Annotated in this window: 97 protein-coding genes and 1 pseudogene (1 of these 98 running past the window's edge); 47 read left to right on the plus strand and 51 right to left on the minus strand. The window is 62.0% G+C overall.

The window, feature by feature from the left end; genetic code table 11:
- Positions 1 to 120: 120 nt before the first annotated feature.
- Complete coding sequence (locus tag LMG28727_RS28390) at positions 121 to 945, plus strand: NAD-dependent epimerase/dehydratase family protein (RefSeq protein ID WP_201645656.1); 825 nt, start codon at positions 121 to 123, stop codon at positions 943 to 945.
- 30 nt (positions 946 to 975) lie between these two features.
- On the plus strand, positions 976 to 2,274 hold the full coding sequence (locus LMG28727_RS28395; RefSeq protein ID WP_201645657.1) for an MFS transporter: 1,299 nt from the start codon (positions 976 to 978) through the stop codon (positions 2,272 to 2,274).
- 336 nt (positions 2,275 to 2,610) lie between these two features.
- Here the strand turns inward: LMG28727_RS28395 and LMG28727_RS28400 are convergent, their stop codons facing one another.
- The 3 genes from LMG28727_RS28400 to garL all read right to left on the minus strand — a co-directional run bounded on the left by LMG28727_RS28400 (position 2,611) and on the right by garL (position 6,823).
- Positions 2,611 to 4,812 carry a glycoside hydrolase family 28 protein gene (locus LMG28727_RS28400; protein ID WP_407945881.1) on the minus strand — a complete coding sequence of 734 codons (2,202 nt, stop codon included), beginning with the start codon at positions 4,810 to 4,812 and terminating at the stop codon, positions 2,611 to 2,613.
- A 247-nt stretch (positions 4,813 to 5,059) separates the two neighbouring features.
- Entirely contained in the window at positions 5,060 to 5,977 is a 918-nt protein-coding gene (locus LMG28727_RS28405; protein WP_201645658.1) for a 2-hydroxy-3-oxopropionate reductase, read from the minus strand.
- A gap of 45 nt (positions 5,978 to 6,022) precedes the next feature.
- Positions 6,023 to 6,823 carry a 2-dehydro-3-deoxyglucarate aldolase gene (gene garL / locus LMG28727_RS28410; RefSeq protein ID WP_201645659.1) on the minus strand — a complete coding sequence of 267 codons (801 nt, stop codon included), beginning with the start codon at positions 6,821 to 6,823 and terminating at the stop codon, positions 6,023 to 6,025.
- A gap of 221 nt (positions 6,824 to 7,044) precedes the next feature.
- On the opposite strand from garL, the gene LMG28727_RS28415 reads away from it, so the two are divergent.
- Positions 7,045 to 8,628 (plus strand): aldehyde dehydrogenase (NADP(+)), encoded by a 1,584-nt coding sequence (locus LMG28727_RS28415; RefSeq protein WP_201645660.1) that lies wholly within the window; start codon positions 7,045 to 7,047, stop codon positions 8,626 to 8,628.
- A 165-nt stretch (positions 8,629 to 8,793) separates the two neighbouring features.
- Here LMG28727_RS28415 and LMG28727_RS28420 read toward each other — a convergent pair whose 3' ends face one another.
- The 3 genes from LMG28727_RS28420 to kdgD form a co-directional block, all read right to left on the minus strand.
- Entirely contained in the window at positions 8,794 to 9,537 is a 744-nt protein-coding gene (locus tag LMG28727_RS28420; protein ID WP_201645661.1) for a FadR/GntR family transcriptional regulator, read from the minus strand.
- A gap of 201 nt (positions 9,538 to 9,738) precedes the next feature.
- On the minus strand, positions 9,739 to 11,283 hold the full coding sequence (locus LMG28727_RS28425) for an MFS transporter (protein WP_268960555.1): 1,545 nt from the start codon (positions 11,281 to 11,283) through the stop codon (positions 9,739 to 9,741).
- Between the two features lie 120 nt (positions 11,284 to 11,403).
- Complete coding sequence (gene kdgD, locus LMG28727_RS28430) at positions 11,404 to 12,321, minus strand: 5-dehydro-4-deoxyglucarate dehydratase (protein WP_201642354.1); 918 nt, start codon at positions 12,319 to 12,321, stop codon at positions 11,404 to 11,406.
- A gap of 247 nt (positions 12,322 to 12,568) precedes the next feature.
- Between kdgD and garD the strand changes: the two genes are divergently transcribed.
- From garD to LMG28727_RS28470, 8 genes are all read left to right on the plus strand, one after another.
- Complete coding sequence (gene garD, locus LMG28727_RS28435) at positions 12,569 to 14,161, plus strand: galactarate dehydratase (protein ID WP_201645663.1); 1,593 nt, start codon at positions 12,569 to 12,571, stop codon at positions 14,159 to 14,161.
- Between the two features lie 108 nt (positions 14,162 to 14,269).
- Positions 14,270 to 15,112, plus strand: coding sequence for an NAD-dependent epimerase/dehydratase family protein (locus LMG28727_RS28440; protein ID WP_201645664.1), 843 nt, complete (start codon positions 14,270 to 14,272; stop codon positions 15,110 to 15,112).
- Entirely contained in the window at positions 15,109 to 16,023 is a 915-nt protein-coding gene (locus LMG28727_RS28445) for an SMP-30/gluconolactonase/LRE family protein (protein WP_201645665.1), read from the plus strand. The genes LMG28727_RS28440 and LMG28727_RS28445 overlap by 4 nt, the downstream gene beginning before the upstream one ends.
- 588 nt (positions 16,024 to 16,611) lie before the next feature.
- On the plus strand, positions 16,612 to 17,604 hold the full coding sequence (locus tag LMG28727_RS28450; protein ID WP_201645666.1) for a TRAP transporter substrate-binding protein: 993 nt from the start codon (positions 16,612 to 16,614) through the stop codon (positions 17,602 to 17,604).
- A gap of 158 nt (positions 17,605 to 17,762) precedes the next feature.
- Positions 17,763 to 18,242, plus strand: coding sequence for a TRAP transporter small permease (locus LMG28727_RS28455; RefSeq protein WP_201645667.1), 480 nt, complete (start codon positions 17,763 to 17,765; stop codon positions 18,240 to 18,242).
- 7 nt (positions 18,243 to 18,249) lie between these two features.
- A complete protein-coding gene (locus tag LMG28727_RS28460) occupies positions 18,250 to 19,602 on the plus strand; it encodes a TRAP transporter large permease (RefSeq protein WP_201645668.1) in 1,353 nt (450 codons plus the stop codon).
- 74 nt (positions 19,603 to 19,676) lie between these two features.
- Positions 19,677 to 20,876, plus strand: coding sequence for a porin (locus LMG28727_RS28465; RefSeq protein WP_201645669.1), 1,200 nt, complete (start codon positions 19,677 to 19,679; stop codon positions 20,874 to 20,876).
- Positions 20,877 to 21,220: 344 nt separating this feature from the next.
- Positions 21,221 to 21,955: an SDR family oxidoreductase gene (locus tag LMG28727_RS28470; protein ID WP_201645670.1), complete on the plus strand. Its 735-nt coding sequence runs from the start codon at positions 21,221 to 21,223 to the stop codon at positions 21,953 to 21,955.
- A gap of 33 nt (positions 21,956 to 21,988) precedes the next feature.
- Here the strand turns inward: LMG28727_RS28470 and LMG28727_RS34600 are convergent, their stop codons facing one another.
- The 3 genes from LMG28727_RS34600 to LMG28727_RS28485 all read right to left on the minus strand — a co-directional run bounded on the left by LMG28727_RS34600 (position 21,989) and on the right by LMG28727_RS28485 (position 24,031).
- Positions 21,989 to 22,276: a 4-oxalocrotonate tautomerase gene (locus LMG28727_RS34600; RefSeq protein ID WP_268960556.1), complete on the minus strand. Its 288-nt coding sequence runs from the start codon at positions 22,274 to 22,276 to the stop codon at positions 21,989 to 21,991.
- Positions 22,222 to 22,998, minus strand: coding sequence for a class II aldolase/adducin family protein (locus tag LMG28727_RS28480; RefSeq protein ID WP_201645671.1), 777 nt, complete (start codon positions 22,996 to 22,998; stop codon positions 22,222 to 22,224). Before LMG28727_RS28480 ends, LMG28727_RS34600 begins: the two co-directional genes overlap by 55 nt.
- Before the next feature lie 88 nt (positions 22,999 to 23,086).
- Complete coding sequence (locus LMG28727_RS28485) at positions 23,087 to 24,031, minus strand: urea transporter (RefSeq protein WP_201645672.1); 945 nt, start codon at positions 24,029 to 24,031, stop codon at positions 23,087 to 23,089.
- A 359-nt stretch (positions 24,032 to 24,390) separates the two neighbouring features.
- On the opposite strand from LMG28727_RS28485, the gene LMG28727_RS28490 reads away from it, so the two are divergent.
- Entirely contained in the window at positions 24,391 to 24,945 is a 555-nt protein-coding gene (locus LMG28727_RS28490; RefSeq protein WP_201645673.1) for a putative glycolipid-binding domain-containing protein, read from the plus strand.
- Here LMG28727_RS28490 and LMG28727_RS28495 read toward each other — a convergent pair.
- The 9 genes from LMG28727_RS28495 to LMG28727_RS28535 form a co-directional block, all read right to left on the minus strand.
- Entirely contained in the window at positions 24,935 to 25,879 is a 945-nt protein-coding gene (locus LMG28727_RS28495; protein ID WP_201645674.1) for an alpha/beta fold hydrolase, read from the minus strand. The genes LMG28727_RS28490 and LMG28727_RS28495 overlap by 11 nt on opposite strands.
- Positions 25,876 to 26,757, minus strand: a complete 882-nt coding sequence (locus LMG28727_RS28500; RefSeq protein ID WP_201645675.1) for a metal-dependent hydrolase — start codon at positions 26,755 to 26,757, stop codon at positions 25,876 to 25,878. Before LMG28727_RS28500 ends, LMG28727_RS28495 begins: the two co-directional genes overlap by 4 nt.
- 112 nt (positions 26,758 to 26,869) lie before the next feature.
- Positions 26,870 to 27,778 carry an SDR family NAD(P)-dependent oxidoreductase gene (locus LMG28727_RS28505; RefSeq protein ID WP_201645676.1) on the minus strand — a complete coding sequence of 303 codons (909 nt, stop codon included), beginning with the start codon at positions 27,776 to 27,778 and terminating at the stop codon, positions 26,870 to 26,872.
- Between the two features lie 66 nt (positions 27,779 to 27,844).
- Positions 27,845 to 29,452: a flavin-containing monooxygenase gene (locus LMG28727_RS28510; RefSeq protein WP_201645677.1), complete on the minus strand. Its 1,608-nt coding sequence runs from the start codon at positions 29,450 to 29,452 to the stop codon at positions 27,845 to 27,847.
- A gap of 138 nt (positions 29,453 to 29,590) precedes the next feature.
- Positions 29,591 to 30,583 carry a sulfonate ABC transporter substrate-binding protein gene (locus LMG28727_RS28515; RefSeq protein ID WP_201645678.1) on the minus strand — a complete coding sequence of 331 codons (993 nt, stop codon included), beginning with the start codon at positions 30,581 to 30,583 and terminating at the stop codon, positions 29,591 to 29,593.
- A gap of 276 nt (positions 30,584 to 30,859) precedes the next feature.
- A complete protein-coding gene (locus tag LMG28727_RS28520; RefSeq protein WP_201645679.1) occupies positions 30,860 to 31,729 on the minus strand; it encodes a MerR family transcriptional regulator in 870 nt (289 codons plus the stop codon).
- A 41-nt stretch (positions 31,730 to 31,770) separates the two neighbouring features.
- On the minus strand, positions 31,771 to 32,352 hold the full coding sequence (locus tag LMG28727_RS28525) for a GNAT family N-acetyltransferase (RefSeq protein WP_201645680.1): 582 nt from the start codon (positions 32,350 to 32,352) through the stop codon (positions 31,771 to 31,773).
- Positions 32,353 to 32,389: 37 nt separating this feature from the next.
- Entirely contained in the window at positions 32,390 to 33,304 is a 915-nt protein-coding gene (gene sapR, locus LMG28727_RS28530; RefSeq protein WP_201645681.1) for a sap1 transcriptional regulator SapR, read from the minus strand.
- A gap of 163 nt (positions 33,305 to 33,467) precedes the next feature.
- A complete protein-coding gene (locus LMG28727_RS28535; RefSeq protein ID WP_201645682.1) occupies positions 33,468 to 34,373 on the minus strand; it encodes a DMT family transporter in 906 nt (301 codons plus the stop codon).
- Positions 34,374 to 34,497: 124 nt separating this feature from the next.
- On the opposite strand from LMG28727_RS28535, the gene LMG28727_RS28540 reads away from it, so the two are divergent.
- Complete coding sequence (locus LMG28727_RS28540) at positions 34,498 to 35,931, plus strand: aminotransferase-like domain-containing protein (RefSeq protein WP_201645683.1); 1,434 nt, start codon at positions 34,498 to 34,500, stop codon at positions 35,929 to 35,931.
- Positions 35,932 to 35,972: 41 nt separating this feature from the next.
- Here the strand turns inward: LMG28727_RS28540 and LMG28727_RS28545 are convergent, their stop codons facing one another.
- The 3 genes from LMG28727_RS28545 to LMG28727_RS28555 form a co-directional block, all read right to left on the minus strand.
- Positions 35,973 to 37,055: a TAXI family TRAP transporter solute-binding subunit gene (locus LMG28727_RS28545; protein WP_201645684.1), complete on the minus strand. Its 1,083-nt coding sequence runs from the start codon at positions 37,053 to 37,055 to the stop codon at positions 35,973 to 35,975.
- A gap of 193 nt (positions 37,056 to 37,248) precedes the next feature.
- Positions 37,249 to 38,541 (minus strand): hypothetical protein, encoded by a 1,293-nt coding sequence (locus tag LMG28727_RS28550; protein WP_201645685.1) that lies wholly within the window; start codon positions 38,539 to 38,541, stop codon positions 37,249 to 37,251.
- 490 nt (positions 38,542 to 39,031) lie between these two features.
- The gene (locus LMG28727_RS28555; protein WP_201645686.1) at positions 39,032 to 40,567 is read right to left on the minus strand and encodes an MDR family MFS transporter; all 1,536 of its coding nucleotides are present in this window, start codon (positions 40,565 to 40,567) and stop codon (positions 39,032 to 39,034) included.
- Positions 40,568 to 40,640: 73 nt separating this feature from the next.
- Between LMG28727_RS28555 and LMG28727_RS28560 the strand changes: the two genes are divergently transcribed.
- Positions 40,641 to 41,429, plus strand: coding sequence for a TetR/AcrR family transcriptional regulator (locus LMG28727_RS28560; RefSeq protein WP_201645687.1), 789 nt, complete (start codon positions 40,641 to 40,643; stop codon positions 41,427 to 41,429).
- A gap of 123 nt (positions 41,430 to 41,552) precedes the next feature.
- On the opposite strand, the gene LMG28727_RS28565 is transcribed toward LMG28727_RS28560, so the two are convergent.
- Positions 41,553 to 42,272: a ribonuclease activity regulator RraA gene (locus LMG28727_RS28565; protein WP_201645688.1), complete on the minus strand. Its 720-nt coding sequence runs from the start codon at positions 42,270 to 42,272 to the stop codon at positions 41,553 to 41,555.
- 588 nt (positions 42,273 to 42,860) lie between these two features.
- Here LMG28727_RS28565 and LMG28727_RS28570 point away from each other — a divergent pair.
- Positions 42,861 to 43,373 carry a response regulator gene (locus tag LMG28727_RS28570; protein WP_201645689.1) on the plus strand — a complete coding sequence of 171 codons (513 nt, stop codon included), beginning with the start codon at positions 42,861 to 42,863 and terminating at the stop codon, positions 43,371 to 43,373.
- Positions 43,374 to 43,619: 246 nt separating this feature from the next.
- Here LMG28727_RS28570 and LMG28727_RS28575 read toward each other — a convergent pair whose 3' ends face one another.
- Both LMG28727_RS28575 and LMG28727_RS28580 read right to left on the minus strand, forming a co-directional pair.
- Positions 43,620 to 44,210 carry a Fur family transcriptional regulator gene (locus tag LMG28727_RS28575; protein ID WP_201645690.1) on the minus strand — a complete coding sequence of 197 codons (591 nt, stop codon included), beginning with the start codon at positions 44,208 to 44,210 and terminating at the stop codon, positions 43,620 to 43,622.
- A gap of 130 nt (positions 44,211 to 44,340) precedes the next feature.
- Positions 44,341 to 44,967 (minus strand): glutathione S-transferase family protein, encoded by a 627-nt coding sequence (locus LMG28727_RS28580; protein ID WP_201645691.1) that lies wholly within the window; start codon positions 44,965 to 44,967, stop codon positions 44,341 to 44,343.
- A 247-nt stretch (positions 44,968 to 45,214) separates the two neighbouring features.
- Here LMG28727_RS28580 and LMG28727_RS28585 point away from each other — a divergent pair, with 247 nt between their 5' ends.
- Positions 45,215 to 46,921, plus strand: a complete 1,707-nt coding sequence (locus LMG28727_RS28585; protein ID WP_201645692.1) for an ATP-binding domain-containing protein — start codon at positions 45,215 to 45,217, stop codon at positions 46,919 to 46,921.
- Here the strand turns inward: LMG28727_RS28585 and LMG28727_RS28590 are convergent.
- Positions 46,918 to 47,865, minus strand: coding sequence for a phosphoribosyltransferase (locus tag LMG28727_RS28590; RefSeq protein ID WP_201645693.1), 948 nt, complete (start codon positions 47,863 to 47,865; stop codon positions 46,918 to 46,920). The genes LMG28727_RS28585 and LMG28727_RS28590 overlap by 4 nt on opposite strands.
- A 330-nt stretch (positions 47,866 to 48,195) precedes the next feature.
- Between LMG28727_RS28590 and LMG28727_RS28595 the strand changes: the two genes are divergently transcribed.
- Together LMG28727_RS28595 and LMG28727_RS28600 are read left to right on the plus strand one after the other, a co-directional pair.
- Positions 48,196 to 48,756, plus strand: coding sequence for a molybdopterin-dependent oxidoreductase (locus LMG28727_RS28595; protein ID WP_201645694.1), 561 nt, complete (start codon positions 48,196 to 48,198; stop codon positions 48,754 to 48,756).
- Complete coding sequence (locus LMG28727_RS28600) at positions 48,726 to 50,582, plus strand: ATP-binding protein (protein ID WP_201645695.1); 1,857 nt, start codon at positions 48,726 to 48,728, stop codon at positions 50,580 to 50,582. Before LMG28727_RS28595 ends, LMG28727_RS28600 begins: the two co-directional genes overlap by 31 nt.
- Before the next feature lie 178 nt (positions 50,583 to 50,760).
- Here the strand turns inward: LMG28727_RS28600 and LMG28727_RS28605 are convergent, their stop codons facing one another.
- From LMG28727_RS28605 to LMG28727_RS28615, 3 genes are all read right to left on the minus strand, one after another.
- Positions 50,761 to 51,615, minus strand: coding sequence for a helix-turn-helix domain-containing protein (locus LMG28727_RS28605; RefSeq protein ID WP_201645696.1), 855 nt, complete (start codon positions 51,613 to 51,615; stop codon positions 50,761 to 50,763).
- A 338-nt stretch (positions 51,616 to 51,953) separates the two neighbouring features.
- Complete coding sequence (locus LMG28727_RS28610; RefSeq protein WP_201645697.1) at positions 51,954 to 53,297, minus strand: type II toxin-antitoxin system HipA family toxin; 1,344 nt, start codon at positions 53,295 to 53,297, stop codon at positions 51,954 to 51,956.
- 2 nt (positions 53,298 to 53,299) lie between these two features.
- Positions 53,300 to 53,554 carry a helix-turn-helix domain-containing protein gene (locus LMG28727_RS28615; RefSeq protein WP_201645698.1) on the minus strand — a complete coding sequence of 85 codons (255 nt, stop codon included), beginning with the start codon at positions 53,552 to 53,554 and terminating at the stop codon, positions 53,300 to 53,302.
- 327 nt (positions 53,555 to 53,881) lie between these two features.
- On the opposite strand from LMG28727_RS28615, the gene LMG28727_RS28620 reads away from it, so the two are divergent.
- The 4 genes from LMG28727_RS28620 (at position 53,882) to zwf (ending at position 58,000) form a co-directional block, all read left to right on the plus strand.
- A complete protein-coding gene (locus LMG28727_RS28620; RefSeq protein WP_201645699.1) occupies positions 53,882 to 55,222 on the plus strand; it encodes an NAD(P)/FAD-dependent oxidoreductase in 1,341 nt (446 codons plus the stop codon).
- A gap of 39 nt (positions 55,223 to 55,261) precedes the next feature.
- The gene (locus tag LMG28727_RS28625) at positions 55,262 to 55,891 is read left to right on the plus strand and encodes a C39 family peptidase (RefSeq protein ID WP_201645758.1); all 630 of its coding nucleotides are present in this window, start codon (positions 55,262 to 55,264) and stop codon (positions 55,889 to 55,891) included.
- Positions 55,892 to 55,956: 65 nt separating this feature from the next.
- Positions 55,957 to 56,208 (plus strand): hypothetical protein, encoded by a 252-nt coding sequence (locus LMG28727_RS28630; RefSeq protein ID WP_201645700.1) that lies wholly within the window; start codon positions 55,957 to 55,959, stop codon positions 56,206 to 56,208.
- A gap of 307 nt (positions 56,209 to 56,515) precedes the next feature.
- Positions 56,516 to 58,000, plus strand: coding sequence for a glucose-6-phosphate dehydrogenase (gene zwf, locus LMG28727_RS28635; RefSeq protein WP_201645701.1), 1,485 nt, complete (start codon positions 56,516 to 56,518; stop codon positions 57,998 to 58,000).
- 63 nt (positions 58,001 to 58,063) lie between these two features.
- Here the strand turns inward: zwf and LMG28727_RS28640 are convergent, their stop codons facing one another.
- Both LMG28727_RS28640 and LMG28727_RS28645 read right to left on the minus strand, forming a co-directional pair.
- On the minus strand, positions 58,064 to 59,020 hold the full coding sequence (locus LMG28727_RS28640; RefSeq protein WP_201645702.1) for a LysR family transcriptional regulator: 957 nt from the start codon (positions 59,018 to 59,020) through the stop codon (positions 58,064 to 58,066).
- 822 nt (positions 59,021 to 59,842) lie between these two features.
- Positions 59,843 to 60,895, minus strand: a complete 1,053-nt coding sequence (locus LMG28727_RS28645) for an NAD(P)-dependent alcohol dehydrogenase (protein WP_201645703.1) — start codon at positions 60,893 to 60,895, stop codon at positions 59,843 to 59,845.
- A gap of 346 nt (positions 60,896 to 61,241) precedes the next feature.
- Between LMG28727_RS28645 and LMG28727_RS28650 the strand changes: the two genes are divergently transcribed.
- The gene (locus LMG28727_RS28650; protein WP_201645704.1) at positions 61,242 to 62,210 is read left to right on the plus strand and encodes an AraC family transcriptional regulator; all 969 of its coding nucleotides are present in this window, start codon (positions 61,242 to 61,244) and stop codon (positions 62,208 to 62,210) included.
- A 70-nt stretch (positions 62,211 to 62,280) separates the two neighbouring features.
- On the opposite strand, the gene LMG28727_RS28655 is transcribed toward LMG28727_RS28650, so the two are convergent.
- Positions 62,281 to 62,622: a zinc ribbon domain-containing protein YjdM gene (locus tag LMG28727_RS28655; RefSeq protein ID WP_201645705.1), complete on the minus strand. Its 342-nt coding sequence runs from the start codon at positions 62,620 to 62,622 to the stop codon at positions 62,281 to 62,283.
- A gap of 293 nt (positions 62,623 to 62,915) precedes the next feature.
- Between LMG28727_RS28655 and LMG28727_RS28660 the strand changes: the two genes are divergently transcribed.
- Positions 62,916 to 63,218, plus strand: coding sequence for a putative quinol monooxygenase (locus tag LMG28727_RS28660; protein WP_201645706.1), 303 nt, complete (start codon positions 62,916 to 62,918; stop codon positions 63,216 to 63,218).
- A 28-nt stretch (positions 63,219 to 63,246) separates the two neighbouring features.
- Here LMG28727_RS28660 and LMG28727_RS28665 read toward each other — a convergent pair whose 3' ends face one another.
- Positions 63,247 to 64,758, minus strand: a complete 1,512-nt coding sequence (locus LMG28727_RS28665; protein WP_201645707.1) for a sensor domain-containing diguanylate cyclase — start codon at positions 64,756 to 64,758, stop codon at positions 63,247 to 63,249.
- 317 nt (positions 64,759 to 65,075) lie between these two features.
- Between LMG28727_RS28665 and LMG28727_RS28670 the strand changes: the two genes are divergently transcribed.
- The 3 genes from LMG28727_RS28670 to LMG28727_RS28680 all read left to right on the plus strand — a co-directional run bounded on the left by LMG28727_RS28670 (position 65,076) and on the right by LMG28727_RS28680 (position 68,598).
- Complete coding sequence (locus tag LMG28727_RS28670) at positions 65,076 to 66,008, plus strand: 2-hydroxyacid dehydrogenase (protein WP_201645708.1); 933 nt, start codon at positions 65,076 to 65,078, stop codon at positions 66,006 to 66,008.
- A 548-nt stretch (positions 66,009 to 66,556) separates the two neighbouring features.
- A complete protein-coding gene (locus tag LMG28727_RS28675; RefSeq protein ID WP_236592456.1) occupies positions 66,557 to 67,507 on the plus strand; it encodes a YncE family protein in 951 nt (316 codons plus the stop codon).
- A gap of 83 nt (positions 67,508 to 67,590) precedes the next feature.
- Complete coding sequence (locus LMG28727_RS28680) at positions 67,591 to 68,598, plus strand: sterol desaturase family protein (RefSeq protein WP_201645710.1); 1,008 nt, start codon at positions 67,591 to 67,593, stop codon at positions 68,596 to 68,598.
- A gap of 52 nt (positions 68,599 to 68,650) precedes the next feature.
- Here the strand turns inward: LMG28727_RS28680 and LMG28727_RS28685 are convergent, their stop codons facing one another.
- Together LMG28727_RS28685 and LMG28727_RS28690 are read right to left on the minus strand one after the other, a co-directional pair.
- Positions 68,651 to 71,239, minus strand: coding sequence for an adenosylcobalamin-dependent ribonucleoside-diphosphate reductase (locus LMG28727_RS28685; protein WP_201645711.1), 2,589 nt, complete (start codon positions 71,237 to 71,239; stop codon positions 68,651 to 68,653).
- 341 nt (positions 71,240 to 71,580) lie between these two features.
- Positions 71,581 to 71,865: a DUF3331 domain-containing protein gene (locus LMG28727_RS28690; protein WP_042328115.1), complete on the minus strand. Its 285-nt coding sequence runs from the start codon at positions 71,863 to 71,865 to the stop codon at positions 71,581 to 71,583.
- Between the two features lie 341 nt (positions 71,866 to 72,206).
- On the opposite strand from LMG28727_RS28690, the gene LMG28727_RS28695 reads away from it, so the two are divergent.
- Positions 72,207 to 73,298 carry an AI-2E family transporter gene (locus LMG28727_RS28695; RefSeq protein ID WP_201645712.1) on the plus strand — a complete coding sequence of 364 codons (1,092 nt, stop codon included), beginning with the start codon at positions 72,207 to 72,209 and terminating at the stop codon, positions 73,296 to 73,298.
- 37 nt (positions 73,299 to 73,335) lie between these two features.
- On the opposite strand, the gene LMG28727_RS28700 is transcribed toward LMG28727_RS28695, so the two are convergent.
- A complete protein-coding gene (locus LMG28727_RS28700; protein WP_201645713.1) occupies positions 73,336 to 74,241 on the minus strand; it encodes an alpha/beta hydrolase in 906 nt (301 codons plus the stop codon).
- A gap of 170 nt (positions 74,242 to 74,411) precedes the next feature.
- The gene (locus tag LMG28727_RS28705) at positions 74,412 to 75,521 is read right to left on the minus strand and encodes an OpgC domain-containing protein (RefSeq protein ID WP_201645714.1); all 1,110 of its coding nucleotides are present in this window, start codon (positions 75,519 to 75,521) and stop codon (positions 74,412 to 74,414) included.
- 534 nt (positions 75,522 to 76,055) lie between these two features.
- Here LMG28727_RS28705 and LMG28727_RS28710 point away from each other — a divergent pair.
- Positions 76,056 to 77,228, plus strand: coding sequence for a porin (locus LMG28727_RS28710; protein WP_201645715.1), 1,173 nt, complete (start codon positions 76,056 to 76,058; stop codon positions 77,226 to 77,228).
- A 35-nt stretch (positions 77,229 to 77,263) separates the two neighbouring features.
- On the opposite strand, the gene LMG28727_RS28715 is transcribed toward LMG28727_RS28710, so the two are convergent.
- A complete protein-coding gene (locus tag LMG28727_RS28715; RefSeq protein ID WP_201645716.1) occupies positions 77,264 to 77,593 on the minus strand; it encodes a hypothetical protein in 330 nt (109 codons plus the stop codon).
- Positions 77,594 to 77,898: 305 nt separating this feature from the next.
- Between LMG28727_RS28715 and LMG28727_RS28720 the strand changes: the two genes are divergently transcribed.
- Together LMG28727_RS28720 and LMG28727_RS28725 are read left to right on the plus strand one after the other, a co-directional pair.
- Positions 77,899 to 78,315, plus strand: coding sequence for a hypothetical protein (locus LMG28727_RS28720; protein ID WP_201645717.1), 417 nt, complete (start codon positions 77,899 to 77,901; stop codon positions 78,313 to 78,315).
- Positions 78,316 to 78,933: 618 nt separating this feature from the next.
- Positions 78,934 to 79,920, plus strand: a complete 987-nt coding sequence (locus tag LMG28727_RS28725; RefSeq protein ID WP_201645718.1) for a peptidoglycan DD-metalloendopeptidase family protein — start codon at positions 78,934 to 78,936, stop codon at positions 79,918 to 79,920.
- 12 nt (positions 79,921 to 79,932) lie between these two features.
- Here the strand turns inward: LMG28727_RS28725 and LMG28727_RS28730 are convergent, their stop codons facing one another.
- Complete coding sequence (locus LMG28727_RS28730; protein ID WP_201645759.1) at positions 79,933 to 80,760, minus strand: alpha/beta fold hydrolase; 828 nt, start codon at positions 80,758 to 80,760, stop codon at positions 79,933 to 79,935.
- Between the two features lie 396 nt (positions 80,761 to 81,156).
- Complete coding sequence (locus LMG28727_RS28735) at positions 81,157 to 81,558, minus strand: hypothetical protein (protein WP_201645719.1); 402 nt, start codon at positions 81,556 to 81,558, stop codon at positions 81,157 to 81,159.
- A gap of 331 nt (positions 81,559 to 81,889) precedes the next feature.
- On the opposite strand from LMG28727_RS28735, the gene LMG28727_RS28740 reads away from it, so the two are divergent.
- Genes LMG28727_RS28740 through LMG28727_RS28750 form a run of 3 tightly spaced genes read left to right on the plus strand, consistent with a single transcriptional unit; the run spans position 81,890 to position 85,898 of the window.
- Positions 81,890 to 82,345 carry a (2Fe-2S)-binding protein gene (locus LMG28727_RS28740; protein WP_201645720.1) on the plus strand — a complete coding sequence of 152 codons (456 nt, stop codon included), beginning with the start codon at positions 81,890 to 81,892 and terminating at the stop codon, positions 82,343 to 82,345.
- A gap of 1 nt (position 82,346) precedes the next feature.
- Positions 82,347 to 84,593 (plus strand): xanthine dehydrogenase family protein molybdopterin-binding subunit, encoded by a 2,247-nt coding sequence (locus LMG28727_RS28745; protein WP_201645721.1) that lies wholly within the window; start codon positions 82,347 to 82,349, stop codon positions 84,591 to 84,593.
- 12 nt (positions 84,594 to 84,605) lie between these two features.
- Complete coding sequence (locus LMG28727_RS28750) at positions 84,606 to 85,898, plus strand: c-type cytochrome (protein ID WP_201645722.1); 1,293 nt, start codon at positions 84,606 to 84,608, stop codon at positions 85,896 to 85,898.
- 134 nt (positions 85,899 to 86,032) lie between these two features.
- Here the strand turns inward: LMG28727_RS28750 and LMG28727_RS28755 are convergent, their stop codons facing one another.
- The 3 genes from LMG28727_RS28755 to LMG28727_RS28765 all read right to left on the minus strand — a co-directional run bounded on the left by LMG28727_RS28755 (position 86,033) and on the right by LMG28727_RS28765 (position 88,342).
- Positions 86,033 to 86,689 carry an amino acid ABC transporter permease gene (locus tag LMG28727_RS28755; RefSeq protein WP_201645723.1) on the minus strand — a complete coding sequence of 219 codons (657 nt, stop codon included), beginning with the start codon at positions 86,687 to 86,689 and terminating at the stop codon, positions 86,033 to 86,035.
- Between the two features lie 2 nt (positions 86,690 to 86,691).
- The gene (locus LMG28727_RS28760; RefSeq protein WP_201645724.1) at positions 86,692 to 87,441 is read right to left on the minus strand and encodes an amino acid ABC transporter permease; all 750 of its coding nucleotides are present in this window, start codon (positions 87,439 to 87,441) and stop codon (positions 86,692 to 86,694) included.
- A gap of 76 nt (positions 87,442 to 87,517) precedes the next feature.
- Positions 87,518 to 88,342 (minus strand): transporter substrate-binding domain-containing protein, encoded by an 825-nt coding sequence (locus LMG28727_RS28765; protein ID WP_201645725.1) that lies wholly within the window; start codon positions 88,340 to 88,342, stop codon positions 87,518 to 87,520.
- Positions 88,343 to 88,977: 635 nt separating this feature from the next.
- Between LMG28727_RS28765 and LMG28727_RS28770 the strand changes: the two genes are divergently transcribed.
- Entirely contained in the window at positions 88,978 to 89,880 is a 903-nt protein-coding gene (locus tag LMG28727_RS28770; RefSeq protein ID WP_201645726.1) for a LysR substrate-binding domain-containing protein, read from the plus strand.
- Positions 89,881 to 89,957: 77 nt separating this feature from the next.
- Here the strand turns inward: LMG28727_RS28770 and LMG28727_RS28775 are convergent, their stop codons facing one another.
- Both LMG28727_RS28775 and LMG28727_RS28780 read right to left on the minus strand, forming a co-directional pair.
- On the minus strand, positions 89,958 to 91,040 hold the full coding sequence (locus tag LMG28727_RS28775) for a calcium:proton antiporter (RefSeq protein WP_201645727.1): 1,083 nt from the start codon (positions 91,038 to 91,040) through the stop codon (positions 89,958 to 89,960).
- 394 nt (positions 91,041 to 91,434) lie between these two features.
- Complete coding sequence (locus LMG28727_RS28780) at positions 91,435 to 91,788, minus strand: BON domain-containing protein (protein ID WP_201645728.1); 354 nt, start codon at positions 91,786 to 91,788, stop codon at positions 91,435 to 91,437.
- Positions 91,789 to 92,245: 457 nt separating this feature from the next.
- On the opposite strand from LMG28727_RS28780, the gene LMG28727_RS28785 reads away from it, so the two are divergent.
- Positions 92,246 to 92,887 (plus strand): DNA-3-methyladenine glycosylase, encoded by a 642-nt coding sequence (locus tag LMG28727_RS28785; RefSeq protein ID WP_201645729.1) that lies wholly within the window; start codon positions 92,246 to 92,248, stop codon positions 92,885 to 92,887.
- A 293-nt stretch (positions 92,888 to 93,180) separates the two neighbouring features.
- Positions 93,181 to 93,525: a DUF4148 domain-containing protein gene (locus tag LMG28727_RS28790; RefSeq protein WP_201645730.1), complete on the plus strand. Its 345-nt coding sequence runs from the start codon at positions 93,181 to 93,183 to the stop codon at positions 93,523 to 93,525.
- Positions 93,526 to 93,941: 416 nt separating this feature from the next.
- Here the strand turns inward: LMG28727_RS28790 and LMG28727_RS28795 are convergent, their stop codons facing one another.
- A complete protein-coding gene (locus LMG28727_RS28795; protein WP_201645731.1) occupies positions 93,942 to 94,385 on the minus strand; it encodes a CBS domain-containing protein in 444 nt (147 codons plus the stop codon).
- A 314-nt stretch (positions 94,386 to 94,699) separates the two neighbouring features.
- On the opposite strand from LMG28727_RS28795, the gene ribA reads away from it, so the two are divergent.
- The gene (gene ribA, locus LMG28727_RS28800) at positions 94,700 to 95,350 is read left to right on the plus strand and encodes a GTP cyclohydrolase II (RefSeq protein WP_201645760.1); all 651 of its coding nucleotides are present in this window, start codon (positions 94,700 to 94,702) and stop codon (positions 95,348 to 95,350) included.
- Between the two features lie 438 nt (positions 95,351 to 95,788).
- Here ribA and LMG28727_RS28805 read toward each other — a convergent pair whose 3' ends face one another.
- Positions 95,789 to 96,691, minus strand: coding sequence for an NAD(P)H-binding protein (locus LMG28727_RS28805; RefSeq protein ID WP_201645732.1), 903 nt, complete (start codon positions 96,689 to 96,691; stop codon positions 95,789 to 95,791).
- Between the two features lie 234 nt (positions 96,692 to 96,925).
- On the opposite strand from LMG28727_RS28805, the gene LMG28727_RS28810 reads away from it, so the two are divergent.
- Positions 96,926 to 97,843 carry an AraC family transcriptional regulator gene (locus LMG28727_RS28810; RefSeq protein WP_201645733.1) on the plus strand — a complete coding sequence of 306 codons (918 nt, stop codon included), beginning with the start codon at positions 96,926 to 96,928 and terminating at the stop codon, positions 97,841 to 97,843.
- Between the two features lie 55 nt (positions 97,844 to 97,898).
- Here LMG28727_RS28810 and LMG28727_RS28815 read toward each other — a convergent pair whose 3' ends face one another.
- The 3 genes from LMG28727_RS28815 to LMG28727_RS28825 all read right to left on the minus strand — a co-directional run bounded on the left by LMG28727_RS28815 (position 97,899) and on the right by LMG28727_RS28825 (position 100,169).
- Positions 97,899 to 98,744 carry an anti-sigma factor family protein gene (locus LMG28727_RS28815; protein WP_201645734.1) on the minus strand — a complete coding sequence of 282 codons (846 nt, stop codon included), beginning with the start codon at positions 98,742 to 98,744 and terminating at the stop codon, positions 97,899 to 97,901.
- Complete coding sequence (locus LMG28727_RS28820; protein ID WP_201645735.1) at positions 98,741 to 99,259, minus strand: sigma-70 family RNA polymerase sigma factor; 519 nt, start codon at positions 99,257 to 99,259, stop codon at positions 98,741 to 98,743. The genes LMG28727_RS28815 and LMG28727_RS28820 overlap by 4 nt, the downstream gene beginning before the upstream one ends.
- Positions 99,260 to 99,443: 184 nt before the next feature.
- Positions 99,444 to 100,169, minus strand: coding sequence for an anti-sigma factor family protein (locus LMG28727_RS28825; protein WP_201645736.1), 726 nt, complete (start codon positions 100,167 to 100,169; stop codon positions 99,444 to 99,446).
- 280 nt (positions 100,170 to 100,449) lie between these two features.
- Here LMG28727_RS28825 and LMG28727_RS28830 point away from each other — a divergent pair, with 280 nt between their 5' ends.
- Both LMG28727_RS28830 and LMG28727_RS28835 read left to right on the plus strand, forming a co-directional pair.
- A complete protein-coding gene (locus tag LMG28727_RS28830; protein WP_201645737.1) occupies positions 100,450 to 100,716 on the plus strand; it encodes a DUF4148 domain-containing protein in 267 nt (88 codons plus the stop codon).
- A gap of 36 nt (positions 100,717 to 100,752) precedes the next feature.
- A pseudogene (locus LMG28727_RS28835) lies at positions 100,753 to 100,920 on the plus strand (cytochrome b); the annotation flags it as partial.
- 32 nt (positions 100,921 to 100,952) lie between these two features.
- Here the strand turns inward: LMG28727_RS28835 and LMG28727_RS28840 are convergent.
- The gene (locus LMG28727_RS28840) at positions 100,953 to 103,448 is read right to left on the minus strand and encodes a GcvT family protein (protein WP_201645738.1); all 2,496 of its coding nucleotides are present in this window, start codon (positions 103,446 to 103,448) and stop codon (positions 100,953 to 100,955) included.
- Between the two features lie 262 nt (positions 103,449 to 103,710).
- Between LMG28727_RS28840 and LMG28727_RS28845 the strand changes: the two genes are divergently transcribed.
- The 6 genes from LMG28727_RS28845 to LMG28727_RS28870 all read left to right on the plus strand — a co-directional run bounded on the left by LMG28727_RS28845 (position 103,711) and on the right by LMG28727_RS28870 (position 114,557).
- Positions 103,711 to 104,517 carry a DeoR/GlpR family DNA-binding transcription regulator gene (locus LMG28727_RS28845; protein WP_201645739.1) on the plus strand — a complete coding sequence of 269 codons (807 nt, stop codon included), beginning with the start codon at positions 103,711 to 103,713 and terminating at the stop codon, positions 104,515 to 104,517.
- A 138-nt stretch (positions 104,518 to 104,655) separates the two neighbouring features.
- Positions 104,656 to 108,204, plus strand: a complete 3,549-nt coding sequence (locus LMG28727_RS28850) for a DEAD/DEAH box helicase (protein WP_201645740.1) — start codon at positions 104,656 to 104,658, stop codon at positions 108,202 to 108,204.
- A 932-nt stretch (positions 108,205 to 109,136) separates the two neighbouring features.
- On the plus strand, positions 109,137 to 109,874 hold the full coding sequence (locus tag LMG28727_RS28855; RefSeq protein WP_201645741.1) for a response regulator transcription factor: 738 nt from the start codon (positions 109,137 to 109,139) through the stop codon (positions 109,872 to 109,874).
- Positions 109,875 to 109,912: 38 nt separating this feature from the next.
- Positions 109,913 to 111,352: a FecR domain-containing protein gene (locus tag LMG28727_RS28860; RefSeq protein ID WP_236592452.1), complete on the plus strand. Its 1,440-nt coding sequence runs from the start codon at positions 109,913 to 109,915 to the stop codon at positions 111,350 to 111,352.
- Positions 111,353 to 111,429: 77 nt separating this feature from the next.
- Entirely contained in the window at positions 111,430 to 113,910 is a 2,481-nt protein-coding gene (locus LMG28727_RS28865) for a CHASE2 domain-containing protein (RefSeq protein WP_201645742.1), read from the plus strand.
- Positions 113,911 to 113,945: 35 nt separating this feature from the next.
- The gene (locus tag LMG28727_RS28870) at positions 113,946 to 114,557 is read left to right on the plus strand and encodes a DUF4136 domain-containing protein (protein WP_201645743.1); all 612 of its coding nucleotides are present in this window, start codon (positions 113,946 to 113,948) and stop codon (positions 114,555 to 114,557) included.
- Positions 114,558 to 114,750: 193 nt separating this feature from the next.
- On the opposite strand, the gene bluB is transcribed toward LMG28727_RS28870, so the two are convergent.
- Positions 114,751 to 115,343, minus strand: partial view of a 5,6-dimethylbenzimidazole synthase gene (gene bluB / locus LMG28727_RS28875; protein ID WP_201645744.1) — the 3' portion only. It continues 67 nt past the right edge of the window; 593 of the gene's 660 nt are visible here — the last part of the coding sequence; the start codon falls outside the window, past its right edge; its stop codon occupies positions 114,751 to 114,753.

The raw sequence follows: 115,343 nt of genomic DNA on the forward strand, positions 1-115,343 counted from the left end.
TGATAGTACGTTATCGTACAACTAGCGTGTGTTAAGCAGGCGATCAATGTCTTCGCTGAACCGCTGGTTTTACCCCCAGTTCGATCGCGCACGGCGCGGTAATCGCAGTAAAGGAACCCTATGAAAAAGATTGCCCTCAGTGGAGCTGGCGGCCAGCTAGGCTCAGTCGTACGTTCTGCATTGATCGCGCGCGGCATCGCGTTGCGTTCCGCAGCCGGCTCGAAAGCGTTGACGCCGCTGGTTGACGGTGAAGACGTGATGCACGGCGACCTGCGCGACCCGGCGGTCGTGGATCGCCTGCTCGATGGTGTCGACGTGCTGATTCACTTTGCCGGTACCAGCGTGGAGCGTCCGCTGCCGGAGATCATCGAGAACAACCTGCGCGGCCTCGTCGAAGTGTATGAAGGCGCGCGCCGCAAGGGCGTGAAGCGCATCGTGTTCGCCAGCTCGAATCACGCGATCGGCATGTATCCGGTCACCGAGCATCTGAGCCTCGACTGCGAACTGCGCCCGGACGGCTTCTATGGCCTGAGCAAGGTGTGGGGCGAAGCGCTGGCCAGAATGTACTGGGACAAGCACGGCATCGAAAGCGTGTGCGTGCGTATCGGCAGTTGCCTCGCACGTCCGACCGAGCAGCGTCACCTGAGCACGTGGTTCGGTCACGACGACCTGATGCATTTCCTCGACCGCTGCGTCGAAGCCGAAGACGTCGGTTTCCTGACCATCTGGGGCGTGTCCGCCAACACCCGTAGCTGGTGGGACAACAGCGGCGCTGCGCGTCTGGGCTATCAGCCGAAGCAGAACTCCGAAGACTACGCCGCGGAAATCCTCGCGCAGCCGAACCCGCTCGACGCGTTGGGCCAACGCTTCCAGGGCGGCAGTTTTGTCGGGATCGATTATTCGCGCACGGACGGTGGTCCGGACAGTACAGCGAAGCCGGTCTGACGGGTTCAGGCATTACGAGGAGACTCAGCAATGAAAATCAAGGGCATCCGCTGGTGGATGGTCAGTCTGGTCGCGGCCGGGCTCATCATCAATTACCTCGCGCGCAACACGCTGTCGGTGGCCGCACCGACGCTGATGAAGGACCTGAACATCACCACGGAGCAGTATTCGCACGTGGTGGTCGCCTGGCAGCTTTGCTACGCGTTCATGCAGCCGGTCGCGGGCGTCGTGCTCGACACCATCGGCACCAAGCTCGGCTTTGCCGCGTTTGCGCTGGCGTGGTCGGTGGCGTGTGCAGCGGCGGCGTGGGCCACCGGCTGGCGCAGCCTTGCGTTTTTCCGCGGCGTGCTGGGTCTGGCTGAAGCGGCCGGCATTCCAGCCGGCGTGAAGGCGACCAGCGAGTGGTTTCCGGCCAAGGAACGTTCGGTGGCAATCGGCTGGTTCAACATCGGCTCGTCGATCGGCGCGCTGCTGGCGCCGCCGTTGGTGGTCTGGGCGCTGCTGCGCGGTCAATGGCAACTGGCGTTCGTCATCGTCGGTGTGGCGGGGATCGTGTGGAGCGTGATGTGGATGGTGCTGTACAAGCATCCGCGCAAGCAGAAACTGCTGGGCGACGCCGAGCGCGACTACATTCTCAGCGGCCAGGAAGCGAAGCACAGCGACGAGGCCGGCACGCCGAAGCGCAGCCGCCTCGCGATGCTGGGCAGCCGTGACTTCTGGGCGATCGGCATTCCGCGCATCCTGTCGGAACCGGCATGGCAGACTTTCAACGCGTGGATTCCGCTGTACATGATGACCGAGCGTCACATGAACCTGAAGGAAGTTGCGCTGTACGCATGGATGCCGTTCCTCGCTGCCGACATCGGCTGCGTGCTCGGCGGCTATCTCAGCCCGCTGTTTCACAAGTACGCGAACGTGTCGCTGTTCACGTCGCGCAAGATGGTGTTCGTGGTCGGCGCACTGTTCATGATCGGACCGGCATGCGTCGGTCTGGTGGCGAGCCCGTATGTGGCGGTGGCGCTGCTGTGCGTCGGTGGCTTTGCGCATCAGACCTTGTCGGGTGCGTTGTACGCGATCACGTCGGACATGTTCGGCAAGAACGAAGTCGCGACCGCGACGGGCATGGGCGGCATGGCCGGCTATCTCGGCGCTGCGGCGTTCACGGCGCTGTTCGGCATTCTGGTTACGCAAATCGGTTATAGCCCGCTGTTCGTCGTGCTGGCCGTGTTCGATATCGTCGCCGCGTTCGTGGTGTGCGTGCTGGCGAAGAGCCCCGGCAAGGCGCCGGAGCCGCGCTGGACACCGGCAGCGGGTGCGGTTGCGAAGTGATGTGTGTGATGGTTCGAGCTCACGCTGGGTCGTGCAGGTCTGACGCAACGTGATCCGACGCAAACGGAAGTGAGAAAGCGACGCTCTAGGGCGTCGCTTTTTTTTGCCTGTGTTTGCGTGTTTGCGTGAGTTTGCCCGTAGGCCGCGGCTGAAAATCCGCCGGGCACGACTGGCTGCTCAGAGCCGAATGAGACTGGGAGTGCCGCTGCTACTCGCTGGAATCAGCGAACGCCGTAATACGGCGGCTAGCCGTGCATCGAGCGAAGGGATCTGGACATACAGCGCGAAACGGTCTCCGGCTAACGGCTCGCCGGAGACCGCTTGCTCGTCAGCTCATCAGCCCGTCAACGCGCTGTTATACGTGACACCCGCGATCACCACATTGCTCAGCGTGATCGATTTCACGTTGTTCACGAACACCGGTCCCGGCACGGTCGCCGTGGCCGGTCCCGCAGCGATCGGCGTACCCAGATTGCAGTTCGAGATCGTGACGCCGGTGATCGGCGAGACGGTGGGCACGGGCAGCGCACCGTTGTAGTCCGCGGCCACCGAGCCTTGCGCGACGATCGCCTGGAAGCACGAACCCGACGTCGCGGTGAAGCCCGACGTCAACGCATAGCTCACCGCGCCGGACGTGTTGGTCGCGTTCACGTTGGTGATGTTGACGTTGTTGATGGTGGCCGGATTCCAGCGCACTGCGTCGCCCGACGGGCTGTAATCGCAGTCGAACGTGATCAGACCGCCCTGGCCGGTGGACGGGTTCGCCGCGAGGCCGACCGTGCCCGTGCCGGGAACCGAACCCGGGAACGCCGAGCCCAATGCGCCGCCGCCGTACTTGCCGGTCAGATTCACGCCGTTGGGCAACGTGACACCGTTGATCCACACGTTGTTGATAAAGCCGCCGCGATTCATGTTGGTCTTGAAGCGCAGCGCGATGTTCAGCGGATTGGTTGCCCAGTTCGCGTTCTGCATCGTCAGATTGCGGGCGTAGACGTTCTGCACTCCCGCGCTCATTTCGCTGCCGATCGTCAGGCCGCCGTGCCCGCTTTGCATCGTGCAGTTCTGGATCACGATGTTCTGCATCGGGCCGTACTGCGTGTCGAGACACTTGCCGGACTTGATCGCGATGCAGTCGTCGCCGGTATTGAACTGGACGTTCTGCACCAGCACGTAGTTACATGCGTCGGGATCGAAGCCGTCGTTGTTCGGGCCGATACTGTCCGCGAATACACCGTCGATCAGCACGTTCGTGCAATCGGTCGGATGATGCTGCCAGAACGGCGTGTTCTGCGTGTGGTAGTTCTGCAGCAACACGTTGGTGCAGCCGATGAATTCGACCATGCACGGACGCAGGAAGTGGCCGAGACCGAACACGCGGTTCAGCACCGGCACGCCGAGTTCCGACAGCGCAGGCAGATAGTTCTGATCCTGGTTCCAGCCGGAAGCGGTGAGCAGCGTCATCAGCGTGGTGGTGGTGCCGTCCTGATTCGTGAACGACACGTTGGCTTGCGGATTCGTGATCTGCGCAGCGGGCAGGCTCGTCAACGCGGTGTTGCCCGGGTACGAAGCGGAGTTGGCCGAGTACGCGGTCGCGCCCGTGTTGGCGTCGGCTTGCGAAACCGGTGCGCCGCCCGTGGCCGGCTTCACATAACCGTATTCGCCGCTCGTGCCCTTGAAGGTCCACCAGCACGAGGTTGGCGCCTTGGTGCTCAACTGCATCGGCGTCATGGCCTGACCGTTCAGCACACAGGTGTTGTCGTCGGCGGTCAGTGCGATGTTGGTCTGCTGATAAGCGTAGATCGGCGCGCCGAAGTTCAAGCAGTCGTTGGCCTGCCAGCGCGACCAGTACAGGTTGCCGTTCGCGGTCGGATACGGGCCGCTCTTCGCGTAGTCGGCGGGATTCGGGCTGAAATAGATCGTGCAGCCCGAGGTCAGATGGAAGTTCACGTTGCTCAGCAGCACGATCGGGCCGCCGCAATACCAGTTGCCGGCCGGCACGACCACGCGACCGCCGCCTGCCGCGTGCGCGGCCTGAATCGCCGCATTGAACGCCGCACAGGAGTCGTAGGCGGTGTCCGTCATGTCGTACGGCACCATCACCGTCGCGCCGGGGCTTTGTGGCGACGCGGCCGCCTGGGTGCCCGTCACCCATGGAATCGTGCCGCCCGGCCAGGCGCTAGCCTGGATCAGCGCGGACGGCAGCAGTGTTTTCGCGCCATAGCTCGTCACCTGAAAATCGACCGACGGGAACATCGACGGCGTGATCGTGGCGAGCTTGTTGATGATCGTCGTCGCTTCGCCGCTGGGTCCCCAGATCGGGTCCACTGCGGCGGTCGGCGGGGTCGAGGGCGAGGACGGCGTCGACGGGTTCAGCGAATTGCTGCTGCCGCCACAGGCGGACAGGCTGCCGAGCAGCGTTGCGCCCGCGGACGCGCCCGCGAACATCATGAAGGTTCTGCGCTTGGGCGAATTGGGCTGATCGGTATCGCCGATTGTCGATGCTGGGAGTTTGCCGCTATTTTTATCGTGGATTGCCACAGGTGTCTCCTTGCCCTTGCCGGGCGTTGTCAATAATCGTGGGTGCCGCTCGAAGCGCGGCTTATAGAAAGAATTGTCTTGAGATCAGTGATCCTTATTATTTGTAAGGGAGCGCGAATGCCTGCTGTAATGTGATTGCGGTTAAAGAGTGTCGCGGGCCCCGAACGTACGCATACGCCGTTACGTCAGCTCCAACTGCAGGGAGCGTGGCGAAACGGCGTAGCGGCGCAGCAGCGCTCGTGGGCGCTTAAGCGCTGGTTGGCTGGCCGATCTCGTGATTGGCGAGCACTTCGAGCGCGCGCACCATTGCCGAGTGGTCCCATGCTTTGCCGCCGTGTGCGACGCACGCGTTGAACAGCGCCTGGCAAGTGGCGGTGTTCGGCAGCGACACGCCGAGCGCCTGAGCGGTCGACAGTGCGAGGTTCAAATCTTTCTGGTGCAGCTCGATGCGGAAACCCGGATCGAAGGTGCGTTTGGTCATCCGCTCGCCGTGCACTTCGAGAATGCGCGACGATGCGAAGCCGCCCATCAGCGCTTCACGCACGCGCGCCGGATCGACGCCGGCCTTCGACGCCAGCAGCAGCGCTTCGCCGACCGCCTCGATAGTCGCGGCAACGATCACCTGATTGGCGACCTTGCATACCTGGCCCGCGCCGACCGCGCCGATCAGCGTGACGTTCTTGCCCATCATGTCGAACAGCGGCTTGACGCTGTCGAAGATCGCGGTTTCGCCGCCCACCATGATGGTCAGCGTCGCGCCTTTCGCGCCGACTTCGCCGCCCGACACCGGCGCGTCCAGATATTCCGCGCCGCGTTCGCGCACGCGCGCGGCGAAATCGCGGGTCGCCATCGGCGAGATCGAACTCATGTCGACCACGATTTGTCCGGCGCGCAACGCGCTCGCTACACCTTGTTCGCCGAATAACACGCGTTCGACGTCCGGCGTATCCGGCACCATGATGAAAATCACGTCGGCCTGCGCGGCGACCGCAGCGGGACTGTCGCACGCGACGGCGCCCGCCTGGACGAGTTCGTCGGGCACGCCGCTACGCGTAAACGCCGCCAGCGCGACGCCATTCTTGAGAAGGTTGGCGGCCATGGGTTTGCCCATGATGCCGAGTCCGATAAAGCCTGCTTTTTGCATGATTTGCTCCGAAGATGTCATGGCGGCGACGCCCGTGTATCGGCTCGCGCGGGGTTTGCGCGTGCGTTACACCGTGCCAGCCTGTTTCTGCATGAAGTGTTTCTGCACCGCCTGCGCCGCGCCCTTGAGCATGCCCATATCCGCGCAGACGGCAATGACGCGGCAGCCCATCGACAGATAACGGTCCGCGTCGGCCTGCACGGGCGCGAGAATGCCACTCGATTTGCCCGCCGCCTTCGCGCGTTCGAACACGTGCGCGATGGCCTGTTGCACGTCGGGATGATTCGCGTTGCCGAGGTGGCCGTAACCGGCAGCAAGATCGGACGGTCCGACGAACACCGCGTCGACGCCTTCGACCGCTAGAATCTCGTCGATGGCATCCACCGCTTTGCGGCTTTCGATCTGCACGATCACGCAGACGTTGTCATTGGCGATGTCGAAGTAGTCGGGCACCGTCGCGAAGTGGTTGCCGCGATGGCTGACCGACACGCCGCGAATACCCTGCGGCGGGTAGCGTGTGGCGGCCACGGCGCGGGCTGCGTCGTCGGCGCTTTCGATGAACGGCACGAGGAAATTGGAGAAGCCGCTGTCGAGCAGGCGCTTGATGAACACGCTGTCATTGGCCGGCGGTCGCACGACGGGAGCGCTCGCGCTATCCTTGAGCGACATCAGTTGAGGGATCAGCGTGAGGACGTCGTTCGGCGCGTGCTCGGCATCGAGCAGCATCCAGTCGAAGCCGACGATGCCCAGCAGTTCCGTGACAATCGGGCTGGCGAGCGACGACCAGCAGCCGATCTGGGTCTCGCCGCCGCAAACCGCGCGACGGAAGCGATTAGGCAAGGCCTGGTAGGGCGTGACGGCGGGCATGATGTCTCCTCGAACTTCAATGGATCAGGCGAGCTTCGACGACAGTGGATTGAAATGTTATAGGTCGTCGTATGTCTTAATCCAAGATTAGCATTGAGCCCTCAGCTTGTAACGGGCACGTAAACCCGAATTCGCGGTGTGACAGGCGTTTCCGGGTTGCGTGACGGTAGTCTGATGTTGTAGGATGACTTATATCTAAAGCCTTTTTAAGGAAAGCAAAAATGTTGATTACCGGCGAAATGCTGATCGGCCGCAAAGCGGTGCGCGGCGAAGAGCAGGCATTGCACGCGTTCAATCCGGCCACGGGCTCCGACATCGCCGAGCCGGTCTTCGGCGGCGGTGGCGTCGCGCAGGTCAAAGAGGCATGCGAGCTGGCGCAGCAGGCGTTCGACACGTATCGCAACCTGCCGCTGACGGTGCGCGCCGAGTTTCTGGACCGTATCGCCGACGGCATCACGGCATTGGGCGACGCGCTGATCGAGCGCGCGCAACAGGAATCCGGTCTGCCGAAGGCGCGCCTGGAAGGCGAGCGCGGCCGTACCACGGGTCAATTGAAGCTGTTCGCACAGGTCGTGCGCGCGGGCCAATGGCTGTCCGCTACGCTCGACTCGCCGCTGCCGGAGCGCAAGCCGCTGCCGCGCTCGGACCTGCGTCTGCAAAAGATCGCAGTCGGTCCGGTTGCCGTGTTCGGCGCCAGCAACTTCCCGCTCGCGTTTTCGGTGGCGGGCGGCGACACGGCGTCGGCACTCGCGGCCGGTTGCCCGGTCGTGGTGAAGGCGCACGGCGCTCACCTCGGCACGTCGGAAATGGTCGGTCGCGTGATTCAGCGCGTCGCGCAGGAAATGGACTTGCCCGAAGGTGTGTTCTCGCTGGTGGTCGGCGCGGGCAATGCGATCGGCGAAGCGCTGGTCGCGCATCCGGCGATCAAGGCAGTCGGCTTTACCGGTTCGCGCGCAGGTGGCCTTGCGCTGATGCGCGTCGCAGCGGCGCGTGCCGAGCCGATTCCGGTTTACGCGGAAATGAGCAGCATCAACCCGGTGTTCCTGTTGTCGAACGCGCTGAATCAGCGTGGCGAAAGCATGGCGCGCGGTTTTGTCGACTCGCTCGTGCTGGGTGCCGGTCAGTTCTGTACCAACCCGGGTCTCGCAATCGCGGTAGATAGCGACGCGCTGAAGAGCTTCGTCGCAACGGCGTCCGAGGCACTGAGCGCGAAGCCCGCTCAAACCATGCTGACCGCCGGCATTTGCGCCGCGTATCAGAAGGGTGAGAGCACGTTGTCGTCCACCAAGGGTGTCGAAGAAGTGGCGCGTGGTGTCGAGGCAAGCGGCCCGACCCAGGCGCGTGCTGCACTGTTCGTGACCGACGCGAAGACGTTCCTCGCGACCCCGGCGTTGGAAGACGAAGTGTTCGGCCCGGTGTCGACCATCGTGCGATGCAAGGACGAGCAGGAAATGCTGGCGGTGGCCGAGCACGTCGAAGGCCAGTTGACCGCTACGCTGCAAATGGACAGCGCCGATCTGGCGACGGCGAAGAAGCTGGTGCCGACGCTCGAGCGCAAGGCTGGCCGTATTCTGGTCAACGGCTACCCGACGGGCGTCGAGGTGTCGCACGCCATGGTGCACGGCGGCCCGTTCCCGGCTACGTCCGACAGCCGCGCGACGTCGGTTGGCACGACCGCGATCGACCGCTTCCTGCGTCCGGTCTGCTACCAGGATTTCCCGGCGGACCTGTTGCCCGAAGCGTTGGCCGACAGCAATCCGCTGGACCTGTGGCGTCGTCGCGACGGCGAGATCACGCGTAGCTAAGCGTGGGGTTGACGCTGTGGTTGACGCAGTAGTTGCTGCAGTAGTTGACACATCAGCCAGCAGATAAAGAAATGGCCGGGATTCAATATCCCGGCCATTTTCTTTTGTATTCGCTGCGACGTGTCAGCGATTTATTCTGACACTCGCTTCCTTGTGGTGAGCGCGTTAGCTGTTCGCCTCGGTCACTTCATTCGCGCGCCGCAACCGTTCACGGCTATTCGACAGATGCATGCGCATGGCCGCTCGCGCGCCTTCCGCATCGTGCCGCGAAATCGCTTCAAGAATGCTTTCGTGTTCGAGATTAACCAGCGACAGATACGCATCCGGTTCCGCGCGCGCGATGCCTGCGGAGTCGAGCCGGTTACGCGGAATCAGTGCGCTGCCCATTTGCGTGAGAATGTCGACGAAGTAGCGGTTGCCCGTAGCGCGCGCGACCGAGATATGGAATTGCAGATCGGCGTCGACGCTATCGAGCCCGTTGTGACGCGTGGCTTCGATCGCGTCCAGCGCGCCGCGCATGCGGGCGATGTCTTCGGGCTTCGAGCGTTGCGCGGCGAGGCCCGCACACTCGGTTTCGAGGCTGATACGCAGTTCGAGAATGGACAGCACGTCGCGCAGCGTAGTGGCGGGCACCATGTCGATACCCAGTTTTTCGCGCTGCGGTTCCAGCACGAAGCTGCCAATGCCATGACGCGTCTCGATGATCTTGCCCGCCTGCAAGCGTGAAATCGCTTCGCGAATCACCGTGCGGCTGACGCTGAGCGTGACCATCAACTGCGATTCAGTGGGTAGTTTGTCGCCGGGTTTCAGCGCGTTGGACGCGATCTGTTCGGTGACGTAGCTGACGACGAACTCGGCAAGATTGCGAGCGCGTCGTGGCGGTGCCGCGGTTGCCAGTGGTGTAGCCATCGAAAACGCCCCTTGGAATCAAATAGTTGCAGATATGTTCTGCGTTTCATTATACCGTCGTCTGACGACTGATTATATATAGGCCAAACCATTATCGGCCAGGTCTCCATGGCCGCGGGACAATGCCCGCTATCGGGCGCCAGGCAAGGCATTCAGCCGTGTGTGCAGCGGCGCCCGAGAAGTACGATAACCGCTCGCCGGTCAGATTTCGCGCAACTCGACCCGCTTGATGTCCTTCACGATGACCAGATAGCTGAATACCGTGAGCAGCGCGTTCGCACCGACGAACACCAGCGCACCGTTGAACGAACCGGTTTCCGCGACGAGGTAGCCGATCACGATCGGCGTGACGATGCCGGCCACGTTGCCGAACATGTTGAAGATCGCGCCGGACAGGCCGAGCGCTTCTTTCGGCGACGTATCGGCAACCACGGCCCAGCCGAGCGCGCCGATGCCTTTGCCGAAAAACGCGAGCGACATCAACGCGACGACGACCCAGTCGGTCGACACATAGTTGCAGCCGATAATGCACACCGACAGCAACATGCCGCCGACAATCGGCACCTTGCGCGCGATGGTGAGCGAACAGCCGCGCCGGATCAGTCCGTCCGACAGAATGCCGCCGAGCACGCCGCCGGAAAATCCGCAGATCGCGGGCAGCGACGCCACCAGACCCGCGTGCAGGATCGTCATGCCGCGCGCCTGCACGAGATAGATCGGAAACCAGGTCAGGAAGAAGTAGGTCAGCACGTTGATGCAGTACTGCGCGAGATAGACGCCGAGCAGCATCCGGTTGCTGAGCAACTGACGCACGAGAAGCCAGCCGCCCGTGTTCGGGAGCTCGGCGGGACGGGCAGCTTTTTTGTGGCCGGTGACCACGCCGCCGCCCTGTTCGATGTAGTCGAGTTCGGCGCGCGACACGCGCGGATGATCGGCGGGATTTTTCATGACCCGCAGCCACGTGACGGCGAGAATCAGTCCGATCGCGCCCATCACGAGATAGACCGAATGCCAGCCGAACGCGTGCGTGATCCAGGCCATCAGCGGCGTGAAAACGACTGCGGCGAAGTACTGCGCCGCGTTGAAAATGGCCGATGCGGTGCCGCGTTCATTGGTGGGGAACCAGCTCGCCACCACCTTGGCGTTAGCCGGGAACGCCGGCGATTCCGCCGCGCCCATCACGAAACGCAGCACGAACAGCGCTGAGATGGCGGCCGACGCGCTGCCGAGCAAGCCGATCGAGCTTTGCAGCAGCGTAAAGAGCGACCAGGAGAAAATGCTCGCCGCGTACACCCGCCGCGCGCCGAAGCGATCCAGCAGCCAGCCGGCCGGCAGTTGCGACAGTACGTACGCCCAGCCGAACGCGGAGAAGATGTAGCCCATCTTGACCGCATCGAGACCGAACTCGCCGCGCATGGCCGAGCCCGTAATGGAGAGCGTCGCGCGGTCCGCGTAGTTGAGCGTCGTGATCAGAAAGATCAGCAACAGGATCGTATAGCGGACTTTGGTGCGCTTTGCGACATCGGCTGGATTGGCCGTGCGGCTCATGTCCATGGTCATCTCCTGAAAACTTTTGCGAGGGAGCAGGCTCCCGGAGCCGCGACGCGCAGTTGGCCGTCGCGCGCCCAGCCTATCCGGCAGGCGGTAACGCGCGAACCCCGACGAAACCGCGAAAGGCCGCTTGGGCGGGAGGGCGGGGCGGATCGCTTCATGCGCTCCTGCCTTGCGCCAGGCGCGGCGCGCCACCAGCGCGCAGTACGAAAAACGCCCGGCGACGTTGCCGTCCCGGGCGCTTGTTGCGGAGCCGTCTAGCGGCCCTTCGTTCGCGCGGCCGAGGGTGTTATCGCGGCCGCGGCGCCGGCTGCATTACTGTGCGCCGAGCTTCTTGATCAGCACGTCGAGCATGCCCATTTCTTCTTCGGTCAGGTCGGTCAGCGGAGCGCGGACCGGGCCTGCGTCGTGGCCGACCAGCTTCGCGCCAGCCTTGACGATGCTGACCGCGTAGCCCGCACGGCGGTTACGGATCTTCAGGTACGGCAGGAAGAAGTCGTCGATCAGCTTGCCGACCGTTGCGTGGTCGTCAGCCGCGATTGCGCGGTAGAAGTCCATCGCGGTCTTCGGGATGAAGTTGAACACAGCCGACGAGTACACCGGCACGCCCAGCGCCTTGTACGCCGCTGCGTAGACTTCAGCGGTCGGCAGGCCGCCGAGGTACGAGAAGCGGTCGCCCAGACGACGACGGATCGTCACCATGTTTTCGATCTCGCCCACGCCGTCCTTGAAGCCGATCAGGTTCGGGCAGCGTTCTGCCAGACCTTCGAGCATGTCAGCGTTGAGCTTCGAATTGGCACGGTTGTAGATGATCACGCCCATGTTCGGCACGGCTTTACACACTTCTTCAGCGTGCGCCGCGATACCTTCCTGGCAGGCTTCGGTCAGGTAATGCGGCATCAGCAGAATGCCGTTGGCGCCGTGACGCTCGGCTTCCTTCGCGTAGTCGATCGCGACGCGCGTCGGGCCGCCAGCGCCGGCCAGGATCGGTACCTTGCCCTTGCAGACTTCGGCTGCCGTGCGCACGACGTTGGAGTAATCGTCATGCGTCAGCGAGAAGAATTCGCCCGTGCCGCCGGCGACGAACAGTGCCGACGCGCCATACGGGGCGAGCCATTCGAGGCGCTCAGCGTACGTGTCGGCGCGGAAGTTGCCTTGTGCGTCGAAGTCGGTGACGGGGAAGGACAGCAGACCTTCCGAAACGATTGCTTTGAGTTCCTGCGGTGTCGTCATGATGAGTATCCAGGCGTCTGAACTAGGTCAGTAGTGAGTCGGTATTGGGTAGATCCGTCGAAATGGACATTTCTTATACGTCATCGTACAACAACAAAACGACGAACTCAACGGGGTTTTCACGGCATAATGCTTGTTATAGGGTAAATACGGAACATCCACCCAACATCCCATGTTGTAGGATGACGTATGAATAGCTGGCGCGGCAGGCTCGCAGCAGGCTTCAATCGCCAAAAGGATCGATGCAATGGAACAACAATCCCCGCTCTACATTCGCGTACACCCCAATGACAATGTCGCGATCGTCGTCAACGACGGCGGTCTGGGAGAGGGCGCAGTCTTCCCCGACGGTCTCGCGTTGCGCGAGCGCGTGCCGCAAGGCCACAAAGTGGCGCTGGCCGATCTGGCCGAAGGCGACGAGGTCATCCGCTATAACGTGGTGATCGGTTATGCGCTGAAGGCGCTGCCCAAGGGCAGCTGGATCAACGAACACGTGATCCGCATGCCGAGCCCGCCCGGACTCGAAGACCTGCCTATCGCGACGATCAAGGCGCCGGACATGCCGCCGCTCGAAGGTTTCACCTTCGAAGGCTACCGCAATGCAGACGGTTCGGTCGGTTCGCGCAACATTCTCGCGATCACGACCACGGTGCAATGCGTGGCCGACGTGGTTCAACACGCGGTCACGCGTATCAAGGCCGAACTGCTGCCTCAGTACCCGAATGTCGACGACGTGGTGAGCCTCGGCCACACGTATGGTTGCGGCGTCGCGATCGACGCGCCTGATGCGATGGTGCCGATCCGCACGGTCCGCAATATCAGCCTGAATCCGAACTTCGGCGGCGAAGTGATGATGGTCAGCCTCGGTTGCGAAAAGCTGCAACCGGAGCGTCTGATGCCGCCGGGCACGATCCCCATCGCGGCGGCTGCGAATGTCGCCGAAGTTGCGGACATCGGCGACGTCGAGGCCGACCTGAACGGCGACGTGGTGGTGTTGCAGGACGACTCGCACGTCGGCTTCCAGTCGATGATCGAGTCGATCATGAGGATGGCCGACGGTCATCTGAAGCGCCTGAACAATCGCCGTCGCGAAACCTGCCCGGCGGCGGATCTGGTGATCGGCGTGCAGTGCGGCGGCAGCGATGCATTCTCCGGCCTGACCGCCAACCCCGCCGTGGGCTTCGCGACCGACCTGCTGGTGCGCGCCGGCGCGACCGTGATGTTCTCCGAAGTTACCGAAGTGCGTGACGGCGTCGATCAACTCACCGCCCGCGCGGCCAATGCGGAAGTGGCGGCGGAGATCATCCGCGAGATGCAGTGGTACGACGATTACCTGAAGCGTGGCGGCGCGGACCGTAGCGCGAACACCACGCCGGGCAACAAGAAGGGCGGCTTGTCGAACATCGTCGAAAAGGCGATGGGCTCGATCATCAAGTCAGGTAACTCGGCGATTTCCGGCGTGTTGTCGCCGGGCGAGAAGGTTCGCCAGAAGGGCCTGATTTATGCGGCGACGCCGGCCAGCGATTTCATCTGCGGCACGCTGCAGGTGGCGGCGGGTATCAACCTGCACGTGTTCACGACCGGTCGCGGCACGCCGTACAGCCTCGCCGAAGTGCCCGTCATCAAGGTCGCGACGCGCTCGGATCTGGCGCGCCGCTGGCACGATCTGATGGACATCAACGCCGGTACGATTGCCACCGGCGCGTCGACGATCGAAGAGGTGGGTTGGGAACTGTTCCGCCTGATGCTCGACGTCGCCAGCGGCCGCAAGCAGACCTGTGCGGAAAAGCTCAAGCTGCATAATGCGTTGACGCTGTTCAACCCGGCGCCGGTGACCTGATCCTCGGCCGAGCCTGGCTTAGCCGTCTGCATCCAATGCTGGACGGCTGCATGCCAGACGCCCTTGAACCGACCGCATCACGACCGCCCTCATATTAAACACAGAGACATGACTGACTCGAATCTTGACCGCCAGGCAACAAAAAAACCGTTCCACCGTCTGCTGCTGACGGGCGCCGCCGGCAACCTCGGCAAGCAAATGCGCGGCGCGCTGTCCGCGTGGGCCGACATCGTGCGCGTGACCGACATCGCGCCGCTCGGCGACGTCGCCGACCATGAAGAAGCGTCCATCGTCAATCTCGCCGACGAAGCCGCAGTTCACGCGCTGCTCGAAGGCGTGGATGCGGTGATCCATCTCGGCGGCATTTCCGTCGAAGCGCCGTTCGAAGACCTGATCGAAGCGAATATTCGCGGTCTGTACAACCTCTATTCGGCCGCGCAGAAGCAAGGTGTGAAGCGGATCATTTACGCCAGCTCCAATCACGCGGTCGGCTTCCATCCGGTGACTTCGGTGGTCGATGTCGACGCGCCGCTGCGCCCGGACAGCCTGTACGGCGTGACGAAGTGCTTCGGCGAATCGCTGTCGCGCTTCTACTTCGACCGCTTCGGTCTGGAAACCGTGTGTCTGCGGATCGGTTCGTCGTTCGAACAACCGAAAAACGCGCGCATGCTGGTTACGTACCTGAGCTATCGCGACTTCGTCGAACTGGTGCGGTGTTCGCTGTTCACCAATCGCGTGGGTCATGCCATTGTTTATGGCGTGTCGAATAACCGCATTTCGTGGGTCGACAATACGAAGGCGGCATTCCTCGGCTTCCGTCCGCAAGATAGCTCGGCGCAATTCGAGCATCTGTTCCCGGCTGGCGCACCCGACCAGAAGTTCGACGACCCGACCCAGTTGTTCCAGGGCGGCCCGTTCGTGCTCGCGGGTCCGATGGAGCCGAAACGGTGAGCGCTACGTTTAACCCGCGCGTCGAGCGGCTCGAGGGAGCCGGCCAGGCTCCTGCCGGAGTAGGTGAGAGCCCGGTGTGGCGGGTCGCCGAGCAGGCGTTGTACTGGGTCGACATTCCGGCGCAGAAGATCGTGCGGCTGCGGGTCGATTCGGGCGCGCGCACTGAATGGGTGTTGCCGGAGAAGGTCGCCTGTATCGCGTTCGACCGTCACGGCAAAGTGCTGGCCGGCTGCGAAACCGGGCTGTTCGCGGTGACGCTGAGCGACGCGGGGAGCGATGTTTCCGTGCGCAAGCTCGCCGCGCCGTCGTTTCCGTTCACCGACATGCGTTTTAACGACGGCCGCTGCGACCGGCAAGGACGTTTCTGGTCCGGCACGATGGTGCAGGACATGGCGGCGGCCAATCCGGCTGGCGAGCTGTACCGCTACGACGCGCAGGGCGTGCTGTCCGCGCCGGTGATCGACGGACTGATCACGCAGAACGGCCTCGGTTGGTCGCCGGACGGCACGATCATGTATCTGTCCGACTCGCATCCGTTGCGCCGGCAGATCTGGGCGTTCGACTATGACGTCGAGTCAGGTGAGCCGCGTAACCGTCGCGTGTTCGCGGATCTGAACGAGCATGCGGGCCGTCCAGATGGCGCTGCGGTAGACGCCGACGGTTGCTACTGGATCTGCGCGAACGACGCCGGCCTGCTGCTGCGCTTCACACCGGAAGGCAAGCTGGACCGTCAGGTGGCCGTGCCGGCCATCAAGCCGTCAATGTGCGCGTTCGGCGGCCGGGATCTGGACACGCTGTTCGTGACATCGATTCGCCCTGCAACGGGTGCGAGCGAGCACGACGGCCACGTGTTCGCCGTGCGCCCGGGCGTGAGCGGCTTGCCTGAGCCGGAATTCGCGGGCGAGCTGTAAGCTGACGCCACGCCAGCCATGCGCCGGGACGGTATCGTTCCCGGCGTTATTCAATTTTGAGCCCTCAAGTTCATCACTCGTCGTACAACTTTGTGGCATTTTGGCCACGTTTGTTATCGCGCTTACGCTATAAAAATTCAGGCGCTTCGAGCCGCCGAGCTATCCTCCTCATCCGTCCGCTAGCTGGCGCGGGGCCTGAAGGTCCATCCCGCCGGTCATCTCTACCGCACGCTGGAATTCTGCGGGTAAATACCGTCTGTACAAGTCAAAACGCGTTTTATAGACTTCATATGTCGTCGTACAACGTATGAGCGCAAACGAAATCCTTTCAGCGGATTCTGAATTGAAGCGAATCAAGCCCTGACAGCATCAGCGGGCCGTTGGTACGACAGAGTGATATCGAGGTAAACGAAGTACAAGAAGCAAGTTGGAGTGCTGAGCATCGTGCCGGGGACTTTGCGCGATCCAGCGCGGCAACCTGCCGCCGGCCGCCCTGGCCCGCGAGCGTGGAGCCGTGAGACACGTGAGACACATTAAAACCAAGCGGCATCCACCACGTAGGGTGTCAATTTTTCAAGGAATGTCACGATGAACAAGAAGTTTGCCTCTTCCCGTGTTTCGATGATCGTCGCAGCTTCGGTACTCGCGTTCAGCACCGTATCGGCGCATGCCCGCGTGTTCCGTGTATCGGACGTGCATGGCGACACCTATCCGACCAATATGGCCGTGAAGTACATGGGTGAAGAAATCACCAAGGCAACCGGCGGCAAGGATACGGTGAAGGTGTTCGGCAACAGCGCGCTGGGTTCGGAGAACGACACCATCGACCAGGTGCGTATCGGCGCACTGGACATGGCACGTGCAAACGGCGCCGCGTTCAACGAGATCGTTCCTGAATCGATGATCCCGTCGCTGCCGTTCCTGTTCCGCGACATCGACCATTTCCGCAAGGTGATGTACGGCCCGGAAGGCCAGAAGATTCTCGACGCGTTCGCGGCGAAGGGCATGATCGCGCTGACGTTCTACGAGAGCGGCGCACGTTCGATGTACGCGAAGCGCGCGATTCATTCGCCGGCTGACATGAAGGGCCTGAAAGTACGCGTGCAACCGTCGGACCTGATGGTCGACGAAATCAAGGCAATGGGCGGCACGCCCACGCCGATGCCGTTCGCCGAAGTCTATACGGGCCTGAAGACGGGTCTGGTCGACGCAGCGGAAAACAACATTCCGTCGTACGAAGAAACCAAGCACTTCGAGGTCGCGCAGGTCTATTCGGAAACCCAACACTCGATGACCCCGGAAGTGCTGGTCTTCTCGAAGAAGGTGTGGGACACGCTGACGCCGCAAGAGCAGCAGATCATCAAGAAGGCAGCGGCTGACTCGGTGCCTTATTACGAGAAGCTGTGGACCGCGCGTGAAGCCGACGCTGCGAAGACGGTCACCAAGGGTGGCGCGTCGATCGTCCCGGCGACGCAGATCGACCGCGCAGCTTTCGTGACGGCCATGCAGCCGGTGTGGGCGAAGTACGAAAAGACCCCGCAAATGAAGCAGCTCGTCGACGAAATCCAGGCAGTCAAATAAGTATCGTCATTCAGACAGTCAAAGACAGATAGCGGCCACGGCGAGACAGGCCCGCGGAAGTTCCGCGGGCTTTATCGCCGCGTGCCGTTGCTGACTGGTGTAGCAAAGCAGGATTGCTTAATAGTGAAGTTAGATCTGTCGTGAGCAAGGACGGGGTCATGAGTTTCCTTAAACGCCCAAATGATTTTCTTTTTCGCGCGCTGGTCATCGTCGCATCGACGAGTCTTGCCGTGCTTTGTCTGCTGGTGATTTATAGCGTCGTGATGCGCTATGTCTTCAGCGACGCCCCCGATTACGTCGAGCCGATCGCGCTGCTGCTGGTGATCGTGATCGCCATGTTCGGCGCCGCGCTCAAGGTTCGCGAAGGCGGCCATATCGGGCTCGATTCGCTGGTCAAGAATCTTTCGGAGAAAGGGCAGGCTATCGCGGCCGGCATCCAGCATCTTTGTCTGATCGCTTTCGCCGCAGCAGTTTTCTTCGGTTGTCTGCAGATGGCCGAGACGACGATAGACGACAGGATTCCGATTATCGGTATTCCTGAAGCGGTGCGTTACCTCATTCCGGTCGTGGCCAGCGTCTGCATCGCGCTGTTCTCGTTCGAGCACCTGCTGGCGCTCTTCGTCAAGAAACAAAAATAGAACAATCATGGAACTTGCCCTCCTTGCTGTCAGTTTTCTCGTCTTCCTCCTTTTAGGGGTTCCGGTTTCATTCGCGTTGGGACTCTCGTGCGTCCTGACGTACCTGTATGAAGGTTTGCCGGCGGCGACTGCGATGCAGTCGATGATCTCGGGCATGAACGCGTTTTCGTTCCTCGCGGTCCCGTTCTTCATTTTCTCCGGCGAACTGATGCTGCACGGCGGCATTGCCGACCGCATCCTGCGTTTCGCGCAGGCCACGGTGGGCCATTTCCGCGGTGGTCTCGGCATGGCCAACGTGGTCGCGTGTACGTTGTTCGGCGGCGTGTCGGGTTCGCCGACCGCGGATACGTCGGCAATGGGCGGCGTCGTGATTCCGCTGATGAAGCGTGAAGGCTACAGCGCGGCCTATGCGGTCAACGTGACGACGCACTCGTCGCTCGCGGGTGCGTTGATGCCGACATCGACCAACATGATCATCTACGCATTCGCGGCGCAAGGTATCACCGGCACGTTGAACGGCGTGCAGATGAGCGGCGTGTCGATTGGCGATCTGTTGTTTTCTGGTCTTTTGCCGGTGTTGTGGGTGATGGGTTTCGTGCTGATTGCGGCTTACTGGCAAGCGGTCAAGTACGGTTATCCGCGTCGTCCGGACGGCTCGACCGAACTGCAACGTTTCCCCGGCTGGATGGCGGTGGTGCGCACTTTCTGCGGCGCAGTGCCGGGTCTGATGGTCATCGCGATCATTCTGGTGTGCGTGGCCAAGGGTATTGCCACCGCGACGGAAGCTGCCGCGATTGCGGTCGGTTATTCGCTGATATTGACCATCGTCGTGTATCGCACGATGACGATGAAGAAGCTCGGCTTCGCACTTTCGAAAGCGGCAAAGACCACGGGCGTAGTGCTGCTGCTGATCGGCGTGTCGAACATGCTGCGCTTCCAGATGGCGTATCTGGAGATTCCGGACGCGATCGAACGCATGCTCGACGGCGCAACGACTTTGCCGTGGCTGATGCTGCTGTACATCAATGTGATCCAGATTTTCCTCGGCACGTTTGTCGACATGGCGGCGCACATTCTGATCACCACGCCGCTGTTTCTGCCGATGGCCATGCACAACGGTGTCGGCCCCGTGCAGTTCGGCATCATGATCCTGCTGAATTGCGCATTGGGTCTCGTGCATCCGCCAATTGGCTCGGTGCAGTTCATCGGTTGCGCGATTGGCAATGTGTCGATTGGTGAAACTACCAAGGTGGCATGGCCGTATTACCTGGCTATCTTCAGCGCGATCAACATCGTGACGTATGTACCTTTGTTTTCGACCTGGTTGCCGAGCATCATCAACGGTCATCCGGTGTTCTAACTAAATATAAATTCCACGCTCAGCGACGCCTGCACGAGGTCGTACATAAATAAAGTTCTTAACAAGGAGTAGAAATGAAAAAGGCACTCATCGGTTCAGCTCTGGGGTTGGTCGCCCTGGGCGCGCATGCACAAAGCAGCGTGACGTTGTACGGTGTGGTCGATACGGGTATCGGCTATCAAAGCAGCTCGGCAGCGCTGGGTTCGAACGCAGGCGGCCGTTCACAGATCAAGATGGTGCAGGGTGTCTGGGCGGGTAACCGCTTCGGCCTGAAGGGCAGCGAGGATCTGGGCGGCGGTACGAAGGCCATTTTCCAGTTGGAAGAAGGCTACAACAGCACCAACGGCGCTGAGAACAACGCGGGCCTGATGTTCAGCCGTCAAGCGTATGTCGGTGTGACCAATTCGACCTACGGTACCCTCACGGCCGGCCGCCAGTACACGCCGTACTACACGCTGCTGTCGCCGTACAGCCCGACCACGTGGCTGACGGGCGCATACGGCGCGCACCCGGGCGATATCGACTCGATGGACACGATCTATCGCCAGAACAACTCGCTGGTGTACACGTCGCCGAACATCCACGGTCTGACGGTCAGCGGTTCGTACGCACTGGGCGGCGTGCCGGGCAGCTTCAGCGCAGGTCAGACCTGGAGCGCGGCAGCACAGTACATTGCCGGCCCGTTCGGTATCGCAGCAGGTATCCAGCGCGTTGACAACAGCACGCCGGGCGGCGGCGCATGGGGCGCGAACTCCACGATGATCAGCGGCACCTCGCAGGCTGGCGTGTCGGCTATCAACAACGGTTTCCTGACGGCGGCCAAGCAGCAGCGCGTTGCAGTGACGGGTGGCTACGCGTTCAACTCGCAGTGGGACGTGTCGTTCGCTTACTCGAACGTGCAATATGCGCCGGGCATCAACTCGGCGTTCCATGGCACCGCGATCTGGAACACGGGCGGCGCCGTGCTGCACTTCAAGCCGATCACGGCTCTGGACCTGGCGGCTGGCTATAGCTACACGCGTGCAACGGAGTCGAACGGCATTTCGAGCGCGGCTAATTACAGCCAGTTCAACCTGTCGCAGTACTACAGCCTGTCCAAGCGTACGGGTCTGTATGCGCTGGAAGCGTACCAACGCGCTGGTGGTCAGACGCTGGGCACGAACGGCAAGACCATCATCAACGCAACGGCTGACATCGGTGACGGTCAGAACAGCGCACCGTCGTCGTCGCGCAGCATGGTTGCTGTCGGCGTGGGCATCATCCACAAGTTCTGATTGTGTGAGCAAGCGGCGGCGTGAAGTTACGCCGCCATCGCAACGCGTTGCAGGTATGCGTTGCGCTCAGTTTTACCCGCTGCGCGCGCAACGCGCGCAGCGTTTCCGACAGTGCGCAGCCTTCAGAGGGTGCGCGAGCCGGTCCCATCTGTGCGCTCAGCCAGGTGAAGGTGAAGATCCCCCTCGGTTAATCGACAAAACTCGCGTCGGTTGCCTATTCCAGCGTCGCACTCACTTGTGCCCGCATGCCGTTTCGACTGCGTGAGCCACCTCTCATTCAAATTCCAAAGTTGAAGAATTGCTCATAAACTGCATGTCGGTCTAACACTTCACACGGAGTTGACATGGGACATGACGACAAACGGATCGCGCTGGTGAGCGGCGCAAACAAGGGCATTGGACTGGAGATTGCGGGTTCACTCGCGCGAGCGGGGCTACGCGTCATGTTGGGCGCGCGCAACGCTGGCCTCGGTGAAGCGGCGGCTGCAAAATTGCGCAATGGCGGATTCGACGTGCAATTCGTCGAACTCGACCTGACCAACGCGGCGACGCTTCAGTCCGCCGCGACCCATATTGAACGTGAATCCGGACGGCTCGATGTGCTGGTCAACAACGCGGGCATCACCGATCCGGCCGATGGTTCGCCAGGTAGCGCCAACCTCGACGCCGTGCGGCGCATCTTCGAAACGAATTTTATTGGCGCACTGGCGCTCACGCAGGCCATGCTGCCTTTGCTGCGCCGCTCCGGTGATGCGCGCATCGTCAACGTGTCGAGCGGACTCGGTTCGCTGACGTGGAACAGCGATCCGCAATGGGAGTTCGCGCGGGTCAAACTGATCGGCTACAACGCGTCGAAGGCTGCGCTGAACATGCTGACCGTGCAACTGGCGGATGAGTTGCGCGACACGTCGATCAAGGTGAATGCCGCCGATCCCGGTTTTACGGCCACCGATCTGAACGGACATCGCGGCTATCAGACGGTCGAACAGGGCGCAGCGGAAGCGATCCGCCTCGCGCTGCTGCCCGCGGATGGACCCAGCGGCAAGTTTTTCAGCACGCAGGGCGAGAATCCCTGGTGACGTATGCCACGCGGCGCATTAGCGCCGTCGCAATCACGCTTCGGACCACAAACGCCCGCCGGTCGCCCAGTTTTCGCGTTTCACTTCGGTGAGGATGATATCCACTGAGTTGGGTTCGACACCGAGTGAGTCGCAAGTCGCTTTGGTGATGGCTTCGACGAACTCGCGTTTCTGATCCAGCGAGCGGCCTTCGAAGAGTTCGATATGAAACGTGGGCATGACATGACTCCGTGCGGAAGTAGAGGGGTGAGAGACAGGGCGGAGATTCAGTGCCGATAGGAGCGATCGATCCGGTCGAGCTTGCGCAGCAGCACGGGCCATTCGAGCCCACCCTCGACGGCGCCGCCGTCGAATAGTTGCTGCGCGGTGCGAGTGGCAACCGCTGCATCGGGCACGATCAGTTGCGCGCCGCATGCCTGCGCCTGCAACTGGATCTCGCAGGCTTTGATCAGCGTCGCCATCAGCACATGGGCTTCGGCCACGGTGCGTCCGACCGTCAACGTGCCGTGATTGCGCAAAAGCATTGCGGGTTTGTCCGCGAGATGAGCGACGAGACGCTCGCCTTCGGCGGGCGTGAACGCGAGGCCTTCGTAGTCGTGATACGCGAGTTGCCGGTAAAAGCGCAGTGCGTGTTGCGACGCAGGCTGCAAACCGGCGGGCTGCGCAGAGACCGCGACGCCCGCTGTATTGTGCAGATGCATCACGCAAAATGCATCGGCGCGCGCCGCATGAACCGCTGCGTGTAGCGCGAAGCCCGTTGCATTGACCGGATGTTCGCTGGCGCCGACGATGTTGCCCGCGATATCGATCTTCACGAGGTTCGACGCGCACACTTCATCGAACCCGAGGCCGAACGGGTTGATCAGAAAATGACCGGGTTCACCGGGTACGCTCGCCGAGATATGCGTATAGATCAGATCGTCCCAGCCGTTGAGCGCCGCGAGCCGGTAGGCGGCGGCGAGGTCGATGCGGGTCTGCTGTTCGGCATCGGAAAGCGGGCCGGTTTCGGCGAGTCGGGCTGCCGGTGTATGGGTGAACGACATGTTTGTCTCCTGCATTTGCCGGGTCGTCTGAGGCGGTTATCGGTCGGCTTGGGCTAAGCTGTTTGTACGCGGGGTGGACGTAGGCATGTCATCGAACCCCAGGCTTTGCTGGTCCTGGCGGTAGTGCGATACGCCGCCCGAGCCATTGCACGCTCCACGTCGCGATGACGAAAGGCGCGGTCAGCGCCGGCCAGCCGAGCTGGGTGGCGGCCGCTTGCAGTACGACTGAAATGACGACGCCGCCGAGCATCGGCACGACGCCAACGTCAATCAGCGCGAGCGCCGTGAGCGCGCCGTTGAATCCTAACAGGCCGGCATCGAACGAGCCTGGCGATGCGTGCAGCAGCAGGTGCAGCGCGTTTGCAAGTGCCGCGCCGACGACTGCCGCGAATGCGTGTCGGCGTGATGCCACGGCAATCCCGATCAATACGAGCAGTCCCGGTAATGCACCCGACGCAAAGCCGGTTTGTGCGAAACCGGCGAGCAGAGCGCCGCCCCGTTGCAGCGCGTCAGATGTGAGCGCCGCGTGTGCCGCGTTCGCCGCTTGCGCCACGTGTATCTGGCCTGCGCCGGTTGGCGCGAGATTGTTTGAGAGCATGGGCAGCCAGAGCCACGTGACGATCAGGCAGGGGCTCGAAAAATAGCCCATTCCACGCACGCGCAGCCAGCGCGACATCGGGTTGAGAAGCCACGCGGTGGCGGTGGCGGCGAGAATCGCCACGGCCGCCGCAGTCGCTGGATCGGCAATGAAACTGAACGCGGCAAGACCCGCAAGTGCGCCATTGAAGCCGTGCAGGCCAGAGCGAATCTCGTCTTCACGGGTTGGGTGGCCGCGATCGTCGGCCAGGATCGCGCTGACGTTCGCCGATATCGCGCCCATCAGCGCCGCACACGCGAGCCGTGGGTCGGCTAGCAACCACGCGGCGAGCAGACACGCGCCGGTGAATGCATTCGGTTGCAACACGATCTGGCCGAGGCTGCGCAACAGCGTGCGCAACGTGGCAGACGACGTGTCGGCCGTCGCGGCGCGCATGATCGAAGGGCGGGGTGAGGTGGTGTCGATGATGATGAGCGCGTGTATTGATCGAGAGTGCCTGCGAGTCTGCAACGTGAGTCCACACGCGGTCCGGATTAAGCACATGCGTGGATGCATGTCATGAAAGCGGCGTGACGAACGATGCAGTGGCGCAGACGCTAAAGCAGAACCGCGAGCATAGGGCACTGGAACGCGCGAGCCATCGCCCATCGTTGATAGTGACTATTTGCAACAACTGCTTCAAGCGTCACTACGTTACCGACCCAACACAGCCACGATGGCGACTCGAAAGCTTTCCGGCTAGGATATGAAAAAAAACGGCTTACAAAACACCCTGTTTCGCGAGGGAGACAGCAATGCGTGAACTACGATGGGCATCGGAAGAGGGCGACGGCATCGAACATCTTGCGTTCGGTCCTCGCGAAAACGGCTTCGCAGTGGAAAGCGCACTGGTTGGGCAACGTGAGGGCAACCCGTATGGTCTCTACTACCGGCTGCGCTGCGACGAACAATGGCGTACGCGCTATGCGTGGCTGAAAATCGTCGGCGGCGGCGAACTCGAATTGCATGGCGACGGCGAAGGCCATTGGCGTAACGGCGATGGCGTCGTGCTGAGCGAGATCGAAGGCTGCATCGACATTGATATTGCTGCCACCCCGTTCACCAATACGCTGCCAATCCGTCGGCTGCAACTGGCCGAAGGCGAGCGCAAGCCTATTTCGGTGGCCTTTATTTCCACGCCCGATTTGCAGGTGACCCGCGCCGAACAGGCGTATTCGTGTATCGGCTTAAATCGCGAATATCGCTACGAGGGCATTTTTCGCAATTTCGCCGCGAATCTGACGGTGGATAACGACGGCCTCGTGATCGACTACCCGACCTTGTTCACACGGTTGCCGCTCACTCATTGACCGCAGTCGGTGTCGATGCGCCGGGTTCGCCGGCATCCGTTCGATGCTGTTGAACGAAGTGTTCGATGTCCGCCGCAATGCGCGCGGGCTCGCGCAACACGACCCAATGGCCGGCGTCGATTTCAATGCGTTGATACGCGCCGAGCCAGCCCTCCAGTCCGAGCGACAACTCAGGTCCGACATAGCGGTCGCGCAACGGCACGATGAATTGCACCGGCGCATGCGCGTGGCGCGAGCGCGGCCGCAGCAATGTGTCGATGAAATTTGCGCGGTAAAGATTCAGACCGTTGATCGCATTTCGCGTCTGCGCGGGGTCATGCGACACGCGTACGTTCTCGGTGATGCGCAGCCACAGCGGCCACAGGCGCGCACCGCCCGCGCGCCACACCAGTTCGGGCAGCCACGGCAGATGAAAAAAGAAGATGTACCAGGATTTGAGCGTCTGCCGGATACCGCTGCCGAACGAACGTCTGGCGCCGCTGACCGTCTCGCCTGATGAATCGCCTTTACCGCCACGCAGGCCTTGCGCCGCATGATCGAGGCAGGGTCCGGAGATCGACGTATACGACGCAATGCGGCCTTTGAACGCGGAGTCGGTCACCGCTTCCCAACTTTGAATCGAGCCCCAATCGTGCCCGACCAGGTGAAAGGGCTGTGCGCCACAAGTGGCGTCGGCGACCGCTGCCAGATCGGCGGCGAGACGTTCGAGCCGGTAGGCACTGCGCGTGGCGGGCGCTTCGGACGCGCCCGCGCCGCGCACGTCGTACGTAATCACACGAAAGCGCGCGTCGAGCAACGCGCGCACCGGTTCCCACACCGTTGCCGAATCGGGGTAACCGTGCACCAGCACGATCGGCGGTGCGTCTCGCGGTCCACTCACGTAGACCGCGAGACGCACGTCGCCGGCCTCGACCGACAGCGTGTCGCGTATCACGCAGCCGCCTGCACGCCGCGCCGCGTGGCCTTGCGCGCGCTCGGCGTGGCCGCGTTGGTGGCGTCGACCGCGGCAACCAGGGCGTCGATCCGCGCGAGTTGCGCACGATTATCGTGATCCCACGGGTGAAAGCCCGGCCTGAAAAAGCTCAGCCAGTCGCCGGCAATACGTGGAAACACGCCATGACGCGGGCCATAAAGATACTTCACGACACGCCACATGCCGCGAATATGGCCGCCCCGTTTGCGGTCGGCGATGATCAGACGCACGTGGTAGTCGAACACGATCAGCCAGAACATCACGGTGGTAGTCAGCATGGTGCCGGCGCGCAGCAGATAGCGGCCGGGACCGGGCTTCAGCACAGTGTTCCAGACGTCGTAGGAAACGGACTTGTGTTCGGTTTCCTCGAGCGCATGCCAGGTCCACATCTGCGTATAGCCTTCAACCGAACCGCCGATGCGTGACGAGTCCTCCAGCAGCAAACTGGCCAGCATCGCCGTGTAGTGTTCCAGGCAGACGGTGACCGCGAGCTGATACGAAGGCGGCAGGATCTTGCGGCCGAAGTTGAGCATCGCCCACAACCGCCTATCCAGCTTGTGCGCAGGTAAGCCGGCTTCCTGCAGCAGATCGTTGTATTCGACGTGCTCGCGCGTATGCATCGCTTCCTGTCCGATGAAGCCGAGCACCTGCTTCTTCAGTTCGGGGTCGTCGATCTGATCGCGGTAGTGGCGCACGCTGTCCATGAAAAAGCGTTCACCGGCCGGAAACAGCAACGATAGCGAGTTGAAGAAATGCGTGACATGCGAGCCTTGCACGTGCCAGTCACAGGCACGTTCTTTCGGCAAATTGAAACGGAGGTCGCGGCGAACGGGCATCATGGCCTTTCTCCCTGTGATCTTCTGTTGACGGCTGATTGTGCGGTGGGCATTGCGCGTGGTCTGGCCGTTGGTGAAGCGCGGCGCAGCGGATGCCGCGCACGCATTGACCGGTTCACGCGCGCTTTGCGTCGACCTGCGCCGCGCGTCGCGCGCGCTTCTCCGCGATGCGCTTCAGCCGGCGTGTTTGCATCACGACCAGCGCCTGATAAGCCGCCGGTAACGTGCGCGCCAGCCAGTCGGCGGCTCGCGCATCACGCCCGATCAGCACGCGCCGTCTGTTTCTGCGCACGCCGTCGAGAATCACGCGCGCAGCTTCGTCGGCGGTGGTGATGAAGAACTTCTCGAAGTCGTCTTTACCCTGTTGTTCGTTTTCGAGCATGAAGCCGACCATGTTCGACGCAATGCGGCTCGATTGCGCGATGGACGTGCGGATGCCGCCCGGATGCACGCAAGTCGCCGACACACCGCACTTCATCAGGTCGAGTTCCTGACGCAGCGCTTCGGTGAAACCGCGCACGGCGAATTTGGTCGCGTTATAACCGCTCATGCCGGGTTGCGAGAACAGGCCGAAGACACTCGACGTATTGACGATATGCCCCGCACCGGACGCCTTCAGATGCGGCAGGAACGCTTTGGTCCCATGCACCACGCCCCAGAAGTTGATGCCGACAATCCACTCGAGATCCGCATATTCCATTCCTTCAATCGTGCTCGACAGCGCCACGCCCGCGTTGTTGAACACGAGATTGACGCGGTCATGTTCAGCGACCGTTTCGGCGGCCCAGTCGAACATGGCCGCGCGGTCCGCGACATCGAGCACGCGGGTCGTGATGCGCAGCGGCGAGCCGACGATCTGCGGAGCCACCGCCCGCGCGAGTTGCGCGGTTTCGGCGAGGCTCGCCGCATTGCGGTCGGCGAGCGCGAGGTGGCAGCCTTCGCGCGCCAACTGGATCGCGAGCGAACGGCCCATGCCCGAACCCGCGCCGGTAATGGCGGCTACTTTGTCGGTGAAGTTCTTCATTGGCTTATCTCCTGTCCTCTCTGAACGGTGCCTGTCCTGTCGTTGTCGTTATGTTCTGGATGTTCTTCAGGTCGCTTCCGCCGATGTCGTGGCATTGCCGCGTGCGTGGGCCTGCGTGGCGTGCTGCTGTGCGCCCGGATAAGCGCCGGCCGGTTCCGGCGCGCTCGCATAAGCGAGGTAGTCGTCCATGCTGAAGGTGCTGGTGGCCTGCCGGAATCTGTACGCAAAGCCTGGCCACAGCGTGGTGTTCCTGCCGGTTTTCGGATCGAGGTACCAGCTCTTGCAGCCACCTGTCGACCAGATCGCACGGCCGAGTTTCTGCTGGATCTGCTCGTTGTACGTGCGCTCTACGTGTGGACGCACTTCGATAGCGTCGGCGCGTTCGTCGCGCATTGTCTTCAGCGCCTGCAAAATGTATTCGACCTGCGACTCGATCATGAACACCATCGAGTTATGGCCAAGACCGGTGTTCGGTCCCACGATCATGAAGAAGTTCGGATAGCCAGGCAAGGTCGTACCGAGGTAAGCATGCGCACCGTCGCGCCATGTATCGACGATATCGACGCCGCCGCGGCCGCGCACCACGCCGGCCGGAAACGGATCGGCCACCTGAAAGCCGGTGCCGAAGATCAGGCAGTCGGCGGGATGGCGCACGCCGTCGGTCGTGACGATCGCGTCTTCTTCGACGCGCGCAATGCCGGTCGTCGTCACCGCTACGTTCTGCCGCGAGACGGCCGGGAAGTAGTCGTTCGAAATCAGAATGCGCTTGCAGCCCATCGTGTAATTGGGCGTGAGCGTGGCGCGCAATTGCGGGTCGGGCACCTGGCGGCGCAGATGCCGTTCGGCGACTTTCTGCGCAGTCTTCATCAGCGATGGATGAATTGCGAAACCAAACGCGCGCGATTCGAGCATGCAATACAGTGCCGAGCGCATGATCTTCTGCGTGAACGGCAGATGTTTGAACAGCCACTGTTCGAGCGGCTTCAGCGGGCGGTCGGCTTTCGGCATGATCCACGGCGGCGTGCGCTGGAACAGGTCCAGATGCGCGACGCGCGGCGCGATTTGCGGCACGAACTGGATCGCGCTCGCGCCGGTGCCGATGACCGCGACGCGCTTGCCTTCGAGCGCATACGCGTGATCCCAGTGCTGCGAATGGAAGGTTTTGCCCTTGAAGTTTTCAATGCCGGGAATGTCCGGTAGCGCCGCGCGCGACAGGCCGCCCATGCCCGAGATCAGCACGCGCGCCGACCACTGCTGGCCGTTCGCGAAGGTCAGTTGCCAGCGGTGACGGGTTTCGTCGTAAGTCGCGCTGGCCAGTTCATGGCCGAAGCGCAGGTGCCGCTGAATGCCGAAGCGCTGCGTGCACGCTTCGAGGTAAGCGCGAATTTCCGGCTGACGCGCGAACATGCGCGTCCAGTTCGGATTCGGGGCGAAGGAGAACGAATAGACGTGCGATTGAACGTCACAGGCGCAACCGGGGTAATGGTTGTCGCGCCATGTGCCGCCCACGGAATCGGCTTTTTCGGCGATGACGAAATCGGTGATGCCAGCCTGCCGCAGGCGGATTGCCATGCCGAGACCGGCAAAACCCGAGCCGATGATCGCGATATCGGTGTCGACAGGCGCAGACGCGTGGGGCGCGGGGGCGTCGTGGGGCAGCATGCGTGCGTTCATCCGATCCGTCTCCTTTTTTACCGTCTTAACTGTTACATTGGTTGATGTAACAATAGAGACTGGAAACGAATGACGCAAGAAGCCCGTTAGACCCCCGACTCTAAGTGCTCCGGCGCCCGTTGCCTATCGCCATGGGATTCACTGGGCCGTGAGCGCCGCCGCGACTTGCGGGCTTTGCCAGAGGTTGTCCCTGACGGTAATTTTCTGCGGAATCAGGTGCGCGCCGTAGAACGCATCGGCAACGTTCTGCTGCGCGCGCACGATCTCGTCCGAGACAGCGGTGGTGCCATAGGGGTAGCGCCGCACCCAGGTTTCGACCAGTTTCGGGTCGAGGCCGACCTGCGGCGCGATCAGTGCAGAAGTTTCCACTGGATGTGCATTGACCCAGAGGCCGGTGGTACGCAACTGTCCGAGAATCGCGCCTACCACATCGGCATGCTGCTGCGCGAAGTCGCGAGTGGCTTCGTAGAAGTTGTAAGGACTGTTGAGATCGGCATAGTCGGTCAACGTGCGGGCCTTCAGCGCCTGTTGCGCGGACGCATAGTACGGATCCCAGATGACCCACGCGTCGACGGTGCCGCTTTCGAAGGCGGCGCGTGCGTCGGCGGGGGCGAGATAGACCGGGCGGATGTCGGCGTATTGCAGGCCTGCTTTCTTCAGTGCTTCGAGCAGCAGATAGTTCGAACTCGAACCCTTTTGCAGCGCGACGCGTTTGCCTTTCAGATCGGCCACGTTGCGCAGCGTCGAATCGCTTTTGACGAGGATCGCCTCGGAATGGCGTCCGGCGGGTTCCGCGCCCACGTACACGAAGCGAACGCCACCGGCTTGCGCAAAAACGGGCGGCGGCGCGCCGGTATAGCCGAAGTCGATGCTGTTGGCGTTCAATGCCTCGAGCAATTGCGGGCCGGCGGGGAATTCAAACCATTTGATGCTATAGCCGAGCGGTTTGAGTTTTTCGTCGAGCGAACCTTGGGCTTTGAGGATCGCAAGCAGGCCTGACTTCTGGTAGCCAATGCGCAGAACTTTGGCGGGCTCGCTGCTGTTGCTATTTTGGGCCGTGGCGCCCAGCGCGGTGAAAGCAGCGAGTAGTGCGGCAGTGACGTGTAGCGAAAAGCGAAGGGGGCGAGTCATCCGGCGATCTCCATTGCAGTCGGGTGAGGTGCGCACCGCAACGGGGCAGCTTGCTCCGCGTTCGCCGTGCAGGTCGATGCGGACGCTGCTGGAAACGTGTTGCGGCGACGTGTCGGGGATCGTCGCATGGACGTTGCGCCGATCAAACGAAGCAATGCAGATTTGAATATGACGGGCTTGCAGACGGCGCGCGGGTGGTGAGCTTGCCCCAGGCACCGGTAGTTAGGTGAGCGCTATCGGCGAAACAGGGACGCACGCCGCACTCCGCGCCCGGCATTATTTCTTTTTGTTTTTCCTGGCGGCGCCGCGCTCCTCGGCTGGCCCTTTCGCCGGATGAGCGAGTTTTTTTTCCATAATCGCCGAGACGCGATCGCCTAGATAATCGCCAGAGGCTTCTTCGAGCGCGCGGTTCATTTCGCTTTCAACCAGTACATTGGCAAGCGGCCGCAGGCGCCAGATAGCGTCCACGAGTGCGGGCACGTCGGCCGGCGGCGGCAGTGCGTCGGCGTCGTAACGGTCCAGTTGATGCACCACCAGATCGACCAGCGCCTTGGCGACCGCATTGAAATGCGGCCTCGCGATGCGCACGGCGTCGAGCAGGTCGGTCAGCGGGATGCCTTCCTTCGCCATGGTTGCGCCGGCGGCCAGCGCGGTGGGATTACCCGACACGAACGAGAGACCATCGCGCTCGAGCAGACCGAGGTCGACCGCCTTGACGAGCGCGCTCGGCGAAGCCTTGTCGCCGAACATCTGCAGCAGTTCGATCAGCGAGTATTTCTTGGGCCGCTCACGCGACCAACGACCGCCGATCGCCGTTTCCAGACCGAGGATGGAGCGCAGATCGTGGCCTTCGTCGACCGCCAGGATCAGGTCCTGGATGTTCGACAGCGTATAGCCGCGCGTCAGCAGGTGGTTGATCAGCTTCAGACGCGACACGTGCGTGTCGTCATAGACGCCCACGCGGCCGCGTTTTTCGGGCGGCGCGAGCAGCCCCCGGTCCTGATACGCGCGCACATTGCGCACGGTCGTGTCGGTCACGCGGGCAAGTTCGTCGACGGTGTATTCGTTGCGCGGCGTCGCGTCTGCTGGATCGTGTGAACCGGGCGGCGAGGACGGGGCGGGGGACGAGGGCGGCATGTTGGGCATCGGGGGATTTTAACGCGGCGATCGTGGCGGTCGGCAGGTCGTCAGTCTCTATCTTCCGGTTGCGTCGAATCTCCGACCCCGAGCTTGCGCTGCATCAACGTCGTATCGAGCCAGCGGCCATGCTTGAAGCCCACCGCTTTCAACGTGCCGGTCAGTTCGAAGCCCAGTTGCGTATGGAGCGACAGCGAGCCGCCGCTGCCGCCGTCGGCGATGACGGCCACCATCTGCCGCCACGGTCCCGCTTCGCATCGTCCGATCAGCGCCTGCAGCAGCAAGCGCCCAAGGCCGCGTCCGCGCCAAGCATCGCCGACGTAGATCGAGTCTTCAATGGTATTGCGATACGCGGCGCGCGGACGGTATGGCGTGGCGTAGCAATAGCCGGCGACTTCGCCGTCGATCTCGGCGACCATGTACGGCAGCCCGTGACTGCGGACCGCTGCAAGCCGCGTGCGGAGATCGTCCACGGAAGGCGGTGTTTCTTCGAATGAAGCGACGCCGGTCAACACGTGGTGTGCGTAGATTGCCTGAATGGCGGGGAGGTCGTGGTCGGTGGCGTCGCGGATCAGCGGGGCGCCTGCATTCGCTGACGACGATCCTCCGGGCGCGGAACGGCTGGGGCTCATACGTGTTCCTGTCGTGATGGTGAGGTTGCTGCGCATGTCACAAATCGAACTGATCGAATTCGCTTTGCAGTTCCCGATTCCGTGCCACTCGTTCATCGATAGACGGCCCGAGCCGCTCGACAATGGCGGAGATCAGCAAATTGAACAGGCACGTGAGCGGCGCGAGCGAATCCCAGAACTGGCCGACATCGGTTTTGACCTGCAGAAGATCGCCGTCGAACTCGCGCGCCCACGGACAGTAAATATCGGTGACGAGCGCGAACGGCAGCCCACGACGCGTGGCCGCTTCGCAATAGCGCCGCGCGACCGTCGAGTAAGCGCGCGTGTCGGTGACGATCAGGTAGGGCGACTCGAACTCCGAATTCAGTGAGTCGACGTAGGAGCCCGACATGCCGTCGGAATAGAACACACGTGGCCGAATGTATTCGAGGTAGCTATAAAACGCGTTGCTGATACCCCGTGTGGACTGAATGCCGAGAATGTAGACGGCATCGGCATTCGAAATGCGCTCGGCCACCCGGCTGAATACCGGCGATTGCGCGAGTTGATATACGTGCTGGATCGCACTGATTTCGAGGTCAAGGGAATGGGCCAGCGCGGTGTGCTGAACCGCGCTGCCGTTTGCCTCCGACGCCGCCTGCCCGGCGGGCTCGGGTTGCACAGTTTGCTGACCGCCCGCGCGGCGGAACGCGTCGAGACGATCTGTAATCAGCCACGGACGCTCCTGCGCGCCACGCAATTCGCGCTTCAGATCATCGAGGTTCTGATAGCCGACGCTGCGCAGAAAGCGGCCCACTGAAATGCCGCTGGTGCCGGCTTGCTGGGCGATCTGATCGGCGGTTTCGAGACCGAGCCGGTCGAGATTGGCCAGCATATAACTGGCGACGCGTTTTGACGTCGGCGTGAGTTCGGCAAAGCGGGCTTCGACGGTTTGAGCAAAAGCGGTCGGCATCGTCAGTCGCGCGGGGCAGTGGTTAGTCGATCATCGAGATGATGACATATTCAACTGACGGTTCGTTTCGGCCGATTCTAAAATGCGTCCTTCAGCTTTGCCGCTGGTCTGTGGTTCTGCCGGTTCGTGGCTAAACCAGCGGCGTTCGTTTACCCGGCGCGCATCAAACCGCCGGCCTCGCCGGCCTCGCCGGCCTCGCCGGCGCCGCCCGCGAAAACCGCCGCGCCCCCGCCACGCATGCGACCACGATCACAGTGACCAGAATCATCGACATCGGCACCTGTTCGTGCAGCAGCAATCCGGCCAGCAGCAAGCCGAAGAACGGCTGCAGCAACTGCAGTTGACCGACCGCGGCGATGCCGCCGAGCGCCAGGCCGCGATACCAGAAAACGAAGCCGATCAGCATGCTGAAGAGCGACACATAAGCCAGACCCCAGAGTGCCGCATGACTGACGCCGTCGAACGAAGCGGGCCGGGTCCACCATGCAAACGGCAACATCACGGGCAGCGACAAGACGAGAGCCCACGAAATCACCTGCCAGCCGCCCAGATGACGTGACAGGCGCGCGCCTTCCGCATATCCCAGCCCGCAGACCACGATCGCCGCGAGCATCAGCGCATCGCCGAGCGGCGACGCATCGATTCCATGACGCAACGCGAACGCGACGACCGCCGCGCTGCCGAGCGCCGAGAACAGCCAGAACGCCCGTTGCGGCCGCTCGCCGCCACGCAGCACACCGAAGATCGCCGTGGCGAGCGGCAGCAGGCCCACGAACACGACCGCATGGGCCGAGCTCACGTGACGCAAAGCCAGCGCCGTCAGTAACGGAAAGCCGACCACCACGCCGAGCGCGACGACGATCAGTGGAATCAGATCGCGGCGCGCCGGCCGCGCCTGCCGGAACACCAGCAACAGCAGCAGACCGAGCGTGCCGGCAATCGTCGCCCGCGCAACAGTGAGAAACACCGGGTCGAGGCCTTGCACGGCGAGGCGTGTGGCCGGCAGTGAGCCGCTAAAGATCAACACTCCTGCGAAGCCACTGAGCCAGCCGTTTGTCGTCTTGTCCATCTGAGGAGTTTATGCCTGTGAAATAGAAACATCGAGAATACAAAGCATCCGTCAGAGCACCATAAACGGTAAGCTACAGATCAGTACAATTCGTACAAACTGTACCGAACATGGAGCAGTACAGATGGCGGAAAGCGAGAATAGGGGAGCCCCGTCCGGTACGCGCGTCGGCGCGGTCATGGACAGTTTGCGCGAGCGCATTGCCAGCCGCTCGTTGATGCCGGGTGCGCGCGTGCCATCCATTCGTGCGATGACCGAAGCCCTTGGCGTGTCCAAATCGACGGTGGTCGAAGCTTACGACCGGCTGGTCGCGGAAGGGGTGATCATCGCGCGGCGCGGGTCGGGCTTCTTTGTCTCGGGTCACGCCCCGCCGTTTGCGCTCGCCGATGTGGGTCCGCGTCTGGATCGCGAGGTCGATCCGCTGTGGCTGACGCGGCAGTCGCTGGAGGCGGGCGCGAAGGTGCTGAAGCCCGGTTGCGGCTGGATGCCGCCATCGTGGCTGCCGGAAGACGGTGTGCGTCGCGCGTTGCGCGCGGTCGCTCGCGATCCGCAAGCGCCGCTCTCCGAGTATGGCAGCCCCTGTGGTTTGCCCGCGCTGCGTCAGCAACTGGCGTGGCGGCTCGCCCAGCATGGGGTGGATGCGCCGCCCGAGCAGATCATCCTGACCGACGGCGGCACGCATGCGCTCGACCTCGTCTGCCGTTTTCTGCTCGAACCGGGCGATACGGTACTGATCGACGACCCGTGCTATTTCAACTTTCAGGCGTTGTTGCGCGCCCATCGCGTGCGGATCGTGAGCGTGCCCTATACGCCCAGCGGCCCCGATCTGGTGGCGTTCGAACGCGCGCTGACCGAACATCGTCCGCGGCTGTATGTGACCAATTCCGCGATCCACAATCCGACCGGCGCGACGCTCGCGCCGGCGGTCGCGCATCGCCTGCTGAAACTCGCGGGCGAACACGATCTGCTGATTGTCGAGGACGAAATCTTCGCCGATCTCGAGGAAGAAGCCGCACCGCGTCTTGCCGCCTTCGACGGCCTCGCGCGGGTGGTGTCGATCGGCAGCTTTTCCAAGACGCTGTCCGCGGCCGTGCGCTGTGGCTACATTGCCGCGCGCGCCGGGTGGATCGAGCCGTTGATCGACCTCAAGCTCGCGACCACGTTTGGCAACGGGCAGCTTGCCGCGAGCGTGGTGCATCGAATGCTGGTGGACGGCACGTATCGGCGGCATCTGGAGGCGACGCGCGCGAAGCTCGCCGACGCGATGGGCGAAACGATCCGGCGTCTCGGCTACGCCGGCCTCGACATATGGACGCGGCCGCGCGCCGGCATATTCGTGTGGGCCCGTCTGCCCGACTCGCTGGATGCCGCCGATATCGCGCGGCACGCGTTGGCCGGCAATGTCGTGTTCGCGCCGGGCAACGTGTTCAGCGCATCGCAATCAGCAGCGGGCTTTTTGCGCTTTAACGTGTCGCAATGCAACCGCCCGAAGGTCTATGAGGAACTGCAGCGGGCAATGGACGTGGCTGCGGCATCGAGGGAACGGGAGCGCGTTTGAGTGCGCGCGTCCCGCCCGGAGCAGTTACGCGATGCCTGGCACTATTTACACAGCAGAAGCAGCCGTTCCTGATCGGTGCAAGTGGCGCGCGGTTTCTGCACAGCCGGCGTCGTCGTGGCAGCCGCGCTCATCGCAGCGCTCTTGTTTGCGAGACAGGCGCGTAGGTGTTTTTCGACGGGTGTGTAGTATTTCCAGCCGCGCACGAGGGTCGGCAAGTCGAGTTTCACCTGCTTCCACTTGGGGTGCCCGTGCTCCTGCAGGTTGTCGAAATTCGCGCATAGCGAGTCGGCGAAATGATTCAGATTGCCGACGGTGTCGCGCAGCCCGTAATCGTAGGTGACGAGAAACGCCTTCACGGTGAGCGTGGGCACGTCTTCCTTGATCCAGGTCGGATAGCTGGTCGCGCGAATCGTCGCCGGGAAATAGGTCTGCTTGGCGCGCACCGTTTCCGGCGCGGTGGGATCGACCTTCAGCAAACGGATTTGTTGCAGCAGATCGGCGTTCATGTCGTTGAACAACTTGGCCGGCTGTCCGACGACGATGATCGCCACATCGATCTTCTTCACGATCAGCGCGGCGAGCGCGTCCTCGTTGCTCAGATGCACGATGTTCGCCTCGGGAATCGCCTGACCGAACATCAGGTGATAGAGCGTCGTGGCCGATTGCGCGGTGCCACTGCCGATCAACCCGACGCTGATGGTTTTGTCCTTGATGTCGGCGAAGGTTTTCAGCGGCGAATCGGCGCGGACCACGACGTTAATCTCTTCGTCATAGAGCGGCATGATGAGCCGCAGCGGGCGGATCAAGGTGCCGGCATCGGCGTTGCCCGCGTTCGCCATGTCGATGTAGGCCTGATACACGTCGGATTGCACCAGCGCCAGTTTTACCCCGGATTCGTAGCGCATGCGCTGCACGTTTTCCGCGGATCCCTTCGACGCCAGCACCTCGAGGTCGATACCCACCGGCTGCGCGACCCATTTGGACAGATCCTGCCCGATCTGGATATACGTGCCGCGCTCGGGGCCCGTGACGATCTTGTAGTGCGCGGGCTCCGCAGCGCCACTGAGCGAAGTCACGACCATTAACGCCAGCCCCAGCCATCCCGCCAGAAGTCTCTTCAGCATGGTCTATCTACCTTTCGGTCAGGTTTGTACAGCCTCGCGCGTCGTCGCGCGCGAAGCATCAGTGAGCCGGTTGCCATGTCATGTTCAACGCGCCGCATTTGCCGTGTCCGTGTGCTGCCACTCAAAGAACATGCAAAAACGTGTGCGATTACCGCTGATTGTGATGAGGTATTTCGGTATCCAGATAAATGGCTTATTGGCTGGGTGAGGTAGCGGCGGGCGCTTTTGCGCTATTGCCAGACGCATGGCTCCAGCCGGAATCTACGATCGACCGTTCGCGCGCGTCGACGCTGCTGGGGTCGTTTGCGGCAGCTCCTGCCGTGCCGGACGGGTTCGCGTGCGGCGCGGTTGCCGCGGCGTTGCCGTTGGCCGTTTGCAGGTGAGCCTGCTGCGAGGTCGGGGCCGCAGGTGCCTGATTCGATGGATTGCCCTGGGCGGCAGCACCAGCCGAGGCGTCCATTTTGAGCGGCGCCCAGCCGGTCTCGCGAATTACCCGCTGAAGAATGGCCTTCGCGGTTTCGTTGCCGGTGTCGATCGTCAGCGCTTCGTTTGCATGTTGACGGGCGCAGGACCACGACTGCTGCGCGACGCAAGTTTGTGCTGCCTGCAATGCGGTGTCGCGGCGCGCGGTCAGCGGACGAAGTTCGGACGCCATGGTTTGTGCATCGGGATTGCCGGGTTGCAGCGCCTGTACGCTCGCCAGTGCGGTTTGCGCGGTAGACAGGTCGTTTGCATTAAAGGCGAGGTGGGCTGCCTGCAAGGCCTGAGAGGCGTCGCGGAATTGCGGTGCCGCTGGTTTGGGCGGCGCGACCACCACGGGCGGCGCAATGGCTGCTGCGGGTATTGCCGGTGTTGCCGCTATCGACGGCGCGGCTTTTGCGGCGTTGAGCGTGGTTGCCGAGCTGTCCGGCACGGCCGGTTTGACCGTATCGGCTGAATGCGCGGTCTTGCTGGATGCGAACGGGGCAATCGTGCCGGTGGACGTTCTGGCATCCTGATTAGTCGTCGACGCAGTCTGATCGACGCTGCCGCTGTCATCCAGATCGCCACTGTCGCTAAATAGTGCATAAGCGACATACCCCAGGCCGATTACGACAACCGCAAGAATAGCGAGCAATACCCGCCGGATCGTCACACGGCTGCCGCCCGTAGCATAAGGCGGTTCTTCGAATTGGGGAGTCGGCATCGCCGTCGACACCAGTGACGTGCGAAGCGCAACTTCCGCGCGATTCGGTTGCGCGTGATGCTCGGCAAAAGCCGTTGGATCAGCCTGATCCGCTAACGCAGGGTCGGCAGCGAGTCCCGGTGTCGCCGGATTCGCCGCGCTGGCCCGGCTACCGGGAACGGCCGTGCGCGAATGCGGACCCGTGTCGAGTGGATGTACCGCGCCGCAATACGGGCAATAGTCGACTTGCCGGTACAGGGTGCCGCCACATCGTTTGCAGGGCGTAGGAAAGCTGTGGCCGAGTGCTGTCTGGGTGGACATACCGTGGACCCACCTGTGGAAAACGATGCCATTACGGCATGCTCCGGATCGTGTTGAAGCAGGAGCGTTTGTCCGCGGAAATCACGATCCACATGCGCCGGAGAGTCAGGGAGACGCAAGCTCGAGGCTGCGTTGTCGCTGGTTCCAATATCTTGCGTTTCAATCAGAACGTCAATTGACGTTCGCACTTATCTTGTGTGCGCTAGCGCACATTTCCAGGTACGACGAAATGGGGATTCGAGTCGGAAGGAGGCTTTAAAGCAGGGTTATTTACGCGTCGCCCCACGCAGGTGCAGCATGCCCAACGGGGGACCGCCGGACCGCCGGATCGCGCAATGCGATGTTCATTCTGCATTCCGTAAATAGAACGAGGTCGACACGCGTACGTGCGACCTCGTCTGAAGCCTGGTTGCGTGGCTCCGTCACCTGGTTTCGTCATTAAGCGCTTGCATCAGGTGTCGGTATCAGGCGCGTGTTGAAGTGGCAACGATCAGTGTTTGCGCAACGGATGGTCTTTCAACAGCCATGCAAGGGCAAAGGCGAGCACCACCACGCATGCGGCCGACAGATAGACCGTATGCAACGCACCTGCAAATGCGTGCAGATAGTCGTTCCGCAACGCTTCGGGCAACTGATGGATCGCAGCCGGTCCCAATGCGTGGGGCAATTCGGTGTCGGCCGGGATCAGCTGTTCGAGGCGGCTTGCAAGACCGTTGGAGAACACCGCACCGAACGCGGCCACGCCAATCGAACCGCCGATCGAACGGAACAGGGTTGCGCCCGATGTGGCGACGCCCATGTGTTTGAACTCGACCGTATTCTGCACGGCGAGAATCAGCACCTGCATCACCATGCCGAGACCGCAACCGAGCACGCCCATGTACACGTACATCACATGAATCGGCGTATTGATCTGCAGGCGCGACAGCAACATCATCGCAATCGCAACGAGCAACGTGCCCATGATCGGGAACATACGATACTTGCCAATCTTGCTGATGATGCGGCCGGTCACCATCGACATCACGAACAGGCCGCCCATCATCGGCAGCATTTGCATGCCGGCCTCTGTCGGCGTTGATCCCTTGACGACCTGCAGGTAGAGCGGAATAAACGTGACCGACCCGAACAACGACACGCCGATGATGAAGCCGATCAGACTGCTCAGCAAAAACGTGCGCTGTTTGAAGAGTTCGAGCGGCATGATCGGTTCGACCGCCGTGCGTTCTTCGTGGATGAACCCCCAGATCGCCACGAGCCCCATGCCCAACGTGAACCACAATTGTGGCGACGACCACGGCAGGATCGTGCCGCCCTGGCTCGTGAACAGAATGATGCAGGTCAGCGCGCCGGCGAGAAACGCGGCGCCCATATAGTCGATGGTGTGCTTCACATGGCGAACGTGCGGTTTGAACACCGCGCCGATCACGACGAGCGAAATAATGCCCAGCGGCAGGTTGATGTAGAAAATCCAGCGCCATGTCAGGTGTTCGACCAGAAAGCCGCCGAGTAGCGGGCCGATCACGGTTGCCAAGCCGAATATGCCGCCGAACACGCCCTGGTAGCGGCCACGGTCGGCAGGCGGAATCACGTCGCCGATAGCGGCCATGGTCACGACGAGCAGGCCGCCGCCGCCGAGTCCTTGCAATGCGCGCAACACGATCAGTTGCGTCATGTTCTGTGCAATGCCGCACAACGCCGAGCCAACGAGGAACACGATGATCGCCGTCTGCAACACGATCTTGCGGCCGAACAGGTCGCCGAACTTGCCGTAGAGCGGCACAACGATGGTCGAACTGAGCAGGTAGGCGGTCACCACCCACGACAGATTATTCAGGCCGCCCAGTTCGCCGACGATGGTCGGCAGCGCGGTCGAGACGATCGTCTGGTCGAGCGCCGCGAGCAGCATGACGAGTAACAGCGCCGGAAACAGCAGGCGGATTGGCGGATGGTCGGCGGCTGGCGCAGAGGTCCGGTTATCCGGCTGCGACGGCTCGGCGGGGTGAGTCATAGTCGGTTGTTCCATGGCAGGGGCGTTGAAATTAATTAATTTAGAGATTAATATATGCGACATCGCTTCACTCGTCAAATTGAATGCAATGGCAAGAATTCCGTCGGATGAACCAGAGGTGGGAAGAGCGGTGGTCGATGCCGCCGCGGTGAGCCCGCGGCGAGCGGCCAGACAGGTCGTCAAGACTTCGTCCGGCGATATCACGAATGCCGCTGCGGATTCCATTGCCGCGCCCGCGCGGCGCCCCGGCAGACCGACGGGAACCGCGCGCGGTCCGGAACAGCGCGCGCGTCTGCTCGATGCGGCACTTGCGCTGTTCGCCCGTAAAGGCATTGTCGATACCACGCTCGGCGAGATTGCCCGCGAGGCCGGTTTCACGCCGGCGATGATGCATTACTACTTCAATTCGCGTGACCAGCTACTCGATGTATTGATCGACGAGCGCTTTGCTCCGTTGCGCGCGAGCCTTGGCATGCCGTTTCAGGAAAATCCCGACGATCCGGTTGCCGCGATTACGCAACTGACCCGGCAACTGGTGCGGGCGGCGAGCGATCATCCGTGGTTTCCGTCGCTGTGGGTGCGCGAGGTCATCAGTGACGGCGGCCTGTTGCGTCAACGGATGCATGAGCGGTTTGGCAATGAGCATCAGAAGGCGTCACTGCTTGCCATAGCGCGCTGGCAGAAGGAGGGGCGACTGAACGCCGCGCTGGAGCCCGCGCTGGTGTTCGTCACGTTGCTGGGGCTGACCATTTTGCCGCTGGCTACGTCGAAGTTATGGGGTAACGACCCGTTGCGGCGTGATATTGGCGGCGACGAGATCGCGCGGCATGCGGTGGCGTTGCTGGTGCAGGGAATCGGACCGCAGAAGGTGGATTGATTGGCCAGCAACTGCGCATTCAATGCACAGTGAAGCTCGAATGACCCGCCCCACCTTTACTGCGACAACAGGCGCGATCCGATAGCACGACGCACCCTCCTCGTCGAGCCTCGCCAATCTATCTCACGCTTTCTGCTGTTTTTTCCATTCCTCGAAAGCGGCCTTGGTCTTTTCGTTTGGCGGATAAGTCCCTGGCAACGCGGCGCCGTCACGAATCAAGCCGGTCAGAAACGCCTCGAGATGTTCCTGTTCGGCTGCGGCTTGCGCGACATCGGCAGCCATTTTGAGCGGCAGCACGACCACGCCGTCCGCGTCGCCGACGATGATGTCGCCGGGAAACACCGCCACTCCGCCACAGCCGATCGGTACGTTGATATCCACCGCGTGGTGGCGAATCAGATTGGGCGGCGCGCTGGCGCCCGCGCAGAACACCGGCATGCCGAGTGCGGCGATCGTCGTGCTATCGCGGACCGGGCCGTCGGACACCATCCCTGCCACACCGCGCACCTGCAAACGTTGCGACAGTATCGAGCCGAACGACGCGCTTCCGCGTTCGCCGCGGCAATCCTGCACGAGCACATGACCGGCCGGAATGGTTTCCACACATTTGCGCTGCGCGTAGTCGGGATCCGCGAATAATTCCAGCACGTCGATGTCTTCACGCGACGGGATGTTGCGCAACGTGAACGCGGGGCCGACCAGATTGGGTCCGCTGTGCGACAACAGCGGGGCGACGCCTTGCATGAACGTATTGCGCAAGCCGCGCTTGAATAACTGCGTGGTCAGCGTGGCGGTGCTGACATGACGGAGTGCTTCGAGCGTCGCGTGATCGAGATCGGACATAACAGTGGGTGCCTCGGTTTGAGAGTGGCCAACGGCTGCGGTTCGGTGCGGTGCGGTCAGGGCGGCTCAGCCGCTACCGCCAGGCGTTCACGATGATAGCGCTGCTGCGCAGAATGCGGTCCGCGCGGAAGGGCGGTCTTGTTGTTTGCAAATCGCGAACCGCACCCGCAAACCGCAAACCGCAAACCGCAAACCGCAAACCGCAAACCGCAAACCGCAAACCGCAAACCGCAAACCGCAAACCGCAAACCGCAAACCGCAAACCGCAAACCGCAAACCGTCGCGGCACGCCACGTGCTACTCAATGCACCAGACGTGAGCGCCTCGCAGTATGAATCACCCTCGGCGCCGCAAAGAACACGAATGTCAGAAAAGACGCCAGACGGGAAGTGCCGTGCGATTGGGGTTTGCACGAGCCGCATGGCGAATCGGGTGTCGGCATCGGTCTGGCAAAGCCAGGGCGCCGAAGGCCGCTTTTTCATCGACGCGCAATTTTGGCGCGTTAGGGTGCGCACGCGTTGCATCCGGGCTGTGTTTTACAATCTTGGGCCTGGCCTGCAACTCGGTGCTTGAAATCGAGTCGGAACCATGAACAGCAATACCGTAACCGCGCAAAATGGCGGCAAGCAGCAGAACGAAACGTTGGCCGCGTCTGACGGCCTAACCGGATTTTTAGAGCAACAACAGAAAATGAACGGAGCATTGAGACTCGATCAGGCCACGATCGTGCTCGTAGAAGACGACCCGGATAGCCGGGAATCGCTGACCTTGTTACTCGAGGCAGAAGGCGCCAACGTCTGCGCCGTGGCGGATGCCGAGGAGGGCGTCGAAGCGGCGCTGCGCCTGTTACCCGACGCGGTGGTGTGCGACCTCGATCTGCCGGCCATGGATGGCTTCTATCTGATCCAGCGTCTGCGCGACCATGAAATACGCAGTGATCATTCGCCATCGGTCGCGGTGGCGCTCACGGGCCATACCGACGATGCTTACCGATTACGCAGTATCGGTGAAGGTTTCCAGCATTTCATGACGAAACCCGCGTTGCCGGAAGACCTCGTGACGCTGCTTCACGATGCCATCGACGCCCGCGCAGCGGGTTGACGCGTCGGCCAACGCGTTGATATTGGTTGGCGCTGCGTGGGTTGTCGCAGATAAGTTGCAGATCGATGCGGGTCACGCACGGTCTGGCCACATCTATGCGTCTGCGGGCCGTCTGGCTATGAATGGCTATGAATGGCTATGAATGGCTAACAAAAGCGGCTGGGCAAGCTCAGCCTCGCGGCCTATACGCGGCTCGAGCGTTGCCCGATGCATTGACCTGATGCAAAGGCGTATCAGGCAACGTTTCTACTTGGCCACCGCCACAGGCGCCGCTGCGCCCGCGCCACTGGCTGCCGCTTCCGCGGCCTGACACGCCGCGCACAATCCTTTCAATTCAATTTCATCGCTCGCGAGGCGGTAGCCTGCGTCTTCGATTTGCGCGACGAGTGCCTGCCGCAGTTTCGGCTGATGGAGTTCGGTGACGCTGCCGCATTGCTGGCACACCACGAGGATGCCGTGCTGACATTGCGTCAGGTCGTGGCAGACCGTGAACGCGTTGATCGATTCGATCCGATGAACCAGTCCCGCCGACAACAGGAAGTCGAGTGCCCGATACACGGTGGGCGGCGCCGACCCCGGGTGAATCTGGCGCATCTCGTCGAGTAACGAATACGCTTTGGTTGCGCGGCCTGAATTCAGCAACAATTCGAGCACTTTGCGACGGATTGGCGTGAGTTTTTCACCGCGCTCGCGGCAATATTCGTCCGCGAGGGTCAGCGCGGCTTCTTGTGAATCGCCTTGCGTGTGCGCCAGCTCGCGATGCTCATGATCATGACCGTGAGCGGAATTGGCAGAGGTGGCTTTGTGGGCGGTTGCGGCGGACTTGGCGGTCTTCATGGGTCGATTATAAAGGCCCGCGCGTGTTGCTGTCCCCGCGCAAAATTGGCCGTTGTCATGGCAGGCTGAACAGGAGGCACAAGGCGGCCCGCCCCTGCTGTGCAAAGCACAGCAAAGCCGCCCCGGCGTCTCAGGTCAACGGAAAGTCGACGTACTTCTTGAATCCCGAGCGTGTCGCGATCCGCGAATACCAGCGCTCCAGATTCGGCAGCGGCGGACGTTCCAACCCATCCAGTCCGAACCAGCGCTTCGCGTAGGCGCCAATCACGATATCGGCCAGCGTGAAGGTTTCGCCCTCAAGGAAGAAGCGTCCTTGCAGATGCGTGTCGAGCATGTGCCACAACACGCTGACCGCATTGAAATCGGTGGCAAGCTTTGCCGCATCCCGCTGCGCGGCCGGGGTGCGCACCACCGCCCAGAACACCGGACGCTCAGCAGGTTGCAGCGTGGACAGCGTCCAGTCCAGCCAGCGGTCGATGCTGGCTCGCTGTTTCGGTTCGGCCGGGTACAGCAGACTCGATTCGTCGTATTGCAGCACCAAGTAGCGCAGGATCGAGTTGGATTCCCACAGCACGAAGTCGTCGTCGACCAGCGTCGGAATCTTGCCGGTCGGGTTTATCGCGAGGTACTCGGGCTCATTGTTGCGGCCGAATTGCAGGCCGGCGTCGATGCGGTTGTAGGGCAGCACCAGTTCGTCGCAGCACCACAAAACTTTCTGAACATTGACGGAATTGGCACGCCCCCAAATCGTAATCATCCGGTAAATCCTTTGTTATTACAGTTGGCAAGCCGCACCCTGCGCGCGGCGTTCAACCAGTAACGATACACGATGCGCACGGCTTTGCCCGCTGCAGAGCGGCAATCCACGCGGGTTGCGGTGCCCGATCATCGCCACGAGGCGCGTGGATCGCGAGCCCCAGATCCGCCCGCTCCACACCCAGGAAACGCCTGGGCGTTGCGTACAATGAGCGCACCCGATCAAGACGATAAGACGAGGCAACCGCATGGCCCGCATTGTCCCCGACGACTGGAAGAGCCTCGCCGCCACCGGCGCGGCGTCCCGCGAACGCGAAACCCTCGCGTTGCTGGAAGAAGCGCTTCCCGCTGACTACACGGTCTACCACGGCGTCCACTGGACGCGCCTGAACCAGAACTTCTCGGTGTTCGGCGAGGCCGATTTCGTGGTCGTCAGCCTGGCCGGCCGCGTGATGATCGTCGAGCAGAAAACTGGTTTTCTGCGCGAAACGCCGAAGGGACTCGTCAAGGTCTACCTGCAGACCGAGCGCAATGTGGCGATCGCGCTCGCGCATACCGTCGAAGGTTTGCATCGGCGCTTTACCGCGGCATTCGGCGCGGGCACCTATTTCATCGAAGAACTGCTGTATTGCCCGGATCACATCGTGAAGGATGCGGCGATCGCAGGCGTGAACCCAGCGCGCATCGTCGATGCAACGCGTAAAGAGCGGCTCGCGCAGATTATTCGTGAAGCGTTGCCGGAAGAGGAACCGCGTCTTGCCTGCGCGTCGAAAATCCATCATTTCCTCGCCGACGAACTCGCGCTCACGCCGGACGCGAGCGCACTGGTCGGTCAGGCGGGCACGCTGGTCACGCGCCTCGCGGGCGGTCTGGCAACGTGGGCACGGCGGCTCGAATTCTCGCCGTTCCGCTTGCGGGTAATCGGCACGGCGGGCTCCGGCAAGACGCAACTGGCCGTGCAGGTGATGAAGGACGCGGTGGCGCGCGGCCAGCGTCCTCTCTATGTGTGTTTTAACCGGCCGCTGGCGGACCACATCGCGCGGGTCGCGCCGCCTGAGGCAAAGGTCGCGAACTACCACCAGCTATGCGACTGGGTGGCGCGCGACGCAGGCCGCGAACCCGATTTCCAGTCCAGTCAGGTATTCGATCAACTGGAAACGCTGTTTGCGGACACGCCAATCGGGCCGCGCTGGCAATTCGACGTGCTGATCGTCGACGAAGGTCAGGATTTTCAGCAGCCATGGGTCGCGGCGCTCGAACGTCTGTTGCGGCCGGGCGCCGCGTGGTGGTGGCTCGAAGACCCGTTGCAGAATCTCTATATGCGCGAACCGGTGGCGCTGCCGGGCTGGACCACGCTGAAGGAGACCACCAACTATCGCAGTCCGCGCGACATCCTGGACTACGTGCGCGAGGTGGTCGGCGCGTCGGTGCCGGTTGCTGCGGCGCTGGTGTCGGGCAGTCCGTTCGACGGCTCGGATATTTCGCTATCCGTGTACGACGAAACGAAACACGCTGCCGATACCTGTATCGACGCCACCAAGCGCGCGATCACCCAGGCGCTGTCGCTCGGTTTTCGCAAGCAGGACATTGTGGTGCTGTCGTTTCGCGGCCGCGAAGGCTCGGTGATGACGGCGCTCGATCATCTTGGGCCGCATCGGCTGCGCAGTTTTACCGGCAAGTACGATCTGTTCGGCAACCCGGAATACCGCGAAGGCGACGTGCTGTTCGAGTCGATTTATCGCTTCAAGGGACAAGCGGCGCCGTGCGTCATTTTCACCGAGGTCGATTTCGACTCATTCGATGAGCGGATCGCGCGCAAGCTGTTGGTCGGCGCGACGCGGGCGACGCTGAAGCTGATTGTCGTGGCGTCGCAGCGGGCGGCGCGACATCTGCATTTGCGCGACGCGAAGGAGATCAGGGAGATCAAGCCAGAGAGGGAGGGCCAGGGCATTTAGCCCCACGCCCGCGCGCCCACCAGCATCCCCGTCTGCGTGATCGCGTCCCACCAGATGACCCGAAGCAAAGGCGCCTGCTGTGCGATCAGCAGCGCCTGCACCGGATCGCTTTCGACGAAATGCGTGACGCCCCCTCGTAACGCAGCGCTCGCCTTGTGAGCCGCCGCGCCGGCTGAACTTTCGTCGTGAGCCGCGGGTGTGCGCATCACCAGTTGCAGATGATCGAAGCCATGCCGCACCAACCACGCCTGGGTGCGCGCCCGATCCATTTCCGGCCGCCCGGTGATGATCATGCGAACCGTTTTCAGATCGATGTCCGGCAATTCGTCAAACGGCAAGAGTGCGTCGCGTTCGGCGAGCGCGGCGGCCAGATCTTCGTCGTAGCGCGCGAGCGGCACATCGGGCAACAGGATGCCGTCGAGGTCGATCGCATACGTCGCGTATTCGTGATCGTCGGCCATCGCCCTCGTGGCGCCTGCCTCGACGCGCTCCCAGTCGTCGCGATACCGCTCGGTGTAGGCCTGGCGCTCCCACGGAAACAACGCGAAGTAGCCGCGTGCGTCGATCGCATAGTCGGGTTGCGTGCGGCTCAGGTCGTCCACGGCGCCGGTCAGCGTTCTGACATCGAGCCCATGTTGCTGAAGAAACGCGATGCAATCGGTCAATGTGAAACCGCGCCCCGCAATGTCCTCGCACAACAGTACTTTCGAGCCCGTGGGTGGCATCGGCAGAGTCGAATCCCATGCGACCGTGCGCGTCTGGCGGTCGTAGCGCAGAAAGGCCACCGGCGTGCCGACCGCGTGCGACACCATCAGCGCGAGCGGCGCGCCGCCACGCAGAATGCCGAGCGCCAGCGTGAAGCCCTCGGCAAGCAGCGCGGGTTGCAGCGATTCAATCCAGTGATCGAGTTGTTCGTACGTGAGAGGCAAAACCGGCTTGTTCATGACTGGTATCGCGTCGCGAGGTCCGTGTGAGGCAGGTGTCAGTGAGGCGGGAACGGCGCGCAGTCGACCGCCGCTTTTGAGACCAGGAATTTTGGCGATATTATGCATGCGGTTCAAAGATCGCGCGTCGGGGGGATGCGCATCACTTGTCGAGGCGCTTCGCGAGAGGGCCGCCTTGGCCGGGCAGAGAACGCAGATGAACCAGGATCGATGGGCAAAGGGCGAAAGCCGGCAGAAAGACGACCCGCTGACCAGGCCCTGCAGCGGCCGGTATGGTCCGCGTTTGCACCAGAGCGTCCGCCGTAAAACAGGTAAGGAATAAAAGAGCACATGACCAGGTTGATCAAATTGTTGACGCGGCTGCGGGCCGGGAATAACGCGTACCGCGCTCACGCTGGCGCACGCTGGGCCGTTGGGCTGATCTTCGCGCTATCGGCATGGGGCGCGCAGGCCCAGGCGGAAACGCCGCCGCTGTCGCTCGACGTGCAAGGCAAGATCAGCAAGACCAACGACGCGTCACACCGGTCCTACCACTTCGCCGAAGCGCAGTTGCTTGCGCTGCCAGTCCATTCAATTACCACTTCCACCACCTGGACACCGCGTTCCACCTTCACAGGACCGCTGCTCGCGGATATTCTGAAGACGGTCGGCGCCTATGGCTCCGAGATCGAATTCCGCACGCTCGATGACTACACCTACACCGTGCCGGTATCCGACAGCGATCGCTATGGCGTGGTCGTTGCCTACAGCATGAACGGCCAGCGGCTGAAGGTCAGCGACTTCGGGCCGCTATTCCTTATCTACCCGCGCGATGCGTTCCCCGACGAAATCACGGGCGCCTCGGGCGATTCGAAATTCGTATGGCAGATCAAGGCCCTCATCATCAAATAGTGCGCCGTCCGTGGCGCCGGGTGTTCTATGTGCTGATCTGGCTGACCGCGCTCGCGGCGCCGGCCGGCGCTATTGGCTATCTGCTGTACGCAAACCTGCTCAACCCACGCGCCACCGAGCAGTTGACCGGCACCTACGACGGTTTTTACTGGGACGCCGCGCAACTGCAGATCGCCTATGGGCGCTTCGAGAACCAGTTGCTGCTGTATCAGGCGGGCACCGACGACGACTTCCAGCGGCTGATGCTGCGCTATCAACTGCTGCAATCCAAACTCCGTGTGATGGCCGGTTCGACCCAGCGGCTGACCGCACAACTCGCGCTGCTGCAACGGCAGATCGACGAAATTCACCGGCTCGATAATCTGCTGCACAGTCTTCAGCCCGAAGTCGATGCATTGCCGAAAGACCGTAGCCGCGCCAGCCGGATCGTCACGCAATTGCGCGCGCACTGGACCGAAATCAACGATCTCGCGCTGAGCCGCCGTTTCGCCGATGTCGCCGACCGCGAAGCGATGAACCGCGATTTCATCGACAAGCGACGCCTGCTGTTCGTCGGCGGGATGATGCTGTTGCTGCTGTCGGCGGCGGCAACCACGCTGCTGGTGCTCAATGGCCGGCGCCGCACGCGTCTGATGCATCAACAGCACGCGGCGCTCGAAGCCGAACATCAGGCGAGCCGCGCGGCGCGTGAGGCGAGTCTCGCGAAAGACGCGTTTCTCGGCATGATCAGCCACGAACTGCGCACGCCGCTGCATGCGATCGTGTCGTCGATCGAATTGCTCGGCTTTAACTATCACTCCGAGGCCGACCGCAAGGTGATCCAGCGGCTCGAAACGGCGGCGCGGCATCTCGAAGCGCAAATGAAAGACCTCACCGACTACGCGCGCCTGGGCGCCGGCAAGCTCGAACTGCGTCACGAGCACTTTGCGCCGCGCGACCTGCTGGCGTCGATTGTCGATGAACACACGATGTCGGCGGCGGCGCGGGGTCTGCACCTCGAGAGCGAGGCGACCGGCATGCACGGGCTGGTCGATTCCGATCCGCATCGGATCCGGCAGATCGTCAACAACCTCGTCACCAACGCGATCCGCTATACCGAGCGGGGCACGGTGCGGGTGCAATTGCGGCAGCAACCGGCGGTGCTGATTTTCATTGTCAGCGATACCGGGCCGGGGGTGCCGCATGCACAGATTCCGCTGATTTTCCAGGAGTTCACGCAACTGGACTCGTCGCGTACGCGCCGCTTCGAAGGGGCGGGGATGGGACTGACCATCGTGCAGGGACTGGTGAAACTGTTTGGCGGTACGGTCGACGTGGCGAGCACGGTAGGGGAAGGCACGACCTTCACCGTGACGATTCCGGTCATGCCGGTCGCCGCGGTCGAGCCGGCCGATGTCGCGACGCAGGCCGAACCCGGCGGCGCGCGACCGTGCGTGCTGATCGTCGACGACAACCGTCTGATCCGCGAATCGCTCAGCGAAATGATCGCGCACATGGATTTCGACGCGCACGCGGTCGCCACTGCCGACGACGCACTCGCGTGGCTCGACGCGCGCCGCTGCGACGTGGTGCTGCTCGATCTGCATATGCCGGATCGCGACGGCTACACGTTTCTCGCGGACTTTGCCAAACGCGGCGGCCCGTCGGCGGGCGTGCCGGTGATCCTGGTCAGCGCATATGCGCCGGAGGTGGGAACGGCAGCAACGGCGGAAGCGCACGGCGAACAGCCGTTTTTCGATGCACTGCTGAAGCCGGTGCATTACGAGGATTTGCGCAGCGCATTGCAGAGGGCGTTGGCGTCGCGCCATGGTGTGACGCAACCCTGAGGCGAGTGGGAGGCAGGCGTGAAGCCCGGCGACGATGCGAGCGTAGAGCCTGGATGAAGCGGGCGGGACCTACAGGCGCCAGGAGGAAGCGGAATCGGCAATGCGGAAGCGGAGGTGGGCATCAACCTGAGCACACACCTTCAGACGCCATAGCAAACGGCGTATCAGCGGCGGCGGTTCAAGGCCTGTTCAACCGCTTGGACAGATCGGCGACCAGGATCGCCATGCGCGCGGGCTTTTCATAGCACGCAACGTTGAAATTGCGGATCACCTGGCTGATCTCCGATTCGCTGGCCTTGCCGGTCAGCAGTTCACCGGTTAGCACGAAGATCGGCGCGTCCGGGTTCTCCGACGCGCGCACCGCACGAATGGCGGCCGCCGAGGTTTGCGCGCCAAACAGCCAGTCGATCACGACGCCGTCGAACACCTGCGTTTGCAGTTGCTCGGCAAAAGACGCAAGCCCGTAGATCGCCACCGCGGCAAAGCCGCTACGTTCCAGATAGTCGCGCAGGTTGTCGGCGCTGGCCTGATCGTCGTCGACCACGGCAATGGTCGGTTTGTCGGTTTCAGCGCGGCGCGGATAGATCTCGATCTTGTGGACTTCGTACGCGCTCTGATAAAGCGTGCCGTCGTGACGCGCGACGCGCCACTGGCCAAGCCGCGAATACGCGACGAATTCCGGGCGGCTGCCCGCTTCGAGTGCCGCGCCGACCCAGGCGGTGCACGCCAGTTCGGTTGCGCCGATACAGAACACGGCCTCCTGCGCGATGGCGCCGACCATGCCCGGATCGAGCGATTGCGCGCCGAACAGTTGCGCGGCCGGTTCGCCGAATACCTCGGCGACCTTCTTGATTTGCGACAGAGTCCACGGGCTGTTACCGCGCAGTTTGCGGTGTCCCTGTGAAAAACTCAGATCGAGAATCCGGCACAGCTCAGTGGTTTGCTGGCGTTTGCCGATTCCATGCCGGCTCATCAACTCGCGCACGCGCTCGGCGACTGCGATGGCGTCAGGTGAGAGGGTTTCGTTGGTCATACTGCGTGAAAATCCGCCGTCTTAAAGGGTGGTACTGGGGGAAGCAATACAACAGGCGCGGTCCAGCCATGCATATGCAATGCGCATTGACAGGCTAAGCAGGGGACAGCAAATGTACCGTAAAAAGTATCGCGGTTTATGTTTTTGCTGACTTGACGGCAAGCCTGGCCTTGCAACACGCATAAGGGACCAATCCGGCATTTTTATGTATTTGGCATCAAGGGTATTTTACCGATGAACAGTGTCTAATCCGTAAACAATATGTCGGACGAACGTGCTGTGCCGAATGTTTGACACGTCAAAATGCACTGTGTCTGCTTGATCCGGAGTCATTCCGCTTAATCCGGCGGCATTTTTTCGAGTTTGGCCACTGAGCTTTTCAACCCTTTGAAAATTCGCTCGGCGACACGGGCCGGAAACCGCTCGGGTAATGCCGCCGACACCCGCCCGATTACCTCGGGCGTGTGCTCGATCAGCCGCTGGATAAGGGGTTCCGCGCTCGCGCCGTACGAACATTTCAACGCCATCGTGTTGAAATGGCGCCGCTGCACGTCGCGAAAAGCGTCGTGTTTGCTGCGCGACCACATGCCCATCGCAAGCCGGGCCTTGAACCATGACCACTGGTTGGGACCGCTGCCTTCCACGGGCCAGATCGACATCACGTCGTAGAGTGGCGTCAGCCGGTATTGACCGCCTGCCAGCAGGCGGATGCTGAAATTTTTGGCATGCCCGTCCGGTGCGGCCAGCATCCAGAACAGAATCTGGCTGGCCAGCAGCGTTTCGATATCCTGCGGGGCCGTGACCGATTGCTGGAGAATGCGCGCCAGGTCGAGCACGCCCGGACCGCCTTCGTTCTCGTATTTGCGATGCGAGGGCACCCCGTACACCTGACAGAAGTCCTCCTGCGGCAGACGCAGCAGCCATTGGCCGCTCGAATGCATCTGCCGGTCGAAGCGTTCGACGCTCAACACGCGCTGCTTGCCGAATGTGATGATTTCCGTATTCGCGACCGGCAGGCCATACGCGCGCAGAATCTGCAGACACAGCCATTCGTTTTCCACCGACGTAGTGAGATCGGCGAGCTTGTTGCCGACCAGTCCCAGCGGCAGCTTGAAGATATGCGTGGTGGGCGTGGCGCCGTGCGGGCGCTGCCATTTACCGTCGTGCCACAGCAGCGCGGTTTTTTCCTGCGCGCCGGCCAGCGAGATGCGGAAATCGTCGTCCTGCTGATCGCGGAAGCCGGGCGCCGGATTGCTGACCGTGCGCGCCAGCATTGCTTCGATCTCGCTGTCGGTCAAAGGCGTTCCTTCGATCCGCTCGACACCCTCCGGCGCGTCGCCTTCGGGCAAGAGCTGGACGGCGCCCACGCAATCGCGGCCGATGGCTTGCAGCAGGTCGAATGCGTCGAGCGTATCGGTCTGATAGCGCTGCGCGATGCGCTTGCGAATCGCTTCGCTGTCGGGCAGCAGGTTGTCGAAGTAGTTCAGCACCCGTGGGCCTTTATGCGCCATGTTGCCCGGGGTGAACGGCAGTGACAGCGAAAGCGGACGACCTGCCGCGGATTCGACCCATGCGGTGTCGTACGCGAATTCCATCGGGCCGCGCGTGGGCAGACGCCAGACGCCGACGCGCTCGCCATTGGCCCACACCGACAGCGCCTGAGAATGGGTAGGACGGCCCATGCTCACCACTCGATCAGCGGCGTGGGGTCGGGCACCGGCTGATTCTTGTCGCGCATCTGCAATTGCAGGCCGTAAATGCCCGACAGCGCCAGCAGTTGGGTGACCGTGAGGGCGCCAGCGTCGGTTTCCAGCGCTGAAATGCGGCTCTGGCTGACGCCGATGCGGGCGGCGGCGTCGGCCTGAGTGAGACCGGCTTGCCGCCGGCTCGCGACGAGTAACTGGGCGATCTGATCGGGCGTGGCGATGAGATGGAGCATGACGATTATCCGTGAGACGAATAAATGTAATTTATGCGTTAAACGAATATCTGTCAAATATTTGTCTGGCGGATATTTTGTAGAATATCTGTGTAGCGAATAAAAGCCAAATATCTGTGTAACGCATAAATGTGGCGAACCTCGCACAACGGCTCGACGCCTTTGCTGGCGGGGCTTTGAGCGTTGCATGATGCCGCGCCAGTCTGGTCAGCGGACTCGCAAGCTTCGCGAGCTTCGCGAACTTCGCAGTCTTCGGGGCCGGCGCGGCATTGCAGACAACCGAACCGCCTGCGAAGATTACGCCCACATTTGAAACCGGCCTGCCTGATGACCACGACTTACCCGCTGCACGCGAGCTTTACTCCCGCCGATCAACCGTTCCCGCAACACGCCGATGTCGTGATTGCCGGCGCCGGCATCATGGGCTGCGCGGCCGCCTACTATCTTGCGCGCCGCGGTCTCTCGGTGGTGGTGCTCGACAAATCGCGGATTGCCGGCCAGCAGTCGTCGCGGGCATGGGGTTTCGTGCGACAGCAGGGCCGCGAAGCCGCCGAAGTACCGTTGATGATGGCGAGCATTCCGCTCTGGAAAGAGCTCGAACGCGAGTTGAATTACGACCTGGAATGGCGTCAGGGCGGCTGCCTCTACGTCGCATCCGATGAAGAAGATTGGGCGTCGTTCCAGCAATGGATGGACGTCGCGCGCCAGCACGGACTCGACACCCGCACGCTCGAGCGCAAGCAGATCGACGCCGTCGTGACCGGCATGCAAGGCCCGGCGCTCGGCGGCCTCTACACCCCGAGCGACGGTCAGGCCGAACCGCGCCGCGCCACCGCAGCGTTCGCGGCGCGCGCCGCCGAGGCCGGCGCGTTGTTTTTCGAAGGTTGCGGCGTGGTCGCGGTCGAACGGGCGGGCGGCGCGATTGCCGGCGTGGTGACCGAGCGCGGCACTGTGCGCACGTCGCGCTTCATTTGCGCGGCAGGCGCCAGCAGCTGGAAACTACTAAGAACGCTCGGCCTGGAATTGCCGCAGCAAGTGGTACGCGGTACCTGTTCGCGCACCAACCCGCTGCCGCAGATCACCGCGTCCACGTTCTGGGGCCACGGCCTGGGCGTGCGGCAACGCGCGAACGGCGCGATCAATCTCGCCGACGACATGCAGGTCGACGTCGATATGACGCTTGGCCATTTCCGCGCGCTCAAGTGGTTTTTGCCCGAATTGTGGAAGCAGCGCGAGAAGTTCAGCTTTCATCTGAACGGCGCGTGTTGGCGGGATCTGCGTGAGCGTCTGCCGGGCGGTGTGCCTGATGCCGAACGTGTGCTTTATCCACGGGATCCGCATCCGCAGCCGAACGCGAGCCAGGCGCCGAGCGCGTTGAAAAAACTGCGCGCGTTATTCCCCGCGTTGAAGGATGCGCAGGTGGTCGAATCGTGGGCCGGTCTGATCGACGTGCTGCCCGATGGCATTCCAGTGATCGATGCGCCGCCGCAGGTCAGCGGGCTGACCATCGCCACCGGATTTTGCGGGCATGGCTTTGCGATGGGGCCGATCGTCGGCAAACTGCTTGCCGACATGAACGATGGCGGCAAGCCGTCGCTCGATCTGTCCGCGTTCCGTTTGCAGCGTTTTTTCGACGGCACGATGCAGCGGCCTCGCAGCATGCTTTGAGGCAACCGCGCCGTCATGGATTCAGGTCAAACACAACCGATGAACGAACCGGCACTGCGCCACACCGGCGTACCGTATTACACCCAATGGGGCAGTCCCGACTGGGTCAGTCATATCGTCGAGCAGCGGGGCGATCCGTGTGACGATCCTGATTGGCAGCGGAGCGGTTTTGCCGACCCGGAACGTTATCGTTTCTGGGCCGGGCGCCTGTGCGGTTTGACGTGCCTGGAATCCGCGCTCGATTACTGGAGCATCGGCCATGCATCGCGCGCTGCGTTACTCGACGAAGCATTGCAGCATGGCGTGTACAGGATGCGCGCGGATGGCGGTGTCGACGGATTGATTTACCAGCCGTTTGCCGATTGGGCATGCGGCGCGTTCGGGGTCGGCGTCGAGGTGCTGCCGCAGGTGTCGCTTGAAGAGATCGCGGCACGGCTGAACGCCGATACGCTCGCAATCGTTTCGGTGAGTCCGGAGATTCGCTACCCCGACCGGCCGAACCAGCGGCAGGGCGGTCACCTGATCCTGCTGCATGGACGTGATCGCGACGGAGTATGGTTTCACAATCCGTCGGGTATCGCGCCGCATCAGGCCGATGTGTATCTGCCGTTTGCCACGGTGGACAGGTTTTACGCGGGGCGGGGTATGACGCTGACACGGTTCCGTTAGGTACGCTGTTCGGGCCCGTTTTCTGCTAATGAGGTTTTGTCGACTTCTGCAATACCGGACCTGACATGAATCGAATCTATTGCCTGTTTGCTGCCAGCCTTGTCATCCTCGGTGCCGCCAGCCCGGCGAGCGCCGCGAGCGAAGACGAACAGGCCAAAGCCTGTCGCGGTGACGCCATGCACTTCTGCGCCGCCGACATTCCGAACCGAGAGAAGATTACCGCCTGCATGAAGCAGCACCTCGACGAACTGAGCGCGCCGTGCCGCGCGATGTTCAAGGGCGGCAAGAAGAACGGCGATCAGGGCGCGTCGCAGTAAGCGTTAAAAGTTAGCTGTCAGGCGTCGGGCATTGCCTGGGTCCTTCGAGTCGAGCGCGCACGCTATCGGATTCCAATACGCGGCCCCCGCGTCATAAAAACGCCTTAAAAACAATCATCTGCCTGTCAGAGTGGCAAATTGCGCCAACCTGACGCACATGTTGCCGTGCAAACAATCTCAAAAAGTTGCACCATAGGCGTTTGCCAGAAAAAAGTGCCGGTGCCTATGTCGCTTAATGCCGCCATGCGCCCCAGCTTTTTTCTGCCCCTTGACCGACGCCTATCCATCACGACGCTGCGACCGCGCTATGACGACCCAACACGCTTCTGCCACTCCCGACTTGCCGCTCGACATGATCATTTTCGGCGGCACCGGCGACCTGTCGTTTCGCAAGCTGCTGCCCGCGCTCTACATGGCGCATCTGCACTGCAATCTGCCGCCGGATACCCGTATTCTCACGATCGGCCGCAAGCCTTGGTCGCGTGACGAATACATCAACGAATTCATGGAATTGAAGGCCAGGCCCTTCATCGAAAAGAAAGCGTTCGATGCCGCCGCGTGGGACAAATTCATGGCGTTGTTCGAATACGTGCGAATGGACGTCGATTCGATCGACGACTACCACCGCCTGAAAGAAGCGTCGCGCGAGGGCGTGCGCCGTGTGTTCTATCTGGCGACCTCGCCGGACCTGTTCACAAATATCTGCGACAACCTCTCGTCGGCGGGGTTGGTCGACGGCAATTCGCGCGTCGTGCTCGAAAAGCCGCTGGGCCACGATCTGGCGTCTGCACAGGAAATCAACACGGCGGTCGGCAAGCATTTCAGCGAAGCGCAGATCTACCGGATCGACCACTACCTCGGCAAGGAAACCGTGCAGAACCTGATGGTGCTGCGCTTCGGCAATCCGATTTTCGGGCCGCTGTGGCAGGCGCCGTACATCAAGAGCGTGCAGATCACCGTTGCGGAGACGGTCGGCGTGGGTACCCGCGCGGGCTTCTACGACAAGACCGGCGCGCTGCGCGACATGGTGCAGAACCACTTGCTGCAACTGCTGTGCATCGTCGCAATGGAGCCGCCGGTGTCGCTCGACCCGGATGCGGTCCGCGATGAAAAGCTGAAGGTGCTGCGCTCGCTGCGTCCGATGACGGCTGAAGATATCTCACGCGATACCGTGCGTGGCCAGTACACCGCGGGCGCGGTCGATGGCGAGGCAGTAAAGGGCTATCTCGAAGAAGAGAACGTGCCGGCTGGCAGCCGCGCCGAAACCTTTGTTGCGTTGCGCGCGCATATCAACAACTGGCGCTGGGCAAACGTGCCGTTCTTCCTGCGTACCGGCAAGCGGATGCAGAAGAAGGTGTCGGAGATCGTCATCGAATTCTCCGAGTTGCCGTTCTCGATCATTCCGAGCGGTGGGCGCAACTATGGCAACAAGCTCGTGATCCAGTTGCAGCCGGAAGAATCGATTCAGTTGCAGGTGCTCGCGAAGGAGCCGGGCAGCGGCATGCATATGCTGCCGGTCAGTCTGAATCTGGATTTGCAGCAGGCGTTCACCGAGCGTCGCGCGGAAGCGTATGAGCGTTTGCTGATCGATGTGATTCGCGGACGCCTTACGCACTTCATGCGGCGCGACGAACTGGAAGCCGCATGGGCTTGGGCCGAGCCGATTCTGGAAGGCTGGGCCAAGTCGGGCGAGCGGCCACGCGGTTATACGGCGGGGACGTTCGGGCCGGCGGCGTCGACGGCGCTGATGGCTCGCGAGAAGAATGCGGTGTGGGCGGAAGAGTCGCAGTAAATGTGAGTGACAAAAGAAGCGGGCAGACCGCTTCGTGCAGCGCGAGCCTGCCTACACCCCGCGTCAGGCGGGGTGCAGGCCGCGCAACAATTGACGCACGCGCGTCAGATCCTGATCGACGTGCTCGGTCTTTTCAAACAGTTCCACGAGCCAGTCGACGAAAGCGCGCACGCGAGGCGACACACGGCGGTTTTTTACGTAGGCCACCGACACCGGCATCGGCACGGGTTTCCATTGCGGCAGGACTTCGCGCAGCAATCCCGAGTCGAGGTACGGCTGAGCGGCGATCCGTGCAGGTTGAATGAGGCCGAGGCCTTGCAATCCGCAGGTGAGATAGGCCTGCTCGTCGCTGACCTTGACGAAGCCTTTGACCTTGACGCTTTGTGCTTCGCCGTCCACTTCGAAATCAAAATTGACTTCACGGCCATTTTGCGGCGACATGCAATTGACCGCGACGTGTCCGCGCAGATCGTCGATATCGGCGGGCGTGCCTTGACGCGCCAGATAGGCAGGGCTTGCACAGGTCACGTGTTCGAGCGTGCCGAGTTGTCGCGCGACCAGGTTTGAGTCGGGCAATTCGCCGAGCTGGATGCTGCAGTCGATTGCTTCGGAGATCAGATCAACTGTTCGGTTGCTGATGCCGATTGCCAGATCGAGATTCGGGTAACGGGCGTGGAAGTCGTCCAGTGCTGGCAAGACGATTGCGCTTGCGACGGCGCCTGGCATTTCGATTCGCAGGCGGCCTGTGAGGTTATCCGTTGCGTGGCGGATGCTTGCTTCCATTTCGTCGATGTCGGCGAGGATTTGCGCACAGCGCTCGTAGTAAGCCGCGCCTTCGGGGGTGACGCTCAGGCGCCGCGTTGTGCGGGCTAGCAGGGGGGTGCCTAATAGTGCTTCCAGGTTCTGGACGATGGTGGTTGCCGTTGCTCGCGGGATGTTGAGTGACTCCGCTGCGCGGGTGAAGCTGTTGGTGTCCACGATTCGGATGAATGTGCGCATGGCAGTTATTCTGTCGAGCATGGGGTTGCTCCGTTGTCGGGTTGTTGGGGTTTGCTTTGTTGGTGTTTGTTTTTGGGGTGTGGTTTTTGGGTGTTGGCCTCTCCTTGTGGTCACGGTGGTCTATTAGCACTGCCCCTGTGCGGGGCGGCACTCACTTTCTTTGCCGCCGCAAAGAAAGTAAGCAAAGAAAGCGGGCTCACACCGCTAGCCTTGAAGTGGGTCCCCTGGCTTGGAGGGGGTAGTGGTACATCTGGAATCGGCGCTCCCGCACACTCCGCATTCGTGACAAGGCAGTCATTCTTCCGGCGGCGCTGCGCGCGCCGATGCGTTATTCATTGGGCGTTGGTGTGCCCGGGTTTTGAATGTGAGCGATACCGACGTGAAGAACCGGTTAGGTTCTTTTCACGCATACACGTCTTTGTTTTTCTCGGTTTTAGAAGGCGAAGCCAACGGCTCCCCTGCGGGAGAAACGCTGATGGTTTCCCTCGCAGACCCGTCTGCGACGCACGCAGTGCGGAGTGGGAGCGAATGATGGCTTTGTCACTAATGCGGAATGTGCGAATGCACTGATTCCAGATGTACCGCTACCCCCTCCAAGCCGGGGGCCCCGCTTGTGAGCTAGCGGTTTGAAGCCCGCTTTCTTTGCTTACTTTCTTTGCGGCGGCAAAGAAAGTGAGTGCCGCCCCGCACAGGGGCAGTGCTAATAGACCACCGTGATCACAAGGAAAGGCCAACACCCAAAAACCACACCAAAAAAACAAACAAAAAAAGAGCAAAGAAAAAAACAGCCCCCACGCAGCGGCAAACCAAAAACCCGCCGCCGCGCAGGCAAACAAACCTAAATCACTTCCGCAAGGAATCCAGATCAATCACAAACCGATACTTAACATCACTCTTCAGCATCCGTTCATAAGCCTCATTAATCCCCTGCATAGGGATCACCTCAACATCCGAAGTAATCCCATGTTCCCCGCAGAAATCCAGCATTTCCTGCGTCTCGGCAATTCCGCCAATCAACGAGCCAGCCAGACGGCGACGCTTGAAAATCAGATTGAAAACCTGCGGCGACGGATGATCGTGCTCAGGCGCGCCGACCAGCGTCATCGTTCCATCTCGCTTGAGCAGCAGCAAAAACGGATTCAGATCGTGCTGCGCAGCCACCGTATTCACGATCAGATCGAAACTGTTCGCATGCGCTTCCATCTCTTCAGCATTCTTCGAGATGACCACCTCATGCGCGCCAAGCCGCTTCGCATCTTCAATCTTCGACGGCGACGTGGTGAACAGCACGACATGTGCACCCATTGCGCGAGCCAGCTTCACGCCCATATGGCCGAGGCCGCCAAGACCGACAATCCCGACTTTCTTGCCAGGACCGGCACCCCATGTACGCAGCGGCGAATAGGTCGTGATGCCCGCGCACAACAGCGGCGCAGCACCCGCCGGGTCGAGATTCTCCGGCACGCGCAGCGTGAATGCTTCGTCGACGACGAGCTGCGTGGAATAGCCGCCGTAAGTGACCTGACCATCAACCCGGTCGACACCGTTATACGTGCCGACAAAACCGTTCTCGCAATACTGTTCGAGATCTTCCTTGCAACTCGCACACGTACGGCACGAATCGACCAGACAGCCGACACCCACCACGTCGCCTGCTTTGTACTTCGTCACGTTCGGCCCGACAGCGGTCACGCGGCCGACAATCTCGTGGCCCGGCACCACCGGAAACGACGTGTTCTTCCATTCATTGCGCGCCTGGTGCAAGTCGGAATGGCACACGCCGCAAAACAGGACTTCCATCTGCACGTCATGGGCGCGTAGTTCGCGACGCTGGATTTCGAACGGGGCGAGCGGCGCTGTGGCGTCGGTCGCTGCATAGGCATAAGTCGTGCTCATGGGTAGCTCCAGCAAAGAGATAAAGAGGGTGCAAGGTTCCGGCAATCGTCTAAACGCGACACAACACAACATGAAACAACGCGTGTTGCCGATGCGGCCAGCCCTGACATGAACCAGGATCACGGCGCCGACGGTGGCTGACGAATTCGCCGAAGCGTGAATTGACAACCGGGCCCAGCGCAGCGCGGAAAAATTGATCTGGCAGGGTTCCCATAATAGGATCGGGTCACGACCCCGGGAATACCTGAAGGTCTTGAAGATTTGCCTAAAACTCCTGGTGAGAAGCGCTGTAGGTTGTTTGATGCTAAATTTCAAGCATTATTCTCTTGCTGGTGACTATATCGTCATGTCCACTCATTCCGTAGAACCCGCCAATACCGATTCCGCGCAGCAGCGTCTGGTCGATTTGTTCGACCTCCTCGCGCCTACGCCGGGCTTTACCCGGTCGAGCCTGGAAGGCGTCAGCCTGATGCGCGCCAATGCGCCCATGCCACGCATGCCGGTGATGTACGAGCCGAGCATCGTGATTGTCTGCCAGGGCCGCAAGCGTGGTTTTCTCGGCGATCAGGTGTTTCAGTATGACGCGCAACAATATCTCGTGCTGTCGGTGCCGCTGCCGTTCGAATGCGAGACCGAGGCGAGCGCGGAAGAACCGTTTCTGGCTATTTCAGTGCGCGTCGATCTGACGATGGTGGCTGAGTTGCTGATGGCGTTAAACGAATCGCAGGGCGCGACGCAGAACGAGCCGGTCGGCATCTATTCGACGCCGCTCGACCCGGCGCTGAGCAGTGCCGTACAGCGTCTGATGGAAGCGCTGGCGTCGCCACTCGACGCACGCATTCTGGCGCCGGGCGTGGTGCGGGAAATCTGTTATCGCGTGTTGACCGGCGAGCAGGGTGACGCAATTCGCGCAGCGCTCACGCATCAGAATCATTTTGGTCGTATTGCGAAAGCGCTACGTCGCATTCACGCCGACTATCACGGGCAACTCGACGTCGATACGCTTGCGTCTGAAGCCGGCATGAGCCTCGCCGTGTTCCACGCGCAGTTCAAGGCAGTGACCGCAACTTCGCCGATGCAATACGTGAAGACTACGCGGCTGCATCACGCGCGCTTGCTGATGGTGCAGGATGGGTTGAATGCGGGCGCGGCCGCGGCGCGGGTCGGCTATGAAAGCGCGTCGCAATTCAGCCGCGAGTTCAAGCGTCTGTTCGGCCTGAGTCCGGTGGACGAAGTCAAACGCATGCGCACCGTCTACGATGCGCCGCCGCCGCGCGTGGTCAAGCCAGTTGTGCGGTATGTGACGGCGGTTTGAAAGCGGCTGGGGAACAGCGCGGATAAGAGACGGCGTGCGCTGCACGCGGAATCCGCGCGACTCCCTATCATCAGATCTTCTTCAGATACGCGGCCTTCAGCATGAAGCTGCCCGCGTCCATCTTGCAGTCCACTTCGTGATCGCCGCCGCTCAGGCGAATGCTCTTCACTTTCGTGCCCATTTTCAGCGCGATCGATGAGCCTTTCACTTTCAGGTCCTTGATCAGCACGACGGTATCGCCGTCGGCGAGCGGGTTGCCGTTCGCGTCCCGGACGATGCGCTCATCGCTGTCGTCGGCGGAAAGTGGGGCGTTCATCGGCCATTCATGCGCACAATCCGGGCACACGTAGTGCTCGCCATCCGGATAGGTATTGTCCATTGCGCATTGCGGGCAGGCGGGAATCGTCGACATGATCGTTAGGGCCAGCGCGGCCTGCGGGTAGATTCAGGGCCGGCGAGTATAGCGGACTCGTGTCCACCGCCTGCATCGGTCACGCGCCGGACCTTGCGTTCGCGCAAATTCTGCGATGGTAAGAGGAGAAGTTTTACGCAGGTTGCAGCGTGAGGTGCGCCGCGCGCGCGCCTATACTTTTTTGATCGCAGAACCGCGCCACTGTTTTATCCCGCTTTGCGTGCGCCATCAGAATCAGCAAAAGCGCCCGCAAAGCGACCCCATCGTCGTCGTCTCACACCAGGAGTCGTGTCATGGTCAAACTCGCGCTGTATGTGCATCTCGAAGCGAAGCCGGGCAAGGAAAGCGAGGTCGAGGCTTTTCTGCTCAGCGGCTTGCCGCTCGTCGAAGCGGAGCCCGCGACGACCGCGTGGTTCGCGTTGAAGATTGGGCCTTCAACGTTCGGCATTTTTGACGCGTTTGCCGACGAAGCCGGCCGCGACGCGCATCTGAACGGCAAGGTCGCTGCCGCATTGATGGCAAAGGCCGGCGAGCTGCTCGCTACGCCACCGAGCATTCAGAAGGTCGACCTGCTGGCGGCGAAATTGCCGGGTTGAGCGACCGGCTTCGCATTCAGCGCGGCTTCTACTTCCCGCTGTCCGCCGCGTTGGCGGATGGCTGATTCGCGTAGTGCGTGCGTTTCTCTTCGTACATCAGCAGGTCGGCGCGCTGCACGCCCGCTTCGAGCCGATCGCCGCGCTGACAGGTCGCCGCACCCATCGAGAAGCTCAGCGGCGAACCCGGATAAAACTGGTTGTTCATCTCCACCAGTTGACGGATCGAGTCGATCATCGCGGCGCCGCCGCGCTCGTCGGTGTCCGGCATCAGGATCGCAAATTCGTCTCCGCCGATGCGCGCTGCGTGGAACGGCGTTTCCATCGCCTTCGCGAGTACTTCGCCGGCGCGCCGTAACAGCGCGTCGCCTGCCGCGTGGCCAAGCTGGTCGTTCACGCGCTTCAGGCCGTTCAGATCGGCCATGATGATCGTCACCGGCCACGGACCTTTGCGTTCGAGCCGGTTCAACTCATCGACGTAGAACGACCGGTTGCGCAGCTTGGTCAGCACGTCGTGCTTGCCGAGGAATTCCAGGTACGCTTCGGCTTTCTTGCGCGCGGTGATGTCGGTGAGCGCCACCAGCACCAGGTCCCAACTCTGTTCATGCCCCGGCAGCACCGAGAATTGCAGATGGACGTGGACCTCGTTGCCATCGAGCGAATAGTTGAGCACCTCGCGCTGCTGGAACAGCTTGTTGTCCCACAGGTCGATCAACTGCTCGCGAAAATGCGGGCGCATGTCGTCGCGAAATACGCTCGGCAGGTGTGCCAGCAGTGTTTTCTTGTCTTTGGCGGCGAACATGTCGAGCGTGTGCTGGTTCACGTCGAGCACGTGAATCTCCTGCATGCAGCGTTCGACAAACTCGGGGTGCACGTCGGTGAACACGCGGAAATCATTGATGCCTGCCGCTCGCGCATCGTCGAGCAGACGTTTGACCGCGCTGAAATCCTCGACCCACAGCGATACCGGCGAATGCTCGAACAGGCCGCGGACGTACTGTTCGGCCAGCGTCACGCGGTGGCGCGCGCCTTCCAGTTCCGTAATGTCTTCAACCGATACCAGCACGCGGTCCCAGCTTGCTTCGTGGCCAGGCAGCACCACGCCCTTGAGCAGCACATCGAGGCGCCGCCCGCCCAGTGTGTAGTTGACCGTGTGGCTCGTGAACTGCGATTTGCCTTCCCACAACTGGCATAACTCTTCGAGGTGGGTTTGAAGCATGTCGTCGCGGAATACCGAGGCGAGATTGCTGGTCAACGCGTCGAAATCGGCGGCTTCGAACTGCGTCAGGGTTTTCTGGTTGACCTTGATCACGCGGATGCTATGCGCACACTCGGCGACGCGGCCCGGGTCGGCGGCGAAATGGGCGCGCAGATCGGTGACGCCGTCGGCCCTCCAGCCCTCGAACAGCGCGCGCACACCGCTGAAATCTTCGAGCCAGAGCGAGACCGGCGCGAGTGCGAACATCTCGGAGTCGTCCGCCGAGGAGGCTTCTTTCGGGGCGTCATTCGCGGGCGCGGAGCCGCGTGCAAGGATATCCAGCATGAGGTTCTCGTAAGCGGAATTGCAGCTATTCTAAGGCGGCTTGGGCGTTGGCTGAAAACAAAGGCGAGCGGTACATCATTTGCACGAACTCTTTCAACAGGATAACGGCCGCATTTCAACGGATTTGAGGTCGGGCCGCGATGCGGCTGAAAATAAGTGATTTTAAAGGCCACGCCGACGGCGCTTTAAAGCCACCTTCGCCGAACCGGACGACCCGTCGTGGCCCGCTCCCCACGCGCCAGCGAGCCTTTCCGAGCCTTGTTAAACTCGGCCATTAACGATTTAGTCCATCAACGCAGTCAAGAAAAAGCGCCGTTATGAAGCCATCCCTGCTGGTCCTGATCCACCTGAACGACGCAAGCCTCGCCAAAATCGGCGCGGACTTCGACGTCATCTATGCCCCCGATGCAGCCCAGCGAGCCGCCGCGCTTGCCGAACACGGCGACAGCATCCGCGCGGTGCTGACTAACGGCGGAACCGGTGTGAGTGCCGCCGACATCGACCAGTTGCCCCACGTCGAACTGCTCAGCGCGATCGGCGCCGGCTACGAAAATCTTCCGCTCGACCATGCCCGCGCGCGCGGCATCGTGCTCATCAACGGTGCGGGTACCAACGACAATTGCGTCGCCGATCACGCGTTCGCGTTGCTGCTCGCGGTCGTGCGCGACATGCCTTATCTCGACCAGGCCACGCGCGATGGCGTTTGGCGCGACGATCTGCCGTTGCGCCCGGCCATTTCCCATAAGCGTCTCGGCATTGTCGGGCTGGGCAACATCGGCGAGAAAGTGGCGCGTCGTGGAGCCGGATTCGACATGGAGGTTGGCTATCACAACCGCAAGCCGCGTGAAGGCTCGTCGCTGCGTTACTTCGACAACGTGACAGCGCTCGCGCAGTGGAGCGATTTTCTGGTGGTGGCGACGCCGGGCGGCGCGGGCACTCAACATCTGATCGATGGGAAAGTGCTGGAGGCTTTGGGCCCGCAGGGGTTTCTCGTCAACGTATCGCGGGGCAGTGTGGTGGATACCGCCGCGCTTGCTAAAGCGCTGACCAGCGGAACCATTGCAGGCGCAGGTCTCGATGTCTATGAGGGCGAGCCCAATCCGCCACAGGCGTTGCTCGCGTTGCGCAATGTCGTGCTGACGCCGCATCTGGCAGGGCGTTCGCCGGAAGCGATCGCGGCATCGGTCGATAACTTTCTGAATAACGCGAGGCGGCATTTTGCCGGCGAGCCAGTGTTGACACCAATTTGACGCGACGATATCGGGTTTGAGGTGGATCGTTGATCCACTTCATTTCGCCGGATAGATCGGTATGCCTAACTAAAGCGCACGCAACCTGGCCCGATCGGCGTGGCGGAATATCGCGGCGCCAATCGTCTCACGAGACGGACAAATATCCTCTTCATCTATCGCTGTCGCGACACCCGCTCCTGCGAATTCTTGGCGCAGATTTCAGACCGTTACGCTTTCTGTAAGCCGGCCTCGGTATATTGAGTGCCGGCCTTCGCGGACCCATGCAACCAGCGGGTGTCTGCGTATCTTTCGGGCACGGAAACACGGCTAGCCTGACTGCAAATCTGTCGCGGTAATTTCTCTCTCCGGCTCATATTTTTTGTCATCGGTAACGCCGGTACGAACGTTAGAGAGAGTGACCGACTCGACAATGTCGGATATCCGACGAATTCCCGACATCTTCATTACATTTCAATTCAGTTTTCTTCCGCGTGAACACGATCCCCATGCCATTTTCTATCGTTTCCATTAAACGGATCGGAGCGCTCGCCGCATCGTTGTGCGGCATGCTGGCCATCACGAATAGCGCGTATGCCGCCGACCGGGTGATCGTGCTCGATTCCGGCGAGGCGCAACTCACGTTGATCGATCCCGTCACGCACAAGGTTGTCGGCACCGAGCCGACCGGCAAGGAGCCGCATCACCTGATGATCACGCCTGACGGCAATTCGCTGATCGTCGCCGATTCGGTGTCGAACAATCTGATGTTCGTCGACCCGCACAGCGGCAAGGTGCAACGCACCGTGCAGGATATCGAGGACCCGTATCAACTGGGCTTTTCTCCCGATCACAAGTGGTTCGTGACGGCCGCGCTGCGGATGGACCGCGTCGATATCTACCGCTATGACGGCGCGAATATGACGCTGGCCAAACATATCGGGCTGGCGAAGACACCGAGCCATATGACGTTTGCTTCCGATAACCGCACGGTATTCGTCACGCTGCAGGATTCCGGCGAACTCGCTGCGATCGATCTGCCGACACAGACCGTGCTGTGGAAAATGCCCGTCGGCAAGGAACCCGCCGGTCTGTGGATGACGCCTGGCGACCGTTACCTGCTGGTGGGCATGACCGGCGAAGACGATGTCACCGTGGTGGACTGGCGCAAGCAGCAGATCGTCAAGAAAATCCATACCGGCCGCGGCGCCCATAACTTCCGCAATCTCGACGACGGCAAGCATGTGGTGGTGTCGAATCGCGTGGACAGCACGATCAGTATCATCGACTACACGACGCTCACGAATAGCGGCGATATCACCGGCCTGATGCCTGGACCGGACGATATGGAACTGACTCCGGACAAGCACTATCTATGGGTCGGGTTCCGCTTCGCGCGGCACGTCGGCGTGATCGATATGACCACCCACAAGCTGATCGACACGATTGCGGTTGGCCGCTCGCCGCACGGTATTTTCTTCGACAACCGTGCACCGGTAGTGTCGCCGAATCCTGACTAACCTGATTTATGCAGCAGAGGCAGGCTGTCTTGAAGCCGCTGCTCGATAAGCAGGTGCAGAACCGGTAAAACACGAGGCTTTTGATGTTTCATGAAATCGTCGCACAACTCGACAACATGGTGTCCGCGCTGCAGACGCTGTTATATGTCGATGTCGTGCAACCGTTCTTCTATCGCTTTGGCCTGATGGGCTACGACGAAGACACCTATGACGCGTTGTACTGGGTGATCGTCGGCGTGCTGGAAATCGGCTTAACGTACCTCGCGTTACGACCGCTCGAAGCGCTGCGGCCCATCGAGCAGTGGCAGGACCGCAAGGCGTTGCGCGCGGATGTGATCTATACGTGGATCGCGAAGCTCGGCATCATCAACATTGCGTTTTTCTTCATGCTGCAGCCGCTGTTCGATCACTGGCAGAGTCTGATCGCGATCTACGGAATACCGAATATCGATCTCGACGGCCTCTGGCCGGGCGTAACGGATCAGCCGGTGGTGTCGTTCCTGATCTACCTGGTGCTGCTCGATTTCGCCGGTTACTGGTATCACCGCTGGCAGCATCGCTTCGGCGTGTGGTGGGAATTGCACGCGGTGCATCACAGCCAGCAGCAGATGTCGCTGTGGGCCGATGACCGTAATCACTTTCTCGACGACATCATTCAGGCTGCGTTTTTTGCGTCGATCTCGCTATTCATCGGTGTGCAGCCGAACCAGTTTGTGGTACTGATCGCCGTCAGCAATTTCATGCAGAGCATCCAGCACGTCAATGCGCGTTTGCCGTACGGGTGGTTGCTGGAGCGGATGATCGTCAGCCCGATTTTTCATCGCCGTCATCATGCGATCGGATACGGGCATGAAGGTACGGCGTATGGCTGCAATTTCGGCGTGTTGTTTCCGTGGTGGGACATGATGTTCCGCACGGCATCGTGGAACCGTGCGGTCGAGCCGACCGGCATTCGCGATCAGTTGCCGGTGCCGGATGGCTCAGCGCGCTCGTATGGCGACGGATTGATTGCGCAGCAGTGGCGCGCGTTTGGCCGGATCGTGCAGCGTTTGCGCGGGCAGAGGAAGTATGCGGGAGCGTCGGCGGAGTGAGCGTGGCGGGTCCGCCGCGTTGAGGCGGCGGCCGGCCGTCAGATCTCTGGCGCTATCCGCATGCGCCGACTTCTCCGCACGCCGTACAGAAGTCACACCCATCCTTGCGAATCACAGCGTTCGCGCCACACGAACCGCATTTGCGGCCCAGCATCATAGGTATGCCCTGGGCCGCAACCGGCTGCGTTGGCGGGCCAGATTCAGCCCCGGCCGGATGCGGACGAATCCCGAAATCCGCCGGCAACGCCGTCTCCGCTTTCATCTGCCCGCGCGGCAGACGCGCCAGCACGCGCGACGGCAGCTGATTACCCTCGGCATCGAGAAAGCCGCGCCGATGCAGAATCTGCTGAATCGCAAACGCAAGCGCGGCGACTTCCGAATCGTGCCACCGTGGTGTGCGATGACCGTCCAGACGTTGCACTTCGCCCAGTCTCACCTGTCCGCGGTCCCACGACACCTTGCGCATATCCTGCAGGTTTCGCCCGACAAAACCACCGCGTGCGGCCAGCGACAGCGAGCGCATGGTTGCCGTGATCCATTGCTGCGATTCGTCGCGCTGACCGGTGGGAATAAAGAATTCGATAGGCCGCTCGATCGTCACGTCTTCACCGCCCAGGCGTCCGGTCACTTCAATGAACGACACCGCCACATAGAGCGACTTCTTGCCGGCCTGCGTCAGATATTCGACTTTCTCGATGATCGCTGGCAACTCGCCTTTGGGCCGATGATCGATCGCAATACGCAGCGGATCGAGATCGGTCTCGGCGAGCGTGTCGTCGCTGGTTTGCGGCGGCGGAGTCACGCTGAGTACCGCGCCGAGCGTTTCGTTCGGGCGATACGTGGCAAGTCCCTTGAGGCCATTTTTCCACGCATCGAAGTAGAGGCTTTCGAACGCGTCGAACGGATAATCGGCGGGCACGTTCACCGTCTTCGAGATCGACGTATCCACGTAAGGTTGCACGGCCGCCATCATGTCGAGATGGTCGCGCGCCGACATCTGCAGCGCGCTGATGAAATAGTCAGGCAGATTCGCGACGTCGCCGCCAAGCTCGCGATACAGACGGTACGCGTAGTCTTCGACATCGAACGATTCGCGGCCGCCGTCGGCCATCACCTTCATGCGCGTATAGGTCCACGAGAAGGCCGGCTCGATGCCGTTCGAGGCGTTGTCCGCGAACGCGAGGCTCACGGTGCCGGTCGGTGCAATCGACAGAAGATGGCTGTTGCGGATACCGTCGCGGCGAATGGCCTGCTTGATGTCGTCGGGCAGCCGCGACGCGAAGGTACCCGCTTCGAGATAGCGCTCGGCGTCGAACAGCGGAAACGCGCCGCGCTCTTTCGCCAATTCCACCGACGCGCGATACGCTTCGTCGCGCATCAGCTTCGCGATGCGCACGGCGAAGTCACGTCCTTCCTGCGAGTTGTAGCGCAAGCCGAGCATCACGAGCGTGTCGCCAAGTCCGGTGAAGCCCACGCCGATGCGCCGCTTCGCGCGCGACTCGTCGTATTGCTGCGGCAACGGCCACAGCGTGACGTCGAGCACGTTGTCGAGAAAGCGCACTTGCGTGCGTGTGCGTTCGGCGAGGCCGTCCCAGTCGAACGAAGGTTGATGGCCTTTGACCTGCGCGAAGGGGTCGATGACGAAGCGTGTCAGGTTCAACGGTCCGAGATTGCAGCAGCCGTACGCAGGCAGCGGTTGCTCGCCGCACGGGTTGGTCGCGCGGATCGTCTCGACCGCGCGCAGATTGTTGTCGTCGTTCATCCGCGAAATGAACACGATGCCGGGCTCGGCGACATCGTAGGTGGAGCGCATGATGCGATCCCAGATCTCGCGCGCCGGGCGCTCGCTATAGACCCACAGGCCGTCTTCGCGTTGCCGCACGTCGTCGGCTGAACGCATGGCCGGCGACGGCTCGCCGCGATGCACTAACTGCCACGGCTGATTTTCGTCGACGGCGCGCATGAATTCGTCGGTGACGCCAACCGACACGTTGAAATTGTTCCAGCGTCCCTTCGAATGCTTGGCCTCGATGAACTCGAGCAGATCGGGGTGATTGCAATCGAGCACGGCCATCTGCGCGCCACGCCGCGAGCCGGCGCTTTCGACGGTGCGGCACGATGCGTCGAATACGTCCATATAGCTGCAGGGCCCGGAAGCCGACGAACTAGTGGTGTGAACCCGCGCGCCTTTGGGCCGGATCGCAGAAAAGTTGTAGCCGACGCCGCCGCCGCGCCGCATGGTCTCGGCCGCTTGCAGCAGCGCGACGTAAATGCCGGGCAGGCCTTGTTCGTCGACCCCCTGAATCGCATCGCCGACCGGCTGCACGAAGCAGTTGATCAGTGTGGCGGCAATGCCGGTGCCCGCTGCGCTCATGATGCGCCCGGCGCCGAGCGCACCGTGCCGCAGGTTGTCGACAAACCGCGCTTCTACCGATTCACGCAGCGCTGGCGGCTCGGCCTGGGCGACGCCGCGAGCGACCCGTTGGAACACGTCGTCGGCGGATTGCTCGGCGCCTTTCGCGTATTTTTCCAGCAGCACATCGACGGAGAATTGTTGCGGCGCGACGAGCGGCGCGGGAGGTGCGGGAGGTGCGGCAACTGGCGCTTTAACGGCGCGGGTGGTCGGCGTGTCTTCTGCCATGGTAGGCCCTCAAACAGCGCCGCAGCGATACGGCGCGTTGGTGGATGCCGGTCACCGTAACGCCGCGCGTTGAACCGGCGGCTGACCTGGCGCAATGAGGTCCACCTTAACGCACGTGGAGAAGGGCCGCAATTGGAGGGTTTGGATGTGTGGCCGGGCGTGGCTCCGCCGGTGAGCAGGCGCCCGCGCCCGCCGATTCGCCAGACATGGCGGGACGGCGATCACAGACAGGCTGGCAGCAACAGACACGAGCGCCCGCACGTACTAACGGTGCGGCGCAGGCAAAGGATTCAGACTGAGGTTAAACGGTTAAAGCAGAACCCAACGCGTCAGATAAACCGTCAGGCTTCAGCCAGCGCGCCGAGAATCTCGGCGCAGATCATTGCGGATGCATTCGACGGTGCCGGCCGTTCAGCCGGCTTGAACACCGCATCGCCGCGACGGATCTTGCGGCGCGATACGGCGCAGGTCCCTGACGTATGCGCGGACCGGCGACGCCAACGCTGCTCCCCGTAATGACATCGTCCCGGTTCAACCCAGCGGATCACCAGCGTTGTGTCGGAGCGCTCGAGAATCTCGATGCGTACGCCATTGGTACCGTCAAGGGGGATGGACTCTAAGGTCATCATCATCGGCTCCGTATTGTGGTTTGCCGAATGTAGTCCCGCGCGCGCCGGATAGCCATTGTGCAGCAGTTGAAACACTGTTCTCGAAATAGCAACAATCCCACTTGACAAATGCGGTCTACTGCAATGGCGGGCTTTGCAGGCCGGTTTGTATGTAAATTTTTAATAACGTGGATTTTTGCAACGCTGTGTTGTGCGTAGCGCGACGAAAGTGCCGCCTGGAAAGGGCTCCGGCGCGTCCTTTAAGATGTGGTTATCGATGAGCGACCGTGCGCTGCAAGTGTAGCGGTTTTGATTTTTTCCGGTCGGCTCGCACACATACCCTAATTTGATGAGTTCCCATGATTTCACGCCCACCCGCTGCACCTCCTGAAGCGACGGCCACGCCGGCCATGCCGGATCGTCGGAAAAAGCAGAAGGCTGCGTCGCTCGCGCTGTACGTGGGGCTGGTGTTGCTGGCGCTGTGGGTCGTGCGCGATTTCATCGCGGTGGTCGCGTGGGCCGGTGTCGTGGCGATCGCGCTGTGGCCGCTATTGCGCAAGGTCGAGGGCAACCGCTGGTTCACCGGGCGCACGACCCTGATCGCGGTAGTCCTCACGCTCGCGATTGCGCTGCTGGTGGTGCTGCCGGTCGGGATCGTCATCGCCCAGGCGCTGCGCGAGGCGCACGACCTGAATGAGTGGTTCAAGTATGTGCAGGAAAACGGTATTGCGCTGCCGGCCTTCATCGACCGTCTGCCGTTTGGGGTTCAGCAGATTTCAAACTGGTGGCAGGCCAATCTCGCTCAGCCTTTACGCGGTTCGGCCGCGATGAAAGGGCTGCACAGCACCACGGTGATCACGCTCGGCCGTCACTTCGGCGCACGCGCCGTGCATGCGGTGGTGGTATTCGCGTTCATGCTGGTCACGCTGTTCGTGATTTTTCAGGCGGGGCCGCGTTTGTCCGGCTCGTTGCTGAAGGCGATGCGCAAGGGTTTCGGTGATGACGCCGCCGGGCTGCTTCAACGGATGGCGGCGGCGGTGCGTGGCACCGTGTCGGGGTTGGTGGTGGTCGGGCTCGGCGAGGGCGCGTTGATGGGCGTTGCCTACTTCGTGACCGGTCTGCCGCATGTCGCGCTGCTTGGGTTCATCACCGCGATCGCCGCGATGCTGCCGTTCTGTGCGCCGATTACCTTCGGTCTGGCCGCTTTGTGGCTGGTCGCGCAGGGCTCGGTGGCGGCGGCGATCGGTCTGGCGGTGTTCGGCTCCGTCGTCGTGTTCGTCGCCGAACACTTCGTGCGGCCGGTGCTGATCGGCAACTCGACGCGCCTGCCGTTCCTGCTGGTGCTGTTCGGCATTCTCGGCGGAGCGGAAACATTTGGCCTGCTCGGGATTTTCATCGGCCCCGCACTGATGACCGTGCTGATGGTTCTGTGGACCGACCTCGTGAAGTAGCGGGGCAGAGGTGGCCACACCTGCGCATGAGAGGCGCTCAAGGACGCTGAAACGATGGATGTTCCTGCGCCGGTCCAGCAGGAGTCTGCGACGGCGCCTGAGCCTTCACGCATCCGAGCGTATATTTCAGCGCGGCGGGCAGCAGTGCGCTCCAGACATCCCAGGTATGGGCACCGTCGATGATGCGCAGCGCCGCCGGATTTCCTGCCTGCCGCAGACGCGTGTACAGCAGCGACGCGTCGGCCTGGATGTCGAGGTCGTCGTCACCGGCTGCGATGAACATCGGCAGGCGATACGGCCGGCTCATATAGCGATCCCACTGCGCCGGATAGTTCAGCTCGTGCCAGACGCGCGGGTCGAACTGGTGATCGCCGAACACACCCACGCGCCGTGCGGCCGAGGTACGCGGCGGCTCGTTCGCGTAAATCGCCGGACTCAGCAGCATCGCGCCGCAGAAGAGTTCCGGCTGCGTCATTGCGTAACGCAATGCGCCGAAGCCGCCCATCGACACGCCGCCGATCATCCTTCCGCTGCGCTGTGTCGACACCGCATAGTGCGTTTCGATCTCGGGCAGCAGATCGTCGAAGAACGCGGTTTCCATCTTTTCCTTCCGGTCGACATACCAGTCCGTACCGCCTTGCGGCATCACGATCACGACGGGAGGCATCTCCTTGTGCTCGATCAGCGCGTCGGCGGCGCTTTGCAGATGGCCTTGCGTGAGCCAGTCGTTGGCATCGCCGTTGTTGCCGTGCAGCAGGTAGAGCACGGGGAGGCGGGGGGCGTCGTGGCGATAGCCGGTCGGCAGATAGACCGTGTAGGACCAGTCACGACCAAGCGCGTCGGAATGGAAGCTGCGGCTGGTAACGGTGCTGGCCAGCGCGGACGTGTTGGCCGCCGCTACGGTGCAGAGCGAAACGAGTGCGAGGGATAGGAGTGGACGCATGTCAGTGTGAGAGGCCGGCGCGGAGTTCGCGCGGTCGTCATGCTATCAGCCCCGGAGGGGAATTTGAGATGAGAGGCGTGGATTCCGCGGGGGGCGTCGAATTTGAGGGTTGAAGGGTTGGGGCGAAGCTTCACGCCCGGGCATGAAGCCCGGGCCGAGGGCCCAAACCGCTAGGCCGATGTGCCGAGCCGCGTACCTGCAAAGCGGCCAACCAGGCGCTTCAACGGCTCCGCGCCCAGCGCGACAGCGAACAACCCGCCCACAGCAATCGCATCCGCGAGCAGCCCGAGCGGATAGTTCAGATAACCGTCCGTCGCGGCATAGAGCAGCGAATCGATCACGAGCGAGATCACCGCGCCGGCGATAAAGCACAACAACCCTTTGCGGCCGATTACGCCGACCCACGGTAGCCATTGCGCCAGCTTCCTCGCCCAGCCAAGCTGGATCAGATTCGCGACCAGCCATGCAATGGCGAGGAAGTTGCCGGCCCGCAAGTAGGACAGATTCTGTTTGAGGCTGCCATTGAGCGGCTCATGCGCAAGAAAGAGCTTGTAGTACGCCGCGGCGATCACGATGGCGAACGCTATCACGCTGACGATTCCCCCCAGCCGGTGCGCGCTGATCCGCTGATAGACCGGCTGACAACGCGCCAGCACGCCGAGCACGAACAGCAGTTGCCAGGCGAACGGGTTGAAATCCCAATGCATATCGGGTGCGGCAGGCAGATAGCCGTTGATTGCCGGCGCACCGGCCCACAACGCGATGCTGCCGGCCAGCAGCAGCCACGGCTTGCTGCGCGCGAGCGGCAGGATCATCGGCACCAGCAGCGCGAAGAATGCATACATCGGCAACACGGAGGCCAGATAGGGCTGGCGACGGAACAGCAGAATGTCGCCGAGCGCCGCCAGCGGGGCATCCATCAGGTCGTCGAGGTCGGTGGTCGCGAGATTGGGCCCGTCAATGCTGAGTGCGCTCAGCAGCGCACTAACCAGCAGCATCAACCCGGCAGTGACGAGGAACGCACGATAGATTTCCAGCGAGCGCCGTAGAAAACGGCTGCGCGCGATCGTCTCGTTGCGCCGCTCGGCGAGCGCGGCGTAGGCGGTGGCCGTCGCGAAGCCGCCCAGGAATACGAAGACTTCGGCGGCATCGCACAGCGCATAAGCGTGCAGCGTGATGCGCGACAGAATGCTTCCGCCGATGTGGTCGACGACGATGATCAGGAGGACCAGTCCACGGAAAAAGTCCAGTTCGATCAGCCGGGATGAGGATTGTTGCATTGGTTGCGCCAAAAGCAGCCCCGTGCGACGGCGCGCTGATTCAGCGCGGCAGGCGTCTCACAAGGCTTTTTAGGAATGGGATTGGGTGCTGCGGCGGATTCACGATCCGCGTTGCCGCGTTCGACCGGCTTTAAAGGCTCAGTGTCAGGGGACGGTAAAAATGACCCGTAGGGCAACGCGAAGTTCCGCTGCGCTGCCGCAAAAGCCGTGGATTATATTTCTTCCTGTGACAAACCCCGCGTGGATCGCGCAGGCCGCCCAGATGGCAAGCCGTCTCCAGGTTCGAATCCCGGCGGGCGAATTGCCGCTTACCTGAACACGCGCCGTCACAGAAGAGGCAGGCGCTCGCAGTGGAGAATTAGCAACATTTTAAAAGATCAAAGCGTCCCCCAATGGACGGCCAGCTAACGGCGTGTGAGGATTTCTGAACAGCGCGGCGCGCAAGAAAGCAGCCTGTCAAAGCGCCAGCAAAGCATCGAGAACAACGAGCGGCCGGATCGAGTTGTCCCATTACTCGAGTGCAGGGAGATCTTCATGAACAAGCAAGTGTTCGCGCTGGCTGTCTCCGCCGCTTTGTCTGTCACTTTCGTTGTCACCTTTGCTTCGCCCGCGTCGGCGCAGACGAGCGTTACCCTGTACGGCGTGATCGACGAAGGCATCAACTACACGAATAACGTTGGCCGTGGCCATGTCTACGAACTGGCGAGCGGTTTTGCGCAAGGCAGCCGCTGGGGCCTGCAAGGCTCGGAGGAATTGGGCGGTGGGCTGAAGGCGATCTTCCAACTCGAAAACGGTTTTGATCTGAGTTCCGGGCAACTTGGACAAGGCGGCCGGATGTTCGGCCGCCAGGCTTTCGTGGGACTCAGTTCGGACCCGTACGGCACGTTGACGTTCGGCCGCCAGTATGACTCGCTGGTCGACTATCTGGCCCAGACCACGGCCAACGGCAACTGGGCCGGCCAACTGTTCTCGCATCCGTACGACAACGACAACACCGACAACTCTTTTCGTCTCGACAACACAGTCAAATACACGAGCCCTTCGCTTGCTGGGTTCCAGTTTGGCGGCACCTATAGCTTCAGCAACGACGTCGGCTTCGCGAACAATCGCGCGTATAGTTTCGGCGGCCAGTATGCGTATAGCGGCTTGCTGGTGGCTGCGGCGTATCTGCAGGCCGACAATCCTGGCTACGGTGCAAATGGGGCGATTGCGGGCAACGATGCCAATTTTGTCGCCGCGCGCATGCGGGTGTTCGGCGGCGGCATTACCTACACGTTTGGTCCCGCCACGGCGGGGTTTGTTTATAGCAATTCGAACTATCTGGACCCGACCGCCAACGGCTATCTTGGCATCACGCCGCTCGTGCCTCCCGGTGTTCTGCTGAATTCGCTGAAGTATCAGAACTTCGAGGTGAACGGCAAGTACCAGATTTCGCCGATGTTTTTCGTCGGCGCGCAATACGTGTACACGATGGAAACCTACGACGCCTCGACCGGCGGCGTCAAACCGCACATTCACTCGTTCGGCCTGATGGCCGATTACAACCTGTCGAAGCGCACTGACGTTTATCTTCAGGGCGAATATCAGCAGGTGACGGGCGACCCGACCTATTCGATTCTTGACGATGCTTTTACACCCGGCACTCAGGCGCCTTCGTCGACCTCCAGGCAGGTCGTGGTTCGAGCGGCGATACGGCATAAGTTCTAGCTTCACCATGCCTGCCCTGGGCATGCATGGACCAGTCAGTTGACCATGTAGTTCTGGATCAGGATGCCGATTATCACGCCGGCCGGAATGCCCGACGTTCTGCCGCGCAACGTCGCGCCGAGATCTTCGTCGAGCACAAAACTGCTGCGGCGCTCACGCCAGAACGTTTTATAAGCCAACGGCTTGATGTCGACGATAACCAGCGCGACGAGCGCGGTCACGATCACCTGTTGCCATTCGTTGAGCTTCGCGACAAACGGCGAAAAATCACCCGCATTGCACAACAGGACCATGCTGACGGCAGCCACTGCGGTGCTGAAGAAAAATCCGCCCATGAACCGGCTGGCCGAATTAACAAAGTCCACATCAACCTCAACGATCTTCGCTACGTTATTCAACGGGCGAAGTAAAAAAATTCTGACGAAATGCGCTGTTCATTCGATGCAAAACTGATCGTCGTCTTCACGACACTTCGAATGGAGAGATAAGGATATTTACTTCGGGTGCGCAAGCCAATCGTCTTTGGCTGAATGTCGTCTCGGAGAATTCCCAACAATGAACTCCCGCGTGCTGGCTTGCTCAAAGAGTACCGTGCTGTTGTAGCGATGCTGCTTCATCGCGCACCTTACGTTTCGTCATCGGTCAGCCTGTTTTCTATCACGGAGACTTCATGAGCAATCGTGCGACGCAGATTCTTCCGCATCATCGTTATGTTCATTCAATCGGCGCACCGCTTGCTTGCGTGCAAGGTACGATCAGCAAGGTGTTTGCCAGTCCCGAGAACCACCACGGCGCGAATCATCAGCAATTCGTCATCAGGATCGACACGGTAGTGAAGTTTGAAGGCGGTACGCAAAACCTCGTCGGCACGGAGGTGTTCGTCGCGGTGCGTTTCGGCGACAACGAAGGACTGGCGCATGAAATACCGGACCTTCAGGCGGGGCAGCCCATCGAGGCTCAAGGTGAATACATTCCCGAAGCAGAGGCTTACCCCACCGAAGACAACAGCAATCCGGTGCTGCCGGTCCTGCACTTCACGCATCATCCGGTGGGATACGTAAAGTACCAGGGGCAGTACTACAGTTAGTCTGCATGTCACATCGTCGAGCGGCCCCAGGCTGCTCTGCCGATCGATGCCGTATGCGAGCATCGGTTCATGTCCTCACGATCCGCCAGCGATTCAAGTTCCGCCGACGATTGCCGTTAAACAGAGCCTTCGCGCGGGGCCGCGAGGGCGGTCCTTTTTTGGCCGATTTTTTGCCGCTTTCCGAGTCAGTGATAGTGAGCGGTGGCTACGCTAAATCGGCTGTCACGCGCCATTCCGTTGCGCTTGCAACAGCGCTTGAAATACCGTGCGTAATGTTTGTATCAGTTTGTGTGGAGCGGGGCGTTTGAGGTTAAGCGCACTTTACAATTCCGCGTGAATTTTAATCGGCAACCCCGCCTGTTTTGCTGAACGCTGGCTGCTTTGCCGCACCGCTATCCGGACCTTCGGCGTCTGCGTTTTGGGACCTCGGGCATCCGGGCATCCGGCATCCGGCATCCGGCAAGCAGGATAAGGGGTTAGTCGGCCAGGCATTGGATGAGCGCCGCACGAGGCGGCCTCGCTATGTCGCGACGATAGCCGCGCAGCTCGAGACTGCGCGTGTCGTGAGCGTCAAGGCGGCATCCGGCCAGCCTAAGAATGAGGCAGGAATCAAACAAGATGGGAAAACGCTTCGACAGAACGATGATGGCCAGTCTGGCCGGCGTGTGGGTCGCGCTGGCCGTGAGCGGTTGTGCCAATGTGGGTCAGCAGGGCGCTCAGAGCGGCGCGGCCTCAGACGCGGCGGCTGCGTCCGGCGTGCCGGCTACAACGACAGCGACGACGCTGGCGAATCAGGCAGCCACGCCAGGCGCCAATGGGCTGGCAGGACGGACGTCGGTGAGGATCGGCGCGGACGACGGAGCGCCACTAAAAAAATCGCCTCCGCTGGTTTATCGCGTGAAGCATGGCGACACGCTCGCGCGAATCGCACAGCATCACCATTGCAGCGTCAAGCAGCTGCAAGCATGGAACGGATTGAAGCCATCGTCGCGGCTGAAGCTTGGGCAGGTGCTGCACGTGGCGTCGCCGGAAACAGTACGGGCGGTCAACGCGGCTAATGCACAGGCTGCCCGAGCGGCTCAGGCGTTGCCTTCAGCGTCTACGGTGACGGCCTCGACTGCTTCACTTCCGCTTGCGGCACAGCAAGCGCTGGCCGCGCAGCAGTCCACATCCCCCGCACTTTCCGCCGCAGAAGTACGCGAGGTTGCCCACGAAACCTCACGTCACGCGGACAGCGTTGCATTGGCGTGGCCTGCGGGCGGTCGCGTCGTCGAAGGATTCCAGCAGGGAGAAACGCGCGGGATCGAGATTGGCGGCAAGCCGGGCGATCCGGTGCTGGCCGCCGCCGACGGCAAGGTGATGTACGCCGGCACCGGTCTGAATAGCTACGGCAGTCTGATCATCGTGCAGCACAATAAAGACTTCCTGACCGCGTACTCGCATAACCGCAAACTGCTGGTCAAGATCGGCGACGTCGTCCGTCAGGGGCAGCAGATCGCGGAGATGGGCGACGAAAACAACTCGCGCGTTTCCGTCGGCTTCGAGGTGCGCCGCGACGGCAAACCGGTCGATCCGATGCCTTATCTGCCGCAAGGGCGCGGCTAGCAGGTCAGCGAATCAGGCGCTCTCACTAAACCAGCGCAGCGCCGCGGCGACGATCGCCTCCGGCGCATCTTCCTGCATCAGATGGCCTGCGTTCGGCACGGCGTAAAAGCGTGCTGCGGGAATCGTATCGGCCAGTTGGCGACCGCGTTCAAGCGGAATCCACTGGTCCTGTTCACCCCACAGAATCTGAACCGGACAGCGGATCTGCGAATAGCGCGCTTCGACCTCGTCGGTATAGCGCTGGTCCATCTGCGCGATCTGCCGGTAGAACGCGGCCTGTCCCGTTGCACCGAGCCACGGTGCAACGTAAGGCGCCAGTTCTGCATCCGCAATCTCGCGCGCGATAGCACCGCGCACATACGCTTTCACGACCGCTTCGTGAATATAAGGCGGCAGTCCGGTGAACGCGTCGATGTGTTCGCGGACGTGCCGTACAAACGGCGACCCCCACGGCGCGATTGCGACCGGATCGATCAGCGTCAGACTGCGATACTCGCACTGATCGAGCAGATGTGCGCGCAATGACGTGGCGCCGCCGAAGTCATGCGCGATCACGTCCGGGTTGATCAGCGCCCAATGGGCGAGCAATTCCTTGAGCAAACCATTCTGCACGCCGAGCGACACGTCCTGGCCGTCACGCTGCTCCGACTGACCATAGCCGAGCAGATCGTAGTAGTACACGGTGCGCGTCTGCGCGAGATACGGGGCAATGCGATGCCATACATAAGATGAGAACGGCGTGCCGTGAACCAGCACTAGCGGCGGGCCGTTGCCGGTCACCTGGTAGCGCACGGTTTGATCGGCGAACGTATAGCTTTCGGTGAGCGGCCAGTTTTGCATGGGTGGGCGGGTACGCATCGGCGTCGCGGGGAAGTCCGCTTACGTTAGCAGGGACGCCGCAAACCTGCTGGCCGGGATGACGTAGATTTCCACTGACACTTCCCGTAGAAGCTCACCTTTGTTTTATTCAGCAACGCCAGGCAAATTGAAAGACAGGTGGCGTGCGGGGTGGCCCGGATCAGAAGCGAAGACGGGCAGTCGGCCGCACTTTTACTGATCGAGCATAAATAAGCTTGAAATACGGTGTATTTCCGCTGGCTGAGCGAAGAGAGGCGGCTAATCCTGTGTGCGCATGCGAATCGCTCGTTCGCGTTCACGCATGGCACTCGACCGGAATGCCGACTTTCAATGGTGAGGGAATGCGGGAGCCGACCGCGCATTCCGTCGCAACCCAGGCTACTTTTTCTGCTGCACGCCGCGCAATAGTTGCGACACCTGCCCATGCTGATGCAGGATTGCCGGATCGGCCTGCAGCAACGGCAAGTAACGCGGCAAAAACATATTGTTCGGCTGATCGGCGGAAAACAGGCCGGTCACGGCTTCCGCTGCGGCCAACCGGTCGGTGGTGTCGGCTTCCTGGTCGTCAAGAATTTCATCGACATTCGCAATGATTGTTGACAGCGGCGTGAGCCAGCGAAACCCCGAACCGTTGATGAGCACTTGCAAAAACGCCGCCGGCGTCACCGGACCGAATTCCTTTTCATAGACGGCTCGTTCGTGATCGAGAATGGCCTTATGCAACGCCAGTAGCGGCCGGCGAATGTCCGAGAGGAATTGGGTGCATTGCGTGTCGTTCATTGTGCGGCTCCTTCGGATAAGTTCGGATCAGGCGGGGCAATCTGCGCTCATGCTAACAAAATCGCCGCTCGAATGATTCAACGGGAATCGGTCATCACATCGGCCGCGACGCCCGCGAGGCGGATTTCTTTTTCCACGACTACAATTTGCTCGTCTGTCCCGGCGCGGTCGCGCCGCGCATCATTGCCGTTTCATCATCGTCTTGCAGCAACCGGCGGGTGCATCGCGCATTAGTCCGGTTGCTCGAATAAATGCGGCAAGTCTTAACGCTTTGGTTCGACGTCTCTGTCTAAACAGTCTCACCAACAATAATCCCCACCCGGAGCCGCGCATGACAACGTTCAACATCAACGGTCAGACTCATACGTTCGACACCCCGCCCGACATGCCGCTCCTGTGGGTCCTGCGCGACCTCGTCGGCCTGACCGGCACCAAGTTCGGCTGCGGCATCGCGCAATGTGGCGCGTGCACCGTGCATCTCGATGGCACGGCGATCCGCTCGTGCGTGTTCCCGGCTGCGGCCGTCGGCGAGCGCAAGGTGACCACGATCGAAGCGGTCGGCAGCACGCCCGCCGGGCAGAAGGTGCAACAGGCATGGCGTCAGCTGGACGTGGTGCAGTGCGGCTACTGTCAGTCCGGACAGGTGATGTCGGCAGCGTCGCTGCTGGCAAGCAATCCCAATCCCACCGACGCGGATATCGACGCCGCCATGGCCGGCAACATCTGCCGCTGTGGGACCTACAACCGCATCCGCGCGGCGATCAGACAAGCCGCTAAGGGAGCGTGACATGTCCCAGGGATTGCTCGATGCACAGAACGGCGCACAGCCGTCCGAAGCGCGCGGCAGAGGTTTGTCGCGCCGCACGTTTCTGAAGTTTGGCGTGACGGTCGGCGCGGCGGCCGGTGGTGGCCTGTTGCTTGGCTTCAGCATGCCGGCCGCGAGCCAGGATCAGAAGGCGGGCAAATCGGTGGTCGGCGGCGATGGCGTCGAGACGCCGCAAAGCGGTGTGTTCGCGCCGAACGCGTTCATCCAGATCGACACGGCGGGCAAGGTCACGCTGGTGATTCCGAAAGTCGAGATGGGTCAAGGCGTGTACACATCGATCCCGATGCTGATCGCCGAAGAGCTCGAAGTGCCGCTCGACTCGGTCACGCTAGACCACGCGCCCCCCAACGAAAAGCTCTTCATGGACCCGTTGCTCGGCGGCCAGCTGACCGGCGGTTCGACGTCGATCCGCTTTGCGTGGGAACCGATGCGCCGCGCCGGCGCGGCCGCGCGTACGGTGTTGATCAGCGCCGCCGCGCAGCAATGGCAAGTCGATCCGGCGAGTTGCCATGCGCAGGCCGGCCAGGTGATTCACGCAGCCAGCAATCGCAGCATCGGCTACGGAGAACTGGCGGAGGCCGCTGCGAAGCTGCCCGCGCCGCAGAACGTGCCGTTGAAAGATCCGAAGGATTTCAAGCTGATCGGCACGCCGGTCAAGCGTCTCGATTCGCCGGAAAAAGTGGACGGTACGGCGATGTTCGGGCTGGATGTGCGCTTGCCCGACATGGTCTATGCGGCGATTGCGAACTGTCCGGTATTCGGCGGGACGCTCGCCAGCGTCGACGATACCAACGCGAAGAAATTCCCCGGCGTGCGCCAGGTGGTGAAAATCGACAACGCGGTCGCGGTGATCGGCGACCACACGTGGGCGGCGAAACGCGGCGTGCAGGCGCTCGATATCAAGTGGAACGAAGGCGCGGGCGCGGCTATTTCGATGCAGCAGATCGTCGCCGATCTCGCCCACGCGGCTGACAACGGTAACGGTGCAGTGGCGCGCAAGGAAGGGGACGTCGGCCATGCGTTTTCGAACGCGAAGTCGCGCGTCGATGCGGTGTACCAGCAACCGTTCCTCGCCCACGCAACGATGGAGCCGATCAACTGCACGGTGCATGTGCGCGCCGACGGCTGCGATATCTGGCTCGGCTCGCAGGTGCCGACGCGCGTTGTCGACGCGGCTGTCGCCGTGACCGGCCTGCCCGCCGACAAGATCGTCGTGCACAACCATCTGATCGGCGGCGGCTTTGGGCGGCGGCTCGAGTTCGACATGGTCACGCAGGCGGTCAAGGTCGGCAAGCAGGTCTCGACGCCGGTCAAGGTGCTGTGGACGCGCGAAGAAGATATCCAGCACGACATGTACCGGCCGTACTATTACGACAAAATTTCGGCCGGACTCGATGCGAACGGCAAGCCGGTAGCATGGCAACATCGTATTGTCGGCTCGTCGATCATGGCGCGCTTTGCGCCGCCCGCGTTCAAGAATGGCCTCGATCCGGACGCAGTGGAAGTGGCGTCAGACCTGCCATACGACCTGCCCAATCAACTGGTCGACTACGTGCGCCAGGAGCCGCACGCGGTGCCCACCGCTTTCTGGCGCGGCGTGGGACCGACGCGCGGCACCTTTGTCGTCGAAAGTTTTGTCGACGAACTCGCCGCGCAGGCGAAGATCGATCCGGTCAAATACCGCCAGGATCTGCTTGGAAAAACACCGCGTGCGCTGAACGTGCTCAACACCGCGACCCAGGCCGCGGGTTGGGGCAACGCGCTGCCGCAGGGGCAAGGCCGCGGCGTGTCGGTGATGCACGCGTTTGGCAGCTTCTTTGCGATCGTCGTCGATGTCGCCGTCGATCAGGGCGAGGTCGCGGTCAAGCGGGTGGTGTGCGCGGTCGATTGCGGGATGGTGGTCAACCCGAACACGATCGAAGCGCAAGTGCAGGGCGGCATCATCTTCGGGATCACGGCAGCGCTATACAGCGAGATCACGATCAAGGACGGCCGCGTCGAGCAGAACAATTTCACCGACTACCGGATGCTGCGGATCAACCAGACACCGCCGATCAACGTGCATATCGTGAAGAGCACCGAGGCGCCAGGTGGCATCGGCGAGCCAGGCACGGCGGCGCTCGCGCCCGCTTTGACCAACGCGATTTTCGCGGCCACCGGCAAGCGGCTGCGGCAATTGCCGGTTGGCAGCCAACTCAAAACCGCCTGACGGGAGCCCGACATGAACAACACATTGAAGGGTGTCGGTGCGGCGTTGTGCGTCGCGCTGCCGTTTATTTTTCAGGCATCGGTGCGTGCGGCGGACAGCACGGTCGACCCGGCGCTGGTGCAACACGGCGCGTATCTGGCGAAGCTCGGCGATTGCGTCGCGTGTCACACGGCGCCGAAGGGCAAACCGTTCGCGGGCGGCCTGCCAATGACCACGCCGATGGGCCAGATCTACACCACCAACATCACGCCCGATCCGCAGACCGGTATCGGCGGCTACACGCTGGAGGACTTCAAGCGCGCAATGCGCGAAGGCGTCGCGAAAGACGGCCATAACCTGTATCCGGCGATGCCGTATCCATCGTACGCAAAGGTCAACGACGACGACATGAAAGCGCTGTACGCGTTCTTCATGCATGGCGTCGCGCCCGTGCAGCAGGCTAACCGCGAACCGGACATCAAATGGCCGTTGAACATGCGCTGGCCGCTGAAGTTCTGGAACATGGCGTTCCTCGACAAGAGCGTCTATCAGGACAAGCCGGGCAAGGACGTCGCATGGAATCGCGGCGCGTATCTGATCCAGGGGCTCGGGCACTGCGGCTCGTGTCACACGCCGCGCGGCATCGCATTCCAGGAGAAGGCGCTCGATGAGAGCGGCAGCGAGTTTCTGACCGGCGGCGTGCTCGACGGCTGGTTTGCAGCCAATCTGACGGGCGAGCATAACGTTGGGTTGGGGCGGTGGAACGAGCAGGATTTGCAGGCGTTCCTGAAGACCGGCGCGAATCGTCATGCGTCGGCGTTCGGTTCGATGACCAGTGTGATCAACAACAGCACGCAGGCCATGACCGACGCCGATGTCGCGGCGATGACGACGTATCTGAAGTCGCTGCCACCGGCGGGCGGCAACGGCAAGCCGCCTTATACGTACGATCCGCAGGCGACCAGGGTGTCGTTGAATCGCCCGGCGAACGATGCTGGCGCGCAGGTTTATACGGCGTATTGCATGCACTGTCACGGCGCAAACGGACAGGGTTTCGCGCCGATGCTCGCGCCGCTGGCGGGTAATCCGAACGTGCTGGAGAAGGACGCGTCGTCGTTGATCAACGTCACGTTGAACGGCACGGCGGATCTGGTGATTGGCGGCGTGCCGTCGCCATTTCCGATGCCGAAGTTCGCGCCCGTGCTCGACGATCAGCAGATTGCCGACGTGCTGAGCTTCGTGCGGGGTGGGTGGAATAACGGCGCGCCGGCGGTGACGGCGGCAGAGGTGGCGAAGTTGCGGAAGTCGACGCAGGCGGCCCGGTAGTCCCTGGTAGTCCCTGCTAGTCGCCGATAGTCGCCCATAGTCTCCGGTAGTCAATCGTCACTGGCGCAAAAAAAAGCGGCAACCGTGCACACCACGGTTGCCGCTTTTCTCATGAAGTCTGTGCGCCGCATCCTTCAGCGATGCTGCCCAACCTTCTGCCGCTTCTCGAGCACTCGTGCGTACCAGGTCAGCGGGAAGCACATCGCGAAGTAAATCATGGCCACCATCCCGTAGATCGGAAACGGGCGGAACGCGGCGTTGGTGATCATCGTGCCGGTCTTGGTCAGCTCGGTGAAGCCGATAATCGACGCCAGCGCGGTGCTTTTCACCACCTGCACGAGGAACCCCACGGTCGGCGCCACGGCGATCTTACGCGCCTGCGGCCACACGATGTAACGCAATTGCTGGCCGAACGTCATGCCGAGACTCGCGCCTGCCGCCCACTGTCCGCGCGGCACGGCTTCGACGCAGCCACGCCAGATATCGACCAGATACGCGCTCGTATAAAGTGTCAGCGTGACGGTGGCCGCAACCCAGGGCGAGACGTCGACACCGAGCAGCGGCAAACCGAAAAACGCGAGGAACAATTGCATGAGCAGCGGCGTGCCCTGAAACACTTCCACGTACAGCACGACCACTCGCCGCAGCCATGCGATCGGCGAAACACGCATCGCGAGCAGCACCAGTCCCACCACGCCGCCGCCGATAAATGCGATCAACGACAGCAGCACCGTCCAGCGAGCCGCGAGCAGCAAATTACGGGCGATGTCCCATAGAGTGAATTCGATCATGATCAACGCTCCGTGGGCAGAGTGCGGGCGCCGCGCCACATCAGGCGGCTGCGCCAGTTACGCGGCGCGCCGCTGTCGTTGCCGCGCGCGATACGGCCCGCGAACAGGCCGCGCCCGAAGCGGTTGAGAATTTGCCGCAACACGATCGACATCAGCAGATAGACCGCGGTGATGATCACGTAACTCTCAAACGAACGGAAATTGCGCGACTGGATGAAGTTGGCGGCGTACGTCAGATCGGGCACGGAGATCTGCGACACGACAGCCGAACCGAGCATGACGATCAGCACCTGGCTCAGCAGCGCGGGAAAAACATTCGCGATGGCCTGCGGCAGCACGACATGACGAAACACCTGCCGCTGATGCAGACCGAGCGCCTGCGCCGCCTGCACCTGGCCACGCGGAATTGAGTCGATACCTGCGCGTACGATCTCGATCGCGTACGCGCCGAGGTTGACGGTCATTGCCAGAATCGCGGCCTGGATTTCGTCGATATGAATACCGAGGCTCGGCAAGCCGAAGAACACGAAGAACAACTGCACGATGAACGGCGTATTGCGGATCAACTCCACATAGCTCGCCACGATCCAGCGCGCCCATTTCGGACCGGCGACCGTAATGCTCGCACCGCCAATGCCCACCAGGCCGCCGAGCACCGTGGAAACCGCGGTCAACCCCAGCGTGACAGCGGCGCCGCGCGCGAGCATGCCCGCATAGAGGCCGAAGCCGCTGAAATCGAACGCATAGGTCATGGCGTGGCGCTCATCATAAAGTCAGGTCAAACGCCGCTGCGAACCGGGTTATACACCCCGTTCGCGCGGCAAAAGTTCAGAGGTCCGCCGGCAGCGGCGCGCGCAGCCATTTCTGCGAGATCGCGTTCATCGTGCCGTCCTTGCGAGCCTTCGCAATCGTGTCGTCGATCTTCTGCTTCAGGCGCGGTTCGTTCTTGTTCAGGCCGACGTGATCCGGTGAGCTGAACAGCGAGAACTTCTGCTCCGGATCGTTCGCCGGATGACGCGCGAGAATGGTTGCGCCGACGTCGTTGCCCACCACCATCAACTGTACCTGACCAGAAAGAAACGCCGAAATAGCGCCGTTCGGATCGTCGAAACGTTTGATGTTGGCGCTCGGCGGCGCGATTTTCGTGACGCTCAGATCTTCCAGCGTGCCGCGCGCGACCGAAATCGACTTGCCGGCGAGGTCGGCGGCGTTCTTCACGGGCAGGCTCTTCGGGCCGAACACGGCGAGGTAGTACGGCGCGTACGGTTGCGAGAAGTCGATCACCTTTTCGCGTTCCGGCGTCTGGCCGACCGATAGCAGCATGTCGGCCTTATGGTCGGCGAGGTAGGCCATCCGGTTGTCGCCGGTCACCTGCACGAGCTCGACCTTCGCATTCAAGGCCTTGCCGATCAGGTTCGCGACGTCGATGTCGTAGCCCATCGGCTTCATGTCCGGGCCGATCGAACCGAACGGCGGGTAGTCTTCGAACACGCCGATGCGCACCGTGCCCGACTTCGCGATGTTGTCGAGCGCATCGGCATGCGCGGCGGTCGGCATCGAACACAGTGCGCCGAAGGCCGTGAAGGCCAGCGTCGCGGCGAGCGTGGTAAAGATCCGGCGGGTGGCCGATTGAGCAACGGGGCGCTGATGCATGATCCTTCCTCTGTCGAAAACGATGATTCTTTGAATAGGTTGCGTGGGCGTGCGCCGGTTTCCATGCGCCGCGCGTGTGGCGGTCAGTTTGCACGCGCGAGGTGGCAATTCGGCGAATACCCTGCGGATGTTTCTCGCGCGGAACCGGCTTCGTTCGTGCGCGCTGCCTGCCAGTTTTCCGGTTGCTGCCGTACGTTGATGGATGCGCTGCGTGTGGATGCACTCTAGGTTTGTCAAAATTGCGCGCCAAACGAAATATGCGCATGGACGGCATGACATAAGCTCATGCTGTTTTCGCTGACGCGGGGCCTGGGCAGGCATTCGTGTGCCGGGAAAGCGCCGGTGCACTAAAGCGTTCGGGTTAACGCCCACGCTTCTATCTGCAACAGGAGCGATGTCGAGGTATGAGGAAAGCTCGGTTCTGGTGCGATTGTGGGCAGGCGGTGCCCTGTGCCGGTGCAAGCGGGGCCGTGAACAATCGATTCCTTCCAGCGGCATGAGCTAAACGCATGCGCGTGCAAGCGTCGACGGCTCGTACGGACATTTCTGATCGCGTATCCTGTGGGCTTGACGGGCATATGGCCACGCTTCATTGCCACGCCCACGTAATGAATTTTTTTGATCCCGGATACCCGATGCGACGACTTCCGCCGCTCAACGCGCTGCAGATCTTCGAAACCGTTGCACGCCACCGCAGCTTCACACGCGCCGCCGATCATTTGTGCCTGACGCAAGGCGCGGTCAGCCGGCAAATCATCGCGCTCGAGGACTACTACAAGTTTCCGCTCTTCAAACGTCACGCGAAGGGGTTGACGCTGACCGCCGAAGGCGAAATGCTGCTGCCCGCGGTGAAAGAGAGCTTCGCGCGCATCGAGGAGATTTCGTTGCGGCTGACGCGCCAACGCACCGATCTCGCGCTGAAAGTGCCGACCTGTGTAATGCGCTGGATGTTGCCGAAAATCATGCGTTTCCAGGCCGAATATCCCGAACTGCATGTGCAGATCACAACGACCTGGCAGCACGATGTCGATTTTCAGAGCGAGCCCTTCGACGCGGCGATCATCTACGCGTCGTCACCGGGTGCGGACGTGCAGATGGTGCCGTTGTTCGAGGAGCGTCTGACGCCGGTGTGCGCCCCCGATCTGCTGAAGGACAAACCGCTTGCCGAAGTCGCTGATCTCGCGCGCCATACGTTGCTGCATCCGACGCGCGACCATCGCGACTGGAAGATGTGGCTCGCCAAGGTGACGGAGGTGGCCGAAGTGGGCGGCTCGAACACAACGGAGATCGATGCCGAACACGGCCCGACCTTCGACACGCTCGATATGGCGACCAACGCCGCGTTACAGGGCTTCGGCGTCGCGATCAGCGACCTTGCGCTGATCGACGAAGATGTCGCGGCGCGCCGTTTGGTCAGGCCGTTCGACACGGTGCTCAAAACCGGTTGGCGCTATTACTTCGTGTATCCGGACTCGGTTGCGCATCAGCAGAAACTGAATCTGTTCCGCGACTGGATTGCGGAGCATTGGGAGGAGTAGGCCGCTCAGCGTTGCCGTTCACAGGTCAACGAAACCGGGCCAGCGGCCCGGCTGCCCATTCAAATGCCGGGATCACCTCACGGCGCGAACGACAGAAACAGATACGCGGCGAACAGCGACAGATGCACCGCGCCTTGCAGAATCGTGGTGCGCCCGGTGCTCAACGTGAGCGTGCCGACCACCAGCGTCAGCATGAGCAGCACGGTTTCCTTGCCGTTGATACCTAGTACGAGCGGCTGACCGGTGTACAGAAACACGCCGGCCACGGTCGGAATGGTCAGCCCGATACTGGCCAGCGCCGACCCCAGCGCGAGATTCAGGCTGTTCTGCAGGCGGTCGGCCCGCGCCGCGCGCACGGCGGCGAGTCCTTCGGGCAACAGGACCAGCGCCGCGATGATGATCCCGACCACGGCGGGCGGCGCGCCCGCATTCTGAACCGCAGTTTCGACGACCGGCGACAACACCTTCGCGAGCAACACCACGGCGACCAGACACACCAGCAGCAGACCGCCGGCCGCGAGCGCGAGACCGGCGCTGGGCGGCTCCGCATGCACGTTTTCGTCGGGCGTACCGGCCAGAAAATAATCGCGATGGCGCACGGTCTGCACGAACACGAATACGCCATACAGCACCAGTGACGACACGCCGGCGAACGCCAGTTGCGACGACGACAGAATCGGGCCAACGCTGGTCGTCGTGTAGTTCGGCATGACCAGCGTCAAGACGGACAGCGACGCGAGCACAGCCAGCGCCGCCGCCGCACCACGGCTCTGAAAGTCCTGCTCCAGATGGCGGATACCACCCATCAGTAAGCAAAGACCGACGATCCCGTTACAGACGATCATGACCGCCGCGAAGACGGTGTCGCGCGCGAGACCGGCCTTTTCCGGGCCGGAAGTCAGCATGACGGACACGATCAACGCAACCTCGATCACGGTGACGGCCACCGCGAGCACCAGCGTGCCGAACGGCTCGCCGACGCGATGCGCGACCACTTCGGCGTGATGAACCGCGGTGAAGACCGCGCCGCACAGCGCAAGGCCGACCAGCACCAGCAGCAATGCGCCGCTTGGCATTGCATGCGCCGCGCCGAGCACGATCCATGCAGCGAACGGCATGACGAGGGTCCAGCGGGGCAAAATGGCCGTGGGCTTGCTCATTCGGACCTTCCTTTTATAAGCCGGTTCTGGACTGGAACAGACGTGCGCTGCTTGCACGTAAATCAGGAAAAATGTTAAACCGATGTGTCAGAATCACGGTCTAACTTATTAAATTATAAAGGATAATTTTTATCGGACGAGGTTTTGTCGCGTGATGGGGCGTCATCAGCGGGAATCCGTCATTATGCCGCCCGAATTTGATTGCGCAGGCTGCCAGACGGCGATGATTTCTTTAAGCAAAAGGATTGCGCAGAACGACGCAACGTGCGGCGAGGGGAATGCTGAATCCGGCGCGAGCGCGCCGCCGCGAAACCTGAAAATTTGAAGCCGGGCGCCAACGTCGTACCGCAAAGACACCGGCGCCCGCGTATTACTCTACATCCAGACTAGCGGCTTATTGGCCTTCAGCACGGATCGTCAGCGCGTTCTTGACCGAAGTCACGCCAGCGACGCCTTGCGCTGCTTGCGTAGCGATATCGACCATTTCCTGTTGCGGCACCGAACCTTGCAGCGTCACGTCACCACCACGCGCGCGCACGGTGATGTTCGATACGCTCAGGCCCTTCGTCTTTGCCAGTGCGCTGCGGACCTTGCGGCTCAGCGAGCGGTTAGCTGCCCGGGTCTGCTTGGCAGTCGGCGCTGCCGACGCGGCCGCGGGAGCTGCATCGCTCGCTTGTGCGTAGGCATTGATGGACGCCAGAACGATCAGCGCGCCACCGATCATCTTGATTGCCGGGAATGCTTTCATTCAACTTTCTCCTATTGTCATTAAGTATGCAGTCCCCAGGTGGGGACGATTTGCTACACCAACGGGTAAATCGGAATTAAATCTGAATGGAACGTGCCGCGAGTCGTACTGAAGCTTTCAAAACTGTAGGCAATTTGGGCACGCCGAAGCGTGCACGAGCCGACAGAGCCTGTGCAACTGGCTGGAGCCACACGATACCGCAATTAGTGCCATGTTGAATGCTACGCTGTGCCGAAATGAGGCTTTGCTACAACGAATGGGCCGATGAAGGCAGCCCGATGGCGTCGTAGCGCTGGATCAGGGAATTGTTTTATTCCGGAGTTGCGTGGTTTGTGCATTCGTTTCATTCACGGTTTATTGCGTGCGAGTCGCGAAGTTCTCACTATTTGCATAATCGCATCTGGTGATTTTCATAAATGATGGGGCAACGCGTTTTAGCGAGACAAGGATTGGGCGCATGCGAAAAGAATTACTCCCGATTCGCCGCTTGCGGCGGAGCGATCTCCCTGTCGACACCATTGCGCTGGCGCGTTTCATGATCGGCAAATACCTGGTTCACGACCTGCCCGAAGGGCGCATGAGTGGCCGGATTGTCGAGACCGAGGCTTATCCACTGGGCGATTCGACCAGTCACGCGTTCATCGGACGGCGTCCGCATAACGGTTCGATGTTTCTCGCGCCGGGCCACGCTTATGTGCGACTTACGTACGGACTGTCGTACATGTTGAACATGTCCGCCGAAGCGGAGGAGGTCGGCGCCGGTATCCTGTTTCGCGCGATCGAACCGCTCGAAGGTCTTCCGTTGATGGAGGCGCGGCGTCCCGGCGTGCCGCTGCGCGATCTCGCGCGAGGCCCCGGCCGGCTCACGATGGCGCTCGGCATCGGACCGTTATTCGACGGGTGGGATCTGTGCGCGGGACGTGATTTATGGATCGGCGTAATGGAGATAGGGGATACGCCAATTGGCGTGACGACGCGAATCGGCTTATCGCGCGAAATGCATTTGCCTTTGCGATTTTTTGAACCGGGAAGCGGTTTTGTCAGTGGGCCACGCAAACTACTCGTCAGCCCGAATTTCACGCCACATTCTGGTGCATAGCGGCGCGCGTAGATTCAACCAGGCATAAAGCGGGTTATGGAAAATGCCACTCACATCAGACGTATTTTTGAAACGTCAGACACATCAGATTTCGTTTCCGACAATTATTACGGCATAGCCCAATCATGGGGCATTGAATGCGGTAAATTCTTTAGAATCCTTGCGGTTTCAGCAATTATCTATCTCTAAATCAAGGGTTTTCCCTCGTCAATCTGGTGACTAGACTCAAACCACTCGCTTCTCACGGGTGTGACAAGCGACGCAAATAAAACCAGATCTGGAGGTAAGTCATCATGAAATCGCTTATCAAGGCAGTCGCCATTGCAGCCGTTCTTGCAACCCCAGTCGCTTCATTTGCGCAGGCGAGTCAACAGCCCGCGACCCGTGCTGAAGTGAGAAGCGAATTGATCCAGTTGGAGCACGCGGGTTACAACCCGGCCACCGCCAACGACGCCACGTATCCTGCCGATGTTCAGGCTGCGGAACATCGTGTCGAAGCACAGAACCCAGCGGTCGCGCAGACCCAGGAGCCGGTCGCCGATACCAGCGGCTATGGCGGCGCGATGAGCGGTTCGTCGCAATCCGGTGGCATGGTCGAGCCGTCGACGGGCATGAAGCCGATTTATTTCGGTAACTGAATTGGGGCGGCGTGGTTGTGTGAATGCGGCGGCTGGCGACGTGGTCTAGCCGCCAGTTGAATTCGCTCGAGGCACTCAAGCAGGCACGCGGGCGTTAATGCAGCCGCGTTCGTTTAACTCAAGCCATCCAGTCTCGTCCGCGAGAGGCGTTACCAATCAATCGTTTTAAATCGCGAAGGGTGCGGGACCACGCGTGGGTCACGCGCCCGACATCGCGAACGTATTCAGGCAGCGCGCTGGAAGACCGGAATCGAACGCCGTTTTCGCCGCTGTATCAGAGCTCAAGGAACCTCCGCTGCCGCAAGGTAGCTTTGCCCAACCTGTTGAAGGATTGGGCTTTTTTTACGTCGTTACGAGTCTGATAGAGCAACTCCGCGATGATCCGTGCAGCTGGAGCCACACCAGCAGTACGCGACTCAGGGGCGCTCGCCGTGTATGTAGAACTCGAGTTGCTGAATAGTGAATTGCTGTTCGGCGATGATGTTCTTCACCAGATCGCCAATCGACACCATGCCGATCAGCCGGTCATTCTCGATCACCGGCAAGTGGCGCATGCGACGCTCGGTCATCAGCGCCATGCAGTCGTCGGTGGTCTGGTCGGGGCGCACGAAGCGCACCGCGCGGCTCATGATGTCACGTACCGGCGTTTCCTTCGATGAACGGTCCATCAGCACGACTTTGCGCGCATAGTCGCGCTCCGTAATGATTCCGGCGATGCTGTCGCCGTCTGTGACCACGAGTGCCCCGATGCCTTTTTCGGCCATCAGCTTGATTGCGGCGTAGACGGAATCGTCGGCGCCGACCGTGAAGACGGTGGTGTTGTCCGGTTTCGTTTTAAGAAGCTGTGCAACGCTTGTCATGGAGCGCTCCGTTTCGCAGTGCAGCACGCCGAGGCGGCGCGCTGTCGAGAGGGAAAGGCCATTCCAGTATAGGCGTGACCCGTCGTCGAAGTAGTTCGGGAATACCTGTGGCGCGCTGAACGTTTAACTCGGGTAGCGGCGCGTTGACGGACCTATCGAACGCGCATTCGAGCGGTTTCGGACAGCCGCGATGGCACGCATTCAAGCCGCGCGCAGGGACATACAGGTGCATCGCGCCGATTAGCGGTAAACTCCCCAGTCCGTACCTTATCCCCGGTTTGATCGGGTTCATGTCAGCAATACTGTCTAACGCCATGCTCACGTCTCACGATCCGTCGCCAGCAGCAGAGGGCACAACCAACGGCGAATGCGTCATTCTCGACGCTACCGCCACGCTTCCTACGCGCTACGGCACATTTACCTCGTATGTGTTCCGTGTGTGCGAAAGCGGCGCCGAACATCTCGCGCTCGTGATGGGCGATGTCGCCAATCAGTCGTCGGTGCTCACGCGCCTGCATTCCGAGTGCCTGACCGGCGACGTGCTGGGCTCATATCGCTGCGATTGCGGCGAGCAACTCGATCTCGCGCTGCGCTATATCGCTGCCGAAGGGTGCGGTGTGCTGCTCTATCTGCGCGGCCATGAAGGGCGTGGCATCGGTCTGTCGAACAAGATTCGCGCCTATGCGTTACAGGAACAGGGCCGCGACACCGTCGAGGCCAATCTCGATCTCGGCCTGCCGGACGATTCACGTGAATACGATTCGGCCGCGGGCATTCTGCGCACGCTGAAGGTCACGTCGGTCCGACTGATGAGCAACAATCCGGAAAAGTTCGACACGTTGTCCAAGCACGGTATTCCAGTGTGCGAGCGCGTTGCGCTGGCGATTCCGATGCGTGAAGAGAACGAGCGCTATATCCGGACCAAGCAGCTGAAGTTTGGGCACTATTTCGACGAGAATGAATAACTGATACGCATGCGCCGGCCGTTGTTTTCGCAAACGACGGCCGGCGTTGTAGCGTCATATCCGGCGAGATATTGCCGGTGTTTGAGGCCACGCGCATATCGCGTTGTGTCGTGCAACGCAAAAACGACGCAAGAGCGACGCAAAACAACGCAACGTGACCAGCCTGCTCAGGCTGTCAGAACAGCCCGAAATCGTCGTTGCTCGAAGGAATCGCACTGAGCAGATCTTCCAGTGCGTGCCAGCCTATCCATCCCAGAAGAATTATCGATACCGCCAGCCAACGGTCAGCGCCAGAGTTCGCACGTACGTCTGCTCTAGGTGCCGTAGCGCTGTTGTCCGCGGTCCGTTCTGATTGCTTCGAGCCACGCAGTAGCAGGTATACAGCGCATGTTTGCATGATGAGTCTCCTTGGCGAGCATCGCTTGGCGAACCGCGGTATTACCTGCCAGCCGTCGTCGTCGCCGCCTGCGGCACAAGCGTCGCGAATACTTGCGCTAACGTCGTAGCGCCAAAGCGCCGTTCGCCGATACCGGCTTCGACGTCGATACGACCGGCGTTGTGCGCGTCATACAGATCGGCGATCAGACACGCGTGAGGTTCGCTGAGTCCTCCGTTCCGAAGCACGTTGGTCCAGTCACCGCGCGGTAGTTCAAGTGCCGCGACGGCGCGCCCCGACAACTCGCTGATCGTGCGTGCTACATCCAGTGCGCTGATGCGCGTGTCGCTCTCGATACTCACGATGCGCGGCGCGCCCTGCGAAGCTCGGGCATCGACCAGCAATCCCGCTGCGACCAAGCCCACATCCTGTGCCGCAACCGTCGGAAACCGCTTATCCAACGGATGATGCAGGCTCGGCAGCATGCCTTTGGCCAGCGCCATCGGCAGTACGCGGGCCCAGTTGTGCATGTGTTCGGCGGAGCGTAGAAATGTCAACGGCGCGTCGACGGTGCGCAACTGTGTTTCCAGATAATTAAACAGCGTCGTGATACCCGTGCCGCTCACATGTTCTGCGCCATAATCGGAGAGCGCGAGGACCTGTCCCGGCGGAGCCGCGCGTAACGCCGTGACGCTTGCGTCGATCATGTGCCGCATCGCAGCCGCAGGATCGGCGTGATGATGCGGGAGTGGACACAGTATCTGCACGGCACGCGCACCGGCAATGGCATGCGCGACCGATTCCGCATCGAACAGATCGACCACGATCGTTTCGCAACCGATTTCCTCGAGCGCTCTGCGTTGCGTTTCGTGACGAACCGCCGCGCGCACATGGTTTCCCGCGCGGCGCAAAGCCGTCGCGGTGGCTCGCCCCACATTTCCCGCTGCACCAAGAATCACGTACACGTTTAGCTCCTTCGACGATGACTGGCATGACGTCATCTTAGGAACAGGGCGATAAAGAAACGCGCAGGTAAAGATCGCCCTGCGCAGATTCGGATGATTGTCTTTGTCGCGACACGGCAAGCGTGCATCGCGTTATCTCGTAGCACCCGGCACAGCCAGTAAAAACGCAGCACAATAGACGCACCAGACGCACGCGATACCCGTCCACCCTGCCGCCCTCCACGAGGTAAGCCGATGAACGCCGTGACTCCTTTACTGCAACCGCACAGCGGCGCCCGCGTCACGGTGCGCTCAAGCAAAACGCTCGGATGGCAGGGCTTTGGTGCGGAACTGGTTCACGTCTCGGCGGGATTGCACCGGATGCCGGCGTTCAAACATCACCGGGTAGGCGTGCATGTCGGTGCGCCGGTCAGGGCGCGCTGCCTGTGCAACGAGCGCCGTCATTCTCGGCTTCAGGCGCACGGCGACGCCGACGTGATCCCGGCGGGACTCGACGGCCAGTGGAGCGATGAAGCGTCGTGCACGATTTTCAGCGTGTGGATCGGTGAAGATTTTGCTCAGCAGACTATCGCGCAACTCGAGTTGAATTCCGCCGATGCGCAACTCCGTCCGCAGTTCCAGATGCGCGATCCGCGTTTTCAGCATCTCGCGTGGGCGTTGCATGCCGAACTCGAAGCCGACGATGCGTCCGATCCGCTTTACGCCGAAAGTCTATGCACGGCGATGGTCGTGCGGCTGATTGGCGGCGCACCCGCACTGGAGAACAGCCGTCGCACGTTGGCCGCGAAAACGGCTGCACGGGTACTCGAATTTATCGAAGCGCATCTGGACCAGCGTCTCACGTTGAGTGAACTGGCCGCGCTGGCCGACTTGAGCGTGCCGCATTTCAAGGTGTTGTTCCGCGAGACGCTTGGCATGCCGGTGCATCGGTATGTAGTGCAGCGAAGGGTAGAGCGCGCAAAATCCCTGTTGTTGCAAGGCCGACTCAACACGAGCCAGATTGCACTGGAAGCGGGCTTTGCGCATCAAAGCCACATGGCCCACTGGATGGGGCGCTTGCTTGGCGTCACGCCGCGCGAGTTGCGTTTCATGCATTCAGGCGACGCGCCGCACGATGCATCGCCTGATAACGACACAGACTTCAGGCGCTAATAAAGGCGCGCGCCAGGCGCCGCGCGCCCACGCAGGCACCGCAGCGTAGCGGCTATCAACCCGGCGCGGCCCCCGTCAACTGCGAATAAACATCATGCGCGAGTTGCAGCAGTTGCTTGCGGTCGATCCCGCCTGATACCGCATACCCGAAGTCCCCGTCGATCCAGTAAAACACGTTCACCGGACCATCCTGATACAGCTTGAACGCCGTCGTATTCGAGTTCACCTGACGACGCGAGATGCACAGCGTGACGCGCTCGCCGCTCGGCCCGCGATACATGAACTGCGCGGTCGGTCCATCTGCACCCGGCAGCAAACGGCCCCCGGACAGATTGAAGCCGCTCTTCGACAGCACCGGCGGATGCACATGCGTGCCGAGCTTGTCCGCGAGCCATTGCACGAAATCCTGTTCCTGGTCGTCAGCGCTCAGCGTGCTCGGACGCTCGACCGACGGCATATACACGACGTGTGCGACCGCCGCCTGGCGCGCGAACAATTCGGCGCTATCGGCGCTAACGGGCCGCGTATTCGAGCTCTGATGAAGCCCGCCCGCAACCGGCGCGATCACATCTTGCCCCATATGCGTGCCCACGCCGATCCCGATCCCCATCACCAGCGCGGCGGCCATGCCGGCAAACTGCGGCCAGTTAGCGGCGATCCGCCAACGGCGCGGCGCCGATGGCGCGGGCGTCTGCAAACGCTTCGGCACCGGTTCGTTCAGTACACGGTCATAGCGCTCGTGAAACATGTTGTTCAGCGAAAAAAAGTCGCTGACACGCGCGGCCATCTCGGGGTTCTGTTCGAGCGCGCGTTCCACGTCGGCACGGCGTTCGTCGGACAGCGTGCCGTCCACGTACGCGTGCAGATCTTCTTCGCCGATCGGCGTATGTTGGTCGCTCATCGCACCACCTGTAATTTCGCACCGGGCTGCGCGCCCGCCATCAATGCCCGAAGCCGCTCGCGTCCGCGGGAAAGCCGCGACATCACCGTGCCGATCGGGATGTTCAGCGCGAGCGCTACGTCGGCGTAACTCATTTCTTCGAGACCCACCAGCAGCACCACTTCACGCTGTTCCATCGGCAGACGCTGCAACGCGTAGTCGAGGTCGCGCATTTCCAGTGAGCGCGTCTGATCGGACGGCACGGCGAATTCGCTTTCGGCGACGCTGTCGTCGTCGACCGCGACGTGGACTGCGCGCGTCGACGCCTTGCGTGCCTGATTGGCGAAGACGTTGTGCATGATCGTGAACAGCCACGCGCGCAGGTCGGTGCCGGGCTGAAACATGCCGGTGCGGCCGAGCGCGCGTTCGAGCGTGTCCTGCACCAGATCGTCGGCGAGATCGCGATTGTTGATCAACGCTCGTGCATAGCGCCGCAAGCGCGGCACGTGTTCCATCAACTCGTCACGGACATCCATTTTTCATCCCGATCGAGGGGCTTTGCGCGGGCATGAAGCCGCTGGCCACCCAGAAGATTGTCCGCGCGGCAACCGAGGCTGGCGGACGCATTGCAACTGCGACTGAAACTGCGAACACGCGTGCGCGCATTTTATTCCCCCGGTCTGATGGAAGCCGCGAACAATCGCCAACTGCCGTTTGATTTCATGACGCGGTCAATACGTCGGCGGCGCGCATCAGGCCGTGGGTGCGGGCGCCGCCGGCCACCACGAAGCGCTGGTGTTGCGCGGTCCACGTCAACAGCCGGATGTCGCCGATGCGCCGCGCGGACCACTGCGGTTGCGCGGGCGCAAGCAGCGCGAGCGTCGATATCACGACCACCGGCAGATTGTCGGCATTCAGATAAACGAACTCGGTGGCGCGTTGAAAGTAGCCGAGCGGGAGTACCCGTCGATCGACCAGCCGCAGTCCGATTGCTGTCAGGTTCGGCGCGGAGGCGTCGCTAACGGTCGGCGACGCCGCCGAAAAATGCCGTGCATCGGTTTCGGCCAAGCCCATCATCGCGGCGTTGTTGAGCCCCTGCGCGGACACCTGAGTCGCCGCCAGCCAGCCGGTTGCCGTGGCCAGCACCAGAACCAGCATGACCACCGCGTTGATCAGCCGGCGTGAACGCCGGTTGGTCTGCATGCGCTCGAATGCGCGGCGCCATGTGTCGATGCGGCCGGTTTCGGGTTCGTCGGCTGTTTGAAAGGCTGCCTGAATCTGCGCGTTGAGTCTGCCGTAAAACGCGACCCGCCGCGCTTCCGCCGGATCGCGGCCGAGATAGTCCCGCAAATACGCGGCTCTCTCCGGCGTGAGCGTGCCGTCGGCGTAAGCCTGAATGTCGGCTTCCGATAGCGGTGAGTCGGGCGGCAGGTGGGACGAGGTCATGGCATTGAGTGCATCGGGTGGCTGCTATTGATGGGTGAACACGCGCACGCGCGGATTTATTCCATGCGCTCCCGGATGCGAACCTCGATTGTTTCAGGCGCGCGGGAAGCATGACATCGCGACGTATCTCCGGTGCTGGAAACCGCCTGCCAACCCATCTTCCCACGACTTTATTCCCGCTCCGACATTTGTTTTTCCGGCATCGATGAAGCAGGAATAAATGCGGCGACGTCGTGGTTCTTCCTGATGCGAACCCGCACAACATTCGTTGGAGTTCATCATGAAGAAGATCGCGATTGCCGCATTGTCCGTTGTCATTCTGGCTGCTTCGTTAAGCGCGTTGGCAGAGGGAAAGACGCGCGCCCAGGTGTATCAGGAATTGATCGACGCCCAGCGAGATGGGCGGGATTACGTCACCGATACATCGTATCCCGAAGTGAATCCGATCTTTGCGCAGCAGGTCCAGCAACGCAAGGACGCACTCGCCGCGCAGGAGGCGGCCAGCCGCGTCGCGAATGGCGCGGCGTCGGCACCCGGGGTCAATTGAATGAGGCCGCTAGCAGGGCGCTTCGCAGTGCCCGTCATGCCACTGATCGGCTGGGCGATGCTTTCCGCGGCAGGCTATCTGGTTACGTTGATCTGCCGGCTGCACTTGCCGCCGATCGTGCCGCACAAGGCCGAACTGTTCGCGGCGGCGCGCGCGTTGCACACGCGGGTCGCGCTTGCGTGGTTCACCTGTGTTTTCAAGCACGGCAAAAAAGCGGGCGTCGAGTGAGACGTGCGTCAGCTTTTCACCCGCTCGGCGCGCGGATCGTAAGGGGCCTTCAGATGCAGGGTTGCCGGCAGCAGTTCGCCGGCCACATCGATCTCGTAGCGACCGTTTAGAAGGTACTCTGCATCCGCGATACCGTCCGGATTGTTCACATAACCCATACCGACCGGACAGCCGAGCGTGTGCCCAAATGCCGCCGAACTGACGAAGCCGACCGGCTTTCCGTCGCGCAAAATCGCTTCGCCGCCCCACAGCATGCGATCGCTGGCGCCGTCGGCGGTCAATACCACCATGCGACGGCGCCGCGGTTCATCGCGTAGCCTGAGCAAAGCGTCGCGTCCACGAAACGCAATGTCCTTGTCGAGCTTGCAGGCAAACGACAAACCCGCTTCGAACGGATTGGTATCCGGCGTGAGTTCGCGGCCCCATGCGCGATAGCCTTTCTCGATCCGCAACGAGTCGATCGCGTAATAGCCCGCATTGACGAGGCCGAACGCCTGGCCCGCTGCATGCAGTGCGTCGTACACGCCGACCGCGAATTCGACCGGTATGTAGAGCTCCCAACCCAGTTCGCCGACGTAAGTGAGTCGCGTGGCCCGCACGGTCGCGTAACCGAGATCGACCTCACGGCTTTGCCCGAAGCCGAACGCGTCGTGACTCCAGTCCGCTTTCGATACGCTTTGCAGCAGTTCACGCGAACGCGGTCCCATCACGGCGAGCACCGCGTACTGGCCGGTGACGTCGACCAGCGTGCAGTGTTGATCGGATGGGATCGCTTTGTCGATCATGTCGAAGTCGCGCGTGGTTTGCGCGGTGCCCGTGACCAGCAGGTATTGATCGTCGGCGACACGCGTGAGCGTGAAGTCCGACTCGTAGCCGCCGCGTTCGTTGAGCATCGCGGTGTAGACGGTGGTGCCTGGGGGCACGGCGACGTCGTTGGCCACGATGCGTTGCAGGACGTTTTCCGCGTCGCGTCCCTTGACGAGAAATTTGGAGAACGACGTCATGTCGAACAGCGCGACATTTTCACGGCACGCGCGATGTTCAGCGCCGCTCCATGGCAGCCAGTTCTGCTGGCCGAACGCGTAGTCGATCTTTGCCTGGGCGGGCGTCGGCGCGAAGAAATTCGCGCGCTCCCAACCCATCTTGCTGCCGAAGCATGCGCCGTCGTCGCGCAGCATCGGATACAGCGGCGAGCGTCTGAACGGGCGCGCGCTGTCGAGTTCGCGATTCGGCCACGGCATCGCGTAATGCAGCCCCAGCGTTTCCTTCACGCGATCGTGCAGCCACGTATCGTTGCCATTGAAGCGCGCGAAGCGCCGGATATCGACCGGCCACAGGTCCATCGTCGGCTCGCCTGCGACGATCCACTCGGCGAGCGCCATGCCCGCGCCACCCGCCGACGCGATCCCCATCGAGTTGAAGCCTGCACCGACAAAAAAGCGCCGCAACTCCGGCGCTTCGCCGAGCATGAAGTTGTTATCCGGCGTGAACGATTCCGGGCCGTTGTAGAACTGCCGCACCTGCGCGGTTTCAAGCGCGGGCACGCGTTCCAGCGCGTTTTTCATCAGAATTTCGAACTGGTCCCAGTCGTCGGGCAACAACTGGAATTCGAAATTCTCGGGGATGCCATTCATGCCCCACGGCTTCGCGTCCGGTTCGAAACCGCCCATCACGAGGCCGCCCACTTCTTCCTTGAAGTAGATAAAGCCGTCCGGGTCGCGCATCACGGGCAGATCGGGATGCACGCCGGCAATGCGTTCGGTGACGATGTAGTAGTGCTCGGCCGAATGCAGCGGCACGGTCACACCCGCCAGGCGGCCGACGGCTTTGGCCCATTGGCCCGCGCAATTCACGACGATGTCCGCGCCGATCTCGCCTTCGTCGCCATCCTTGTTGCGCCACGCGAGGCCGCTAACTTCGCGCGCACCGCTCGCTTTGCCGTCCTGCGCGCTGCGTGTGTGGACCGCGGTGACCCGCGTGTTTTCAAAGATCCGCGCACCGCGCAGGCGGGCGCCGCGAGCGAGGGCCTGGGTGAGATCGGTCGGGTTCGCTTTGCCGTCGCCGGGCAGCCAGACGGCGCCGAGCAGGTCGTCGGTGCGCATGACCGGCCACAGGTCGCCGGCTTCCTGCGGGCTGATCACGTCGCACGTCACGCCGTAAGCACGGGCGACAGCGGCGGTGCGCTTGAGTTGCGTCATCCGTTCGGCGGTGCGCGCGACCGATAACGAGCCGCATTGCTTCCAGCCGGTGGCCAGACCGGTGTCGGCTTCGAGTTCGGCGTAGAGCGCGGTCGAGTAGCGGATCAGCTTCGTCATGCTCTCCTGCGCGCGCAACTGGCCGACCAGGCCGGCCGCGTGCCACGTGGTGCCGCAAGACAGTTGACCCTGTTCCAGCAATACGACATCGGTCCAACCCAGTTTCGTCAGATGGTAGGCCACTGAGCAGCCGATGATGCCGCCGCCGATGATGACGACGCGAGCATGAGTGGGAATCGATGTGGACATGTGTGGAAATTCGTGGGTGGGTTGCGCGTAGATTGCCTCAAAAAAACACGAAATGCAACGTGATCGCCAGTGTGTGGTGTTTGGACCGGTGTCACGCGGCGGTCATCGGCGGATGCTGCATTCGGGCGCGGCCTGAGATCGAACTGCACTGTGAAAGACGACGCGCCAAACGACATGTGGCTTTCCATGGCAACGTGTGGAAAATAACGCTGCAAAAACGTGACATTTGCTAGACTCAGACGATCTCCAGCGCCCGATTCCCATGCTCTCCAATCAACGCCAGGCCGAAATCCTGCGGCTCGTCCGCGAACAGCGCACTTGCACGATCACCGATCTCGCGGGCCAGTTCGACGTCTCCGACGAAACCATCCGCCGCAATATCAAGCCATTGATCGCCGACGGCCTGCTGATCAAGGTCCACGGCGGCGTCATGCTGCCCGAGCGGCTCGACGAGCCGCCGTTCCAGCGCCGGATGGCGGCGAGCCTCGACGGCAAGCGGGCAATCGGCGCGCGCCTCGCCGAGCTGGTGCGAGACGGCGATTCGCTGATCCTCGACGGCGGCACAACCTGCGTGCATATCGCGCAAGCGCTCGCGGCGCGTTCGAGACTCACCGTCGTCACTCATTCCATCGAAGTCGCGCGCGTGCTGGCGTCGCGCAATGGCAACCGGGTGTTTATCGCGGGCGGCGAGTTACGGGCGGACGACTGTGCCGCGTTCGGCGACAGCGTGCTGGCGTTTCTGCGGCAGTTTCACGTGCGCTACGCGATCGTTTCGGTCACCGCGGTCGATCTGCAAGGGCGCTTCATGGACGCGCTCCCCGCCGATGTCGCCTTTGCGCAGGCCGCTTTCGCGCAGGCCGACCAGCGCGTGGTCGCCGCCGATCACGCGAAATTCGGCCATAGCGCGCTGGTCCACGCTTTCGGCTCCGACGCGGTGGACCTTCTGGTCACCGACGAGCCGCCGGTGACCACCCTCGCTCAGGTTTTCGCGTCGACGGGGCTGGACGTGCTGGTGGCCGCCGCGGTGAGCGCCGGGCCGCCGCAACAGCCAAATTTGTTCAACGCGTAAAATGGCCGGCTACACAGGCAATGGGCGCGGGACGGAGACTGGCGGACCACGCGTGCTGGCGCGCCGTTTTTCAGCATCTATACAGGGCCGGTCCGACAGCGCGCGTGCCTTCGCCGGCTAGAACAGGAATGGACGCTGATGTCGTCAGTTTTCTTTGATCGGGAACGGATTGCAGAATGGCTCGGTGGCCACACCGTGGCGAAAGCGCGCTCGGTCGGCGCGGTCACCAATGTGAAGTGGCAGGGCGCGACGCTGAGCGGCGACGTGCAGGGCACGCAGGCGCATCCGTACAGAGCGCGGGTGCGGTTTCGTACCGATGGCGGTTCGCCGTGGGCGCAGGGGGAGTGCACCTGTCCGGTCGGCCGCAACTGCAAGCACGTTGCCGCGCTGCTGCTCGCGGAACTCGAGTATCACGACGAAATGGACCACATCACCCACATCGGCGATAACGAGGACGATGCGGGCGACCATCGCGACCAACACGACCATCGCGACCATCGCGCCGATTCAGACAGCCCGTTGCGCAAGACGCTCGCCGAGTTTGGCCGGCCATCACCGGGTACGGCGGAGCAGGGCGTGCGGCCCGAACTGGTTAGCTGGCTCGAGCGCTTTCGGGCCCGCGCCGAAGCCGCCGATGCCGACGCGCAAAAAGCCAGCGCCACGCGCACGCAAACGCTCGCCTACCGGCTGACCTGGTCCGACTTCCATATGCGGCACGAGGTCGTGCTGTACCGCGCGCGCTGCAACCCGGACGGCACCGTCGTCGAAATCGACGAACCTTGGGGCAACGTCGAAGCCGCGCTCCTCAAGCAGCCCCGCTTCGTATCCGACGAAGATCTGTCGATCCTGCGTGGCCTGTGGCTCGGCCGCTCGCGCGAAGATTTCGGCCAGTTCATCCTGCGCGGCACCAGCGGCGCGGAAATGCTGCACAAGCTGATCGCCACGGGACGCCTGTTCGTCGAGTTCAGGCGCGAAGCCGGTCGTGACGGGCCCACGCCGCTGTCGCGCGCTGCCGACCGGCCGGGCCGGATCGAATGGGAGCCGCTGGCCGATCAGCGTCTGCGCCCTGTGTTGCGCACCGAACCGCGCGCCAGCATGGTTCTGCCGACCGAACCGGTGTGGTACGTGGACGGCGTCGCGAATGAGGCGGGTCTCGTTCAATCATCGCTGCCGTTCCAGCAATTACCCGATTACCTCGCGATGCCGCCTATCTCGCTTGCCGAAGCGCCGCTGGTCGCGTCGGTGCTGCGCGAGATCGCCCCCGGATTGCCGTTGCCGCCCACGCACGATGCGTCCGCGATTCGCGTGATCGATGTCGAGCCGGTGCCGGTGCTCACGTTGAATAGCCACGCGCTGCCGGCGCGGGCCGGGCAGCGCAGGACCGAAGCCGTCGAGCTGGCCGGCGTGAGCTTTGACTACGACGGCGTCAGCATCAACGTGGATAGCAGCGTGACGCTGGTGCCGATGCCGGGCGGCGACGTGATCCATATCCGCCGACGTTACGAGGTCGAGAAAAAGCGTCTGCTCGAACTGCGCAAGACCGGCCTGCAGAAGGTGCCGACCAGCCGGGTGTACGCATCGCGGCTGCTGCCCGACACGATGCTCGGTCTGCCCGATGCCGACGCGTGGTCCGCGTTCGTCAACGACGCCGTGCCGGAGCTGGCCGCGAAAGGCTGGCGCGTGCAGATGGCGCACGAATTCCGCTACAACGTGATCGAGATCGATGCGATCGACGGCACCGCGCATCAGGCGGGCGACGGCTGGTTCGATCTGGAGATGGGCATTCAGATCGGTGAACGCAAGGTGCGGCTCGAACCTTTGCTGGCCGATCTGTTCCGGCGCGACCGCCGCTGGTTGAGCGGCGCGCTGGAGTCGATCGCCGATAGCGAACCCATCGAGCTGAAAACCGATGAAAACAAGCGCCTGCGCCTGCGCGCGGATCGGCTGAAGCCGGTGGTGCGGGTGCTGGTCGATCTGTTCGACTCGCTCGGCGGCACGCTGGCCGACGGCGCGCCGCTGCGGGTTCCTTCCGTCGACGCCGGCCGGCTCGAAGCGCTGGACAGCACGGGGCGCTGGCAATTTCGCGGCGACGATTCGATCCGTCAGCTCGCCCGACGTCTGCAAGCGGGGCCTGGTCTGCGCGAAGTGCCGTTGCCCGCCGGTCTTTCAGCGGAACTGCGGGCCTATCAGCACCAGGGCGTCAACTGGATGCAATTCCTGCGCGAGCAGGGTCTCGCAGGCGTTCTCGCCGACGACATGGGCCTCGGCAAAACCGTGCAGACGCTCGCGCATATTCTCGTGGAGAAGGAGGCCGGGCGCCTGACCCGCCCCGCGCTGATCGTCGTACCAACCACGCTCGTGCACAACTGGCGCGAAGAGGCGCGGCGCTTTGCACCGGGCCTGAAAGTGCTGGTGCTGAACGGCCCGCAGCGCAAGCAGCGCTTCGAGCAGATCGGCGAACACGAACTGATTCTCACGACTTACGCGTTGCTCTGGCGCGATCAGAAGGTGCTCGCCGAACACGATTATCACTTGCTGATTCTCGACGAGGCGCAGTACGTGAAGAACGCCACGACCAAGGCGGCCCAGGCGATCCGTGGCTTGCGCGCGCGGCATCGGCTGTGTTTGACGGGCACGCCGCTGGAGAATCACCTCGGCGAGTTGTGGTCGCAGTTCGACTTTCTGTTGCCTGGCTTTCTCGGTACCCAGAAGGATTTCACGCGGCGCTGGCGCAATCCGATCGAGAAGAACGGCGATGGCGTGCGCCGTGCACTGCTGGCGCGGCGCATCCGGCCGTTCATGCTGCGTCGTCGTAAGGATGAGGTCGCGAAAGAGTTGCCGGCGAAGACCACGATCGTCTGTTCGGTCGATCTGGAAGGCGCGCAACGCGATCTCTACGAAACCGTGCGCACGGCGATGCAGGAAAAAGTGCGCGCCGCGGTGAGCGCGCAGGGGTTGGCACGCAGCCACATCATCGTGCTCGATGCGTTGCTGAAGCTGCGCCAGGTGTGTTGCGATCCACGCCTCGTGAGGACGTTGAAGACGGGCGCTGAAGTGGGCAACGTAGGTGGCGCGCCTACCGACATGTCCTCCGGCGCCGCCACCGGGCTGCGCGACAAACCGGAGAAAACCGACAAAAGCGCTCGCGCCATGGGGTCGGCCAAGCTCGACCTGCTGCTGTCGATGCTGCCGGAGTTGATCGAGGAAGGCCGCCGCGTGCTGCTGTTTTCGCAGTTCACCGGCATGTTGTCGCTGATCGCCGACGCGCTTCAGCAGGCCGCGATTCCGTATGTGATCCTGACCGGCGACACCACGGATCGCGCGACGCCAGTCGAGCGTTTCCAGCGGGGCGAGGTGCCGCTGTTTCTGATCAGCCTGAAGGCGGGCGGCGTCGGTTTGAACCTGACCGCCGCCGACACGGTGATCCATTACGACCCATGGTGGAACCCCGCTGCCGAGAATCAGGCGACCGACCGCGCGCATCGTTTGGGGCAGGACAAGCCCGTGTTCGTCTACAAGCTGATCGCCGCAGGCAGTATCGAGGAAAAGATCGTCGCGCTGCAGGAAGAGAAAGCGAGCCTCGCCGACAGCATTCTGTCCGAGGACGCTGCGGGCGCAGCGAAGTTTTCCGACGACGATCTCGACGCGCTGTTCGCGCCAATGCCGGAGATTGAAAGCGGCAGATAGGACGCGCGTGACGCGGCGTCTTCCCGATCGTCGAGACGCCGCTCACCCGATCCGGATTCATTGGGTCAGGGAACGTCGGGCCGATTACGTCAGATCTTTTGGCCGCGCTGAACCATAGTCCGATGAAATTGCCGGCAAAGTTATCGTTATTTTCGAACTTTTACTATTGACTTTAAAAGCGATTTACTCGAATAAATTAATCAGAATTGGCATTCGACTTCATCTGTTTTGGTATCCGTGCGGGCTGGGATATTGATTTTCGGCTAATCGTCTAATGCGTAATAGCTACTTTTCGCGAAGTTACCAATGAAGTTTTCCGTCCTAAGAGCGAATCGTGCAAGGCTTACTTTGACTCATTCGTGCGGCTAGATTCCCGCAAGCGGGTCGTGTTCGAGCAGCGTCAACCCCGAGCGATGAGGTCGTTTTTCCCGGCCGCTTAAGACAGATTCGTGCTCTGCGATCGTCTGGAAGCCCCGGCGGGGGCGCCTCTACCGAGCTCCGCTCCGAGATTTGACAATTTTTAAACGAATTTTTTTGAGACATTTCTTATACTGTCGAAAATTGTCAAATCCTGAATTTGCGCAACAGATGCGCAAGTTCAGTGAGACGCAGGCAGACGGGGCCATTGCTACGCGAGCGAGACCAACCGGTTCGTCCACGGACTAGCGTATCCGACACGAATTGGGACATGAAATAATCGGCACAATAATGATCAGAGATTCAAAGGCCGTCTTATCAGCATTTATTTCGATGGCTGCCAGGTGCCACTGCCATAGCGTTAAACCGGATAGGGAACGGAGATCACCCGCTGTTAAATGGGCAGAGGGAGAATGATGCAAGGACGGGAGGGCTCGTGCCGACAGAAAAATGTCGAAGATCGGCCGGCCAACCGCTCACCAGTTACGTAGGACGATGTCGCGTTGCGGGGATTTATGAGAATTGCTGTCCTGGATGACGATTCGGCTCAAGCCGATCTTGTTTGCCAAACGCTGTCGGCGGAGGGGCACATCTGTCACGCGTACGGCGCGGGACGCGAACTGGTACGGCAGCTGCGGCGCCAGACTTACGATCTGCTGTTGCTCGACTGGAACGTCCCCGACATGTCGGGCGAAGAAGTGCTGCGCTGGGTTCGCGAAAGCGTGTCCGACCGCTTGCCAGTGCTGTTCATTACCAGTCGTGGCCACGAAACCGACATCACGTCGATTCTGAACACCGGCGCGGACGATTACCTCGTCAAGCCGGTGTCGGGTCCGGTATTGCGGGCGCGGGTCGCCTCGCTGTTGCGCCGCGCGTACTTTCTCAAACCGCCGGCGTCGAAAGAAGTGTTCGGCGAATTCGAATTCGACCTGGGCGCCAGACAGGTGCTGGTGGGTGGCACCCAGATCGCGCTGACGCATAAGGAGTTCGAACTCGCGTTGCTGCTGTTTCAGCATCTGAGCCGGCCGCTGTCGCGCGCGCATATTCTCGACGTGATCTGGAAGCAGGCAACCGACATCCCGTCGCGCACCATGGACACCCACGTGTCGATGCTGCGCAGCAAGCTAGGCCTGCGTCCGGAGCGCGGTTACCGCCTCGTCCCGATTTACGGCTATGGCTACCGGCTGGAGCGGATCGAATCCGACCCGCAGGGGATCCCGGCGGACGAACGCCCAGTAGCGGGGGACGCGTGACGTTTTCCGTGAAGGCGGTGCAAGGTAGGGCGGGTCGGTTGGATAAGCGGGTTGGCCGGGCGGGGGCATGGCTGGTTGCGGCGGGGCTGCTCGCGCTGAGCGGCTGGGTGCCGGTCTCCGCGCAGACTCACATACAGGCTAAAACCGGGTTCGCTCCGAAACATCGCGTCAGCGCGACCTCCCCGGCGTATGTCTCTTACACCACGCATGACGGAGACACGCTGTATGAAATCGCGGGCCGTTACCTGAGCGATTCGGCCGACTGGACGCTGCTAAGTCGTCTGAATCGTGTGCCCGCACCTCGCCGCCTGCCGGCCGGCATCGCGCTGCTTTTGCCGGCGGCAAAGCTCAAACAGGACCCGGAGTCGGCTCACGTGATCGCGACCAGCGGAGCGGTCGACCACGCGTTCGGCAAGAACGCCTACGTGCCGGTCACGCAAGCGACGATTCTCGGCGAAGGCGACCGTATCCGCACCGGAGCGGACGGTTTTGTGACGCTGGAGTTGCCGGACGGCTCGCACATCACCGTTGCGCACGACGGCGAACTCGATATCGGCACGTTGCGACGTACCGTGCTGACCGGCGCGGGCGATCGCATTCTCGATCTGCAACGCGGCGAAGTCGAAAGTCAGGTTACGCACGCGACCCGCACGGACGACCGCTTCCAGATCCGCTCGCCGTCGGTGGTGGCGGGCGTGCGCGGCACGCGTTTCAAGGTGGCTTACAACGGCGATGCGCAAAGCACCAACGTGGAAGTGATCGAAGGCGCAGTCGGCGTCGATCCGTCGACGCTGGACGGGACCGGGCGCAAGGCTGCGGCGCCGCTGCCCGGTGTACCGCTGCAGGCATCCGCGCAACTCGTCAAGGCGAGCTTCGGCAATGTCACCCGAACTGGCGGCACGGTCGGCGAGCCGGTCGAGCTGTTGCCGCCGCCCGCGCTCGTCAAGCCCGAACGGGTGCAGGACGGCAAGACGGTCGCGTTCGAGCTCGTGCCGTCCGCCCAGGCCGTGGGTTACCGCGTGCAGATCGCCCGTGACGCCGACCAGCTCGACCTGATCCGCGACCTGCGCGTGAGCGCCCCGCATGCGGATTTCGGCGATCTGCCCGAGGGCACGTATTTCGTTCGCATCGCGGCGACCGATAGCCATGGCCTCGACGGACTGCCCCAGGTGTATGCGTTCGAACGTCGTCAGTTCGGCTTGTCCGCATCGGCCGCGCCGCGCGCGGGGAGCCGCGGGTATCAGTTCCGCTGGCTGGTCAGTCGAACCCATGTCGACACGCATTTCCGTTTCGTGCTCGGTGCGACGGCGGATCTGCTTCACCCGATCGTCGATCGCACGGATCTGTCGGGCAACGAGCTGACCATCAGCGATCTGCCGGCGGGCGTGTACTACTGGACCATCATTGGCGAGCAGTTCGAGAACGGTCGCTTCTACGAAACCGGCAGCGCGGTCCGTTCGTTTACGGTGGCCCGTTGACGCTGGTAGATTCACAGGGCCAGCGCGTGTACCGGATGCGCCGGCCCGCTCCCTGCTGGCTTTGACACACACGACCATTGCCGACTAGCTCCACGCGCCTGAGCCTCGATCCGCGCGCCCGTCTTGGGCGGCGTGCGGGGCGGCGTTTCCTGATCGAATGGACGGCGATCGGATGTCTCGGCCTCGCGGTAATTCTCTTCAGTGCGCTCGGCCGCTTGAGCGCGAGCGTCGACCATCTGGTCTATGACCGTTTCCTGAGTCTGAAGACGCAGCCTTTGCGGCCCGACATCGTCGTGATCGAAATCGACAATGCGAGCGTCGTGCAACTCGGGCGGTGGCCGTGGCCGCGCAGCGTCCACGCAAGGTTGCTCGAGCAACTCGCCAGCGCAAAACCGGCGGCGGTCATTTACGACGTGCTGTTCACCGAGGCCAATGCCGACGATGCGGAGTTGGCCCGCGCCGTCGCGCTGAGTCCGACCTATCTGCCCGTGCTGCTGACGTCGCCCGACGGCACTGGGCGACGCGTCGTGGTCGAGCCGGTCACGCCTCTCGCGCAGGTGGCGGCTGGACTTGGTCACATCAATTTCGAAGTGGACAGCGACGGCATCGTGCGCAGCGTCGCGCAATTCGAGGGCGATGCGGATTCGCGCTGGCCGCAATTGATGGTGCGGGTCGCGCAGGCGGTCGAACGCGGCGCGTTGCGGCTCGGGTCTGCACAGGCGACGGCAGTTCGCATCGCTGCCGATGACGGCGGCGAAGGCCGCTTCCTGATCCCGTTCGGTCCGAATACCGAGAATTTCACGAGATTGAGCTTCGCGAGCGTGCTCGACGGCAACGTGCCAGTTGACCAGTTGCGCGGCCGCATCGTGCTGATCGGCGTGACCGCGTCCGGTTTGTACGACCGCTTTGCGACGCCGGTATCCGGCGATCTCGGTCCGCTACCCGGCGTGTACATCCATGCGAATGTGCTCAATACGCTGCTGTCCGGTCGTGAGATCGAACCGGCCGAACCGTGGGTGCTGTTCGTGGTGTCACTGGTCCCGCTGGCCGTGTTGCTGGCGGGATTCCTGGTGTTGTCGCCGCGTCGCTCGCTGCTGTTGACTGCCGGGCTGGGCCTGCTCGCGATGGCCGGCAGCGCCGCGTTGCTATACGGCGCGCGGCTCTGGATGTCGCCGGTGCCGGCTATGCTCGGGTTGGTGGTCGTCTATCCGATCTGGAACTGGCGACGCCTCGAAATGACGATGGCCTATCTGCGCCGCGAACTTCAGCGTGTCGCCGACGAGCCCCATCTGCTGCCCGAGGCGCCACAGCGTCGCCGGGAGTTCGGCGGTGACGTGCTGGAGCAGCAAATGGCGTTGATGGCGCAGGCGGCGCAGCGCGTGCAGGATATGAAGCGCTTCGTCTGGGACAGCCTCGACAGCATGCCTGAGCCGATCCTGGTGAGCGATGTGCGCGGCGTGGTGCTCCTGTCGAACCATGCAGCCAAAGCGCATTTCGCTCGCGTCGGGGCGCCGCTGCCGGACGGCCGGTTGATGAAGGACGTGCTCGGCGGCCTGACGCTCGTCAAGACCATCGACCGCGGCGCGCCGTCCGACGCCGAACACAATCTGCTCGCGCATGCGCAGTGGCCCGCGCTACTCGATCCGGCGCGCGGCGAATTTGCAGCGCTGATGGCGCAAGGCGTCGAAGTGCGCGATGCGGGCGAACGCGACTATCTGCTGCGCTATGCGACCTGCACCAATGCGCAAGGCGAGACGACCGGCTGGATCGCGGGTCTCGTCGATGTGTCTGCGCTGCATGCGGCCGAGCGTCAACGGGAAGACGCATTGCGGCTGCTGTCGCACGATATGCGTTCGCCGCAGGCGTCGATACTGGCACTGGTCGAGATCGAGCGGACCCGCAGCGAACCGGCGCTCGCGCAGGGGCTGCTGGAGCGGATCGCGCGCTATGCGCAGCGCGCGCTCACACTTGCCGACGATTTCGTGCAACTGGCGCGCGCCGAGTCGCAGGCCTATGCGCTTGAACCGATCAATCTGGCAGAACTGATTATCGATGCCAGCGACGAAGTCTGGCCACAGGCGCACGCCAAGCGGATTACGTTGCAGACGGACACTGGCGATAGTGGCGCGGACGGCGACGGCCACTGGATCTGCGCGGACCGTTCTCTGATGACGCGCGCGCTCGTCAACATTCTGAACAACGCGGTCAAATACAGTCCGCCGGATACGCAGATTGTCTGCAGCGTGACGGGGCCGGGTCCGGGATCGGCAGCGGTGCCCGTGGCGGCAAGGCGTGTGACATGCACGATCCGCGATCAGGGCTATGGCATTCCGAAGGAGCAGCAGGCGGCGCTATTTGAGCGCTTCCGGCGTTTTCATACGACCGAGCGGCCGGAGGTCGGCGGCGCAGGACTTGGGATGGCATTCGTCAAGACCGTGGTGACGCGTCACGGCGGTGACGTCGACGTGATCAGCGCGCCAGGCGAAGGCACGGCGTTCACGATTCATTTGCCGGTATTCGACGATACGCAACCGGACGCGGCAGAAAGGCTGCATTGATGACCCACGAACACGAAACAGATCGAAACGGAAAGATGGCAAAAGTACTTTTGATGAGCGCCGCGATGGTCGTGGCGGCGGGTCTCGCTGGCTGCGCGGGTTTGAGCACCGACGTGCATGCGGGCGGCCCGACCAATTCCGCGGTCGTGTTGCAACGCGGGTCGACCTATACGATGACGCGCTTGCCGGTGCAGGATGCGAGTGCCGACCAGCCGCCATTCGTAACGCTGCTGCGTGACGAACTGGCGAAGCGCGGCTTTACCGACACGGCGGACAAGTCCGCGCAGTATCTGTTGTCGATTGCGTACGATACGCGGCCCGCCGCGATCGAGGTCGGCGTGAAGGACTGCGCGCCCGCCGACTGCGACATCACGCCCGCCGCCCCGTTCTCGTTGTTCGGCTCACGCGCATACCGGCATGCATTGACGCTGCGGTTCTTCGATCGCGCGAGCGGCGAGGAGCGTTATAAGGTCAGCGCGGTGACCGTCGATCGCGATGCGGACCCGCTGCATGCGATGCCCGCGCTTGTGAAAAGCGCGCTGGCGAAGTTTCCTTTCGATGCGCCACCCGACTGGCGCGTGAAACTCCGCGTGGATAAAACGAGCGGCGCGGCGGATGTGATTTCTGTGAAGCCGCTTCAGCGGTAGAGCGCACGATCAATGTGCGAACGCACGCGGGAGCGTGTCGAGGCCCGTGGTTTTCAAGGCGGGCATCGTGTCGGCAAGCGGCAAGCGGCAAGCGGTATGCGGTACGCGATGGATGCTGAGTGTGTGCCGCCACCGCCACCGCCACCGCCACCGCCACCGCCACCGCCACCGTCAATGCAACGTGATTGCGCGGCTACTTCGCTGCATCGCCATCCGCCGGCCAGCGGTTTTCAAACACACATTCGGCAAGCGGCATGCGGCTCGCCCAACGCTCCGTTTCCAGCATCGGCTCGCTGTAAAACTCATCGACATGGCCGAGGCAAAGTATTGCCACCGGTCGCGCGCCGTTGGGCATGTGCAGCAGTTCTCGCACCGTATCGACATCGAACAGCGATACCCAGCCCATTCCCAGCCCTTCCGCCCGCGCGGCCAGCCACAGGTTCTGGATCGCGCACGCGACCGACGCGAGGTCCATCTCCGGCAACGTCCGGCGGCCGAAAATATGCCGCTCGCGGCCGTCCATCAGCGCCATCACCAGCACTTCGGCGCATTCCAGCATGCCTTCCACTTTCAGCTTCATGAACTCTTCGCGACGTTTGCCGAGCGCGTCGGCGGTGGCGATCCGTTCGCTTTCGACTGTCGCGTGCAAGGCCGTGCGCAAGCCCGCCTCGGTAATGCGCATGATCCGCCACGGTTGCATGAAGCCGACGCTCGGCGCGTGATGCGCGGCGTCGAGCAGGCGTTGCAATACGGCCGGATCGACCGGATCGCGGACGAAATGGCGCA

The organism is Paraburkholderia metrosideri, from assembly GCF_904848625.1.
Lineage (GTDB): Bacteria > Pseudomonadota > Gammaproteobacteria > Burkholderiales > Burkholderiaceae > Paraburkholderia > Paraburkholderia metrosideri.

Coding starts and splice junctions, on each gene's coding strand:
- LMG28727_RS28390 (WP_201645656.1), top strand. CDS start 121: ATGAAAAAGATTGCCCTCAGTGGAGCTGGCGGCCAGCTAGGCTCAGTC.
- LMG28727_RS28395 (WP_201645657.1), top strand. CDS start 976: ATGAAAATCAAGGGCATCCGCTGGTGGATGGTCAGTCTGGTCGCGGCC.
- LMG28727_RS28405 (WP_201645658.1), bottom strand. CDS start 5,977: ATGACATCTTCGGAGCAAATCATGCAAAAAGCAGGCTTTATCGGACTC.
- garL (WP_201645659.1), bottom strand. CDS start 6,823: ATGCCCGCCGTCACGCCCTACCAGGCCTTGCCTAATCGCTTCCGTCGC.
- LMG28727_RS28415 (WP_201645660.1), top strand. CDS start 7,045: ATGTTGATTACCGGCGAAATGCTGATCGGCCGCAAAGCGGTGCGCGGC.
- LMG28727_RS28420 (WP_201645661.1), bottom strand. CDS start 9,537: ATGGCTACACCACTGGCAACCGCGGCACCGCCACGACGCGCTCGCAAT.
- kdgD (WP_201642354.1), bottom strand. CDS start 12,321: ATGACGACACCGCAGGAACTCAAAGCAATCGTTTCGGAAGGTCTGCTG.
- garD (WP_201645663.1), top strand. CDS start 12,569: ATGGAACAACAATCCCCGCTCTACATTCGCGTACACCCCAATGACAAT.
- LMG28727_RS28440 (WP_201645664.1), top strand. CDS start 14,270: ATGACTGACTCGAATCTTGACCGCCAGGCAACAAAAAAACCGTTCCAC.
- LMG28727_RS28450 (WP_201645666.1), top strand. CDS start 16,612: ATGAACAAGAAGTTTGCCTCTTCCCGTGTTTCGATGATCGTCGCAGCT.
- LMG28727_RS28455 (WP_201645667.1), top strand. CDS start 17,763: ATGAGTTTCCTTAAACGCCCAAATGATTTTCTTTTTCGCGCGCTGGTC.
- LMG28727_RS28460 (WP_201645668.1), top strand. CDS start 18,250: ATGGAACTTGCCCTCCTTGCTGTCAGTTTTCTCGTCTTCCTCCTTTTA.
- LMG28727_RS28465 (WP_201645669.1), top strand. CDS start 19,677: ATGAAAAAGGCACTCATCGGTTCAGCTCTGGGGTTGGTCGCCCTGGGC.
- LMG28727_RS28470 (WP_201645670.1), top strand. CDS start 21,221: ATGGGACATGACGACAAACGGATCGCGCTGGTGAGCGGCGCAAACAAG.
- LMG28727_RS34600 (WP_268960556.1), bottom strand. CDS start 22,276: ATGGCCCGTGCTGCTGCGCAAGCTCGACCGGATCGATCGCTCCTATCG.
- LMG28727_RS28480 (WP_201645671.1), bottom strand. CDS start 22,998: ATGTCGTTCACCCATACACCGGCAGCCCGACTCGCCGAAACCGGCCCG.
- LMG28727_RS28485 (WP_201645672.1), bottom strand. CDS start 24,031: ATGCGCGCCGCGACGGCCGACACGTCGTCTGCCACGTTGCGCACGCTG.
- LMG28727_RS28490 (WP_201645673.1), top strand. CDS start 24,391: ATGCGTGAACTACGATGGGCATCGGAAGAGGGCGACGGCATCGAACAT.
- LMG28727_RS28500 (WP_201645675.1), bottom strand. CDS start 26,757: ATGATGCCCGTTCGCCGCGACCTCCGTTTCAATTTGCCGAAAGAACGT.
- LMG28727_RS28505 (WP_201645676.1), bottom strand. CDS start 27,778: ATGAAGAACTTCACCGACAAAGTAGCCGCCATTACCGGCGCGGGTTCG.
- LMG28727_RS28510 (WP_201645677.1), bottom strand. CDS start 29,452: ATGAACGCACGCATGCTGCCCCACGACGCCCCCGCGCCCCACGCGTCT.
- LMG28727_RS28515 (WP_201645678.1), bottom strand. CDS start 30,583: ATGACTCGCCCCCTTCGCTTTTCGCTACACGTCACTGCCGCACTACTC.
- LMG28727_RS28520 (WP_201645679.1), bottom strand. CDS start 31,729: ATGCCCAACATGCCGCCCTCGTCCCCCGCCCCGTCCTCGCCGCCCGGT.
- LMG28727_RS28525 (WP_201645680.1), bottom strand. CDS start 32,352: ATGAGCCCCAGCCGTTCCGCGCCCGGAGGATCGTCGTCAGCGAATGCA.
- sapR (WP_201645681.1), bottom strand. CDS start 33,304: ATGCCGACCGCTTTTGCTCAAACCGTCGAAGCCCGCTTTGCCGAACTC.
- LMG28727_RS28535 (WP_201645682.1), bottom strand. CDS start 34,373: ATGGACAAGACGACAAACGGCTGGCTCAGTGGCTTCGCAGGAGTGTTG.
- LMG28727_RS28540 (WP_201645683.1), top strand. CDS start 34,498: ATGGCGGAAAGCGAGAATAGGGGAGCCCCGTCCGGTACGCGCGTCGGC.
- LMG28727_RS28545 (WP_201645684.1), bottom strand. CDS start 37,055: ATGCTGAAGAGACTTCTGGCGGGATGGCTGGGGCTGGCGTTAATGGTC.
- LMG28727_RS28550 (WP_201645685.1), bottom strand. CDS start 38,541: ATGTCCACCCAGACAGCACTCGGCCACAGCTTTCCTACGCCCTGCAAA.
- LMG28727_RS28555 (WP_201645686.1), bottom strand. CDS start 40,567: ATGGAACAACCGACTATGACTCACCCCGCCGAGCCGTCGCAGCCGGAT.
- LMG28727_RS28560 (WP_201645687.1), top strand. CDS start 40,641: ATGGCAAGAATTCCGTCGGATGAACCAGAGGTGGGAAGAGCGGTGGTC.
- LMG28727_RS28565 (WP_201645688.1), bottom strand. CDS start 42,272: ATGTCCGATCTCGATCACGCGACGCTCGAAGCACTCCGTCATGTCAGC.
- LMG28727_RS28570 (WP_201645689.1), top strand. CDS start 42,861: ATGAACAGCAATACCGTAACCGCGCAAAATGGCGGCAAGCAGCAGAAC.
- LMG28727_RS28575 (WP_201645690.1), bottom strand. CDS start 44,210: ATGAAGACCGCCAAGTCCGCCGCAACCGCCCACAAAGCCACCTCTGCC.
- LMG28727_RS28580 (WP_201645691.1), bottom strand. CDS start 44,967: ATGATTACGATTTGGGGGCGTGCCAATTCCGTCAATGTTCAGAAAGTT.
- LMG28727_RS28585 (WP_201645692.1), top strand. CDS start 45,215: ATGGCCCGCATTGTCCCCGACGACTGGAAGAGCCTCGCCGCCACCGGC.
- LMG28727_RS28590 (WP_201645693.1), bottom strand. CDS start 47,865: ATGAACAAGCCGGTTTTGCCTCTCACGTACGAACAACTCGATCACTGG.
- LMG28727_RS28595 (WP_201645694.1), top strand. CDS start 48,196: ATGACCAGGTTGATCAAATTGTTGACGCGGCTGCGGGCCGGGAATAAC.
- LMG28727_RS28600 (WP_201645695.1), top strand. CDS start 48,726: ATGGCAGATCAAGGCCCTCATCATCAAATAGTGCGCCGTCCGTGGCGC.
- LMG28727_RS28605 (WP_201645696.1), bottom strand. CDS start 51,615: ATGACCAACGAAACCCTCTCACCTGACGCCATCGCAGTCGCCGAGCGC.
- LMG28727_RS28610 (WP_201645697.1), bottom strand. CDS start 53,297: ATGGGCCGTCCTACCCATTCTCAGGCGCTGTCGGTGTGGGCCAATGGC.
- LMG28727_RS28615 (WP_201645698.1), bottom strand. CDS start 53,554: ATGCTCCATCTCATCGCCACGCCCGATCAGATCGCCCAGTTACTCGTC.
- LMG28727_RS28620 (WP_201645699.1), top strand. CDS start 53,882: ATGACCACGACTTACCCGCTGCACGCGAGCTTTACTCCCGCCGATCAA.
- LMG28727_RS28625 (WP_201645758.1), top strand. CDS start 55,262: ATGAACGAACCGGCACTGCGCCACACCGGCGTACCGTATTACACCCAA.
- LMG28727_RS28630 (WP_201645700.1), top strand. CDS start 55,957: ATGAATCGAATCTATTGCCTGTTTGCTGCCAGCCTTGTCATCCTCGGT.
- zwf (WP_201645701.1), top strand. CDS start 56,516: ATGACGACCCAACACGCTTCTGCCACTCCCGACTTGCCGCTCGACATG.
- LMG28727_RS28640 (WP_201645702.1), bottom strand. CDS start 59,020: ATGCTCGACAGAATAACTGCCATGCGCACATTCATCCGAATCGTGGAC.
- LMG28727_RS28645 (WP_201645703.1), bottom strand. CDS start 60,895: ATGAGCACGACTTATGCCTATGCAGCGACCGACGCCACAGCGCCGCTC.
- LMG28727_RS28650 (WP_201645704.1), top strand. CDS start 61,242: ATGTCCACTCATTCCGTAGAACCCGCCAATACCGATTCCGCGCAGCAG.
- LMG28727_RS28655 (WP_201645705.1), bottom strand. CDS start 62,622: ATGTCGACGATTCCCGCCTGCCCGCAATGCGCAATGGACAATACCTAT.
- LMG28727_RS28660 (WP_201645706.1), top strand. CDS start 62,916: ATGGTCAAACTCGCGCTGTATGTGCATCTCGAAGCGAAGCCGGGCAAG.
- LMG28727_RS28665 (WP_201645707.1), bottom strand. CDS start 64,758: ATGCTGGATATCCTTGCACGCGGCTCCGCGCCCGCGAATGACGCCCCG.
- LMG28727_RS28670 (WP_201645708.1), top strand. CDS start 65,076: ATGAAGCCATCCCTGCTGGTCCTGATCCACCTGAACGACGCAAGCCTC.
- LMG28727_RS28675 (WP_236592456.1), top strand. CDS start 66,557: ATGCTGGCCATCACGAATAGCGCGTATGCCGCCGACCGGGTGATCGTG.
- LMG28727_RS28680 (WP_201645710.1), top strand. CDS start 67,591: ATGTTTCATGAAATCGTCGCACAACTCGACAACATGGTGTCCGCGCTG.
- LMG28727_RS28685 (WP_201645711.1), bottom strand. CDS start 71,239: ATGGCAGAAGACACGCCGACCACCCGCGCCGTTAAAGCGCCAGTTGCC.
- LMG28727_RS28690 (WP_042328115.1), bottom strand. CDS start 71,865: ATGACCTTAGAGTCCATCCCCCTTGACGGTACCAATGGCGTACGCATC.
- LMG28727_RS28695 (WP_201645712.1), top strand. CDS start 72,207: ATGATTTCACGCCCACCCGCTGCACCTCCTGAAGCGACGGCCACGCCG.
- LMG28727_RS28700 (WP_201645713.1), bottom strand. CDS start 74,241: ATGCGTCCACTCCTATCCCTCGCACTCGTTTCGCTCTGCACCGTAGCG.
- LMG28727_RS28705 (WP_201645714.1), bottom strand. CDS start 75,521: ATGCAACAATCCTCATCCCGGCTGATCGAACTGGACTTTTTCCGTGGA.
- LMG28727_RS28710 (WP_201645715.1), top strand. CDS start 76,056: ATGAACAAGCAAGTGTTCGCGCTGGCTGTCTCCGCCGCTTTGTCTGTC.
- LMG28727_RS28720 (WP_201645717.1), top strand. CDS start 77,899: ATGAGCAATCGTGCGACGCAGATTCTTCCGCATCATCGTTATGTTCAT.
- LMG28727_RS28725 (WP_201645718.1), top strand. CDS start 78,934: ATGGGAAAACGCTTCGACAGAACGATGATGGCCAGTCTGGCCGGCGTG.
- LMG28727_RS28730 (WP_201645759.1), bottom strand. CDS start 80,760: ATGCAAAACTGGCCGCTCACCGAAAGCTATACGTTCGCCGATCAAACC.
- LMG28727_RS28735 (WP_201645719.1), bottom strand. CDS start 81,558: ATGAACGACACGCAATGCACCCAATTCCTCTCGGACATTCGCCGGCCG.
- LMG28727_RS28740 (WP_201645720.1), top strand. CDS start 81,890: ATGACAACGTTCAACATCAACGGTCAGACTCATACGTTCGACACCCCG.
- LMG28727_RS28745 (WP_201645721.1), top strand. CDS start 82,347: ATGTCCCAGGGATTGCTCGATGCACAGAACGGCGCACAGCCGTCCGAA.
- LMG28727_RS28750 (WP_201645722.1), top strand. CDS start 84,606: ATGAACAACACATTGAAGGGTGTCGGTGCGGCGTTGTGCGTCGCGCTG.
- LMG28727_RS28755 (WP_201645723.1), bottom strand. CDS start 86,689: ATGATCGAATTCACTCTATGGGACATCGCCCGTAATTTGCTGCTCGCG.
- LMG28727_RS28760 (WP_201645724.1), bottom strand. CDS start 87,441: ATGACCTATGCGTTCGATTTCAGCGGCTTCGGCCTCTATGCGGGCATG.
- LMG28727_RS28765 (WP_201645725.1), bottom strand. CDS start 88,342: ATGCATCAGCGCCCCGTTGCTCAATCGGCCACCCGCCGGATCTTTACC.
- LMG28727_RS28770 (WP_201645726.1), top strand. CDS start 88,978: ATGCGACGACTTCCGCCGCTCAACGCGCTGCAGATCTTCGAAACCGTT.
- LMG28727_RS28775 (WP_201645727.1), bottom strand. CDS start 91,040: ATGAGCAAGCCCACGGCCATTTTGCCCCGCTGGACCCTCGTCATGCCG.
- LMG28727_RS28780 (WP_201645728.1), bottom strand. CDS start 91,788: ATGAAAGCATTCCCGGCAATCAAGATGATCGGTGGCGCGCTGATCGTT.
- LMG28727_RS28785 (WP_201645729.1), top strand. CDS start 92,246: ATGCGAAAAGAATTACTCCCGATTCGCCGCTTGCGGCGGAGCGATCTC.
- LMG28727_RS28790 (WP_201645730.1), top strand. CDS start 93,181: ATGAAATCGCTTATCAAGGCAGTCGCCATTGCAGCCGTTCTTGCAACC.
- LMG28727_RS28795 (WP_201645731.1), bottom strand. CDS start 94,385: ATGACAAGCGTTGCACAGCTTCTTAAAACGAAACCGGACAACACCACC.
- ribA (WP_201645760.1), top strand. CDS start 94,700: ATGCTCACGTCTCACGATCCGTCGCCAGCAGCAGAGGGCACAACCAAC.
- LMG28727_RS28810 (WP_201645733.1), top strand. CDS start 96,926: ATGAACGCCGTGACTCCTTTACTGCAACCGCACAGCGGCGCCCGCGTC.
- LMG28727_RS28815 (WP_201645734.1), bottom strand. CDS start 98,744: ATGAGCGACCAACATACGCCGATCGGCGAAGAAGATCTGCACGCGTAC.
- LMG28727_RS28820 (WP_201645735.1), bottom strand. CDS start 99,259: ATGGATGTCCGTGACGAGTTGATGGAACACGTGCCGCGCTTGCGGCGC.
- LMG28727_RS28825 (WP_201645736.1), bottom strand. CDS start 100,169: ATGACCTCGTCCCACCTGCCGCCCGACTCACCGCTATCGGAAGCCGAC.
- LMG28727_RS28830 (WP_201645737.1), top strand. CDS start 100,450: ATGAAGAAGATCGCGATTGCCGCATTGTCCGTTGTCATTCTGGCTGCT.
- LMG28727_RS28840 (WP_201645738.1), bottom strand. CDS start 103,448: ATGTCCACATCGATTCCCACTCATGCTCGCGTCGTCATCATCGGCGGC.
- LMG28727_RS28845 (WP_201645739.1), top strand. CDS start 103,711: ATGCTCTCCAATCAACGCCAGGCCGAAATCCTGCGGCTCGTCCGCGAA.
- LMG28727_RS28850 (WP_201645740.1), top strand. CDS start 104,656: ATGTCGTCAGTTTTCTTTGATCGGGAACGGATTGCAGAATGGCTCGGT.
- LMG28727_RS28855 (WP_201645741.1), top strand. CDS start 109,137: ATGAGAATTGCTGTCCTGGATGACGATTCGGCTCAAGCCGATCTTGTT.
- LMG28727_RS28870 (WP_201645743.1), top strand. CDS start 113,946: ATGGCAAAAGTACTTTTGATGAGCGCCGCGATGGTCGTGGCGGCGGGT.